Consider the following 115,343-nt stretch of genomic DNA (forward strand, 5'->3'; position numbering starts at 1 on the left):
CGTTTCATATAATAAAAAATACCAACGCTATAACGAAAACAGCTATTCCCCTCAAAATAAGCCTTTTTATTGCGCCGAACAGGAAAACTACGCGAATAGCATAATCCCTTCAGGACGTAAACCTGTCATTTCTACCGTTAGACAGCCAGGACACCGCCAATTACTTTCCAAACAGGCACCCGGTGCCGCCGTAAATCCAAAGAGATAATAAGCATTTGCGAATTTCGCATGGCATACAGTGACGGGGATTTTCTATGGCAGAAAGTAATGCGGCAATTCAATCGGCTGCGATTATCGGCGCGGGAACGATGGGCAGAGGCATCGCTTATCTTTTCGCGCAAAAAGGCATTCGTACGGTGCTTTATAATCGCAACGGCAATACCCTCAATCAGGCTCGCGAATATATCGCGCAAGACCTGAACAAGAAAGTCGAACAGGGCAAGATCGCGCTGCAGGATAAAAGCTCAGTGCTGGCCAATCTGGTGTTCTCGACGGCGCTTGTGGCTATCGCCGACAGCGAGTTGGTGATAGAAACCATCGCCGAGCATGAACAAACCAAACTTGAGGTGTTGGCGGCCATCGCCGCGGTGGTCAAGCCCGATACGCTGATCGCCACCAATACCTCCTCACTGTCGCTTAACAAGCTGGCAACCGCGGTGACGCACAGCGAGCGGTTTATCGGTTTGCACTTTTTCAACCCTGCGCCGCTGATGAAACTGATTGAAATCATCCCGGCCTACTTTACCGCACACGCCACCACGGAACGTTGCCGTCAACTGGTGGCCGCGTTGGGGAAACGCGATGTCGTCTGTCAGGCCACGCCGGGGTTTATCGTCAACCGCATGGCCCGCCCCTACTACCTGGAAGGGTTCCGCCTGTTGGAAGAGCACGTGGCGCGCGCGCCGCAGATCGACCGTGCCCTCAAGGCCGGCGGACACTTCCGCATGGGGCCGCTCGAGCTGACCGATTTTATCGGCCAGGACATCAACTATCAGGTCAGCCGGCAAATCTGGCAGGACATGCAATACGACCCGCGCTATACCCCCGGCCATCTGCAGCGTTCGCTGGTCGATGCCGGTCTGTTGGGGAAAAAGAACGGCCGCTCCTATTTTGCCGCCGAAGAAACCGCCCCGCCAGTGACGGCCGCCATCGATGCAGACGTCGAGACGCTGCGCGTTTACGGCGAACACCCTTTTTTTACCCTGTTGCAACAGCGAGCCGCACGTCAGTGGCCACAGCTGCGCGTGGAACAACGGCCGGCCTTACCGAGCCTGGGGCCGGCCGTCCAGATCAATGACGCATTCACCGTCAGCATCACCGATGGCCGCACGGCGAGCCAGTTAGCCGAGCAGACGACGGCTGACGCTTTTGTGGTCGACATCGCCCTGAACTACGCCGACACGGCGTATCTGGTTGCGGCGCACAATCGCTATGCCTCTGCGGCCAATAAGGCGCTGTTTTTACGCCTGCTGCACACTGCGATCCCGCAGGTTGAATTTATCAAAGACTCCCCGGCGCTGATCGTCGCTCGTGTCCTCAGCAGCCTGATCAATGAGTCGGTGATCATGGTGGAAAGCGGCGTTTGCAGCCGGGAAGACATTGATGTCGCCGCCGTCGCGGGCGTTAACTACGCCGGCGGCATTTTCGACTGGCTCGGCAAACTGGGGGAGAAAAACGTCAGGACGACGCTGAGCAATCTGGCGCAGCTGCTGCACGCAGCGCGCTATGCGCCGCATTACACCCTTCTGCACGCCGCGCAACCGGCGCTGACGACCACGCCTTGAGGAGCCATGATGAACATTAACGATGACGGCGTTTATCTGATCGACGGCACGCGCACGGCGATCGGCGCCTATGGCGGCAGCCTGGCGCATACCCGCCCCGACGACATGGCGGCGACGATCCTTCGCGGCCTGCTGCAGCGCCATCCGGCGGCGGAAGCGAATCTGGACGAAGTGGTTCTGGGCTGCGCCAACCAGGCCGGCGAAGACAACCGCAACGTCGCCCGCATGGCAACGCTGCTTTCCGGGTTGGACCCGTCGGTGCCGGCCATCACCCTCAACCGCCTTTGCGCATCCGGGTTGGATGCGGTGATCTACGCCGCGGCGAAAATCCGCAGCGGTCTTAGCGAACTGGTTTTGGCCGGCGGTGTGGAAAGCATGAGCCGCGCACCCTATGTGCTGAGCAAGGGCGAAACGCCGTTCGACAAAGGCGTGAAGCTGTATGACACCACGTTGGGATGGCGCTTCGTCAATCCGCGGCTGGCGGAGCGCTACGGCAGCGACCCGCTGGGCATCACGGCGGAAAACGTGGCCCAACGGCAACATATCTCACGCGAGGAACAGGACCTGTTCGCGCTGGCCTCGCAGCAAAAGGCCAGCCGGGCGATCGACAGCGGCCGGCTGGCGCGGGAAATCACGCCCGTGGACGTGCCGGCGGATCGTAAAACCACCCGCACATTCGCGCAGGATGAATTTCCCCGGCTCAGCACGTTGCAACAGCTGCAGGCGCTGAAACCGGCGTTCTCCGCCGGCGGTTCGGTCACGGCGGGCAATGCTTCCGGCATCAACGACGGCGCCGCCGCGCTGCTATTGGCTTCCGGTCGCTACGTGAAACGCCAGGGCTGGCAACCGCTGGCGGAGATCGGCGACAGCGCGGCCGCCGGCGTTGAACCGGCGCTGATGGGGCTGGGGCCGATCGCCTCCACCGAGCGCTTACTGCAGCGCGGCGGGTTCACCTTGAACGACTTCGACATCATCGAGATTAACGAAGCGTTCGCCTCACAGGTTCTGGCGGCGCTGAAACACTGGCGCATCGACGCCAACGACGCGCGGGTCAACCCGAACGGCGGCGCCATCGCGCTCGGTCATCCGCTGGGGATGTCCGGTGCGCGCCTGGTGCTGTCGGCGGCGCTGGAATTACGCGACCGACAGGCAAGCAACGCATTGGTGACAATGTGCGTCGGCGTCGGTCAGGGCCTGTCATTAAACCTTAAAGCCGTTTAACACAAGGAACATACGATGAGCGTACTGAACATTCTTGAAGAAAAGCTGGCGGAAACCAAAAAACAGGGGCGTTTTCGCGAGTTTCTCAACCTTGAACGCGGCGTGCAGGACAAACCCTGGGCCACCAGCCACGGGCACCACGGCGAGCGCCGTCTCAACGTCTGGTGCTCGAACGACTATCTGGCAATGAGCCACCACCCCAAAGTGCTGCTGGCCACCACCGACGCGGTTAACCGGGTCGGGCTGGGCACCTGCGGCGCCCGCAGCATTTCCGGCACCTCGGTCTACCACAGCGAGCTGGAAACGCTGCTGGCCAGCGCCTACGGCAAAGAGTCGGCGCTGCTGTTCACCACCGGTTTCGGCGCCAACGACGCCACCTTATCCACCCTGTGCGACGCCATTCCCGATCTGATCGTGTTCTCCGACGAACTGAATCACGCCTCGATGATTTACGGAATTCGCTACAGCAAAGCGGAGAAAAAAATCTTCCGCCACAATGATGTAGCACACCTCGCCGAGCTGCTGCAGGCCGCCGATCCGGCGCGGCCAAAGCTGATTGCCTTCGAGTCGCTGTATTCCATGGACGGTGACTTTGCTCCCCTGGCGCAGATCGTGGCGCTGGCGGAGCAGTATCAGGCGCTGACCTATCTCGACGAAATTCATTCGGCAGGCGTGTATGGCGAACGGGGATTGGGCTATGCCGAACAGCTGGGCCTGTTAGATAAAATCACCATTATTCAGGGCGGATTCGGCAAGTCTTACGGTGCGGCGGGTGGCTATATCGCCGCGCCCCGCTCGGTGGTGGAAGCGGTGCGCAGTTGGGCCCCGGCATTCGTCTTCAGCACCTCGTCACCGGCGCCGGTGGTAGCCGCCGCGTTGGCCAGTTTTAAATACAACCTCGAGCATGACACCCAGCGCAAGCACCTGCTGGCGATCGTCGATCACCTGAAAACCGGCCTGCGCGCCGCCGGCATCCCGCTGGTGTCGGCAGACAGCCATATCCTGCCGCTGCTGGTCGGCGATCCGCACCGCAACAAACACATCAGTAAAGTGCTGCTCGATGAGCATGATATTTACGTGCAACCGGTCAATGCCCCGACGGTGCCCGCAGGCAGCGAGCGACTACGGGTAACGCCGACCTCGGCACATTCCCATGCCGACGTGGAGACCTTCCTGGCGGCACTAGGCCGGGTCTGGGCAGCGAACGATCTGCGGAGGGCAGGATGAAGTTAGCGGATTATAACGGCCATCTGATCACGCTCTGCCTGATGGCGACCGGTACCTTCGCCATCGGCACCGACGCTTTTATCGTCGCCGGCGTACTCAGCGATATTTCCGACACCTTTGCCGTCAGCCCCGCGCAAGCGGGGCAGTTGATATCGGTATTCGCGCTGGCCTATATGCTGTTCGCCCCCCTCACCGCCTGGCTGCTGGGCAACGTCAACCGCAAGCATATCCTGCAGTTGGCGCTGGTGCTGTTCATCGCCGGCAACCTGGCCTGCGCCTGGGCCACCAGCTATCTGCAGATCGCGTTCGGCAGAGTGCTGGCGGCATTGGGGGCGGCCTGTTACACGCCGCAGGCCGCCGCCGCCGCGGTGGGGCTGGTGGCGGAAAAACGCCGCGGCCTGGCTATTTCCATCGTCTATGGCGGCATGACGTTGGCTATTGCGCTCGGCATTCCGTTCGGTACCTTTCTCGCCAAACTGATCGGCTGGCGTGAAATCTTTCTGTTCATCGCCCTGCTGGGGGCGATTGCGCTGCTGGGCCTGTCGTTGGCGCTGCGCGCCATTGCGCCATCGGGCAAGCATTCGCTGAAAGAGCGACTCGCCCCGCTGCGGCAAAAGGCGGTGCTGACTACGCTGCTGATCACCTTTTTTGCCGTTTGCTCGGAACACATCGTCTACAGCTACGTCAGCGTGTTGCTGAAAAACACCCAGTTCGGCCCTGAGGCGATCCTGCCCCTCGCGTTGCTGGTGTTCGGCATTGGCGCGGTGATCGGCAATTTTGCCTCCGGCGCGTTAACCGATGCCCTCGGCAGCAAGTTCGTGCTGCTGTTTTCCGTGGCGATCCAGACGCTGTCTCTGTTTTTGCTGGCCTTTTATGTCACCTCGCCCTGGTGGGTACTGGCCATCTTCCTCGTCTGGGGCATTACCGGCTGGATGTACCTAGTACCGATCCAGCATCACCTGTTGTCGCTATCGAAACGCTTTGGCGCGCTGACCGTGTCGCTCAACAGCTCGGTGTTGTACGCCGGCATCGCGGCGGGCGGGATGCTGGGCGGCCTGACGCTCTACGCGCTGCCGGCCTATTACCTGCCGCTGTTTTCGCTGCCGCTCGGCGCCATCGCCCTGCTGCTGACGCTGTTGTTTTTCCGGGGAGAAGCCAGCGATGAGTGAAGTTCTTCCGGTGCTTTATGAGCGCCATGGCGCGCAGGTTGCGGTCATCACCCTTAATCGGCAGGAAAAAAAGAACGCCATCAACCTGCAGATGGCCGAGTTGATCCGCACCTACCTGCGGCAGGCGGATAACGATGACTCGGTGCGAGCGATCGTGCTGGCCGGCCAACCGGCGGTATTTTCCGCCGGCATGGATATCAACGCCTTTCATCAGGGTGAACTGCCCATCGTCACGCCGGAGGGGTTTGGCGGGCTGATCCATGCACAGATTGCCAAGGTGATCATCGCCGCCGTTGACGGCATCGCGTACGGAGGCGGATTTGAGCTGGCGCTGGCGTGCGATCTGATCGTCGCCGGCCAGAACGCACGCTTCAGCTTCCCCGAAACCGGGCTCGGGTTAGTCGCCGCACAAGGTGGGTGCGCGCGCTTGCCGACGCGTATCTCCCCCTATGTCGCGCTCGACTGGCTGCTGACCGGCAGAACCGTCGGCGCACAGGAGGCGCTGTCACACGGCGCCATTTCCCGTATCAGCGAGGGGACGGCCCGGGAAGAAGCGCTGCGCATCGCCGAACAGATCGCCGGAAAAGATCTTGCTGCCAGCCAAGCGGTGAAGGCCATCGTGCGCCAGGGGCTGGCACGGCAAGAAGCCCCCTCATTCGATTTTCAACAAGGCCCGGTCGAGCGCCTGCGTCAGGCCGCCGCCCGCCGATAATGCCCCTGCCGGTTCGTCTGAACCGGCATTTCCCGTTTGTCCTCCACCGCTCATTTTACGCAGCCCGCTTCTCGGCGCTGGGTTACACTGCCGGTAGTCCTAATGCGCTGATAAGGAAAAATAATGCGCCTTTTGCCTCTGCAGACCCCCAGACTGATCCTGCGCCCGTTCACGGCCGACGATCTGCCCCACTTTACCGCCTACCGCAGTCACCCTGACGTGGCGCGCTATCAAAGCTGGAGCGACTACAGCGCCACCGATGCGCAGGCCTTTTTCGAACGGCAACGGCAGCTCGCGTTCAACCGTGACGACAGCTGGTTCCAGCTGGCGGTCGAGCGCCGTGAGGACGGCGCGTTGCTCGGCGATGTCGCGGTGCATTTCTTCGATGAGGGGCGCCAGGCTGAACTGGGCGTGACCTTCGCGCCCAGCCACCAGCGGCAAGGGCTGGCGCGCGAGGCGCTGAGCGCCGTCATCGCTCTGCTGTTCGGGGCGCTGGCGAAGCACCGTATTACTGCGGTGGTGGACACGCGTAATCTTGGCGCCGCCACACTGTTCGGCAAGTTGGGTTTTCGCCGCGAGGCCTATTGGCGGCAAAACGTGTTTTTCAAAGGCGCATGGGGCGACGAATTCGGCTTTGCCCTGCTGCAAAGCGAATGGCGGGAGAATGCAAGGCATGACGCTGCTGAATAAATACCTTGGGCAATACCAGTTCTCGGAACGGCATGCGATCGCCATCGCCGCGCCGCAGGCGCGGATCCTGGCGGCCGTGGCCGCCTACGATCCCAAGCACGATCGTTTCTTCCGCAGCATGATAGCGCTGCGCGAATTGCCCGCGCGGCTGATGCCACGCGATAAGCCCAGCCCGCCGCCGTTTGGCCTGCATAACTTTTGCCTGCTTGAGCAAGATGACAGCGCGTTGGTCTATGGCCTGATCGGCCGCTTTTGGCAGGCTGAATACGGTCTGGAGCAGGTCGCTGACGGGGCGGGCTTTCTCGCCTTCGCTCAGCCCGGCGTTGCCAAACTGGCGCTGGGGTATGCCGCGAGCCCGCTGGAGGGCGGGCGCTGCCGCCTGGTAACGGAAACGCGCATCTTCTGCCCCGACAGCGCCAGCCGGCGGCGGTTTACCCCCTACTGGTATGCGATTCGCCTGGTGAGTGGGTTGATAAGACGCCGCATGCTGCGCGCCATTAAAGCCGCCAGCGAAAAGCAGACGGCGAATCATTCACCTGATTGATTAATTTAAGAGCATTCTTAGAGAATGAAAATCATTATCAGCCTATTTTTTAATCACAACAAGATAGTGTTGAGAAGCCATTAACCCCGCCCCCTGCGGGGATTTTTTCGCCTATTTATCGCCTGTTTCAGGAAACACCTGCATAAACAAGAAGGTGCAAGGCTTGCGCTGATACTGATTGATCTGCGGCACCAGCCGGGTGAAATGCTCGGTCTGACAATGCACGTCCAGGGCGGCGCGGTCCGGCCAGCTTTCGATAAAAATAAAGTGCCCGGGATCCTGCTGGTCGATGCACAGTTCATAACTGATGCACAGCGGCTCTTGACGGGTTTTCGCCACCAGCTCGCGATACCATGGCATAACGGTGTCAATGTGTTCCGGATGGATAAAATCTTCAGCGATGACCTTCAGCATGTTGCGCTCCTGCATTCTGTTTTGCCGTGCTTCACCTTATCGTCCTCACTCCCGAGATGAAAGCGCCCTACTCCAGGTCTATCACCGGGTTGCCAATTCGGTGATAACGCACACAGATCTCGATCAAAACGCTTGAACGCGCCATAGCCCTGTGTGAACGTTTGATTAACAAAAAAGCAACACACCATTCACTATGGTGATGTCTGCATCAACCTGCCGACCCGATACGCGGCATTTTTTTCGCCCTTAAAGGCCTGACCATTAGTCCTTTAGACCTTTATATCTCACGAAGAAAATCCGCTGTGACCGTCGTGTTGAGGGCAACGGCGCCAGGACGGTCCTTATGACCGACGCTTGTCATTCTCAGAAGAGAGGTTATCGCCAGTGAATCACGCCACCTATGCCGCTCCAGCGCTCAACGCCGCCATCCGCAAAACCTGGCGCAGACTGGTGCCCTTGATGTTCGCCATGTACTTCATCGCGTTTATCGACAGGGTTAACGTCGGCTTTGCCAAGGACGCGATGGCTATCGACATCGCGCTGTCGCAATCCGCCTTCGCATTGGGCGCCGGGATATTTTTTGCCGCCTATGCGCTGTTCGGCATCCCGGCCAATCTGCTGATGAACCGCTGGGGCGCCAAACGCTGGCTTAGCGCCACCACCGCACTGTGGGGGGCGCTGTCGGCCTGTACCGGGCTGGTGACCAACGAACAGCAATTTATCATCCTGCGGTTTCTGCTGGGGATCGCCGAAGCCGGCTTTTACCCTGGCATCCTGTTGCTGGCGTCGATCTATTTTCCCAATAAGGTGCGCGCCTCGGTCATTGGCATTTTCGTGCTCGGTGTGCCGGCGGCCCTGACGCTCGGCTCACCGCTGTCGGGGGCATTGCTGGAGATGCACGGCGTGTTGGGTAAACCCGGCTGGTTCTGGATGTTCGTGCTGGAAGGGCTGCCGGCCGTCGCCCTCGGCGTCTTCGCCTTTTTCTATCTCGACGATAACCCTCGGCAGGCTCGCTTTTTGACCGAGGAAGAACGCACGGCATTGGTCACACAGTTGGCTGACGAACAGCAGCAGACCGAAACCAGCAGCGTCAAAGCGGCAATGAGAAGCGGCACCGTTTGGCATCTGGCGTTGATCTACGGCACCCTGCAAATCGGCGTGTACGGCCTGATGTTTTTCCTGCCGTCGCAGGTCGCCTCGCTGATGGGCACCCATCTCGGTTTCAAGGCCTCGCTGGTGGCCGCCATTCCCTGGGCGTTCTCCGCGCTGGGCGTCTATTTCCTGCCGCGCTATGCCGACAGAAAAACCGCCAGAAGATTACCGATCGCCGTGGGGTGCATGGTCGCGGCAGCGCTGGGGTTGGTCGTTTCTTCCTATGCCGGCCCTCTGCTCGCTATCGTCGCCCTGAGCTGCTGCGCAGTCAGTTTCCTGGCGGTACAGCCGATTTTCTGGACGTTTCCCGCGCAGGTGCTCACCGGCCCGGCGCTGGCGGCCGGCATCGGTTTTTGCACCACGCTCGGCGCCGCATTCAGCTTCTTAGCCCCGCTGATCCGCACGGAGGCGGAACAGCGTTTTCACAGCCCGCATGCCGGGCCGCTGGTGCTGGCCGCCTTTTCACTGCTGTGCGCCACGCTGTTGTGGGCGCTCAGAAACCGGCGCGCCGACGTGAGCAAGCAAGACGCAGAGATTGCCGGATAGCGGCGCGTTATTTAGCCATTATTGAACCTGCAGATGGGACACTGGCACTCAGCCCTCTCCCCCGCAGGTATTAAATGGATGAATTGACGCACATTATCGCTAAATACAGCCCGGAACCGGAGATGTTGCTGCTGCTGATTTTCCTGTTCGCGCTAGGAAAATCCGTGATCGTGGTGTCTTCCGCCTTGCCGCCCGCCTCGGTGACGCTGCTGGTAGGCATCCTTGCAGGCAAACACACGCTGCCCCTCGGTGCCGTTTGGGCGGCCATCGCCCTCGGCGCCACGTTGGGATCGATCTTGTCGTTCCACGGCGGCGCGCTGCTGTGCCGCCACGATCTTGGCCGCCGGCTGCCGGCACGCTTTCACACTCCGCTGCACAAAGCGCAACGTTCCTTGCAAAAGCGCGGGCTACCGCTGCTGTTCGCCTCGCGTTTCCTGGCGGTGATGCGCTACACCGTGCCGCTGATGGCCGGCATGCTGCAACTGCCGGCGAGGCACGTCTATGCCACCGCCGCGCTTTCAGCCGCCGTTTGGGCACTCCTCTTGATGTCGGCCGCGCATTTATTCCCCGCTTCTTGACCTGAAAGATTCTTGGGCAAATACCCCATCCCTGCGCCGACGTTGCGCCAGCGCACAGCCTCCCTTGCCGTATAAAGTACGGTGCAACATCGCAGTTTGCGCCAGATCACCTTTCTGAACATCAGTCGAAAAATGCGAATTTTTTTGCAGAATGCACGCTTAAAACGGCGCCATGAGGGAAAAAACAGAGAAAAGTCTGTGCGTAACACGCTGATTTGGTTGGTGGGTCGTACAGGGTTCGAACCTGTGACCAATTGATTAAGAGTCAACTGCTCTACCGACTGAGCTAACGACCCAACGCGATAAATTGTCCTCCTCGCCAGTGCCGCTGTCAAACGCTTCCACTCATTACTTTTTCTCATGCGATTTTTACAACTCTTTGTTTAATCAACGAGATAAGCCGCATAAGGTCTGTTAATCCCACCTTTTGAAGAGTAATCTTCCGCTCCCTGAACGTCCGATTTGCCTCCTCCGTGTAAAGATTGATCGACTTTTATCCCACGTATAAATGTTGTAAACATGTTGCACAAAGGTGGCGTTATTGCACTACCTTACTAAAGCCGGACCAACCGGATAAATGTATAAAAAAGAGCCACTTCAGAGCTCACGACTTCACTAATGACAGGTAAAACAGGACATCATCAGATGGTAGATCACTCTAAAATAGCGACTGACGCGACGCCCGCTTCAGAAGATCATCTACGGCGAAACCTTACTAACCGACATATTCAACTGATCGCCATCGGCGGCGCCATCGGCACCGGTCTGTTTATGGGCTCCGGTAAAACCATCAGCCTGGCCGGCCCTTCGATCATCTTCGTGTACATGATCATCGGCTTTATGCTGTTCTTCGTGATGCGCGCCATGGGTGAGCTGCTGCTGTCTAACCTGGAATACAAATCGTTCAGCGATTTCGCCGCGGATCTGCTCGGCCCGTGGGCGGGTTTCTTCACCGGCTGGACCTACTGGTTCTGCTGGGTGGTCACCGGCATCGCCGACGTTGTGGCGATCACAGCCTACGCCCAGTTCTGGTTCCCCGGACTGTCACAGTGGATTGCTTCACTGCTGTGCGTGCTGTTGCTGCTCGGCCTTAATCTGGCGACGGTGAAAATGTTCGGCGAAATGGAGTTTTGGTTTGCGATGATCAAAATCGTCGCCATCGTCGGGCTGATCGTCGCCGGGCTGGTGATGATCGCCATGCAGTTCCAATCGCCGACCGGCACCGTGGCCTCATTCACCCATCTGTGGAATGACGGCGGCATGTTCCCGAAAGGCATCAGCGGTTTCTTCGCCGGCTTCCAGATCGCAGTATTCGCCTTCGTCGGCATTGAGCTGGTGGGCACTACCGCCGCGGAAACCAAGGATCCGGAGAAGTCATTGCCGCGCGCCATCAACTCGATTCCGATCCGCATCATCATGTTCTACGTGTTCGCCCTGATCGTCATCATGTCGGTGACGCCGTGGAACTCCGTGGTGCCGGACAAGAGCCCGTTCGTTGAACTGTTCGTGCTGATTGGCCTGCCGGCCGCGGCCAGCGTGATCAACTTCGTGGTGCTAACCTCCGCCGCCTCCTCCGCCAACAGTGGGGTGTTCTCCACCAGCCGCATGCTGTTCGGGCTGGCGCAGGAAGGCGACGCGCCGAAATCGTTCGCCAACCTGTCCAAGCGCGCGGTGCCGGCCAACGGCCTCACCTTCTCCTGCATCTGCCTGCTGGGCGGCGTGGTGCTGATTTACCTGATCCCGAACGTGATGACGGTCTTCACCCTGGTGACCACCGTATCGGCGATTCTGTTCATGTTCGTCTGGACCATCATCCTGTGCTCGTATCTGGTTTACCGCAAACAGCGCCCGGCGCTGCACCAGAAATCGATCTACAAGATGCCTGCCGGCAAGCTGATGTGCTGGGTATGCATGGCGTTCTTCGTGTTCGTGCTGGTGCTGCTGTCGCTGCGCGAAGACACCCGCCAGGCGCTGATCGTCACCCCGCTGTGGTTCATCGTGCTCGGCCTGTCTTACGTGTTCCTGCGCAAGAAGAAAACCGCGTGATGCAAAAAGGGGCGGATCTCTCCGCCCCTTTCTTTCTACGCCTCTGCGCTAATCCGCTTCCGTCGCCACCGCTGCTTTCCCCTTGCGCCGTATGCGCAGCTCGCTGACTACCACCCCAATCACGATCAACGCGCCCCCCAACAACGCCACGCCCGGTAAACGTTCACCGGCGAGCCGCCCGACAATGCCCGCCCAGACCGGTTCGCCGGCGTAAATCACCGTGGCCCGCGTCGGCGAAACGCTGCGCTGCGCCCAGTTCATAGTCAGTTGAATCAAGGCGCTGGCCAGCCCCAGCCCAATGGCGCTGTACAACAGGTAATCCGAATACGGCGGCGGCGACTCGCCGGTCGGCACCATCATCAAAAACGAGGCCAGCGAGGCGGTCGCCAGCTGCACAATGGTCACCCGGCGGATATTGACCTTACCGGCGAAGGCACCGATCAGAATGATCTCTGCCGCCATGCCCAGCGTGCCGGCCAGCGTCAGCATTTCGCCAAGGCTCAGCGTCATGTCCGTGCTGCTCGGTGCCGCCAGCAGCATCAGGCCGGTAAAGGCCAGCAGAATACCGATCCACGACATGATGCCGGGGAACCGCCCCAGTACCAGCCATTGCAATAGCGGCACGATCGGCACGTACATGGCGGTGATGAACGCCGATTGGCTGCTGGTAATCGTCTGCAGACCGACGGTTTGCATGCTGTAGCCGAACATGATCGCCAGCCCGATCAGTACGCCCGCCTTCAGTTCATACAGGGTCAGGCCGCGCAGAACGCGCAGCGAAAACAGCGTCAACGCCAGCGTGGCGGTGGCGAAACGCAGACCGACGAAAAAGAACGGCCCGCTGACTTGCATCGCGTGATGCACCGCCAAAAAGGTGCCGCCCCAGATCATGGTGATGAAAATCAACACCGCTTCCGGCAACCTGATTTGCGGAACCACGGCGGAAATAAAGGATTTTTTTGCTGCTGACACCGGCTTGCCCTTCCTGCTGAGTGCAATATAATGCACAGATCCTGCCAGTATGAGATAAAGTCCGGCGATGAGCAATACGGCGCATAACGCGAAAACCGATCCCCCCAAGGTGCTGCAGTACCTGAGCAGCAATCTGCGCGGCTACCGCCAACAGGCGGGCCTGAGCCAGATGGCGCTGGCCGAACTTTCCGGCGTCAGCCGCCGCATGCTGGCGGGCATCGAGGCCGGCGATCGCAACGTCAGCCTGGCGGTGCTCGACAAGATCGCCGCTGCCCTGAAGATTTCGTTCACCGATCTGATCCAGGCGCCGGAAGCGCGCGGCAACCATCTGGTGGGGGAACTGGCCTGGCAAGGCGCGCAACCGGGCAGCCAGGCGCTGTTCGCCGCCAGCGTGCCGGCGCGCCAACGGGCCGAGCTGTGGGAATGGACGCTGATGCCGGGCGAGCGCTATGACTCTGCGCCGGACGCGGAAGGCTGGAATGAAATGATCTACGTGATTGCCGGTACCCTGACGCTGGAGTTGGAACAAGGCACGCTGACGCTCAGCGCGGGCACCGCACAAACCTTCAACAGCGATCAACGCTACGCCTACGCCAACCACGGCGATCTCCCGCTGCGCTTTATCCGCAACGTCGCCTTCTGACTGCTCGCCAGCCCGCGCCGGCGGCGGGTGTCGTGTCGCTGTCGTGCCGCTGTCGTGGCGCAGCTACCCCGCCCGCCCTACACTGAATGACAGTGACAGCGAACTCAGGAGTGCACCATGCAAAAGTATCGCATCAGGCCATTACGTCTGGAAAAAGGCTGGTCGCAGGAGCAGCTGGCGACCATCGCCGGCCTCAGCACCCGCACCGTACAGCGGATTGAAAACGGCGAACAGGCCAGCCTGGAAACCTTGACCGCGATCGCCGCCGCGCTGGGCGTGCAGGTCAGCAATCTCAACGCACAGCCGCAACAGACGACAATGGGGGAGGAGACGCCTGACGAACAACGTCTTCGTCGCCAGGTCGCGGCAGAAGGCAAACTGCTGAGCATGGCGGTGCGTTTCGCCGTCATCGGTGCGATATTGCTCGCTGTCAACGTCTTTACCCATCCGCACTATCTCTGGTCGCTGTGGGCGATCGGCGGCATGAGCCTCGCGCTGGTCATGCGGGCGGTGCGCACTCTGCTGCTTCGTAACGTCTTCAGCCGCTGGCAGGAACAGCGGCTGGCGCAAAAACTCAGGCGTCTGCCGTGAGCCTCAACCACTCGGCCAGCCGAGCCAGCGCGCTGCCGGGCACGATCGGCTGCGGCGACAGCAGGTAATAGCCGCTGCCGTCGGGCATAAAACCGAACGGCGCGCTCAACAAGCCGGCGGCCAGATCGTCTCGCACTTGCAGCCACGGGCCCATCGCAATGCCAAGACCGGCGACCGCCGCCTGCAGGCTGAAATAGAAATGATCAAAGCGCTGCTCTGGATGCCCCACCAAGGCCATCCCCTGTTGCTGCGCCCAATGCCACCAGGCATCCGGCCGGGTGGCGGCATGCAGCAGCTTCGCGCCGGGCCGCAAACTCAGCAGGCTGCCCTCAGCGATCGTCATCCTTGCCAATGCCCCGGGTTGGCACACCGGCCCAACCTTTTCACTGAACAGCGCCAGGCTATGCACCTCCTTTCCCCAATCGAAGTCATTGCGCCTGATCGCCGCCGTAATGCCGTCATGGAACGAAAACGGCCCGCCACCGGCCACCAGCTGTAAGTTGATGTCCGGATGCGCCTGCTGAAAAGCCGGCAGACGCGGGATCAGCCAACGCATCAATAAGGTCGGTTCACAGGACAAGACCAGCGGCGCGTCGAGCGCCTGCTGACGCAGTTCCAGCGCGGTATGATCCAGAATGCCGAAGGCCTGCTGCGTCGCCTGAAACAGCTTGCGCCCCGCCGCCGTGAGCAGTACCCGCCGATGGCGGCGCTCAAACAACGCCACGCCCAGTTCCTCTTCCAGCGCCCGCACCGCCCGGCTGACGGCGCCATGCGTCAAATTCAGCCCCTGCGCCGCCTGCGTAAAACTTTCCAGCCGCGCGGCGGCCTCGAAGCAGCGCAGTCCGCCCAACGGCAACGGCCTGCCGGTTTTGCGTGAGTTTTTCTCACCGATATTGTCACTATTCATCGTTTGTCACCGAGAAAAATTACTCTTATAAATCAGTCACTCTATTGTTAAACATCGCAAGGATAACTATGACTGAACTCATCGCTGTCGTCACCATTACTTTACTCGCCGTGATAAGCCCAGGGCCGGACTTCGCCATGGTCTCGCGCAACAGTCTGCTGCTCTCACGCCGCGCCGGCATATTGACCGCCTGTGGCATCGGCGCCGGCGTACTGGTTCATGTCAGCTATACGCTGATTGGCGTCGGCGTGTTGATTCAACAATCGCCCTGGTTGTTTAACCTGCTCAAAGGCATCGGCGCCGCTTATCTGATCTATCTCGGCTTTACGCTGCTGCGCAACGCGGCGCATCAGGATGCCACGCCCAGCACCGCGCCGGCCGCCATCAGCGATTTCGGCGCGCTGAAAACCGGCTTTTTCACCAACGCGTTAAACCCGAAAACCACCATTTTCATCGTCAGCCTATTCATGCAGGTCGTCTCTCCGCACACCCCGCTCGGTGTACAAATTGGCTATGGCCTCTTTATTGCCGCCGTCCATGTGTTCTGGTTCGCTGCCGTTGCGTTGCTGTTTTCCGCGCCTGGCGTCAATGCGCGCTTTTTGCGTTTACGCCGCGGCATCGACCGCACCTTTGGCGGGCTGCTGATTGTCTTTGGCGCCCTGTTGGCGATCGCCGGCATCAGGTAACGCCACGACGCCAAGTTCGTCATTCGCTTCTATGCTTATCAGGGGTTTTTGTTAATCATCTGAGCGGGAGTACGAAACATGACGAAACTGTTGGTGCTTTATTACTCAATGTACGGCCACATCGAACGCCTGGCGCAGGCGGTGGCTGAAGGGGCGAACCGTGTCAACGACGTGGACGTGACGATTAAACGCGTGCCGGAAACCATGACGCCGGAGGCCTTCGCCAAAGCCGGGGGCAAGCAACACCAGCAGGCGCCGGTCGCCAGCCCGCAAGAACTGGCGGACTATGACGGCATTATCTTCGGCACGCCAACCCGCTTCGGCAATATGGCCGGGCAAATGCGCACCTTCCTCGATCAAACCGGCGGGCTGTGGGCTTCCGGCGCGCTGTACGGCAAGGTAGGCAGCGTCTTCTCCTCCACCGGCACCGGCGGCGGCCAGGAACACACCATCAGTTCGACCTGGACCACGCTGGCGCACCACGGTTTCATCATCGTACCGATCGGCTATGCGACGCAGGAGCTGTTTGACGTTTCGCAGGTGCGAGGCGGCACTCCGTATGGCGCCACCACCATCGCCGGCGCCGACGGTTCGCGGCAGCCGAGTAACGAAGAGCTGACCATTGCCCGTTATCAGGGCGAACACGTGGCTAAAATCACCGCCAAGCTGAAAAGTTAAGCACCCTCCAGCCCCCGTGATCCAAAGGGCCGCGCATTCGCACGGCCCCATCTTGTTGCCAACCCGCCGCAAGGTTAGAATGCCCCTCCCCCGGCCATTCAGCGTCTGAAGGCCAGGCCCGAATTCGTTCTGCCCGTCGCTCATCCGCTTTCAGCCCGAGGACGGGCGTTCTGTTTTTTGCGCACAGCGAAGGGAATAAGTCAGTGTCTAAAGATTTTGATGAACTAATAAGAGACATGGATCTTATTATTGAAAATGTAGACAGCTTCAAGGCTCTGGCTCCGCGCGCGCCCGAGCCGGCTCCGGCCCCGCCGCCGCCGGTTCATCACTACGACTCGTTCTGCGAAAACATCGCGCTGAAAGTCGTCTTGAAGGTGCTGCTGTCTTCGGTGGACAAGATAGTCAAAGTACAGATCGCCAACAAGGTCGAGCAGGAAATCGCGCAGATCGAACAGCAGGTGGTGCGCGCCGGCGGCGGCCCGGTATCACCGGACGATCTGGCGCAGATGACGCATTACGTTCGCCGCACGGTCAACGACCTGCTGGAGTAATCCTCCCCCCTTTGAAACGGCGTCTGTTGGACGCCGTTTTCATTTCTGCCGCATTGCACGTGCGGCTTGGCTGTACCATGACTGACACATTCACAACATGAATATGTTGCATTGTTGTATTCGTTTCACTGCGATAAGTTTATTTTACTGTAAATATATACAGTACTTTTTAACTTATTGAGGATATGAATATGCGCTTTAACAACAAGATGTTGGCCCTGGCCGCCCTGCTGTTCGCCGCTGAGGCGTCGGCCGACACGCTCGAATCCATCGACAACTGCGCGGTCGGCTGCCCGACTGGTGGCAGCAGCAACGTGTCTATCGTGCGTCATGCTTATACGTTGAACAACAACAGTACCACCAAGTTCGCCAACTGGGTGGCTTATCACATCACCAAAGACACGCCGGCCAGCGGCAAGACGCGCAACTGGAAAACCGATCCGGCGCTCAACCCGGCGGACACGTTAGCGCCCGCCGATTACACCGGCGCCAATGCGGCGCTGAAGGTCGATCGCGGTCATCAGGCGCCGCTGGCTTCGCTGGCGGGCGTTTCCGACTGGGAATCGCTGAACTACCTGTCCAACATCACGCCGCAAAAGTCCGATCTTAACCAGGGCGCCTGGGCGCGGCTGGAAGATCAGGAACGCAAGCTGATCGATCGCGCCGATATCTCCTCGGTCTATACCGTGACCGGGCCGCTGTATGAACGCGATATGGGCAAACTGCCGGGCACCCAGAAAGCGCATACCATCCCCAGCGCCTACTGGAAGGTGATTTTCATCAACAACAGCCCGGCGGTGAACCACTATGCCGCCTTCCTGTTCGATCAGAACACGCCGAAGGGCGCCGATTTCTGCCAGTTCCGCGTGACGGTGGACGAGATCGAGAAGCGTACTGGCCTGATCATCTGGGCCGGTCTGCCGGACGACGTGCAGGCTTCGCTGAAGAGCAAGCCCGGCGTCCTGCCGGAGTTGATGGGCTGCAAAAACTGACGAAAAAACCCGCCGAGGCGGGTTTATTTTTCATACGGGCGCCGGCGGTTTATTCCGTCAGCGCCTTTTGCGCGGCGGCCAACTCACGCTGCCGGGGCGACGCCACCGCATGATCGCGCGCCAACAGCGTGTACACCGTCGGCAGCACGAACAGGGTAAACAGCGTGCCCACCAGCATGCCGGAGACGATCACCAGCCCCAGCCCGAAGCGGCTGGCGGCACCGGCGCCGCTGGCGAACAGCAGCGGGATCAAACCGAACACCATCGCCCCGGTGGTCATCAGCACCGGCCGCAGGCGAATTTGCGCCGCCTGCAAAATCGCGTCGCGCCGCGTCAGCCCCTGATGCATCTGCAGTTCGTTGGCGAACTCCACCATCAAAATACCGTGCTTACTAATCAGCCCGATCAGGGTCACCAGCCCGACCTGGGTATAGATATTCATCGTGGCGTAACCCAACGCCAGCGGCAGCAAGGCGCCGCAGATCGACAGCGGCACGGTGATGAGGATGATCAGCGGATCTTTCAGGCTCTCGTACTGCGCCGCCAGTACCAGGTAAATGATCACCAACGCCGCCAGGAACGCGAACGCCAGCGCGCTGCCTTCCTGGGTATATTGGCGCGAATCCCCCTGCCAGTCATGGCTAAAGTCGGCCGGCAACGCATTCGCCTGCCGTTCGAGGAAGGCCACCGCTTCGCCCATCGAAACGCCGGGGGCGGGAATGGCCTGCAGGGTGGCGGCGTTCTGCTGGTTAAACTGAGTCAGCTTGTTCGGTTCGACCTTAACGGCCACCGATACTACGGTGGAGAGCGGCACCAGCGTATTGTCCTGGGTGCGGACGTACTGCCGCGCCAGCGCCTGCGGCGTCAGCCGCTGTTCGCGCAGACTTTGCGGGATCACGTCATAGGCGCGCCCGTCCATGCCGAAGCGATTGAGGTAGTTCTCCCCCACCAGCACCGCCAGCGATTCGCCGATGTCGCTCATGCGGATCCCCAGACTGTTGGCCTTGGCGCGGTCGATATGCACCTCCGCCAGCGGGTTGTTGTAGTCCAGATCGCTGTCCACCACCATAAACAGGCCGCTGTTTCTGGCGTTCTGCTTCACCTCTTCCAGGGTGCGGTACAGCTGCGGGTAGTCCTGCGGCGTACGCAGCACCATCTGCACCGGCAGCCCTCCAGTGGAACCCGGCAAGGCGGGCAGTTGGAAGGCGAAAATGCTGGTGCCTTCGACATCGTTCACCGCCCGTTGCAGATCGGCCTGCACCACCGACGCCGAGCGCTGGCGCGCCTGCCACAGCGTCAGGTTGATACCGCCAATGCCGGACGCCGTGCCGTCGCTGCCGTTGATGATCCAGCGGCTTTCGGTTTCCGGCATGCGGTTGTAGACCTCATCCAGCTTGTAAGCAAAGCGTTCGACATAGTTCAGGTTGGCGTGCTGCGGCGCCTTGATGGCGGTCAGTACGATGGCCTGATCCTCGGTCGGCGCCAGCTCGCGCTGCGGCATCAGGTACAACAGCGGCAGGCTGATCATCACCAACAGCGCCAGCGTCCCAGTCAACCAACGGTGGTGCAGCGAGAAGTCCAGCGCGCGCGCATAACGCCGCGTCAGGCCGCCGAAGAACCACTCGGCGGCGTGCGCCACGCGCCCTTCGCTCTGTTTGGCCGGCAGCAGGAGCGAGCTCATCACCGGCGACAGCGTCAGCGCCACCACGCCGGACACCACCACCGCCCCGGCCAGCGTCAGCGCGAACTCGCGAAACAGCGCGCCGGTCAGCCCGCCCATCAGGCCGATCGGCGCATAGACCGCCGCCAGCGTCAGCGTCATGGCGATCACCGGCCCCGCCACCTCGCGTGCGCCGATCATCGCCGCCGCCAGCGGCGTTTTCCCCTCTTCGATATGGCGATGTACGTTCTCCACCACCACAATGGCGTCGTCCACCACCAAACCGATCGCCAGAACCATCGCCAGCAGCGTCAGCAAATTGACGCTGAAGCCGAAGGCCAGCATCAGCCCTGCAGCGCCAAGGATCGACAGCGGAATGGTCACCACCGGGATCAACACGGTGCGCAGCGACCCCAGACACAGATAGATCACCGCCACCACGATCGCCAGCGCTTCGAGCAGGGTATGCACCACTTCATCGATCGAGGCCTGAATAAAGCGCGCGGTCTCGAACGCCAGCGCCATCTTCACGCCCGGCGGCTGCATCTTGTCGATCGCCGGCATCAGGTGACGAATGCCGTCGACGATCACCAGCGGGTTGCCGGTCGGCGTAGGGAAGACGCCGAGGAACACCGCTGGTTCGCCATCCATCAGGGCACTGGTTTCGGTGGCCGCGGCACCTAGCTCCACGGTGCCAACGTCTTTCAAGCGCACCAGGCCGTTGCCGTCGTTGCGCACCACCAGATTGCGGAACTCTTCCACGCTGGTGAGATCGGTATTCACCCGCACGTTGGCAACCACGTACTGCCCTTTTACCTTGCCCGGCGCCGCCTGGTAGTTGTTGCGCCGCACCGCGTCGGCCACGTCGGCGGCAGTCAGGCCGCGGCCGGCCAGCCGATCGCTGTCCAGCCACAGGCGCATCGCCATTTTTTGCCCGCCAAACACTTCCACCTTGGCGACGCCGTCGATGGTGGTGAACATCGGCTCCACCACCCGCGTCAGGTATTCGCTCAGCGCCGGTGTGGACAGCGTTTTACTGGAGAAACCGACATAGGCCACGGCAGTAGCTTCACCAGCGGACCGCTCAATCACCGGATCGTAAGCCTGCTCCGGCAGCTTGTAGCGCACCTGGTTGACCTTGGCCATCACTTCAGTCAGCGCCTGGGTGGAGTCGCGGTTCAGCGCCATACGCACCGTCACCACGCTGCGCCCCTGCACCGACGAGGAAGAAAGGTAGTCAACGCCCTCGACGGACGACACCGCCTGGGCGATTGGCTGCGTGACAAAGCCCTGCATCAGCTCGGACGACGCGCCGGGATAGTCGGTGCTGATGGTAATGGTAGAGTTTTCCAGCAGCGGGTATTGGCGGATCGGCAGTTTGCTGAGCGCCAGCGCGCCGAACAGCAGGATCAGGGTGCTGACCACCAGCGCCAGCACCGGCCGGCGCACGAACAGATCGGTAAATGTCATCGGTCTCTCCTCAGGAACCGGCCGGGGCGGCGTTCAGGGTATCCTGCGCCACCGGCTCGGCCGCCATGCCGTCGCTCAGCTTGAGCTGGCCCGAAGTCACCACCCGATCGCCTTCCTGCAGGCCGCTGACTATCTCGACGCGCCCGTCGTTGCGCTCCCCCACGGTGACCGAGGCGCGCTTGACCGTCATGCCCTTTTCACCCTGCTGCGCCAGAAACACGGTATCGCCGTACGCCGTATAGGTCAGCGCCGTTTCCGGCACCGTCAGCACCGCCACGCGTTGCCGCTGCGTGACGCGAATGCCCGCGTACATGCCCGCCTTCAGCAATCCCTCACGGTTGCTCAACGTCGCCTGTACCTGCACGGTGCGGGATTTGCCGATCATCGGGTCGATAGCGGTAATGGCGGCGGGGAAAGCGCGATCGGGATACGCCCCAACCTGCACCGACACCGCCTGCCCCAACGCCAGCCCGGCGCTGCTTTGTTCGTCCAGCGAGAAATTGACGCGCAGCGTATCGGCGTCCACCAGGTTCGCCACCGCCTCGGCGGCGTTGAGGTATTGCCCTTCATGCACGCGGCGAATGCCGATGGTGCCGGAGAACGGCGCTCGGACCGCCTTTTGCGCAATTTTGGCCTGCGTTTCCTGCACCGCACCGAACGCCATATCCCGCTCGGCCAGCGCATCGTCCAGCTGTTGCCGCGCGGTAGCGTTGAGGTTCATCAGCTTGCGCATGCGCGCCAGCAGGAGATCGGCATTGCGCAATTGCGCCTGCAGGCGCACCAGCTCAGCCTGTTCAACCGCATCGTTAAGCTGCACCAGCAGTTGCCCCTGCCGCACCGTTTGGCCGGATTCGAACAGAATGCGTGTGATGCGGCCGCTGGTCTCTGCCGCCACTTCCACCTGGCTGGCCGCCTCCAGCTCGCCCACGCCGGCATAGCTGCGTGCCGCCTGCTCACGCAGGGCGGGCGCCAGCGCCACTTTAACCGGCGGATAGGCCGGCGCGCCTTCGCTTTGTCGCGCGGTGGAACGCATCGCAACGGCGGCGACGGCGAGTGCCGCCAGCAGCGCGGCAATAATGAGGTATCGTTTCATCATGTAACGGTTTCTTCCTGATTTTACAGCCAAAGCCATCCTTCCCCCGACGCAGCGCAGGGAGGTGACGAGAGATACCGGTTGCCAAGCCCGGCTGGCTGCACTATAAAACCTCAGGTTAACTTGAGGTCAAGTTGAGGAAGACAAAATGGCAAGAAATGAACCGATTGACGCCAATCGGCTATTGACCGTTGGGGAAGTGGCGAAACGCAGCGGCGTGGCGGTATCCGCGCTGCACTTTTACGAAAGCAAGGGGCTAATTCAGGCGATGCGCAACGCCGGTAACCAGCGCCGCTACACGCCGGTGGTGTTGCGCTACATCGCGGTGATCAAGATCGCGCAAAGCGCGGGCATTCCGCTGGAGGAGATCCGCGCAACGCTGGGGCGTTTTCCCACCGGCAGCAAGCTAACCGCCGAACAATGGGGAATTTTGTCCTCCTCCTGGCGCAAAACGCTGGATGAACGCATACAGCGGCTGACGGTGCTGCGCGATCATCTCGACAGCTGTATCGGCTGCGGCTGCCTGTCCCTCGCCGACTGCCCGCTGCGCAACCCAAACGATATTTGGGGCCAACAGGGTGCCGGTGCGCATATTTTCGAACGCCCGGCCGATCATGGGTGAGCAGATGCTCTCCCTGCGGGCCAACGCACCCGCCTGTGGAATAGCGATTACACTCGCTCATCCGCTGCCAAAATGAACTGATGAAAACGTTGAATCTCCAGCTTACGCATGGCGTTCATTTTATGCTGGCTGACGGTTTTCTCGGAAATACCCAACGCCTTAGCGACGCCGGTATTCGGTTTTCCCGCCAGCAGCATGGCCAACACCGAAAGCTCGCGCGGCGACAGGCTCTGCCCTTTGCAGCTCGCGGTGAACATTTTTATCGCCTCAACGAACGTCGTAAGACCGATGTTTTTTTTCAGACAGTTAAAATTCGCCAGGCGCGGCGTTTCCACGCCGGTTAAGACGATCGTATTGTCAGGCCTGTCGATAATATGCGATAAGAAATTCATAACCCGACAGATAGACGAGAAAGAGACGATGACCACTTCTGCATGACAAGACATGGCATGTAATCCACGGCGTGCAGATGAATGCAGACCAATAACTTCAACGCCCTCCAACGACTTCAAGATCTGCGATATGCCATAGAATAAATAGTAATCATCAGAAAATATAGCCACTCGCACAGGATCACCCCATTGCTATTTGTCATGGGCGCGTTTTTAACAACGCCCCCATGGCAGTCATGCCAATTAACTTTATTGGTTCGACTTACTTAAGTGAAGAACATAATGAGATCAGCAATGCAGACAGCGATGAGAGATATTTTTCATCCAAATTCATAATGCCATCTTCACTGTATTTTACGTTATTATCTAGAATTTCATGAATACTCTCGACGGCGCATACGGCATCCTTCCAAACTACACGCCGCCCGAAAGGTGAAGCGCCGAGATATTGCGCGCTTTGGCGAAAAGCAACGATAAAATCGCGCAGTATATCGAGCACAATCAATACTTCCTCCCTGCTGACACACCGCTTCATTTGCACTTTATCCAAGAAAACGCTGAGCGTGCTTTGTAAGGAAAACAGGCTCTTGAACAACCCGCCGGCGATATCCTTCGGTGTTTTCACGCTGGTTGATATGACAAAAGGGAGCTCTCCATGCTGTGAAATATATTGATAAAGCCCATTTATCGCCGTCGTCGGCTTAATATCCAAACCGCGAAGAATGACGTCAACCTCATCTTTTAGCGATTTTTCCACTTTGACACCGATCTGGATTTGTTCCGTCATACAATTCATCCTCAACATAGAGATCCGGATTAAACACCAATATTATTCAAGTAAATAATATTCGCCACCAATTACCATGTTAAGATTTTTCTTATATGTGGCAACCTGTTTTTTATTATTAAAAATAACAAAAGAATCATTTATATATAATGTTAAGCATGGCCGATGTATTAATTCCCCCACTGCTCATTGTGGTGGGGCTGTAAGGATAATAATAGGCCGCCATACCGATGGAAAATTGCGCATCCAAGGCATTGCCGGTTCCCACATGAAATAATGAAGTCGCCGCACCTGGTGCCACGCTGGAAAGCGACAGCGTGACGGGATTATTAGGCGAAGCCGTCTTGACCAGCCGGATGCCAATGCCTTTTGCCGCCTCAGGGCTTTTATCTATCAAAACCGTATTATCCGAAGCCAACAGATTATTGCTGGATAAAAACATATTGATATCCCGATCGGCCGTGCCGCCGCTTTGCCGATTCTGACAGCTGAAATTCAGTGTAAAGGGCGTCAGGCCATTTTGCGCCCCCTGAGTAATCTGCGATATCCCCAACGTCGGCAACTTCACTGCCAGGCCGGCATTGTCGAAAGTGCAGGTCGTCATCTTGGGCGCATACTTGATGGTCATCGGCTGTCCGTACATGTCGCGCTGATCGTAAGGCCAATTGAAGCCGTTGAGCAGCCAGGTCAAGATCTTCACCAACTGCTTGGCGGGCCACAAAATGATCTCCAGCAAAGACATCCCGCTCAGATCGGTCACGAACATCACGTCCTTAAGGCTAACCGTGTCGCCGGGTATCGATGTGCCCGTCTTGCTGACCAGACTGAAACGGATATTCATCGGCTGATTCAATTCCGAAGCGGAGTGCGATCCCCAACCGCTAAGCTTTTTGTTGGCGATGTCGTTGGTTATTTCCGCGCGTATCCAATATTTACCGCTGTTGAATCCCAGAATGGTCGCCTTCGTGCTGTCGGTTGACAGGATACGCGTATAGCCGAATTCGCTGCTCGAGGTTGAACAGCTAAATGAACCGCTGTATTGCGTATAAAAACTGCCTTCCCAGACCGGTGTCTTATCGCTGAGCTTATCCGACAAATCGACGTAGATCGGCGGCGCATATTGGATGCCATTGCCGTAGCATGAAGCGTAACTGTAACCGCTGAACAATAGGGACAGCGTCAGTGCGAGTATCCTGAGCATGGTGTAATTATCCTTTATCGACATGTGTTGGCTGCGCTGTCCATCGATATTTTCGGGCGTTCAATCTTGCAGACACCGTCATTCAGCCTGACTTCCAGCGACGTTGGCTGCTGTTCAACCCGTAGATACAGGACGCTGGCCTGCCCGACGAAGCCAATGGCATTCCCACTTTGATCCGCCACCTCCGCACCAAATGGCAGGGGTTTATTGCCGCGCTTAAAGGCGCGCAGCGTATAAGGCCGACGCTGATCGGTTTCAAATCTCAAATAGTTGACGGCGCCGGCATAGGGCACACTGTTGGCGATATTGCCGACGATCTCGGCGCCGGAGCTGTTGCCGGTATCCGACAATGTCACGGAGTTTTGCCGGTAAGGCGTGGCGTAAGGCACCAAAGCCAGCCCTTCGTCGTTAGTGACGATGCTCTCGTCGCCGTTCACCATCAGCCCTTTGGCCTTGGGCGCGTCCACCACCATCATGGTGTTGCCCATTTCGTTGGACGCTAGCAAATGCCAAGGGATCGCCACCAGGCTGCCGCGGGCGCTCATGCCCAACTGTCGATAGTCTGATGATTCACTGTAGGAGCCGCCGACAGTCGTCGCGTTGGCGCGATAGGCGGCATTCACGCTCGCCATGCTGTTGCCGCCGCTTTGGTTGCTGCCGGCAAGCGCATAACTCAGACGGTTTGATTCCAGCGCATTGCCGCTCAGGCTCAGCGAGCTTTGCTGATAGTGCGAATCGGTGGCGGATAAGCTGGTGCTGAGATAGGCATTGTTGTCGAACATCGACAGCGGCACGCTCAGAGAGAGATAAAACCGCGTCTCTTCTTTGCGATAGGAATTTCTCACGCGACTCGCGGAAATGTTGTAACTGACGCGCGAGAAGGCGTTTGAATACCCGAGCTGGTATTCCCGGCTTTTATTCGTATCCGACCAATAATCGCGTTGGGTGCCGGAGAAATAGAGCGTGCCCCACCCGTCTGCGAGCCTCTGGTTCAGGTTCAAATTGAAGGTATTGCGTGGACGAGCGGCGCGAACGGCGTCCCAGGTATTCAAATCCAACGGGGCAAGCTCATCGTCATCCCGATCGTTCCAATAATCGTGAAAACGCTTGTCACGCTCGCGGTAACCTTGATGGGTGTAGATGGCATCGTTAAAGCTGTAATAACCTTTGGTCGAATAACGGTATGCCGCCAGCGTGAAGTTTGTTGCGGTAGCGTCCAAAAACTTGCTGTAGGCGATCCGAAAACTTTGCCCATTTTCATTGCGATCCTGCAAATGCGTCGAGGCCTGAGTCACATCGACGGATACCGCGCCGAACGGCAGATTCCAGCCACTGCCCAGCAGCCAGGCGCGATAGTCCTCGCTGAGGATCGTACCGACGTAACCGGTGACCAGGTTATTGAAGCCATACTGCAGCGTGCCCTGCGCGAAAGCGGGCGCATAGTCGGTATCCGCCTGATTGACCTTACCGGCCACCAGGCCGTATTTGCTGACCCCCTGCTTCAACATGTTGGGAACGGCGGAAAACGGTACGGTAAAGGATTGTTCCCGCCCGTCGGCTTCCTTGACCACGACCAACAGATCCCCCGCAGAGCCGGTCGGCAATATGTTATCCAGCGTAAAGGAGCCCGGCGGCACATTCTCCTGATAGATGAGGTTGCCGTTTTGCAATACTTTCACCAGGGCATTGCTCTGCGCCACGCCCCGCACTATCGGCGAAAAACCCTGCTGCGAATTGGGCCGCATGTTGATATCCGAGGCTAAAGCGCCGCCCCGCACCCGAATCGAGTCGAACAAGTCCCCCGGCGAATAGAAATCGCCCATCGTCAGGTTCGATTTGATGGCGGCGAAGCCACGCTGCACATAGCGAGTATTATTTTGCCAATCGCTGCCCTGTCGCGAACTGCTGCGGAAATTGCTGCTGTCTCTGAATTGCCAACCCGCCAGATTGATCCCCGATTCCAAACCGGTGTAGAAATCGTCGTTTGACGCCTTGTCGCCCTGCAACGACTGCACGTGGTAATAGGTGGCGTTATAGGCCAGCAGCAGCGCAGGCACGCCGCGATCCCAAAATTTGGCGTCAACATAGCCGGCCTCTGCGCGAATCACTCGCGACTGAGGCACCGTCAGCTTAAGGCTCAACGTCCCCACGTCGAAGTCGGCCCTTCCTCCTTGCACCAACGTTTGGACGGGGATCGGTTCCTTGTCTCCCCCGATGGACAAACTACTCATATCGATGCCCAACAGGGCGGCGTCACGATGGGCGATGCGAATATCGCCTTTATGTTCGCCGAACTGCAACGAGAACCGCCCTTTCCAACTCTGGTTGACATACACGTCGACCGTTTGCGTGCCTGCCGGCATGTCATTATTGAGGTAAAAACGCGACAGGTCGGATTCGCTGGACGCGCCGGCCAATAGAGAAGTGTCGAATTTCATCGCCGAGACTTTATTTAACGGAATGAATACAGATGCGGTCAGTATCGAAAGCAATTTTAGTTTAAGCTTCATGGCCGTTCTTCACGTTAGCGGGCTGTAATGGCTTTAGATTTATAAGCCCCCAGGTCGTCGATATAGAGCAGGGTGTAGGGAATGTTCCGGCTCACACCAACTTTGGTCGGAACAAAGAGGCTGGAATATGGCCCGACCATCACTGAGTCAATCAACAGATTCTTTTTGCCTTTCTGATCAACATTGGCCAACGTAAAAAAGTAAGGACCTTTGTTGATAACCTTAAATCCCTTCCCTGCCGCCTGGAGTTCAATGAAGTCGGTGATGTTATTTGCGCTGCCGGTTAACCCTGCCGGGCGATAAAATAGCTTGATGCGCGATTTGATGGCTAATTGCAGCGTATTGACCCCTTGCAAATTTTCCGGCGTAGGCGGGATATCCAGCACATTCAAATAAAATACCGACTCACGACCGCCGGGGAGCTCCGCGCCCATTTTTTGTATGCGTAATTGCTGGCCATTATTTCCGGCAACTTTTACAACCGGCGGGGATAACAAGAACGGCACGTTTGCCGTTTCAGGCGTCGAGTTGATATCACCATCATCAATCCATGCCTGCACCAGTGCCGGATCGTCACCATTGTTGACTAACTGAACGATAACATCCTTGTTTTTTTCCGGATAAATAACGCGCGTTCCATTAATTACAATATTGGCATCGGCGCAAAAGCTGCTGAGAAACAATCCAGCAAAGATTAAGCACTGTTTCATAGTCACCCCAGATGCCAGGCCTTTGCCTTGGGCACAGGCCTGGCTTAATTGCAATTACAGGTAAGAAATGGTGTACGTCACGTTGGAACTCAATTCCCCCACTTTTGCTTCCAACGCATTGGTCTTGTAGTAATAGGCATCCAGCGTCAGCGTTTCGGCATCTGGCGCCGTTTTATCGCCTTTGATCTTGGTGACATAAGGCACGTTCAACGGAATCGGCGTGGATGAACCCGGCTCGGCCAGAGAAAAACCGACGTTTTTCGCTACGGCGGCGTCGCTTTCATTCACGGAGCTGTTCAGCAGATATTTTCCGTCGGTAGAGATATTATTCGCCGAAGAGAAGTAGATCTTCAGCGGCGTACCGGCCGTTCCCGCCGCCGGCGTGCAGCCGGAGAACGTCAGCGAGAAAGATTTCTTGTTTTTGGTGATGGGGCCGACAACGGTGCCCGCATCCGTCACGGAAATCGGGCTGAGCGCAACGGTAAAATCGGCGCTTTTCCCGCCATTGATGGTACAAGTGGTATCCGTAACGGCACCGCTAAACGAAATAACGCCACCGGCGGAATTATCTGCCGCCGTTGCGCCCACAGATGTTAACGCGGCAGCCAATACCGCCAAAGAGATGCCTTGCTTAATCATAATAAACCCCATTACTTTCTTCGCTGAGAGAGCATATATAAAATGACCTACACCATTAAACCGTTTAGAGGCTAACGAAGCTTAGGCAATAGCAGAGTATTGACAGCATCCTGCCATCTAAAAGTTTATATGTGGCGGTATATATTTATATATATCCAAGTGTATTCTAAAAGATATCCGGCAATGGGAAAAATCTCATTCACCGCCAGATGCAGAACATATTAATTCCAAAGACAAAAAAAATGCAACATCGAATCAAATAATTTTCATGACCATAAAAAAACGAATCGCGCAATGAGCGGAAAGATACGCGCCTTAAAAGAGTGAGTACGACAGGATACTTGCTGCGCAGGTTAAATAAATGTCGCCGTTTCCTCATAAAGCGCTTGTGGCATAAAAACAAAAAACCATTGAAATAAAAAGAAAAAAACACATAAAGAAAAATCTTAGATTCCTTCCCCCCTTATCCTCCCACGTAAAGTTTAGTTTTCCTCTACCTTAAAAATTTTCCGACCCACCGCTATAGGAGCAGCCCGAAAATGCGACACTCTTTGCATATCAATATCCAGACACACAAAAAACAGCGCCCACACTTTTCTTCGTTCAGTCGATAAGGCTGAATTCTTTCAGAGAAAAATATACCCTCCCATATAAATATAAATCCCACTTTTAAAGTAGATTTTAAAATATACCGAAAGGTAATTCATTTAAATAAATCGCCGTAAGGGTAAAACAAGATAGGGGAAAAGGGATGCATCTCAAGTAACGGCAGGAATAAAAAAACCCGAGCGCCACAGGCTCGGGTTTATAGCAAAACACACATTTGACGATCAGAGCGGCTTTTCAGTCCGTACAATGCCATGATTCTTCATCACTTCTTCCATCGTAAGGCTATCGTCATACGGCGTCTCATCCACCACGACGTCTTGCGGACGCACATAAGGTTTGGTCGCACGTTTGAACATCCACCACCACACGAATACTAGGAAAGCGCCGGACTTCAGAAAGATCATGGTCCATAAGGCGACTTGATACCAGTTCATCTCTGTCTCCATAGAGCATTAAGCGAAAATAGATAAGGCGGCGTTGATTATCGCGCCGGTCACGCCTGACACGAGCAGGCACCCGAGCAGCCGACCTTGATAAACGCATAATCTCACCGATGCGTAGCCCTTATCAATAGCCGATCGCGTTTCCTGGAAAGGCTTGCCGTTTTCTCCGCACGCAAAAGCAAAAAACCCCGTGCTCAGAGAGCACGGGGTCAGAATGTATGGCGGAGGAGCAGAGATTCGAACTCTGGAACGGTTTCCCGTCGACGGTTTTCAAGACCGTTGCCTTCAGCCACTCGGCCACCCCTCCGCAACGACGCGCACTATAAACAGACCTTATTCGCTTGTAAAGCCCGGGCGCGTTCAACCGCGCGAAAAATCAGCGAAGGCGCGGCAAACGGCGAACAAACACGCGTCCGCATCCCCGCTGTTGCCGTAATGATAACTAAGGGTAAAGATTGGTAAACAAACTTTAATCAACCGCTTGCGCTGCCTATTATCGGGATTATTTTGTGATGGCTTGATAAGAGAGAGCATTATGGACCGCATTGTCGTCTCATCTTCTTCGCGCGACTCGCTGCTCAGCACGCATAAAGTCCTGCGCAACACCTATTTCCTGTTATCCCTGACCCTGGCCTTCTCAGCCCTGACCGCCACCGCCAGCACGATGCTGGGGCTGCCGGCGCCGGGCTTGCTGCTGATGCTGGTTGGCTTCTACGGCCTGATGTTCCTGACCCATAAACTGGCCAACAGCCCAGCGGGCATCTTGGCGGCGTTCGCGCTGACCGGTTTCATGGGATATGCCCTCGGCCCAATCCTCAGCTCGTTCCTGAACGCCGGCGCGGGCGACCTGATCATGCTGGCACTGGGCGGCACCGCAGCGGTGTTCTTCTGCTGCTCGGCGTATGTGCTGACCACCCGTAAAGACATGTCGTTCCTGTCTGGCATGATGATGGCCGGTTTTGTGGTGCTGCTGGTGGCGGTGATCGCCAACCTGTTCCTGCAGATCCCTGCCCTGCACCTGGCTATCAGCGCGCTGTTCATCCTGTTCTCCGCCGGCGCGATCCTGTGGGAAACCAGCAACATCATTCATGGCGGCGAGACCAATTACATTCGCGCCACCGTTAGCCTGTACGTGTCGCTCTACAACATGTTCATCAGCCTGTTGAGCATTCTGGGCTTCGCCCGCAGCAACTGATCGCGTGTTACACCTGCCTTCCAGGCCCCGCTCCGGCGGGGCTTTGTTTTTTGCGGCTGAAAAAATTTGCTAAACTGGCGGCCGTTCCGAATTATCCGTTATCGAGGCAGTATGTTGGAGTTTGAAGGTCAGGTTATTGACACTGACGCGCAGGGCTATCTGAAAAACAGCGCCGACTGGCATGAAGGCCTGGCGCCGCTGCTGGCCGCGCAGGAAGAGATCGTGCTCACCGAAGCACACTGGGAAGTGGTGCGCTTCGTGCGCGACTTCTATCAGGAATTTAATACCTCACCGGCTATTCGCATGCTGGTCAAAGCGATGGCACAGAAATATGGCGAAGAAAAAGGCAACAGCCGCTATCTGTATCGCCTGTTCCCGAAAGGACCGGCCAAACAAGCCACCAAGATCGCCGGGTTGCCCAAACCGGTAAAATGCATCTGACCGCACCGCCCGCAGCGCCGCTGCAGGCGAGCGTTTAATAGCGAATGCCGAACCCATCGTAGTCAGCCACGCCCTGCGGCTCCACCAGCACGCGTTCGACGCGCGCGCTGCGCGGGCCGCCCTGTTTCAACCACTCCACCAGCCTATCCACCTGCGCCTGTGTGCCGCAGGCCACCACCTGGACACTGCCGTCATCAAGGTTGCGCGCATAGCCGGCCACCCCCAACGCCTCGGCCTGCCGCTGAGTGGAATAGCGAAACCCCACCCCCTGCACCACGCCATACACATACGCAGCAATGCAAACTTGTGTCATAATCGCCCCCTGTTATCTTCTCTAAAGAATAAAGGTGTATTGAGTATAGAAACTCAATACAAAGGATAAAGAGACAAGCGAGCGGAGAACAACAATCTGTCTAATAGAGGCCTGCATAAAAAGCAGACAGCCGAGTCCCCTCGGCCAGGATAGACCTTCTATTTTTCAGTCGGTGGCCAATTGGCCCTTTCCCCGTAAAAGAAAGAGTCGATAAATCTGCTTTTGCCACGTAAGCGGATAAATATGATGACAAGAGCGAAAATAATGGCCGTTACGCCGAGATAAAAACCTAACGAATCCTTAGCGACCATTGCTCCGACAAGCAAAATGGGCAACACATGCCAAAGATAAATAGGCAGAGATACCTGCCCCACTTTGACCACAAAGCCCTCATCTCTCAGCTTCAGACGCTTACACAAACTCACCATCAATAACAATAGTGCAGCATTAAATACAAACCATGAGGCGGCATCCAGCAGTGTCCCGTTCGGTTCATAGTACCCCAATATGCCTACAGATAACGCGATAGCGAACAACGCCAGCGGGTTACCGTAAAAATTCTTATCCCCGACCAGGAAACCTAATAAAAAGAAGGAGTAGTAATAATAGAAACGCTTATCACCAATGAATTTCAGCCAGGCATATTGGTTTTCCAGCGTGTCGGCGTAACAGTACCAGACAATAGACAATACGGCGGAAGTGAACAGAAAGAAACCGAGTAAGAAATTACTCTTGTAAATGACCATAGTATATAGCACAAATATGACCACTGCTGGGATATACCAAAGATGATAGTAGGGGTAGAGAAACAGACCGATGAGTTGCTTTAAACCTACTTCTTCTGAGGAGTAAAGAGAATAAACACTGTAAACAATGAACGCAAAAAAATAAGGGATAATCATGCGCCACTGATACTTTTTCAGCACGCTAATCACGCCGCCATCAATAAAATGACGCCGAACAAAGTAGCCCGTCACCCCGAGAAAAAGCGGCATGTGGAAATAATATATTGCCCCACGTAATCCAACATCAGCACTGCCAGGCAATACATGTCCCACGATGACGAGCAAGATAAGCAACCCTTTCAAAAAATCAAACGATAAGCTTCTTTCTTTAGTCATTTAAGAAAAATCCTAACATCTAAATAATAAACATCAGGTGCTCAATAACAGATTAAGTTAAGATTTTTGTCAATGCGAAAAAACCTAAAAATCACAAAAAACTTACAAAAAACTTACAAACCCATCGCCCGGAGGATAGGCTTTCCTCCGTGAGGCAAACGACAGTCTGAAGTCAATTACTACGATAATAAAAACTATAATAATCAATTAATTAACAAATTACCCCTCTTGAATGATAGGCTCTGCTTGCTCAAAACAAAGCGACCCGGTGTCGTTGTTCAAACATGACGTCGAGCTGCCAGACAACCGCGCTATCTCGATGTCGAGTAAAGCCGTCTGCTCTATCGTCAAGGATGGAAGAAACGTTAATGGCTTTTATTTTTCAATTTATCGAGCGACGTTGTAATGTTAGAAAAATCAACCGACTTGCGAACGACCTTCGTTTTATAACGATCATCATATTCAATCTGAGCACTCTTTACCTTTAAGAGCATCTCAATCACTCTGTCCGCTTGTTCACCATCGAAGCCAAAAGAACGGTTGCCGTAAAACCGCTCACCGTTGATCGACACTGCACCTGAATTTGGGTTCGCTGTGGGTGGGAATGAAATCTTATAATGCCCAGCCTGAATAGAAACCTTTAATATCCCATCACTTATAGCATTTTCATCCTCACTAAAAACCCACTCATTAGCTAATACTGTGTTAGCCGACATCAAAAAAATTAAAAATAAAAACAACCTCACTGGTGAACTCCCTTCAACTTATATTGTGCAAACAGTCAACAACACTATTAATTAAAATAAAAACATCACTCTCAGCCTTATTTACTATAAAGCTTAACGCCCCTGTCGAATACCGACGTCTACAGATAACGAGGCGCCTTCGCACGCTGTTCGACGTGCTTTCATCTCTTCCTCACTATAATACACCTATTTAAGTCGCCATTTCTTCCGTTTAAAGACTGCACTTTCTCTCTCTTCGGTGTGACGCCAGCAGAGATAACGCGATACAATCCGCACCAACTCGGTAGTGAACACCGTAGGATTCAGCTATGATGACGAACTTATTTTGGCAACTTTTTAAACCAGCCAATTAACCCATTGAATAAAAAGTAGTTTAACCATGCGCTTATATCTCGCCAAAGGACGTGAAAAGTCCTTACTCCGCCGTCACCCTTGGGTGTTCTCCGGTGCCGTTCAACGCGTTGAGGGCAAAGCCCACTCCGGTGAAACCATCGATATTCTCGACAGCCAGGGCAAATGGCTGGCTCGCGGCGCCTATTCGCCCGAGTCGCAGATCCGCGCACGCGTCTGGACTTTCCAGCAGGATGAAGAGATTAACATCGATTTCTTCATTCGCCGCCTGCAACAAGCGCAAAGCTGGCGCGATTGGGTCGCACAGCGCGACGGTCTGGACGGATACCGTCTGATCGCCGGCGAATCCGACGGCCTGCCGGGCATCACTATCGATCGCTTCCAGAATTTCCTGGTGCTGCAGCTGCTGTCCGCCGGTGCCGAATACCAGCGCCCGGCCCTGCTTTCCGCCCTGCAGCATTGCTACCCGGAATGTTCGATTTACGATCGCTCCGACGTTGCGGTGCGTAAAAAAGAAGGCCTGCCGCTGGCGCAGGGCCCGGTGCTGGGCGATCTGCCGCCGGAACTGCTGCCTATCACCGAGCACGGCATGAAGCTGCTGGTGGACATTCAGCAAGGGCACAAGACCGGTTTCTACCTCGACCAGCGCGACAGTCGCCTGGCGGCGCGGAACTACTCTGCCGGCCGCCGGGTGCTGAACTGCTTCTCCTACACCGGCGCCTTCGCCGTTTCCGCTCTGATGGGCGGCTGCGCACAGGTGATCAGCGTGGATACCTCGCAGGCAGCGCTGGACATCGCCAAACAGAACGTCGAGCTCAACAAGCTCGATCTGAACAAGGCGGAGTTCGTTCGTGATGACGTGTTCCAACTGCTGCGCAACTACCGCGCTCAAGGCGAAAAATTCGATCTGATCATCATGGATCCGCCTAAATTCGTCGAGAACAAGAATCAGCTGGCCAGCGCCTGCCGCGGTTACAAGGACATCAACATGCTGGCGCTGCAGTTGCTGAATCCAGGCGGCATTCTGCTCAGCTTCTCCTGCTCCGGCCTGATGCCGACCGACCTGTTCCAGAAAATTTTGGCCGATGCCGCTGTAGATGCCGGACGTGATGTACAATTTATAGAACAGTTCCGCCAGGCTGCCGATCACCCGGTGATCGCCACGTATCCTGAGGGGCTGTATCTGAAAGGCTTCGCTTGTCGGGTGATGTAACTTGAAATGCGCTGCCTTGCCCCCATATATGAGCAAGGCATTGTTTCTCAGGAGGTCATCATGATTGCCAGCAAATTCGGTATCGGACAACAGGTTAGGCATAAACTGCTGGGGTATTTGGGCGTCGTGATCGATATCGACCCGGAATACTCTTTAGAACAACCCAAAGCTGACGAGATAGCGGCGAACGACGAACTGCGTTCCGCCCCTTGGTACCACGTGGTGATGGAAGACGAGGAAGGCCAACCGGTGCATACCTATCTGGCGGAAGCGCAGCTGGATGGTGAGCCCCAGGAAGCGCACCCCGAGCAACCATCGCTGGATGAACTGGCGGAATCCATCCGTCACCAGTTACAGGCGCCACGTTTGCGCAATTGACCGCGCCAAGACCTGAGAAACCCGAGAGGGCCCGGCATTGCGCCAGGCCCTTTTTTTATTTAGCGCTCCAGCCCTAAACGCGGGATTTCGATTTTCGGGCAGCGATCCATCACCGCGCGCAGCCCAGCCTGTTGCGCCAGCGCTGCCGCCTGATCGTTAATCACCCCTATCTGCAGCCACAGCGCCTTGGCGCCGATCGCTATCGCCTCTTGCGCCACGCCGTAAGCCGCCTCCGAATTGCGAAACACATCAACCATATCCACCGGCTGTGGGATAGCGGCCAGCGTGGCATAAACTGGCTGCCCCAGCAGCGTCTGCCCCGCCAGTTTTGGGCTGACCGGGATCACTTGATACCCTTGCGCCAACAGATACGCCATCACCCCATAGCTGGGCCGCGACGGGTTATCGCTGGCGCCCACCAGCGCGATGGTTTTCACCTGCTGCAACAGCTCAACAATCTCTTGATCTTGCATCTTCAACTCCCGTTTATCACTGCGTCACTTTCCATTTCGAGTGTAACCGATCGGCATTCGCTCGGTTAAACGCTAATGCGAAGGAAACTTCACCGCAATCTTATGGTCAGAGGCTGTCGCGGTTCAGCTGCGCACGGTCGTGTCTAAACGCGATAAAATATGTAAAAATGTAAACAAAATACCCGATTGAAAAATTTTGACACAACCTATGCCGTGTTCAACACTTAGAGCTACGTCACTTTATAAGGAGATAATGATGAAATTTGGTCTGGTGGTTGCGGCGTTGCTCAGCATCAGTATGCCTGCCGCGGCTACGACCCTGAAACTCTCCCCGGACATCGACCTGCTGGTGGTCGACGGCAAGAAAATGACAGGTTCGTTGTTAAAAGGCGCCGACAGCCTTGAACTGGACGGCGGGCAGCACCAGCTGCTGTTTAAAGTGACCAAAACCGTACGTTCCGGCCAGCATACACAGGCCTATACGTCCCTGCCGCTGGTTGCCACCTTCAATACGCAAAAGATTAGCCAAGTGGCGATCGAACTGCCGCGCATCGAGAACGATCGTGATGCGCAACGCTTTGACAGAACGTTGAATTATCTGGTGGTCGATAAAGACGGCAACGCCCTGCCGTTCCGACATGATGCGCTGCATCCCGACAGCGTCACCTTCAATACCGATTTGGAAAAGGTGATGACCGATTACAACCGCCAGAACCGCCCGGCCTCCGTTCCGGCCTTTGTTCAGGCGAACGCAGGCAATCCCTCAGCCCTCGCGTTGGCCGGCGCGCCGCTGAACGCCCCGACGGTAACGTTGAAAGGTGAAAACGTGTCGGAACAGATGTTGCAATACTGGTTCCAACAGGCCGACAAGGAAACACAGAAACGTTTTCTACGCTGGGCCAATAAACAACCGATTCGCTGATCCCTTCCGGCGTCTTTCCCCGTAAAGGCGCCTTTTCTTCGCATTTTCAGGCGCAAACGCTAGGCAGTGAAAAACAGTTTCAGTAATCTGTCGCACATCCCCCGATGAGCGAAGGACACCGAGATGGAATTGACTACCCGCACTATCGCCGCGCGCAAACACATTGCGCTGGTGGCGCACGATCACCGCAAACAAGCCCTATTGGAGTGGGTAGAAAGCCACAAGACTATTCTGGCGCAGCACCAGCTGTACGCCACCGGCACCACCGGTAATCTGATCCAGCGCGCCAGCGGCATTCCCGTCACCAGCATGCTGAGTGGCCCGATGGGCGGCGATCAGCAGGTTGGCGCACTGATTGCGGAAGGCAAGATAGACATGCTGATCTTCTTCTGGGACCCGCTGAACGCGGTGCCGCACGATCCGGACGTGAAGGCGCTACTGCGGCTGGCGACAGTATGGAATATTCCGGTGGCCACCAACCGCTCGACCGCCGATTTTCTGATCGACTCTCCGCTGTTCAAAAACGAGGTGGAGATCGCCATCCCCGACTATCAGCGCTACCTGCAAGACCGCCTGAAATAATCCTCACGGCCTGGCTGGCGCCAGGCCTGATGCCTACGGTTTTTTCTGCACCGGTACGCCAAGATCCTGCAGGTGTTCGACGAACACCGAAGGGCGTTCACGATCCTGCAACAGCCATACCTGATGTTTGGCGCGCGTCAACGCGACATACAATAGACGGCGCTCTTCGGCATCCGGGAAATCCTCCGGCTGCGGCAGTAGCACCTCTTCCAACACCGACTCGCGCGCCACGGCGGGGAAGCCGTCACGCCCCTCATGTAAACCGGCAATGATGACGTATTCCGCCTGCTGCCCTTTGCTGGCGTGGATGGTCATAAACTCCAGATCCAGCTTGGGCCAGCGGGTGCCCGCCTTCGCCAGCGCTTCCGGTTTCAGATGATGGTAACGCGCCAGCACCAGGATGCGCTCATCCGGCTTGGCGTAGCCGCTCAGTTTATCCAGCAAGGGCTCCAGCTGCTCGTGCGGCAGGATCGCCACCGACTTTTTATTGCCCTTGCTCAAGCTGTTGAGCGGTTTTTTCAGCTGGTGCGGGTTTTGCTGCACGAACCGGTTGGCCACCTCGCCGATACGTTCATTGAAGCGATAGGTGGTATCCAGCGCGCACTGCGCGCCTTCGCCGAAGTTCGTGGCGAAGGCCGTGGTTAACGTCAATTCTGCGCCGCTGAAGCGATAAATCGCCTGCCAGTCATCCCCCACCGCAAACAGGCAGGTCTGCTTGTTCTGTCGGCGCAATGCCGCCAGCAACAGCGCACGCTGCGGTGAGATATCCTGAAACTCGTCGACCAGAATATGTTTCCACGGGCTGACGAAGCGCCCCTTGTCGAGAATGTTGACCGCCTGATGGATAAGGCCGGAGAAGTCCACCGCCCCTTCCTCTTTCAAGGCGCTTTTCCAGGCTTTCAGCAGCGGCGCCATCAGCCGGATACGTTTTGAGAACAGATCGCGGATGTCTTCATCCGCCTGCTCAATCATTTCCGACTGGCTGCCGCCGTGCATGCGCATCAGCCCCAACCAGCGTTCCAACCGGCTTGCCAGGCGATCCGCCAGGCGCTTATCCTGCCAGAAGTCGCCTTCCGGCACTTCCCATTCCAGCTCTTCGGTCAACCATTGACGCCACCCCTTGGCCTGCGCTTTCTTCTCCGCGCACTGTTGGCGCCAATGGGTAATCAGCAGCTCTTTGCGCGCTTTGGCATCGGTTTCCAACCGGCTGATGGCCGGGGCCTTGCGGCTGCCTTGTTGAATGATTTGCAGCGCCAAGGCATGGAAGGTCTTGGCCTGAATGCCGACATCACCCAAACGTTCTTTGATGCGGTCGTTCATCTCGCCAGCGGCCTGGCGGCCGAAAGCCAACAGCAAGATTTGGCCCGGCTGCGCTTCCTGACGGCGCAGCAGCCAGCCGGCGCGCGCCACCAGCACCGACGTTTTGCCGCTGCCGGCCCCCGCCAATACCAGAACGGAATCCTCGCCGTTGACCACCGCGCGGCTCTGGGAGTCATTGAGCGGTGAGCTTTCGACGGTCTGGAAGAAGTCGTGATGTTGCTCCAGCATGCGATCGGTCCACTGCCGGTTGCGTTGTTCGACGCTGCGTAACCCCTGCTGCAGCCATTGCAGACACAGTTGGTAATCGGCCCGGCAGTTATCGAATTCCTCCAGACGCGTCACCGGCATCGGCAGCGCGGAGAAAGCCTCACGGATTTGCTGTTGCAGCTTGCCCAGCTCAGACTTTTTGAACCATTTATCTTGCTGCTCTATGCGCTGAATCTGTGCCACCTGCTGCTGCAACACGCCGGCACTGACCTCACTCATTTCGGCGCTCCACTGCTGCCACGCCTGCTGCAGATAGTGATAAAAACGCTGCGTTTCCTGCCATTCGGTGCCGTGCAGCCGCACCACTTTTTCGTCCGGCAATTCAAATTCCAGCTCGCCCCAGACGATGCCGCGCTTGCACCTGACCTGAATCAGTTGATTGAAGGGGATCAGGTATTCATGTTTTTCCCCGCTCACCTCAACGCCGGCGTGCAGCAACCGCACGCGGTTATAAGGGTGCTGAGCCAGGTGTTTCCCCAGCGATGTCGCTTTAAGTTCCATATCGTCGCGCCATGACTATGTTGAGATTAAATAACGGATATCTGCCAGTTTACCTGCGATAAGCAGTGGCACTCTAGCGCTAAAAAAAGGGTAGAATAGATTTTGCGTTTTTATCGTGAATACGCCCGCATCGCGGTTTGGCTATCATTAGAGCAGAATGACGTCTATGCGTACTGTACTGAATATTCTTAATTTTGTGTTGGGCGGTTTCTTCACCACGCTAGGCTGGCTTATTGCTACGGTGTTCAGCGTGCTGCTTGTCATCACACTGCCGCTTACCCGCTCCTGTTGGGAAATCACCAAGCTGTCGCTGGTGCCGTTCGGCAACGAAGCGATACACGTCGATGAACTGTATCCGGAAAAAAGCAATGCGCTGCTCTCCGCTGGCGGCTCGCTGCTCAACATTATCTGGCTGGTGCTGTTCGGCTGGTGGCTGTGCCTGTCACACATCGCCGCCGGTATCGTGCAATGCGTTTCAATCATCGGCATTCCAGTCGGCATCGCCAATTTCAAAATAGCCGCCATCGCGCTGTGGCCGGTGGGACGCCGCGTCGTCTCGGTAGAAATGGCTCAGCAAGCCCGTATTGAGAATGCTCGCCGCCACTATCAACAGCGTTAATTTTTTCTCCGTTTGAGGAGTTTTTCGTGCGCTCTTTTGCACCCGCAGTTCGTCGTTATACTTACAACAGCAACCTGCTGTATCACTTGCGCATCCTCATTGCGCTGATCGGCACCACCGCCGTTCCCTGGTGGCTCGGCATTCCCAAGCTGACTATCCCGTTAACGCTGGGCGTGGTGGCAGCCGCCCTGACCGATTTGGATGACCGCCTGGCCGGCAGGTTACGCAACCTGCTTATCACGCTGGTGTGCTTCTTTGTTGCCTCCGCCTCGATCGAGCTGCTGTTCCCTTATCCCTGGTTGTTCGCCCTTGGCTTAACCACGTCGACCTGCGGTTTTATCCTGCTCGGCGCCTTGGGGCAGCGTTATGCCACCATCGCCTTCGGCGCGCTGCTGATCGCGGTTTACACCATGCTCGGCACCTCGATGTACGATGCCTGGTATCAGCAACCGCTGCTGCTGGTGATCGGCGCGCTGTGGTACAACCTGCTGACGTTGGCAGGCCACCTGCTGTTCCCGATCCGGCCGCTGCAAGAGAACCTGGCGCGCTGTTACGATCAACTGGCCAACTATCTGGATGCCAAAGCCAATCTGTTCGATCCCGACGCCGAACGCGACGCCGACCTGCCATGGATGGATGTCGCAATGGCCAACAGCGCCTTGGTCGCGTTGCTTAACCAAACCAAAGCCTCGCTGCTGACGCGCCTGAAAGGCGATCGTGGCCAGCGCGGCACCCGCCGCACCTTGCACTACTATTTTGTCGCGCAGGATATCCACGAGCGTGCCAGCTCTTCCCACGTTCAGTACCACGCGCTCAGCCGGCAATTTCGTCACAGCGACATTTTGTTCCGCTTCCAGCGTCTGCTGAGCATGCAGGCACGCGCCTGCCGCCAATTGGCACAATCGATCCTGCTGCGGCAAAAGTACCAGCACAACCCGCGCTTTGAACCGGCTTTCAGCCGCATTCAGGAGGCGTTGGCGCGCATCGCCGAAACCCAGGGCAATAACGAGCAGACCAAGGCGCTGGCGCATCTGTTGAAAAACCTGCATGCGATCGATGCGCAGCTGGCCAATATAGAATCAGAGCAGACGCTGGCCAGCGGGCAAGCGGAAGAGAACAGCCTGGCCGACGACCGCTTAACCGGCTGGAGCGATATTCGGCTGCGCATCAGCCGCCATTTGACGCCTCAGTCGGCCCTGTTCCGCCACGCGATCCGCATGTCGGTGGTACTGTGCGTGGGTTACGCCTTCATCCAGTTCACGGGTATGCAGCACGGTTACTGGATCCTGTTGACCAGCCTGTTCGTCTGTCAACCGAACTACAACGCTACCCGCCGACGCCTGGCGCTACGCATCATCGGTACCCTGGCCGGTATCCTGATCGGCCTGCCAATCCTCTATTTCGTGCCGTCATTGGAAGGGCAACTGGTGTTGATCGTCATCACCGGCGTTCTGTTCTTCGCTTTCCGCACCGTACAATATGCCCACGCGACGATGTTCATCACGCTGCTGGTGCTGTTGTGTTTTAACCTGTTGGGCGAAGGATTCGAAGTGGCAGCCCCGCGCGTTTACGATACCTTGCTGGGCTGTGCCATCGCCTGGGCGGCAGTCAGCTTTATCTGGCCGGACTGGAAGTTCCGCCAACTGCCGGCGGTGGTGGATAAAACGCTGAATGCCAACTGCCGTTATCTGGACGCCATTCTGGTGCAATACCACCAGGGTAAGGATAACGGCCTCGCTTACCGCATCGCGCGACGTGATGCCCACAACAGCGATGCCGAACTGGCTTCGGTCATCTCCAACATGTCCGCCGATCCCAAAGCCGACAAAGCGCTGCAGGAAGCCGCCTTCCGCTTGCTCTGTCTGAACCACACGCTCCTGAGCTATATCTCCGCATTGGGGGCGCACCGCGAGCGGCTGAATACCCCGGCCACGCTCGATCTGCTCAATGACGCCGTGTGTTACGTGGACGGCGCCTTGCATCAGGAAGAACGGAACAGCCAGCGCATTGCGCAGGCGTTGGAACAGCTGGCGGAGCGCATCAGCAAAGCCGTTCCGGAACCTGAAAGCAAAGAACAATTGGTCTTGCAGCAGGTGGGATTGGTGCTCGAGCTGCTGCCAGAGCTCACCGCGCTGCATGCCCAAATCAATAAGGCAGCCTAACTATTCAGGGCCCGTTCGATGGGCCCTGAATAACCGGCTCATGCCCATGGCGGCGCATCGCCATCGTATGATCGAACCAACGCACTAGCTCGCTGCGTAATTCGGCCGGCAACGCCGCCTGATGATAACCGGCTATCGCCCCGCCCAGCGACAGCAGCACTCGTAGCCCCAAATTAGTCTGCTGTTTCAATAAACGGAGATAGCTGCGTTTGGCGCCATGCAGCCGCAGGTCATAAGCGTTGCGAATGCCCGCTCGCCACAGCAGACGTTCCATATTAACGTCAATATTCGGCAATGCCTTCAGTCGGCCGTGATCGCCAGCCTTAAGCCGCTGCTCCCGGCGCGCCTCCCTGACAGCCTGCCAGGCCAGCCCCACCAGCTCGTTGCGTTCCCGCCACAGCGACTCGTCAACCCAGTAATAACGCAAAGTGATGGGCGCTCCACGCTTGGAGTAGACCATATTGACCATCCCTCTGGCACGAAAGGCCGGTTCCATGCTCGCCGTAGCCCGCAAGTACAGCTCGCCGTCCGCTATCACCGCAAACATTACCCCCTCGGCCAGCAGGCCGTAGCCACCAAACTGTGACCGTGTTGTGATGGCTCCCAGCACCGCAAAGCAATTTTTAGCCTGCGCGATTCTTCTCGTCGACATCCTTTTCATAGCGTTCCTCCTTTTTAGGTTCTGGCCGTATTATTTCTCTCATCAATGAAAAAAGTAACGTGAACAACTAATTAGAAAAATACGCACTATCCGCCCGCCTGCCAATCACAAAAATCATCGGTACAAAAAATGATCGCAATTATGCGAGCCGCTACGAAAATTTGGGTTGATCTTATCCTAAATCAGGGATACTGTATAAACATACAGTAACACGACGGGCGGGAACTTTATGCGTACTCAATCACTCTACCAACCTCATTTCGGCCATGGCTCTTATACAGCGCGCAATGTTGCGAAGAACACAGATGTCGGCAAAGAAAATGGCTTGATCAGTGAACTTGTTTACAACGAGCGCCAGCCCGCAGTGGCCCAATTGCTGTTGCCCCTGCTGCAACAACTGGGCAAACAGTCTCGCTGGCTTCTGTGGCTGACGCCGCAGCAAAAATTAAGCAAACAATGGCTGCAGCAATCCGGCCTGCCTGTAGATAAGATGATGCAATTGAGCCAGATCAGCCCGGTGAATACGGTCGAGGCAATGGAAAAAGCGCTGCAAACGGGAAATTACAGCGTGGTTCTCGGCTGGTTGCCTGAGCTAACGGAGGAGGATCGTCTAAAATTAAGACGTGCGGCAGAATTGGGTAATGCCTATGGGTTTATCATGCGGCCTCAACGTGACATTAACCCGACTCACGGACACTGTTCCACCCTAAAAATTCACTCTTCTTTGTATCATTAAGTAAATTTAGGATTTTTCCCATCATTTTCGCACCCCCTAAGCGGAACCTTTGCGTGGGAAGGCACAAAGCTAGTCCGGCTGCGGTTTGGCAAGCAAAAATGCTCGATGAATCGCCGTTTTTTTAGGCAAAGAATGTTAGCAAATATGTACGATTCCGCGTTTTTTTTTAGAGCCTTATCACATCACACTTGTAACTTTCGCGCCACGTTGTAGACTTTACATCGCCAAGGTTGCTCTATAACGTCAGAAAAACTGGCGAGTAACAAACGAGGGCTTAAACCTTGGCGAAGGAATTTAACCAAGGGCTTAAACAGCTTTAAAGCTCATTGCCTATTTGGATGATAACGAGGCGCAAAATGAAAAAGACAGCTATCGCATTAGCAGTGGCACTGGCAGGTTTCGCTACCGTAGCGCAAGCCGCTCCAAAAGATAACACCTGGTACACCGGTGCTAAACTGGGCTGGTCCCAGTACCACGACACTGGTTTCTACGGTAACGGTTACCAGAACGGTATCGGCAACGGCCCAACCCACAAAGATCAGCTGGGTGCCGGCGCGTTCCTGGGCTACCAGGCAAACCAATACCTGGGCTTCGAGCTGGGCTATGACTGGCTCGGCCGCATGCCTTACAAAGGCAGCGTGAACAACGGTGCTTTCAAAGCGCAGGGCGTTCAACTGGCCGCTAAACTGAGCTACCCAATTGCTGACGATCTGGACATCTACACTCGTCTGGGTGGTATGGTATGGCGTGCAGACTCCAAAGCTAACTACGGCCGTACTGGCCAGCGCCTGAGCGACCACGACACCGGCGTTTCTCCGCTGGCTGCTGTTGGTGTTGAATACGCACTGACCAAAAACTGGGCTACTCGCCTGGATTACCAGTTCGTAAGCAACATCGGTGACGCAGGTACCGTTGGCGCACGTCCAGACAACACCATGCTGAGCCTGGGCGTTTCTTACCGCTTCGGTCAGGATGACGTAGTTGCTCCAGCACCAGCTCCAGCTCCGGCTCCAGTTGTTGAAACCAAGCGTTTCACTCTGAAGTCTGACGTGCTGTTCAACTTCAACAAGTCTACTCTGAAAGCAGAAGGCCAGCAGGCTCTGGATCAGCTGTACACCCAGCTGAGCTCCATGGATCCTAAAGATGGTTCTGTAGTTGTTCTGGGTTACACCGACGCTGTTGGTTCTGACCAGTACAACCAGAAACTGTCCGAACAGCGCGCACAAAGCGTTGTTGACTACCTGGTCTCCAAAGGCATCCCGTCAGACAAAATCTCTGCACGTGGTATGGGTGAAGCAGATGCAGTTACTGGCAACACCTGTGGCTACAAATCTGGCCGCGCTACCAAAGCTCAGATCGCTTGCCTGGCACCAGATCGTCGCGTAGAGATCGAAGTTAAAGGTATCAAAGACGTTGTAACTCAGCCTCAGGGCTAAGTTTACTCGCCTAATAAAAAACCCCGCCTAGCGGGGTTTTTTTTCGTCCTATTGTTGCCACAACCTTTCAAGGTCAAACGCCACAAAGGCGCTCTCACGCACTTACTTGGGATCTTTGCCAAGAATCGCCTTCAAGTCTTCTTTCAACGATGACATCTGGTTTGCATACTTTTCTTTGCGTTCAGCGTCTTCGATAAGTTGCACGACGGTTTCCGAAAGCGTAACGCCACGGCGGCGCGCCAGAGCAGCTAATCGTTGCCAAACCAAAAACTCCAGATCGATAGATTTTTTACGCGTATGCTGATGTTCTGCGTTAAAATGACGTTTGCGGCGGGCGCGGATTGTTTGCTTCATCCGGTTATCCAGTTCCGGATTCATATGAGCGGCAATCCATGCAAGTACCTTTACCGGCTCATTTTCCAGCTTCAGCAGCTCGTTAACCGCTTCCTGAGCAGCGCTGTTTTCAATGTAGCGGGTAATAAGCTCCCCTTCCCGGTGCTTCTTCACCAGGTACTTCCATTTCCAACCGCTCTCTAGATTTTCCAGTTGCTGATATTTCATCTTGAGCTCTTCAGTGACCGCGTAACTTCAAATAAGCATAACAGCTTTGCGCCGAATTTCCCCGGCAATTAAGCCGTCTTTTAGACTGTTTTTTGCACAGTCACCGCGTGATGTCAAACTCCCTGATGCCAACTGGCACTCCGCATGTATCAAGCCGCCGTTATTCTTGTATAATCGCCCTTTCCCTTTTTAACGATTGCATCTAACACTTTGACCAATAACCGACTTGAATGGCAATCTTTATTGCCGGACGTAACGCCTTATCAGGCGATATTTGATACCGCCGCTCAGTTGGCACCCGTGCCCTTTTCCGCCATTCAGCCTCGGCTGGAAAATGCCCTGACGCTATTTTGCCACCCTCAATCGCCACCGCGATTCATGCTGTTGAAAGCGCAAGAAACGCGAGAATACCTGGAACTGATCGCTAACGCCGTCAAACCGCTGCTGCCGCAAAACACGGCATGCCGCGGCAGCCACTATGTCATTCAGGATGGCAAGGTCAGCGTAGAGCCTGCCAGCCATGGCGATGAACCTTTCGCTGCCGGCGGTGCTTGCGTGTTCCAAGAGTGGATTGAACCGGAGCAGCTGTTTGGTTGCGTGCGGATCCACAATGGCGACATCACTCTGCAGCCCGGCCTGGTGCACCAGGCCAACGGCGGTATTCTGATCCTGTCAGCCCGGGCGCTGCTGGCCCAGCCGTTGCTATGGCTGCGGTTGAAGCAAATGATCGGCCAGCGTCAGTTCCATTGGGTTTCGCCTGACGAAACCCGCCCGCTGCCGGTTGCTATTCCGCCGATGCCGCTGGATCTGCGGCTGATTGTGGTCGGCGACCGCCACGGCCTGGCCGATTTCCACGATATCGAGCCAGAACTGAGTGAACAAGCGGTCTATGGCGAATATGAAGACGATCTGCAACTGACTGAAGTTGATGATATGGCGCAGTGGTGCGGCTACGTCAACGGTGTGATCGCCGAGCGGCAGTTACCGATGTTGGCGGCCGATGCCTGGCTGCCGCTGATCGTTCAGGCGGTGCGTTATAGTGGCGATCAGGGCATCCTGCCACTCTCGCCGGTTTGGCTTGGGCAGCAGTTGTCCGAAGCTGCACTGTACGCCGAAGAAGACCGCATTACGGCCAAAGCGTTTGAAGCGGCATTGAATGCCCGCGAATGGCGTGAAAGCTATCTGGCCGAGCGTATGCAGGATGAGATCGAGCTGGGTCAGATCCTGATTGAGACCGAGGGCGAAGTGGTCGGGCAGATCAACGGTCTGTCAGTCCTGGATTATCCGGGCCATCCACGCAGCTTTGGTGAACCGTCGCGCATCAGTTGCGTTGTGCATCTCGGCGACGGCGAGTTCACCGACGTCGAGCGCAAAGCCGAACTGGGCGGCAACCTGCATGCTAAAGGCATGATGATCATGCAGGCGTTCCTGATCGCCGAACTGGATCTTGATCAGCAACTGCCCTTCTCCGCTTCCATCGTCTTTGAGCAATCTTATGGTGAAGTGGACGGTGACAGCGCCTCGCTGGCTGAGCTGTGCGCATTGATCAGCGCCCTGTCACAGCAACCGATCACCCAACAGATCGCCGTCACCGGCTCCGTCGACCAATTTGGCAACGTACAGCCGATAGGTGGCGTTAACGAAAAGATCGAAGGTTTCTTCGAGGTTTGTTTACGCCGCGGCCTGACGGGCAAACAGGGTGTCGTCTTGCCCGCAACCAACGTGCGCCACCTGTGCTTGCGCCAGGATATCGTCGACGCGGTACGCGAAGGGCAATTCCATCTGTGGGCGGTAGAGAGCGCGGCGGAAGCCTTGCCTTTACTCACAGGTTGCCTCTACTCTGACGAACAACAGCCGAATTTGTTGGCGGCCATTCAGGAACGGATTGCGCAGGTGAGCCTGCAGGAACGCCGCCGTCCGTGGCCGCTACGCTGGCTCAACTGGTTCAACCACGGCTGATCGGACTTGTTCAGCGTACACGTGTTAGCTAACCTGCGTCCTTCATTAAAATAAGGCTTACTGAGAACATGGTAGATAAACGCGATTCCTATACGAAAGAAGACCTCGAAGCATCCGGTCGTGGCGAGCTGTTCGGCGCCGGTGGCCCACCGTTGCCGGCGGGTAACATGTTGATGATGGACCGCGTGGTCAAAATGACCGAAGACGGCGGGACTCACAACAAAGGTTATGTGGAAGCGGAGCTGGATATTAATCCGGACCTATGGTTCTTCGGTTGCCACTTTATCGGCGATCCGGTCATGCCTGGCTGCCTGGGCCTGGATGCGATGTGGCAGCTGGTCGGTTTCTACCTCGGTTGGCTGGGTGGCGAAGGCAAAGGCCGCGCGCTGGGCGTCGGTGAAGTCAAGTTCACCGGCCAGGTGCTGCCAACCGCGAAGAAGGTAACCTATCGTATTAACTTCAAACGCGTCATTACCCGCAAGCTGATCATGGGCGTCGCCGATGGCGAAGTGCTGGTTGACGGTGAAGTGATCTATACCGCCACCGATCTGAAAGTGGGCCTGTTCAAAGATACCACCGCATTCTAATCACGCTGGCGGGAAGGCGGCCACTGCCTTCTCTTCTAACGCTCTTCGCATGCCATCACGTCGAAACGTGATGGCATTTCTTTCTCTTACTTCCCGACTTTCAAAGACCATCCGCATCTTCTTTTAGCCGCCGTCGGCGTTATGGAATATCTCATCACGTTGGCATTGATGCTGGGTGTACCTTATTTCATCGCCCTTCACCGAAATGTCTTCCCCCATAGGTCTTTACCCTATTCTTACCCGAAGCGGCCAAAGCAATAGGCAGCCTGAAAGGCGGCCTCCCTCACTACCCGCATCAGTGCAATAGCGCTTTTTTTGCATCCGGTTATTCTCTTGCCCCTCAAGATCCTCTAACATGACTAGCATAGTAACTACAATTATTGTACTTAGTGAGAAAGGTATGCAAAAAACCCGCTTTAGCGATGCACCTTGCCCCGTCGCGCGTTCATTAGATCGCGTCGGGGAATGGTGGAGCATTCTGATCCTGCGTGATGCCTTTCAGGGGTTGTCCAAATTCGACGAATTCCAACAAAGTCTGGGTATGTCACCCACGCTACTGGCGCGTCGCCTGAAGGATTTGGTGGCCCACGGCATTCTGTATAAAGAACGTTATCAAACGCGGCCGGTGCGCTATCACTACCTGCTTACTGAGCGCGGCAACGATTTTCTCCCGGTGTTGGCGGCGCTCTCACAATGGGGCAACAATCATCTGACCGACGGGGACGTCAGCGCCCTGTTGGTCGACGGACGCAACGATCGGCCGATCCAAGTCCAGTTGGTCAATCGTGATACCCAACAGCCGGTGCCGCCGCAGTTCATTACGCTGGCGCCAGGGCCGGCGGCAAGCGATGGCATATATCAACGCGCCGAACTGATGCGGCAGCGGCGCCTCGCCGATTTACCCGAATTTACCAAGGAGCCATCATGAGCAATTGTCGTATCGTCATTACCGGCATGGGCGCCGTTTCACCGCTAGGGTGCGGTATTGAAGCCATCTGGCAACGTTTGTTAAAAGGAGAATCCGGCATTCGAGCGTTGCCTGACGAGATCGTTGCAGATTTACCGGTCAAGGTCGGAGGACAAGTCCCGGCGCTGGCGCAAGATGCTGAAGCGGGCTTCAACCCCGACGCCTCCGTCGCCCCCAAGGACCAAAAGAAAATGGACCGCTTTATCCTGTTTGCTATGGCGGCGGCGGATGAAGCCATTCGTCAGGCCGGCTGGATAGCCGATACGGACGAAAAACAAGAGCGCACAGCCACCGTCATTGCCTCGGGTATTGGCGGTTTCCCGGCGATTGCCCAGGCGGTGCGCACAACCGACAGCCGCGGAGCCAAACGGCTGTCGCCGTTCACCATCCCCTCATTCCTGGTCAATCTGGCGGCCGGCCACGTTTCAATCAAACACCACTTCAAGGGGCCGATTGGCGCGCCGGTCACCGCCTGTGCCGCCGGCGTGCAAGCCATTGGCGACGCAGTGCGTATGATCCGCAATGATGAAGCCGATATCGCCGTGTGCGGCGGTACCGAAGCCGCTATAGATACCGTCAGCCTGGGCGGGTTCGCCGCCGCGCGCGCCATGTCCACCGCTCCGGCCGAATTGGCGCAACAGGCCTCTCGGCCCTTCGACAGCGCCCGGGACGGATTTGTCATGGGGGAAGGCGCCGGCATGCTGGTGATTGAAACGCTGGAACACGCGCTGGCGCGCGGCGCCACCCCGCTCGCGGAAATCGTCGGCTATGGCACCAGCGCCGACGCCTACCACATGACATCCGGCGCTGAAGACGGCAACGGCGCCTATCGGGCGATGAAAATCGCGTTGAAGCAGGCGAACGTCGTTCCCGAGGAGGTACAGCATTTAAATGCGCACGCGACATCGACACCCGTAGGGGATTTGGGCGAAATCAACGCCATCAAACACCTGTTTGGCACGGCCGGGACTGTCGCCGTAACCTCAACAAAATCAGCGACGGGGCACCTGCTGGGCGCCGCCGGCGGGCTGGAAACCATCTTTACCGCCTTGGCTCTGCGCGATCAGATAGCCCCTGCCACGCTAAATCTGGATAACCCCGATCCGGCGGCGGCAGGCTTGCATCTGGTCGCGAAACAGGCGGAATCGATGAATATGACCTACGCCTTATCAAACGGCTTCGGCTTTGGCGGCGTGAATGCGAGTATTTTGCTGAAGCGCTGGCAGGATAAATAAACGCCTGAAACAAAAACCTCCGCCAAAGGGCGGAGGTTATTCCTTTTATTTGACAGGGAGCCGCTTAAGCGGTCACAGCCCTGTCTTCCATGGCTTCTCGCCAACCTCCCAGCCATTGAGACCGGGCGTCCACCGATGATTGGTAGGGACAATGTTCCCTGGAACGCCCTAAAATACCTGCCTGATACCCTCTCGAATGCGCCCTTTCCAGACGATCGCGTTTCTGTCTCTTCATGCCTCGTTTCCCTCATTTTGGTCTGGTGGAAAGAAAACAATGGCTGCTTTTTGCGCAGCCACGAGTAATCAATAGCGCTAAAAGAAGAGAAGATCAATGCGCAAAATTCACGCCAATGTCATATTTGTGAGCTACGCCCGAGGAAAGTGCTAAGTGGCTGATCTGCCGGGGAAGGAGTTAACCAATTGAAATGAAATAGAAATCCCTGCCAGCGAGAAAAAACGAATTTCCACGGCGACAGGGATTAGACGATTTTAGACCAAATTATGACTAAATGCCGCCCATCTGTGCGGCGATAGCCTGGGCTTCCTGCTGCCACCCCTGCGCCAGAGTGCGCACCAGGGCATCATAGCCGTCTTCACCCTGTTTCAGCTCCAGGCTGAAAGGCCGTTTGATCAAGCGCCCCTGGCGGTTCAGCACCCACTCGCCGCGAATGATCGCCTTGCCGTCAAAACGGCCGTGGAAGCCGCTGATGGTCACGTTCAGCACATCCTGATCGCTGCTCATCGGCTGCGAAGAGACCACCCAACCCGGCAGCGCGCTGCTCAGGTTGGTGACCAGCGTTTGCTGCAGCTGCTGGTCGAGCGGGCTGGCCCACAGGTTGTTCTGGGCTATCACATACTGCACGTCGTTGGTCTGATACACCACGCCGCTCTGCGCCAGATAATCCGCCACGCTCACGTGCTCCAGCCACAGCTGGCGCGTGGAGGCGCCGCTGCTGCTGGCCGCGGCCGGCGCGCCCAGCGCCGGCAACTGATAGTAAGTCTTCTGTGGCGAACTGCTGCAGGCGCTAAGCAACAGCGCCAGGGCTACCGGGATCCATTTCATCATTTCGTGGCCTTCTTCGGCTGAGGGTCATTACTGCCGGCGGCTTCAAACACCAGCGCGTTACTCTTCTCATTCAGGGTGCGCAACACCGGTTGCAGCTCACGCAAGACCTGATCGAGGCGCTGCATGTCGCCCACCATCTTGTTGTAAGCCGGCGAACCTGGCTGGAACCCTTTCATGCTGCGGTTCAACTCCAGCAGCGTTTTCTGCATGTCCTGCGGCAGCGCCTGCATCTCTTTGCTGGCGATGATGTCGTTCAACGACTTCATGGTCTGCTGCGTCGACTTCATGGTTTTCTGACTTTCCGCCAGCGTCTTGGTCGCCTCGTTGATCATCGGATTGATCGGCATCGCGTTGATCTTGTCCAGCGTCTGCATCAGTTTCTGCTGGATCTGCGCCAGACCGCCGCTGGTGGTTGGCATCAGCGGATAACCAAACAGCTCGCGCGGCCCTTTCCACGGTTTCTCCTGCGGATAGAAGTCGAGATCGATATACAGCGAACCGGTCAGCAGGTTGGCGGACTTCATCGAGGCGCGCATGCCGCGGGACTCGGCGTCTTTCAAGTGCCCTTCGATATCGAAGTTGCCGCCCAGCTGTTTCTGGAAGCGATCCGGCTCGATGCGGATCAGCACCGGAATGCGGTAATCATTATCCAGACGCTGCGCCATGCCGTCTTTATAGAACGGCACCTGCGCCACCGTACCCAGACGGATGCCGCGGAACTCGACTGGCGCGCCCGGCTGCAGGCCGCGTACCGAGTCGGAGAAGAACAGCAGGTAATCCTTATGCACGGTATACAGCGAATCCTGCGTGCTGCGCTGGTTGTCGAACAGCTGGTACTCCGCCTTCTCTTTCGCCAGTTCGCCGCGATCCCAGCCGTCCGGCACGTCGAAGCTGACGCCGCCGCTGAACAGCGTGGTCAATGATCCCATCTCTACCCGCATGCCCTGCGCCGACATGTCAAACGCCACGCCGCTGTCTTTCCAGAAGCGCACGTTGGTGGTGACCAACTGATCGTAAGGCGCGGTGATGAACAGCTGATAGCGCATGGCGCGCGCTTTAGGATCGAAATAGCTGGTTTCCACCGACCCGACGCGATAACCGCGGAACAGCACCGGATCGCCGGCGTTAAGCTGGCCTGATTTCTCGCTGTCCAGCACGATACGCAGCCCTTTGGCATCCGGAGAGGCCAGCGGTGGCGCGTCGAGCAGCTGGTAGTTGTCTTTACCGTCTTTGCCCTTGTTGCCCGGCTGCAGTTCGATATAGGCGCCGGAGAGCAGCGTCCCCAACCCGGAAACGCCTTCACGGCCGATCTGCGGCTTCACCACCCAGAAGGCGGAATCCTGGCGCAGCAATTTCTCCATGCCGGAATTAAGACGCGCCTGCACCATCACCTTGCTCAGGTCATCGCTCAACGTGACGGTTTCCACCACGCCGACGTCAACGCTGCGACTTTTGATTTTGGTTTTACCCGCTTCCAGCCCTTCCGCCGTCGTAGTCACCAGCGTCACTACCGGCCCCTGATGGCTAAAGTGGTAAAACAGGATCCAGGCGCCGATCAGCGCGGTCACGATGGGAATGATCCACACCGGCGACCAGCGTTTGATCTTCTCGACGTCCGCGACGCTATGATTATTTTCCGTCACCTTGCGGCTCCTTGTTGATTGTTTCACTTGCGCGATCCCAGGTCAGCCGGGGATCAAATGTCATGGCGGCGAACATGGTGAGGATCACCACCAGCGCGAACAGCACGGCGCCCGTCGCGGGATAAATGCTCATCAACTGCCCCATTCGCACCAACGCCGACAACACGGCGATCACAAACACGTCGATCATTGACCAGCGGCCAACGAACTCGACCACTTCATAAATCAGGTGCATGCGCTCGCTGTCGGCGCGCGGTTTCTTCCTGCCGTTGGCGTCCCAACACAGCCAGCCGATCGCCAACATTTTCAGCGACGGCACCATGATACTGGCGATGAAAATCACCATCGCTACCGGATAAGAGCCGTCCCCCCACAGCAGGATCACCCCCGCCATGATGGTGGAGTTCATTTTGTTACCCAGCGCCTCGGTCACCATGATGGGCATCAGGTTGGCCGGAATATACAGCATGATGGAGGTCACCAGCAGCGCCAGCGTCCACTGCAGGCTGTGGCGGCGACGCACGTAGCCCTTGGTGTGGCAGCGCGGGCAGCTCACCTGATCGGCCGGCAGGATCGCCGTGCAGCACGCGCAGGAGCGCACGCCCTGGCGCATGCCGGTGCGTCCTACCGTCAGCGGGCGATCGAGACGCGGTGCCGGTTCGATGTCCTGCCACAGCCAGCGCCGATCCACGCATTGGAAAGCGCGCACCTGCAGCAGGCAGAACAGACAGTAAGGCACGAAGCTGCTGCCGATACCGATATCGCCATAGGCCATCAGCTTGACGAAGCTGACCAGCACCCCGGCGAGGAAAATCTCCACCATGCACCAGGTTTTGAACTGGAACAGCACCCGGGCCATCCACTCTTTGAGCCCCAGCGGCAAGCGCACTCTGGCGCACAGCAGGATAATCGCCACCATGCAAAACGCCGGGATCAGCTGCACGAACACCATAAACAAGGTGGCCATGCTGGCGTAGTCTTCCGCCACCATCACTTCCGGGATTTGGATCAGCCGGATTTCGTTGCCGAGGCCGGCGACGCGCATGTTGATAAACGGGAAAATGTTGGCCAGCACCAGCATGAACAAGGCGCTGAGCGCGTAACCGATCGGCCGCTTGCGCGGCTCGTCCCAGCGGGCGCTGAGCGTGGTTTTGCAGCGCGGGCATACCGCTTTGCTGCCATAGGCCAGCGGCGGTAGCGCCACCAACATGTCGCACTGCGGGCACAGCATCAGGTTATCCTGCTGCGCCGCCGAGGGTGCGGAATGACTATGCTGCTGATGATTGTTGTGGGAACACACCATATTCCTCCTAAATAACGTCGCTCACCGGCACGTCGATGCCGCCCGCAGCAGCGCGCGGGCGGCATCGCAACGGTCAGCCGTTTTTCATCGCTTCCAGCTCTTCCCAACGGGCGAAAGCCTGTTCCAGCGCTTGCTCGGCATCAGCCAGCGCCGTCAGCACTTCTTGCGTTTCGCTATGCGGCCGCGTGAAGAAGTCGGCGTCGCTCATCTGCGCCTGCAGCGCTTCGATTTCCGCTTCCAGCTGTTCGAGCCGCTGCGGCAGCTGTTCCAGCTCACGCAGCAGGTTGTAACTCAGCTTGGCCGCCGTTTTCTTCGGCTGTTCGGCCTTTTTCTCCGCCGCCGGTTTGCTCGCGCTCGGCGCCGCCTGACGAATCGGTTTCGCCGTCGCGCGCTGATGATGCGCATCGTAGTAACCGCCGACGAAGGCATTGATCACGCCGTTGCCTTCGAAGATCCAGCACTCGGTCACCGAGTTGTCAACGAACTGACGATCGTGGCTGACCAGCAGCACGGTGCCCTGATAGCCGTCGATCAGCTCTTCCAGCAGCTCCAGCGTTTCGACGTCGAGATCGTTGGTTGGTTCATCGAGGATCAGCAGATTGCTCGGTTTCAGAAACAGCTTAGCCAACAGCAGGCGGTTACGCTCACCGCCCGACAGCGCCTTCACCGGCGTCATCGCTCGCTTCGGGTGGAACAGGAAGTCCTGCAGGTAGCCCAAGACGTGGCGAGGGCGGCCGTTGACCATTACTTCCTGTTTACCTTCCGCCAGGTTGTCCATCACCGTGCGCTCAGGATCGAGATCGGCGCGGTGCTGGTCGAAATAAGCCACTTCCAGCTTGGTGCCGCAGTGCACGCGGCCGCTGTCGGCTTTCAGCTGACCGAGCATCAGTTTCAGCAGCGTGGTTTTGCCACAGCCGTTCGGCCCCACCAGCGCAATCTTGTCGCCGCGCTGCACCTGAGCGGAGAAACCGCGCACCAGCACTTTTTCGCCAACCTGATAATTGACGTCTTCCAGCTCAAATACGATTTTGCCGGAGCGAGTCGCCTCTTCCACCTGCATCTTGGCGGTGCCCATCACTTCACGGCGTTCTGAACGCTCGACGCGCAGCGCCTTCAGCGCACGCACGCGGCCCTCGTTACGGGTACGGCGCGCTTTGATGCCCTGACGGATCCAGACCTCTTCCTGCGCCAGCTTGCGATCGAACTCGGCGTTTTGCAGCTCTTCCACCCGCAGCGCTTCTTCTTTGCTCTGCAGGTACAGATCGTAGTTGCCCGGCCAGGAAACTAGCTTACCGCGATCCAGATCGACGATGCGCGTCGCCATGTTGCGGATAAACGAACGGTCGTGCGAGATGAAGACGATGCTGCCGTCGAACTCTTTCAGGAAACCTTCCAGCCAGTCGATGGTTTCGATATCCAGGTGGTTGGTCGGTTCGTCGAGCAACAATACGCGCGGCGAGCTCACCAGCGCACGGCCCAGCGCCGCTTTACGCAGCCAGCCGCCGGACAGCGAGGAAAGTTCTGCGTCGCCGTTCAACCCCAGCTGCAGCAGCACTTCGCTGATGCGGCTGTCGAGCTGCCAGAGTCCCTGGTGATCGAGGATCTCCATGATTTGCGCCATGCGCGCCAGGTTTTTCTCGCTCGGATCGCTCTCCACCAGGTGGGAAATCGCATGATACGCCTTCAGGTGTTCTGCCTGCTCCGCAACGCCTTCCGCCACGAAGTCGAACACGCTGCCGCCGATATTGCGCGGCGGATCCTGTTGCAGGCGCGCCACAATCAGATCCTGTTCGTAGATCACCCGGCCGTCATCCAGCGGGATCTCTTTGCCGAGGATCTTCAGCAGCGTAGATTTACCGGCGCCGTTGCGCCCGACCAGACACACGCGCTCGTTGTCTTCGATATGAATTTCGGTGTTGTCTAACAGTGGCGCATCGCTGAAAGAAAGCCAGGCGCCGGACATGCTGATTAACGACATAGTAATTATTTTCCTTCGCCGGCGTGAGTCACCAGCCAGCAGTTGTGGATCTGACGGTTACGGGCAAAGTCCTGCGACAGCGTCTTGGCGGTGATCTCTTTCGCCTCCAGGCCCAGCGCACTCAGCCCTGCCATATCCATTTGGAAACCGCGCTTGTTGTTCGAGAACATGATGGTCCCGTTGCGGCGCAGCAACCGTTTCAAATCTTTCATCAGCGCCAGGTGATCGCGCTGCACGTCAAAGGTGTTCTCCATCCGCTTGGAGTTGGAGAAGGTCGGCGGATCGATGAAGATCACGTCGAACTGTTCGTTGGCGTTGCTCAACCACGACAGGCAGTCGGCCTGGATCAATCGATGCTGACGGCCGGTCAGGCCGTTGGCGCGCAGGTTCTTCTCCGCCCATTCCAGATAGGTGCGCGACATGTCCACCGTGGTGGTGCTGCGCGCGCCGCCCAGCCCGGCATGCACGCTGGCGGTGCCGGTATAGGCGAACAGGTTGAGGAAGTCCTTGCCATTGCTCATCTCGCCCAGCATACGGCGCGCGATGCGGTGATCGAGGAACAAGCCGGTATCGAGATAGTCGGTCAGGTTGACCCACAGCTTGGCGTTATACTCTTCCACCAGCAGGAACTCGCCCTTCTGCGCCAGTTTCTCGTACTGGTTTTTGCCCTTCTGCCGCTCGCGCGTTTTCAGGATCAGCTGATTCGACGGCAGCTCCAGCACCGCCAGCGTCGCGTTGATCACATCGAACAGGCGCTGACGCGCTTTCTGTGCATCGACGGTTTTCGGCGGCGCATACTCCTGCACCACCACCTTGCTGCCGTAGCGGTCCACCGCGACGTTGTATTCTGGCAGATCGGCATCGTACAGGCGGTAGCATTCAATGCCTTGTTGCTTCGCCCACTTGTCGAGCTTCTTCAAATTCTTGCGCAGACGGTTGGCGAAATCTTCCGCCACCTGCACGCCGCCGGTAGCGGCACCGGCCGGGCTTGCCGCCAGCTGATAATTTTTCTGCACGCACTCCAGCGGGCCGTTCTTCGCCTTAAACTGGCGCTCGGCGCGCAGCTGCAGGCAGCTCAACAGCTCCGGCGAGGCGCTGAACAGCGACAGCTGCCAACCGCCGAAGGCGCTTTTCATCACGCGGCCCAGCATGTTGTGCAGCGCGATCAGCGCCGGTTCGCTTTCCAGACGCTCGCCATACGGCGGGTTGCTGATCACGGTACCGTGCGGGCCTTCCGGCAGCGGGTTGGTCAACCGCGCGACGTCGCCGACGTTGAAGGTGATCAGTTCGGCGACGCCGGCGCGGCGGGCGTTGCCGCGCGCCATCTCAATCACCCGGCGATCGATATCGGAACCGAAGAAGCGAGAGGCGGTTTCCTGCAGACCGCGGCGGGCACGAACCTGTGCTTCGGTGGTGACTTCACGCCACAGTTCGGCGTTGTGGCCATTCCAGGCGCTGAAGCCCCAGTGTTGACGGTGAAGACCCGGCGCGCGATCGGCGGCGATCATCGCCGCTTCGATCAACAGCGTGCCGGAGCCGCACATCGGATCGAGCATCGGCGTGCCCGGCTGCCAGCCGGAGCGCAGCACGATGGCGGCCGCCAGGTTTTCCTTCAGCGGCGCCTGGCCGGTGAGATCGCGGTAGCCGCGCTGGTGCAGGCCTTCGCCGCTCAGATCGAGCGCCACGCTGGCCATATCGCGTTGCAGGAAGACGTTAACGCGAATATCCGGCTGCTGCTTGGCAACCGTCGGGCGTTGGTCAAGTTTACGGGTGAAGCTGTCGACGATGGCGTCTTTCACCTTCAGCGCGCCATATTGGCTGTTGCGGATCTCTTCGTTCACGCCGCTGAAATGCACGGCAAAAGTTTTATCCACGCCAAAAATGCTCGGCCAGTCGATCGCCTGCACCCCAAGGTACAGATCCAGGTCGCTGTGCACGCGGAATTCGTTCAGCGGCAACAGAATGCGCGAAGCCAGGCGGCTCCACAGCAGGCTTTGGTACAGAAGACGATCGTCACCCTGAAAATGTACCCCGCCCTGCACCACTTTGCAGTCGTGAGCGCCAAGCGCTTCCAGCTCGCTTTTTAACAGTTCTTCCAATCCACGCGCCGTGCTGGCAAACAGAGAGTTCATATCGTACTTATCACCAAAAAGAAAATTGTTGCGCATTATAGCTAATCCGCACCGCTTGTCATAAAGTTGCTCCCTTCTATTTAATCATCGCACGGAGATAAGGGTGATCACGCTTTCCAAACTCTACGTCCATCCGGTTAAATCACTGCGCGGCCTGCAGCTTTCTTACGCCCAGGTCGGCAGCAGCGGTCTGGCCTTCGACCGCAACTTTATGATCACCGAGCCGGACGGCACCTTTATTACCGCGCGCCAATATCCGCAGATGGTGTTGTTCACGCCGGCGCTGTTGCCGGATGGGCTGTTTCTGACCGCGCCGGACGGTGAAAGCGCCGCCATTCGCTTCAGCGACTTCGCCGCCGCGCCGCAGCCGACCGAGGTATGGGGCAACCATTTCACCGCGCTGACTGCGCCAGATGAGATCAACCGCTGGCTGAGCGGCTATTTCCAGCGCGACGTGCAGCTGCGCTGGCTGGGGCCGGAGCTGACCCGCCGGGTCAAGAAACACCCTGAAATCCCGCTGACGTTTGCCGACGGCTACCCTTATCTGCTGATTAACCAGGCTTCGTTCAACGATCTGCAACAGCGCTGCCCCGGCAGCATCAAGCTAGAGCAGTTCCGCCCCAATCTGGTGGTGAGCGGCGCCACCGCCTGGGCCGAAGACGGCTGGCAGGTGATCCGCGTCGGTGACGTGATGTTCGATCTGGTGAAACCCTGCAGCCGCTGCGTGCTTACCACCGTCAGCACCGAGCGTGGCCGCAAGCACCCGAGCGGCGAACCGCTCAGCACGCTGCAAAAATTCCGCTCCGCCGACAACGGCGACATCGATTTTGGCCAGAATATGATCGCGCGCAACAGCGGCATCATTCGCGTGGGCGATACGGTGGAAGTGCTGTCGACCAAGCCGCCGCGCCCTTATGGCGCCGGGAAAGTGGTAGAGAGCGTGCAGGCGCCACAAGACAGCGCGCACAGCGTCACGATCGAATATGAAGGCAAGGTGTTTACCGGCAATAACCAGCAGATCCTGCTCGAGCAGTTGGAACAGCAAGGCATCCGCGTACCTTACTCCTGCCGCGCCGGGATTTGCGGCAGCTGCCGCATTACGTTGTTGAGCGGTGAAGTCGCGCCCCTGAAGAAAAGCGCGCTGGGCGACAACGGCACCATCCTGTGCTGCAGCTGCATCCCGAAAAGTGATTTGACGTTGGCGTAATCCGCCTTATACCGCCCTGTCGTAAGCCGGGGCGGCGCTTTCATCCTGCGCGCAGGGTTTCAGCCGATCGTGCATCACCTTGATGGCGTCACCCAATACCATGGTACGGCCAGCGACCGTCAGCTGATTTTGCGCCAGCAGGCACAGGCTGGCGTTATCCCCGGCCTCCACCACCAGCAGGCGCGCTTCCGCGCCGCTCTCCATCACTTTCACCGCCGCCAGCTCGCCATTTTTCGGCTGCAGCGGGTAATGCTGCTGCGAGAAATGCCAGCTCTTTGGCATCAGCGGTTTCAGGAAGCGATAGGCGACCAGCGCATTCAACACCAGCTCGGCGCGCTGTTCATGGCTCAGCTTGACCTGCTTGCACTGTTCTTCATAGGTGAAATAAAGGGCGGCGTCATCCACGCAAAAAGCGCATTCATCAAAGGCGTCCGGCGTTAACATTTTGGCCGGGAAACGTGAACGAAAGATCATACCATTAGCTAAATCCAGCATTAGCCGATCGTGTTCGGCATCAAAATACCAACGCCAATTATCGTCAGGTTTTATCTTCATTTCGTATCCTTCTCGCTGCCTATGCCAATGCCGCACTCACCCTAAAAGGCGATTTTATCACCGATAAAATAGCTTAAACATCGGATAATTCCGCGAACGATATTTATGCTAACGAACAAAATATAGACGAGCCGGGGGCAGAAATAAACCCCCGGAATAAAATGAGAGGAAAAATATTAGATATGGGTAACGATATCTTTAATCAAACGCGGGCCGTGATAGATAAATCCGGAATAAATTTGCAGCAGGCTCGCGCCGGCCTCCATTTTTTCGCGCGCCGCCGTCAGCGAATCAATGCCGCCTACGCCGATAATCGGCAAGCGCCCCTGCAGTTCGGTGGAGAGGCGACGGATCACTTCGGTGCTGCGTGATTGCAACGGACGCCCGCTTAACCCACCCGCTTGTTCGCAGTAATTCAGCCCTTGGATCAATTTTCGATCCAACGTGGTATTGGTGGCGATCACGCCATCGATATTATGCCGCACCAGGCTATCGGCAATTTGGATCAATTCTTCTTCAGAAAGATCCGGCGCGATCTTTACCGCTACCGGCACATATTTGTGATGGCGCGCATGTAATTCCTGCTGCTTATTTTTAATCGCAGCCAAAAGATCGTCCAACGCTTCGCCATACTGTAAGGATCGTAACCCCGGCGTATTCGGTGAAGAGATGTTAATCGCGATATATCCGGCATACGGATAAACTTTATCCATGCAGATCAAATAATCGTCTTTTCCCTGCTCGACCGGCGTGTCTTTATTCTTGCCGATATTGATCCCAAGAATGCCGCCGAAATGGGATTTCTTAACGTTTTCAACCAGATTGTCCACGCCATGGTTATTGAACCCCATGCGGTTAATCAGGCCTTCCGCCTCAACCACGCGGAACAAGCGCGGCTTGTCGTTGCCCGGTTGCGGACGCGGCGTCACGGTGCCGACTTCCACATGGCCGAAGCCCATCGCGCCGAACGCATCGATGCATTCGCCGTTTTTATCCAGACCGGCGGCCAATCCCAGCGGGTTTTTAAACGACAGCCCCATGCAGCTGACCGGTTTGGTCGGCACGGACTGACGGACAAGAAACGCTAATGGGGTGCCGGTAATACGGCTGAGCTGACGAAAGGTCACTTCGTGCGCGCGCTCCGGATCGAGCTGGAACAACGCTTTCCTGATGAGGGGGTAGTACATGGACTCTCCTGATTTCCCGGTTGCAAACCGGGGGCGTATTATCCGGTATCCCCCGCCTAATTGGAATTGATTAAAGGCAAAAAAAGCCGTTTTTACGCAATCGTTTTCCCACTTCACCGCCAAATCGGCGCCAATCCGCTTTTGCGCATATCCAAATCAAAAAATGAGATTTAAACAACGCGCCCGGTTGCTGGTAGGTTTAAAACACTTCCCATTGATTTTCTAATTAAACCTAACTTTTAGTTATAAGGAGTGGCAATGCGCGTTATATCACTGGCCGGTAGCCCACGTATCCCATCACGTTCCGCCGCGCTGCTCTCGCTGAGTCAGAACTGGCTGCGGCAGCAAGGGGTGGAAGTGACGGCCTATACCCTGCACGACTTTGACGCCGAAGACCTGCTGTACGCCAACTTCAACAGTCCGGCGATCAAGGCGTTTGCCGAGCAGCTGGCGCAGGCCGACGGCCTGCTGATTTCCACGCCGGTTTATAAAGCGTCGTTCTCCGGCGCGCTGAAAACCCTGCTGGACCTGCTGCCGGAACGCGCGCTGGATCATAAGGTGGTGCTGCCGCTGGCGACCGGCGGTTCCGTCGGTCACATGCTGGCGGTGGACTATGCGCTGAAACCGGTGCTGGCGGCGCTGAAAGCGCAAGAGGTGCTGCACGGCGTGTTCGCCGACGACAGCCAGATCCAACTGACCGGCGAAAGCGCCACGCTCACCGACGCCGTGGCCGCCCGGTTGGAAGAGGCGCTCGCCAGTTTCTATTTGGCGCTTGGCCGCCGCAAACCGCCCGCGCTGCGCGTCGCCTCGCCGCTGACGGCGCGTCAAACCGCCTGACATGCCTGGAAAAGGAGGGCCTGAATGAAACAACGCAACGCTTTGCGACGTTGGCTGAGCGCCGCGGCCTTCACCGGCCTGCTGTCGCTGGTCTGGGCCAACGCCGCCGTCGCGCAGGATCCGGCGCAATTTCGCATCGGTTACCAGAAAGGATCGGTGAGTCTGGTGCTGGCGAAAAGCCACCGGCTGCTGGAGGAACGCTTCCCCGCCACCCGCATCAGTTGGATTGAATTTCCCGCCGGCCCGCAGATGCTGGAGGCCTTGAACGTCGGCAGCATCGATCTGGGCAGCACCGGTGATATTCCGCCGATCTTTGCGCAGGCCGCCGGCGCGGATCTGCTGTATGTCGGCGTTGAGCCGCCCAAACCGAAGGCCGAAGTAATCCTGGTGCCGGAAAATAGCCCGATCAAAACCGTCGCCGATCTGAAAGGCCATAAGGTCGCGTTCCAGAAAGGATCCAGCTCACATAACCTGCTGCTGCGATCGCTGCAAAAGGCCGGACTGAAATTTACGGATATCCAGCCCGCCTATTTGACGCCCGCCGATGCGCGCGCCGCATTCCAGCAGGGCAACGTCGATGCCTGGGCTATCTGGGATCCTTATTATTCCGCCGCGCTGCTGCAGGGCGGCGTGCGGGTGCTCGGCGACGGCACCGATCTGAACCAGACCGGTTCCTTCTATCTGGCGGCGCGCCCCTATGTCGAAGCCAATGGCGCCTTTATCAGCCAGGTCCTGACGGTGCTAACCCAGGCCGATGCACTCACCCGCAGCGACCGGGCGCAAAGCGTGACCCTGCTGGCCAACGCCATGGGGCTGCCGGAACCGGTGATCGCCAGCTATCTGGATCACCGCCCCCCGACCGCCATCACACCGCTAGATGCGCATACGATCGCCGCGCAGCAGCAAACCGCCGACCTGTTTTACGCCAACCGGTTGGTGCCGGTGAAGGTCGACATCTCGCAACGCATCTGGCGCCCAAGCGCGCAATAAATACGGGGGAACATTGACGATGAGCCTGAACGTTTTCTGGTTTTTACCCACCCATGGCGACGGCCACTATCTTGGCAGCGCGCAGGGCGCTCGCAGCGTCGATCACGGTTACTTGCAGCAGATCGCCCAGGCGGCGGATCGGCTGGGATTCGGCGGTGTGCTGATCCCCACCGGTCGCTCTTGCGAAGACTCTTGGCTGGTGGCCGCCTCGCTGATCCCGGTCACCCAGCGGCTGAAATTTTTGGTTGCGTTGCGGCCGGGCATCATCTCCCCTACGCTGGCGGCGCGTCAGGCGGCGACGCTGGATCGCCTGTCCAACGGGCGCGCGCTGTTCAATCTGGTCACCGGCGGCGATCCGGAAGAGCTGGCGGCGGAGGGGTTGCATCTCAGTCATGAAGAGCGTTACGAGGCCTCGACCGAGTTCACTCATATCTGGCGCCGGGTACTGGAAGGCGAAACCGTCGATTTCGACGGCAAGCATATTCAGGTGAAAGGGGCCAAGCTGCTGTTCCCACCGGTGCAGCAACCGCGTCCGCCGCTCTATTTCGGCGGATCCTCCGCCGCCGCGCAGGATCTGGCCGCCGAACAGGTAGAAATGTACCTCACTTGGGGAGAGCCGCCGGCGCAGGTCAAAGAGAAGATCGAGGAAGTACGCGCCAAAGCGGCGGCGAAGGGCCGACAGGTGCGTTTCGGCATCCGTCTGCATGTCATCGTGCGGGAAACCACCGAAGAGGCCTGGCGCGCCGCCGATCGGCTGATCGCCCACCTCGATGAGGAAACCATCGCCAACGCGCAGCAGGCCTTTGCGCGCTTCGACTCCGTCGGCCAACGGCGCATGGCGGCGCTGCACGGCGGCAAGAAGGACAACCTGGAGATCAGCCCGAACCTGTGGGCCGGCATCGGCCTGGTGCGCGGCGGCGCCGGCACCGCGCTGGTGGGCGATGGCCCGACGGTCGCCGCACGCATGCAGGAATACGCCGATCTGGGCATCGACACCTTTATTCTCTCCGGCTATCCGCATCTGGAAGAGGCCTACCGCGTCGGAGAACTGCTGTTCCCTCACCTCGATCTGGCGCAGGAAGAAACGCCTGCGCGCCTTCAGCCGGTGCGCCCGCAGGGCGAAGTGGTGGCCAACATTTATGTTCCGCAAAAAGTGTCGCAGAGCTGAGGAGCACCCCGATGGCAAATAACGTACAACGCATCCTGTATCGGCTGGCTCCCTGGGCGCTGCCGTTGGCGCTGGTGATCCTCTGGCAAATCGCCGTCGAAACTGGCTGGCTGTCCAACCGCATTTTGCCGGCGCCGAGCGCGGTGCTCGCCGCCTTCTGGCGCCTGAGCCAAAGCGGCGAGCTGTGGCAGCACCTGAGCATCAGTAGCCAGCGCGCGTTGATCGGCTTTGCCATCGGCGGCAGCATCGGACTGATCCTCGGTTTTATTACCGGGTTGTCGCACTGGGGCGAACGTCTGTTGGACAGCTCGGTGCAAATGATCCGCAACGTGCCGCACCTGGCGCTGATCCCGCTGGTGATCCTGTGGTTCGGCATCGATGAGTCCGCCAAGATCTTTTTGGTGGCGCTCGGTACGCTGTTCCCGATTTATCTCAATACCTATCACGGCATCAAAAACATCGATCGCGGCCTGCTGGAGATGGCCCGCAGCTACGGTCTGAGCGGTTTCCGCCTGTTTACACAGGTGGTGCTGCCAGGCGCGCTGCCGTCGATTATGGTCGGCGTGCGTTTCGCTCTCGGCTTCATGTGGCTGACGCTGATCGTCGCCGAAACCATCTCGGCCAATTCGGGCATCGGCTACCTGGCGATGAACGCGCGTGAATTTCTGCAAACCGACGTGGTGGTAGTGGCGATCGTGCTGTACGCCCTGCTCGGCAAGCTGGCGGACGTGGGCGCGCAGCTGCTAGAGCGCGTCTGGTTACGCTGGCATCCGGCCTATCAACTGAAACAGGGAGAAGCGCTATGACCCTTCCCGCTCGCCTTGCACAAGGCACGCCGGTGACGCTGGAGTCCATCGGCAAACGTTACGGCAACCGCACGGTGCTGGACAATATTCAGCTGCGCATTTCCGCCGGGCAGTTCGTGGCGGTGGTCGGCCGCAGCGGCTGCGGCAAGAGCACCCTGCTGCGCCTGTTAGCCGGCCTGGAACAGGCCAGCAGCGGCGCGCTGCTCAGCGGCAACGCGCCGCTTGCCGCCGCCAAAGAGGATACCCGGTTGATGTTTCAGGATGCGCGCCTGCTGCCGTGGAAAACGGTGATCGACAACGTGGGCCTGGGGCTGCGCGGCCACTGGCACGACGCGGCGCTGCAGGCACTGGACGCGGTCGGTTTGGCGGATCGCGCCCGCGACTGGCCGGCGGCGCTGTCCGGTGGACAAAAGCAGCGGGTCGCCCTGGCGCGCGCGCTGATCCACCGCCCCCGCCTGCTGCTGCTGGACGAACCGCTCGGGGCGCTGGATGCCCTGACGCGCATCGAGATGCAAGGGCTGATAGAGACACTGTGGCAGCAGCACGGTTTTACCGTACTGCTGGTGACGCACGACGTCAGCGAAGCCATCACGCTGGCGGATCGGGTGATCCTGATTGAAGAGGGCCACATCGGACTGGATCTGAGCATCGATCTGCCGCGGCCACGCCGCAAAGGTTCGGCCAGGCTGGCGGAACTGGAAGCTGAAGTGCTGGAGCGGGTATTATCGCCGCCGGTCACCGCGGCCAGCTCACGCCAGGCGGCGAATTGAACGAAAAAAGGGACGGCGCAGGCCGTCCCTTATCTATATCAGCGTGAAAAGATCAGGCGTCGAGCGCCTTACTGATCTTCTCGTACAGATCGCCGGACAGGTTTTCCAACCCTTTCAACTGTTCCAGCGCCTTGCGCATCAGCGCCTGACGGCCCGCGTCGTAACGCTTCAGGCGAATCAGCGGTTCAATCAGGCGCGCGGCGATCTGCGGGTTGCGCTGGTTGAGATCGCTGAGGATCTCCGCCAGGAACTGATAGCCGCTGCCGTCCGCGGCATGGAACGCCGCCGGGTTGCCGGAAGCGAAGCCGCCAATCAACGAGCGGGTGCGGTTCGGGTTGCTCAGGCTGAACGAGCGGTGTTGCAGCAGCGCGCGCACCTTGCTCAACACGTCTGCCGATGGGCTGCTGCCCTGCAGCACGAACCATTTGTCCATCACCAGGCCATCCTGATGCCAGCGCTCGTCGAACGCCGCCAGCAGCGCATCGCGGCACGGCAGCTGGGCCGCGACCGCAGCAGACAGCGCCGCCAGCGAGTCGGTCATGTTGTCCGCCTGGCGATACTGTTCGCTCACCAGCTGGTCCGCCAGCACCACATCTTCGCCGAACGCCAGATAGCCCAGGCACACATTACGCAAGGCGCGCTTGGCGATCTCGCCATGCTCCACGCGGTAGCCGTCGGTCTTGTTGGCGTGATACACCGCCAGCCACTCATCGGCCAACTCCCGCGCCAGGCAGCGTACGATCGCTTCGTGCACCGCGGCGATCGCTTCTGGATCGATAGTGGCGAACAGCTCGGCGATTTCGTTCTCCGACGGCAAGGTCAGGATCTGCGCCGCCAGCGCCGGATCCAGTTTTTCGTCCAGCAGCACCGCGCGGAACGCATCGGCCACGTGCAGCGGCAGCGACAACGGCTGCTTCTGCTGGTGCCGCGCCACGTTCAGTTTGATGTAGGTCGCCAGCAGGCTCTGCGCCGCATCCCAACGCGCAAACTCATTGCGCGCGTGCTGCATCAGGAAGGTCAGTTGCTGATCGCTGTACGGATAATCCAGTTTCACCGGCGCAGAGAATTCACGCAGCAGCGACGGCACCGGCTTGTGCGCCACGCCGTCGAACACGAAGGTCTGCTCCGCTTCGGTGACGTTCAGCACGTTGTTGACCGGCAGGCCGCCCTTCTGCAGCGCGATGACGTTGCCTTCGCTGTCGTACAGCTCGATATCCAGCGGGATATGCAGCGGCAACTTCTCAGGCTGTTCGGCGGTCGGCGCGGTTTTCTGGCTGACATGCAGGCGATATTGCTGAGTTTCCGCATCGTACTCGTCGCGCACCGTCAACAGCGGCGTGCCGGACTGACTATACCAACGGCGGAAGCGCGACAGATCCACGTTGGACGCGTCCTCCATCGCCTGTACGAAGTCATCGCAGGTGGCGGCGCTGCCGTCGTGGCGTTCGAAATAGAGCTGCATTCCTTTCTGGAAGTTCGCTTCCCCCAGCAGGGTGTGCATCATGCGGATCACTTCAGAACCTTTTTCATACACCGTCAGGGTGTAGAAGTTGTTCATCTCGATCACTTTGTCCGGGCGGATGGCGTGCGCCATCGGGCTGGCGTCTTCGGCGAACTGCGCGCCGCGCATTACGCGCACGTTATCGATGCGGTTGACCGAGCGCGATCCCAGATCGGAACTGAACTCCTGATCGCGGAACACCGTCAGCCCCTCTTTCAGGCTGAGCTGGAACCAGTCTCGGCAGGTCACACGGTTACCGGTCCAGTTGTGGAAGTATTCGTGGCCAATCACCGCTTCGATGTTCAGGTAATCCTTGTCGGTGGCGGTTTCCGCCTTCGCCAGCACATATTTGGAGTTAAAGATATTTAACCCTTTGTTCTCCATCGCGCCCATATTGAAGAAATCGACCGCCACGATCATATAAATGTCGAGATCGTATTCCAGACCGAAGCGGGTCTCGTCCCACTTCATCGAGTTCTTCAGCGACGTCATCGCCCAGTCGGCGCGATCCAGATTGCCGCGATCGACGAACAGCTCCAGTGCGACCTTACGGCCTGAACGGGTGGTGAAGCTGTCGCGCAGCACGTCGAAGTCCCCCGCCACCAGCGCGAACAGGTAGCAAGGTTTCGGGAACGGATCCTGCCATTGCACCCAGTGGCGGCCATCGGCCAATTCACCCTGGCCAATGCGGTTGCCGTTTGACAGCAGGAACGGATAGCGCGCCTTGTCGGCCACGATGCGAGTGGTAAAGCGCGCCAGCACGTCCGGGCGATCCTGGTAATAGGTAATGTGGTGGAAGCCTTCGGCTTCGCATTGCGTGCACAGCGCATCGCCGGACAGGTACAGCCCTTCCAGCGCGGTGTTTTTCGCCGGGTGAATGTCGTTGACGATGGTAAGAGTGAATTGTGCCGGCAACTCATCGATGATCAGCTGGTTATCCTGCTGACGGTAGGCACTCCACGGTTGGCCGTCGACCTGAATGCTCACCAGCGTCAGATCTTCACCATCCAGCACCAGCGGTGCACCGGCCGTGCCCTGACGTTTGATTTTACTGACGGCGGTCACGCGCGTGGTTTCCGCGTCCAGACTGAAGTCCAAATCGATATCGGTCGTGGTGTAATCGGGCGCGCGATAGTCGTGGCGGTATTTTGCCTGTGGCTGTTGTGTCATAAAAACCCTTAAACATCTCAGTGAGTTATAGGTGCCAGGCCGCTCTTCCCCTTCGTACTGCAGCCGGTGTGTTTCCCGGCAGCGCGCGGCGGGCCTGAATTGTGAATAAACTGTATCACAGCTGGCCGAAAAGCCCAGAGCCGCCGGGCGACCACGATAGAGAAATCAGAGGCAAATCATAAATCGTCCGTCTGGCGGCAGCGCGGGTGACCAATGGCTAAATAAAAATCAGCATTTAATGCTAAAAAACCACCATCGGGGGGCGCCGGCATAGTTGAGGCGGCTCAGGCGGCATGGTGGTATAATTGCGGCATCAGGCCCAGGGATGACTCGCACTATGAAAATCAAATACGCAATCTATTTTTTTACCCTGTGCCTGATGACCTCCTTCTCTCTGTTCATCGTCGATGAGCTGCTTGAAGCCCATACCGATTACCGCGACAACCAACTCAACCTGTACAAAATTGATCGCGCCAAAGAAATCTCCGAAGCCTTCCAGGCGGCGCTGCAGGCTCACCGTCTCAAACGATTGAGCCTGATCGATCCTCAGATCACCCGCGCGCAATGTTTGGCCGCCGATCGGGTGGCGCGCGAGAGAATCACCCGGATCCGCGAACATCTGGACGATGAGGTCGCCAGACAGCTCGGGGTTCGGCAAAAAATTGCCGCGCTGTCGATGATCGGCCTGATGGAACAGTTGCTGGATAATGACAACCTGCAGCTTTCGCAGATCAATAACACCAACGCTAATCTGTTCAACATCAACAGCGCCTATTACATCTCGCAAACCAGCAAGAGCTATTACCGTTATACCTACGATACCCGGATGGTGGATACCGACTCCTTTATGTTTCTCGAGGCCATCCGTCTCAATAACCGGCTGAATATGTCACTGACGGAATTGAGCGATCAGATTATCGACGTCAATGTAAGCCCGCTGGTTCGCAAAGACGCCTATCTGAAGTCCATTCAACTGACCGGCGTGCTGAACGCCCTGAGCACCCGATTGATCTTCATGAAGATCAACTACGACGATGGACAAATCACCGACATCGTCAATGCGTTACTCGCCCAGGTGTCCGCTGAACGCCTTCAACAGATTACCGATGGGCTGTACACCGCTATCGATACCCACAAGCCCTATCCCACAGCGCTTATCTCGCGCTATGTCGACGATGTGAGCGGGCTTTCGCAGGCGCTGTATCAGCGCAGCTTCGAATTGGAAACCCTCGCCTCGCGCCACAAGATTTACGACAGCCAGACGACCATTTACGGCATGATCGCACTTGCCGGCCTGGTGGTATTGCTGTTCATTTTGCCGGCGCTGGTGTTCTGCACCAGCATCAACCGTTGGCTGACCAAGACCCACAACAATATCGTACGGCTGTCGCGCGGTGAGATGAATATCGATCGCAACGACGCCTTCTACAGCCAGGAACTGATCGCCATCAGCGACGCCATTCAGCAGCTCAGGCAATACCAGTTGGACAAGGTCTCGCTGGAGAGCGAGAAACAACTGCTGATTAAAGAGCTCGAGGCCTCTTCCTTCCTCGATCCGCTCACCAATATCTACAACCGTCGTAAATTCTTCCTTGAATCTCAGCTGCTGGGCGACGGCAGCTACCCGCAGGCCTTTTGCCTGATCGATATCGACAACTTCAAACAGCTCAACGACAGCTACGGCCACGACGTGGGCGACCGGGCGCTGGTGGCATTCGGACACCTGCTGCAACGCGCGTTCCGTGCCAGCGACATTTTCTGCCGCTACGGCGGCGAAGAGTTTGCGGTGCTGCTGGGTAACTGTTCGTTGGACAACGCGCGGGACATCATGGAGCAATTGCGCGCCCGCACTCATCGCCTGACGCTACACCTGGCCGACGGACGGCAAGTGCATTTCACCACCAGCTGCGGCATCGCGCCGGTCAACGCGTTCACCGCACTGCAGGCGGCGATCAAACAGGCGGACGAAGCGCTCTATTTTTGCAAAAAGAGCGGCAAGGATCGGGTCAGCGTGCATACCGAAGCCGGCTTTATCTGATTCGCTGTTTAAAATAATTAACATTATAATTTTTATGACTAATTAGGGTAAGTCATTCACCTTACAGGCATATCTGGCTTTTTTTTCTCCCCATCGCCGCCAGGCCGTCATAAAGGCACGTTTAATCCTCGACCCGCTTTGGTGATTTATGGTGTGATGCAGCTTCAATAACAGGATAATCCGGGTATACTCCACCCCCACTTTTATGATTATCCGGATTTGGACACGCGCCTGACGAGGATGCTGTAACGCGCTATGACTCAATACGCTTCCCCGATTTTGACATCACTGCTTGATACCGATGCTTATAAGCTTCATATGCAGCAAGCAGTGTTCCATCGCTATCCCGCGATCAGCGTGGCGGCGGAATTCCGCTGCCGCGGCGACGAACTGTTGGGCGAATATGCCGACGAGATCCGCGCGCAGGTGGCGCTGATGAGCCGACTGGCGCTGACCGACGCCGAATTCGCTTATCTTTCGGGTCTGCCCTTCTTCCGTCAGGATTACCTGAACTGGCTGCGCACGTTCCGCTACGATCCGCAGCAGGTCACCATCGACAACCGCGACGGAAAACTGCACATCCGCATCGCCGGCCCCTGGCGTGAAGTGATCATGTGGGAAGTGCCGTTGCTGGCGGTGATCAGTGAAGTGGTGCACCGCCGGCGCTCGCCGCTGGCGACGCCGGAACAGGCGGTGGCGCATCTGCAAACCAAGCTGGCGCAGTTCAAGGCGCTGGCGGGCGATCTCGACCTTTCGCGCTTCAAGCTGATGGACTTCGGTACCCGTCGCCGTTTCTCTCAGGGCGTGCAGCAGGCCATCGTCAGCACCTTGCAGGCCGAATTCCCGTACCTGTCGGGCACCAGCAATTACGATCTGGCTCATCAGCTCGGCCTGGCGCCGGTCGGCACGCAGGCGCATGAATGGTTCCAGGCGCATCAGCAGATAAGCCCGGTGCTGGCCAACAGCCAGCGCGCCGCATTGCAGGCCTGGCTGGATGAATACCCGGATCAGCTCGGCATCGCGCTCACCGACTGCATTACCATGGATGCCTTCCTGCGCGACTTCGGCCCGCAGTTCGCCGAGCGTTATCAGGGTCTGCGCCACGATTCGGGCGATCCCGTCGAGTGGGGTGAAAAAGCCATTGCCCACTACGAAAAACTGGGCATCGATCCGATGAGCAAAACGCTGGTGTTCTCGGACAACCTGGATCTGGAAAAAGCGCTGGCGCTCTATCGCCACTTCTATCAGCGCATCAATCTCAGCTTCGGTATCGGCACGCGCCTGACCTGCGATATTCCGGGCGTTAAGCCATTGAATATCGTGATCAAGCTGGTCGAATGCAAAGGCAAGCCGGTGGCTAAACTCTCCGACAGCCCCGGCAAGACCATCTGCCAGGACCAGGCTTTCGTCAGGGCCCTGCGCAAAGCCTTCGATCTGCCGCTGGTGAAGAAAGCCAGCTGAACCGCCTCTATATAGAAAGAAAGCCGGCCTGGTTCACGCGCCGGCTTTTTTGTTTTTATCCCGACCGCCCTCTTTTCAGTCAGCCGCAATAAATGTTGCGCCAATCCGATGATTTCTGCTTGTGCTCTGCACCGCGGCAAGTAACATAGCCATTACCCCCATATTCTTGGGTTGTAAGCTATTTCTAAACCAAATTATTAAAGAGAGAAATCTATGAGCGTAGTGCCTGTAGTCGACGTACTGCAAGGTCGTGCTGCGGTTGACAGTGAAGTCACCGTACGCGGCTGGGTACGTACCCGGAGAGATTCAAAAGCTGGTATCTCCTTCCTGGCCGTCTATGACGGTTCCTGCTTTGATCCGTTACAGGCCGTCGTTAATAATTCTCTGCCGAATTATCAGGATGAAGTGCTGCATCTGACTACCGGTTGTTCGGTTGAAGTCACCGGCAAAGTCGTCGCTTCACCGGGCGAAGGCCAGAGCTTCGAACTGCAGGCTACCGCGATCAAAGTGGTCGGCTGGGTCGACGATCCGGACACTTACCCGATGGCGGCCAAACGTCACAGCATCGAATACCTGCGCGAAGTGGCTCACCTGCGCCCGCGTACCAACCTGATCGGCGCCGTGGCGCGCGTGCGTCATACGCTGGCGCAGGCGATTCACCGCTTCTTCCATGAAAAAGGCTATTTCTGGGTGTCCACCCCGCTGATCACCGCCTCCGATACCGAAGGCGCCGGCGAGATGTTCCGCGTGTCCACGCTGGACCTGGAAAACCTGCCGCGCACCGACAAGGGCGCCGTCGACTTCAGCGAAGACTTCTTCGGTAAGGAAGCCTTCCTTACCGTTTCCGGCCAGCTGAACGGCGAAACCTACGCTTGCGCGCTGTCGAAGGTTTACACCTTCGGCCCAACCTTCCGCGCCGAAAACTCCAACACCAGCCGCCACCTGGCGGAATTCTGGATGATCGAGCCGGAAGTGGCCTTCGCGACGCTGGACGACGTTGCCGGCCTGGCCGAAAGCATGCTGAAGTATGTGTTCCAGGCGGTGCTGGATGAACGCGCCGACGATCTGAAATTCTTCGCCGAGCGCGTGGATAAAGACGCTATCGCTCGTCTGGAGCGTTTCGTTTCTTCCGATTTCGCCCAGGTGGACTACACCGACGCCATTGAGATCCTGCTGGCCTCGGGCCAAACCTTCGAAAACCCGGTTTCCTGGGGTATCGATCTCTCTTCCGAACATGAACGTTACCTGGCTGAGAAACACTTCCAAGCGCCGGTGGTGGTGAAAAACTACCCGAAAGACATCAAAGCGTTCTATATGCGCATGAACGAAGACGGCAAAACCGTTGCGGCCATGGACGTGCTGGCACCGGGCATCGGCGAAATCATCGGCGGCTCGCAGCGTGAAGAACGCCTCGACGTGCTCGATCAGCGTCTGGAAGAGATGGGTCTGAATAAAGAAGACTACTGGTGGTATCGCGATCTGCGCCGCTACGGCACCGTGCCGCATTCCGGTTTCGGCCTGGGCTTTGAACGTTTAATCGCCTATGTCACCGGCGTGCAAAACGTGCGCGATGTGATTCCATTCCCACGCACGCCACGTAACGCAAGCTTCTAATTTATACGATCACTCGTTTTTTAAACGATTTCGTTACAAAACAAAGGCCAGCCTCGCTGGCCTTTCGCATTTTTTAATATTGACGCACGTCACAAAGTTCCCGAAAAATTACATTTGGTTACACATACTTTCCTTTTGCAACCTGATTGGGACATTGGTATCATTTTCGTCCTAGATTAACCCGCCTGTGAATGGAACACTGCGTTCAGACACAGGACGACACCAATCTATCAACAATAGTTCCCAAAGAATTATTGGCGGCAGTGGCAAAGGTGTCCGAATAACACCAATGAGGGTAATAATGATGAAGCGCAACATTCTTGCAGTGGTTATCCCGGCTCTGTTGGCTGCTGGTGCAGCAAACGCAGCTGAAATCTACAACAAAGACGGCAACAAGCTGGATCTGTACGGCAAAGTTGACGGTCTGCACTACTTCTCCGACGACAAAGGTAACGACGGCGATCAGACCTATGTTCGTTTCGGCTTCAAAGGTGAAACTCAGATTACTGACCAACTGACCGGTTACGGCCAGTGGGAATACAACGTCCAGGCTAACCACTCCGAATCTCAGGGCACCGAAGGCACCAAAACCCGTCTGGGCTTCGCCGGTCTGAAATTCGCTGACTACGGCTCCTTCGACTACGGCCGTAACTACGGCGTACTGTACGACGTGGAAGGCTGGACCGATATGCTGCCAGAGTTCGGTGGCGACACCTACACCTACACCGACAACTTCATGACCGGCCGTACCAACGGCGTTGCGACCTATCGTAACAACAACTTCTTCGGTCTGGTTGACGGTCTGAACTTCGCTCTGCAATACCAGGGCAAAAACCAGAACGACGGTCGTAACGTCAAGAAACAAAACGGCGACGGCTGGGGTATCTCCTCTACTTATGACATCGGCGAAGGCGTAAGCTTCGGCGCTGCATACGCGTCCTCCAACCGTACCGACGATCAGAAACTGCGTTCCAACGAGCGTGGCGACAAGGCTGATGCATGGACCGTGGGTGCGAAATACGACGCCAACAACGTTTACCTGGCGGCGATGTACGCAGAAACCCGTAACATGACCCCGTTCGGCGGCGGTAACTTCGGTCCAGGCTGTGCAGCTACCGATGACAAGTGCGGTGGCTTCGCGAGCAAAACTCAGAACTTCGAAGTGACTGCTCAGTACCAGTTCGACTTCGGTCTGCGTCCAGAAGTGTCTTACCTGCAGTCTAAAGGTAAAAACCTGAACGTCCCAGGCGTAGGTTCTGACCAAGATCTGGTTAAATATGTTTCTGTTGGTACCACTTACTACTTCAACAAAAACATGTCCACCTACGTTGATTACAAAATCAACCTGCTGGATGACAACGAGTTCACCAAAGCAACCGGCACCGCTACCGACGATATCGTAGCTGTTGGTCTGGTGTACCAGTTCTAAGTTGTCTCGCTTAACGGCGGTTTACCGTCGGCTAAGTTAAAAAACAGGGCTTCGGCCCTGTTTTTATTTGTGTCTTCCGGTAACGTTTTATCCTGCAGATTTCCCCTTCCCCATCATTTTTTCTGTCGAATCCTTCCCGTTCACAAGATCGCGGTGTTTTTATCGCAAACGGTTGGCAAAGCCGATAACTGGCGCTACCCTGATGCTTCTGTCTGCTTAACTCCGAGATTTGGAAGCACCTGACATGTTTGAAAAAATCACCGCCGCACCCGCCGACCCGATCCTGGGCCTGACCGACATTTTCCGCGCCGACGCCCGCCCGAATAAAATCAATTTAGGGATTGGCGTTTATAAAGACGAAACCGGTAAAACCCCGGTGTTAACCAGCGTAAAGAAAGCTGAACAGTATCTGCTGGAAAATGAGACCACCAAAAACTATCTCGGCATTGAAGGCATCCCGGCGTTTGCCAGCTGCACGCAAGTGCTGCTGTTCGGTAAAGAGAGCCCGAGCGTCGCCGATCGTCGCGCGCGCACCGCACAGACGCCAGGTGGCACCGGTGGCCTGCGCGTGGCGGCAGACTTTATCGCCAACCAGACCAGCGCCAAGCGCATCTGGATCAGCAACCCAAGCTGGCCGAACCACAAGAACGTCTTTAGCGCCGTGGGCCTGGAAGTCCTGGAGTACGCCTACTACGACGCCGCCAACCACGCATTGGATTTCGACGGCCTGCTGAACAGCCTGAAACAGGCCCAGGCCGGTGATGTGGTGCTGTTTCACGGCTGCTGCCATAACCCGACCGGTATCGATCCAACGGCGGAACAGTGGGCACAGCTGGCTGAGCTTTCCGTGGCCAATGGCTGGCTGCCTCTGTTCGACTTCGCCTACCAGGGCTTCGCCAAGGGTCTGGAAGAGGATGCGCAGGGCCTGCGTATTTTCGCCGCCAAACATCAAGAGCTGATTGTCGCCAGCTCCTACTCAAAAAACTTCGGTCTGTACAATGAGCGCGTCGGCGCTTGCACCATTGTAGCTGCCGATGCCGAAACCGCCGATCGCGCCTTCAGCCAGGTAAAAGCGGCTATTCGCGCCAACTACTCCAACCCGCCGTCACACGGCGCCGCCGTTGTCGCCACCATTTTGGGTAACGATGCGCTGCGCGCGATGTGGGAGCAGGAGCTGACCGACATGCGCCAGCGCATTCACCGCATGCGTCAGCTGTTCGTGAACACCCTGCAGGAAAAAGGCGCCCAACAGGACTTCAGCTTCATCATCCAGCAGAATGGCATGTTCTCCTTCAGCGGTCTGACCAAAGAACAGGTGCTGCGTCTGCGCGAAGAGTTTGGCGTCTACGCCGTGAACTCAGGCCGGGTGAACGTGGCCGGCATGACGCCGGACAACATGGCACCGCTGTGTGAAGCCATCGTCGCCGTGCTCTAAATGCATCGACACAGGTCATAAATCATAAAAAAAGGGCGCTCTATGCGCCCTTGATTATTTCTGCCGGGAAATAATCGCTACCACACTGCCGGCTCTTCGCGCAGGAACGGGTTGGTCTGGCGCTCGTGGCCAAAGGTCGACATCGGGCCGTGGCCAGGAATAAAGCGCATATCGTCGCCCAATGGCAGCAGCTTGGTGCGAATAGAGGCGATCAGCGCCTGATGGTCACCGCGCGGGAAGTCGCTGCGCCCTACGCCACCGTTAAACAGCACGTCGCCCACCAGCGCCAAACGCGCTTGCTCATTGATAAAGACGATGTGGCCCGGCGTATGCCCGGGGCAGTGCAGCACCTTGAGCGTCATTTCGCCCACCTGCATCTCATCACCTTCTGACAGCCAGCGAGTCGGCGTCAGCGGCGCACACTCTTCCAGCCCGAACATCCGGCTCTGCGCCGGCAAACCATCCAGCCAAAAAGCGTCTTCTTTATCCGGGCCGTAAATCGGCACCTGATAATGGTCCGCCAGCTCCGCCGCCGCACCAACATGATCCAAATGGCCGTGAGTCAGCAAGATCTGAGTGATCATCACCCCCTGCTGCGCGACTTCCGCTTTGATTTTTTCCGCTTCACCGCCGGGATCGACCAACGCCGCTTGCTGCGTGTTTTCACACCAAATCAGGCTGCAGTTCTGGCTAAAAGCGGTAACGGGAATAAGATGGTATTTCATAAGGCTCCAACGACAATAACGCCGCTTCCGCAAAGGGCGGCGTTATTCACTGACGGCACAGCGGTTACCAGGTCCGAACCGGGCCGGTATCGATGTGTACGAAGTTGCTACGTGGGTAATATCCTACACCACCGGCGCGCATTTTTAACGCCGCTTTACGGATATTACTCAATTGGATACCTTCGATGTGGAAATCCATCGCCTGGCCCTTGGTGTGGTAGCTGTGCTTGGCCACGCCGCGGCTGTGTGCGCGCAATTCGTTGTTGGTATCTACGGAACGGTATCCGGAGATCAGCTGCACCGGCTTGCTGGTGCCCAGCAGCCCCTGCAGACGATAAAGGTGATCAAACAAGCGGGGATCGATCGATTTAACCTTGTTGGCGCGATAATCGCGGAACAGATGATTTAACCGCACCAACTCTTCTTTATTGTAACCTTTGCCGTCAAAGAACTCGGCTTTAATAGATTCACCGGTATTCAGGTTATTCAGCACTAAAATACGCGGTCGAGCGGTGGAAAGACTGGCAAACGCCTGCCCTGGAAGCAGCGCTATGCCCATAGCAGCGCCACCTAGCGCCAGCCATTTACGGCGGTGATGATCAATTTTGTCCATGACTCTGTTAAACCCGGCAAGAATGTCAAAATAAATGCACAAAGCAGCGCACTGTCCGAACCATAACCGCCTGCGTATGCTGAGTCAACCCGCGATACGCCTAGGTTTACAGGCCCCCGGCTACGGGGGCCTGCGGTATAGCCAAACATTCTGACCGTTATTTATTTATAATTACTGCATTTACTGCATTAATTTTTTGGCCTGAGCCAAAATTTGTGCGCCCGATCGCACCGTATTATCATAATTGTAAATATCTGTACGGAATTGCGGTTGGCCGTCATCCGAAACCCAGGCGGTAAGATAATACAGTTTTACGGGAATACGCTGGCGAATATTCACATAAGTGGTATTCCCCTCTTTCAGTGTGGAAGACACGCGGCTGTTGTTCCAGCCGGCGTCCTGCAGCAGCATATTCGCCAAATCGGACGCCTTATTCACCCTCACGCAGCCGGAGCTGAGCGCGCGGATATCTTTCTGGAACAGGCTGTGGTTCGGGGTATCGTGCAAATAGATAGCGTCCGAGCTCGGCATATTGAACTTGAAACGCCCCAGCGAGTTGGTCGCCCCCGGCGCCTGACGAACGCGATACGGGAAGTTACGCGCAGAGACCATGCTCCAGTCGATCATCGCCGGGTTGATCACTTCCGCATCGTTGCTCCAGCCTGACAGCACGGTATAGCCGTGTTTCTGGAAATAGTTACCGTCGCGCATCGCCTTCGGCACAATATCCTCACGCACCAGCGTAGTCGGCACGTTCCAAGGCGGGTTGACCACCACGTTGTTCAACGCGCTGCTCATCAGCGGCGTCTTGCGGCTCGGCCGCCCGACGATAACGCGGGAGGACAACACTTCGTTGCCGTTCTGATAGTAGGTCAGCGAGTAATTGGGAATGTTCACCATAATGCCAGTGCCGACATGCCCCGGTAAAATTCGCAGACGTTGGATATTCAACGCCAACAGCGCGGCACGGGTTTTCGGTGACACGTTGAGCCACTCGCGAGTGCGTACGCCGATCACGCCGTCCGCCGTCAGCCCCTGCCATTTCTGGAAGCGCTTGACGCCCTCCGCCAGCTCGTCGGTATAGAGATTGTCGCTCACCACGCTGCCGATCTGCGGCGGCGTCTGTTCCGCGGTCAGCTCCGTCACCGGCGCCGCCGATGGGCTGACCGTCACGCGGCTTTTCTCTTCGTCTACCGTCAGCCCGCCGTCGTCGGGCTCATTGCTCTTCGCCGAGACCACCGCCGGTTCCGCTTCCGCTTCCGGCGCCGAGGTGGCCAGCATACCGGTGCGCGTCAGGATCTCACGCAGCGCCGGGATATCATTGCTCATTTGGCCTGGGCGCAGGCTCGGGCCACTGCCCACCTGGGGCCAAGGGCGATTGTCCGCCAGCAAGTCGCGCAGCGCCTGATGCATCTTGGCGTATTGCGGATGTTGCGGCGCGAGCGAATTCACGTAGCTCAGGGTACGCGCCTGGCGCACCGCCAGCTGCCACTGATTAATCACTGCGGTGGGCGGCAAGCCAAGCTTGTAGGGAATATTGCTGTACAGCCAGTTGTTGCCGTTGGCGCCGATCGCGGACACGAACTGCAAATAGCCCAGCATCGCATCGGACAACACCACATCGCGGCCCACTTCATTGAGCGCCGGATCGGTCAACATCTTCACCCACTGGGTGAACTGCGGCTGCACGCCGGACATCGCCAGCTCGGCCAGCTGCTGCTGAAACTGCTGAACGGCTTCGCGATCCTGCCACATCGGCTGCATATGGTTCGCCGCATACAGCGGCGCCAGCGTGGACAGGTAGTGCAAATCCATGCCGCGCGGCAACGCGGCCAGCAGTTCAGAACGGCTCTGCGCAACGGACATGCCTGCTGATGCCACTGGTAACGCCGCTACGGTGGCCGATGCGGAAAACGACGACACAAGACTACAGGCGATAGCGCCACTCAGCGCCAAACGTCGTAGAGAGTTTCCCTTTTTAAGCAACATCCCTTGCCCCCTGTATGCTCACAAAAAAAACGTCAAAAACTGCATATAGTTTCAGTATACAAACAGAAAGGCCGTTTCGCCCTGCGGGCGTCGAATTACTGTTTATCTGATTAAACTAACCGCTTTTCAACGGATAAAAAAGCAGGACTATCATCCACGCGTACAAAAAAATAGCCACCCTACGGCGGCTATTTTCGGATTTTTAGGGCGTTTTTCTACCTTACTGCGTTTCAACCGACGCAGTACCCAGCGCCGGCGGCTCGCCGGCAAAACCGCGCAGCCCCACCACGTGCACATGCTCGTGGTTCTGGAACACCTTACGCACCAGTTTATAGGTGGTGCCCTTCTCTGGACTGATGTTTTCCGGCGCCGCGATGATGAGCTGCATCTCCAGACGGTCGCACAGTTCGAACAGCGTGGCGATCGACTTGGCATCCAGACGCGCCGCTTCATCGAGGAACAGCAGGCGACACGGCGAGATGTCTTTGCCGCGCAGACGGCGGGACTCTTCTTCCCAGCTCTGTACCACCATCACCAGAATTGACATCCCGGTACCGATGGCTTCACCGGTCGACAACGCGCCGCTTTCCGCACGCAGCCAGCCGTCGGAGCCACGGTACACTTCCACTTCCATCTCCAGATAGTTGCGGTAGTCCAGCAACTCTTCGCCGATGGTCTGTGGCGTGCGCTGCCCCATGTCGATCTGCGGATTCAGGCGCTGGTAAAGCTTGGCCAACGCTTCGGAGAAGGTCAGGCGGTTACTGTTAAACAGATCCTGATGTTGTTCCTGTTGCTCAGAGAGCACGTCCAACAGGGTGGCGTGCGCTTCTCGCACATTGACGTTCAGGCGCACGCTCTTCACCTGGCCGAAGGAAACGGCCTGCAGCCCCTGGTTCAGCATGCGAATACGGTTCTGTTCGCGCTGAATGGTTTTGCGAATGATGTTGGCCACGCTTTTCGAACTGATCGCCAGCTTCTGCTCGCGCGCGGTCAGCTCTTCGGTTAGACGGCCCAGCTCGATCTCCATCTGCTCGATGGCCTCGACCGGATCGTCGGTGCGAATGATGTCCTGACGGATACGCTCGCGCAGGTGTTGGTACACCGCGATATAGAACTGAATCTTGCGCTCCGGCCGCTTCGGATCTTCCGACAGGCGCAGCACGTCTCGCAGGTGTTCGTTGTCCGCCACGGCCAGACGCAGCGCACCGAGCGCCTTATCCGACATCGAACGCAGCTCGTCGCCATCCATATACGCCAGCTCGCGGCGATGCAGGCGGCGTTCCACGCCATTGTCTTTCACCAGACGCATCACCGCGCACCAGCCCGCCTTGGCGGTCACCACCTGCTCGCGCAGCTGATGATAGTCGCGTTCCAGCTTGCGCAGTTTCTTCTGCAGGCCATCCATTTCGGCTTCGCAGAAGGTCAGCTGTTTCTCCAACTGATTGCGACGAGCACGGTTGTTGCTCAACGCCGTATGCAGCTCGTCGCGGCGCTGGCGCGCACGCGCTTCGGCGTTGGCGTCGGCCTGCACGCCGATATCTACCAGCTCCTGGCTCAGCTCTTTCAGCATGTCGCGCTTGGCGTCATACGAACTTTTCAGCGAGGCCAGCACCTGGCTGTACTGGGTGAACTGGGTTTGATACTGACGCAGCTGTTCACGGGCACGGGCGCGTTCGGCTTCCGCCTGCTCCAGGCGCTGACGCAGCTTGTCGTTGAGATCGTTGTTGGCATTCTGCATGCCGGCGGAGTCGGTATAGCTGAAATGCGCGCGGCGCTGCACCACTTCCGTCAGCGCGAACGCCTGCTGTTTGGCCTGGCGCTGCACGCTTTGCGCCTGCGCGTAGTCCTGCTGCAGCTGTTCATGCTGCTGCGGATCGCTCTGCAGCACCGACAGCAGCGGCTCCAGCTTGGTCAGCGACACGCCGTGCTGCTGAATATGACGCGCGGCGTCCTGCGCCTCTTCCAGCTCTTCGCGGATCTCGTCGACGCGATCCTGCAGCGTTTCATCGTTCAGCAACGATACCAGCGGCATCAGGCGGTTGAGCGCGGAAATGCCCTCTTTGGCCTGATCGTACTGCTGACGCTGCTGCTGGTTCTGCGCTTCGTGATTGTTCAGCGCGCGTTCGATTTCGCCACGGCGGGCGCTCAAACCGCGGATCTCCGCTTCCGGATCAGCGTCGAACGCCACCGCCAGATGGGTGCCGATAAAGCGGCTGAAGGCCTGGTGTGAACGCTGGGTTTTCTGCACGTCGAACGACAGCGTGGCGTAACGCTCCGCCAGCGTTTCACGCTCGGCATGCAGCACTTCCAGACGGTTTTCGCGCGCCGCGCGGCCGAACAACGGCACTTCCGGATAACGAGAATAACGCCACTGGCGATCGGCGATCTTCACCACCACCGCTTTGTCCTGCTCTTCGACGGCGAACACGCTGTCATCGAACGACTGCGGATCCCCTTCGATCAGGTAAAGATCTTCCGGGCAATCTTCCAGCCCTTCCAGCATCTCGCGCACCAGCGACAGATCCGGCACCACGATGGCGTGGCGCGAAGGGCCGTACAGCGCCGAGAAGTAAGGCGCGTCGTCGATGGTGACATCATCGTAAATTTCCGACAGCAGCACGCCGCCGAAACGTTCGGCCAGCGTGACCAGGCGTTGATCTTCCGCGCCGCCCGGCTGGCTGAGACGTTCGATCTGCGCTTCCACTTCACGTTTGCGGGCCGCCACTTCGTCGCGCTCGACGGTGGTTTCCCGCTCGCGCTCCAGCAGCTGCTGCATGTATTCGGTCACCTGCTGGCTGTTTTCCAGCGGCTCTCCGCTCTGATCGCTGAGCTGGCCCAGGGCGTCCTGCGCCGCCAGCCACACCGGGGCACGCGCCGTCAGCTCACGGATGCGCTGCTGGATCTGCTCCAGTTCCTGGCGCATCTCCATACGGCGTTCACCGGCTTCGCTGACGTTCTGCGACAGCGCTTCCAGGCGCTCTTCAAGCTCCTGTTGCAGCATGTCGAGATCGTCCGGCTGGTACTCTTGGCCATGGCGTTTGCAAAATTCGTTCAGAAGGCGTTCGGCGTCCTGCTGCGAGCGCAGGCGCTGTTCCAGTTCGCTCAGGCGCAAACGCAGCGGCTGAACGCGCTCGGCGAGGTGTTGCTGCGAAGGCCAGTCGCGCAGCAATTCGCGCGCGCACTGCCAGGCTTCGCTGCGGCTGACCTGGCCGGCAATTTTACCCACCAGCTGATAGGCCTGTTCGAACTGGCCGTGTGCGGCGTCGGCCACGCTCAGCTTCTGTTCCAGCATCAGCAACGCTTCGGTCGCTTCCTGCTCGCGGGCCTGGAAGGTGTCCAGCCACTGTTCTGCGTTGTCGGCGGTCAGGTCCGGCAGTTGGCACAGCGCGCGCGCGCGCTCCAATGCCTGCAGCGCCTGTTGGTACTGAATGGCGCGGGTCTGCTGCACGTCGAGCGCCTGCTGGTAGTCGGCCAACTGGCTCTTCAGTTCGTCCACTTCCAGCTCGGCCGCTTCGGCGCGCGCCTCGTTTTCGGCCTGCTGCTCGCTCGCCTCGGCCACCACTTCGTTCTGCTCTTCCAGACGGTAGGTCAGCTCTTCCAGATCGGCTTCATAGCGTTCGATCTTCTCCTGCTGACGCATCGCCGTCTGCACCAGATTCAGGTGGTCGCTGGCGGCCTGGTAATCGGTTTCCAGATCGGATTCGGCGCCGCTCTGTTCGCTCAGCTCGCGCGCCATTTCCACATGGCGATACTGTTCGGCGGCCAGCTGCTTGCGGCTGCCCAACAGATCGCTGCGCAGCGCCAGCGCGCCGTCCAGATGGATGCGGCGTTCGTTGGCGTGGCGCATATAGTCCGCCGCCACATAGGAGGTGGCCTCGGAGATCAAATGCTTGAACAGGTCGCGATCCGACTGGGTGACGCGGATTGCTTCCAGCGTCATGCGGTTTTCGCGCAGCGCCGCTTCCATGTCCTGGAACGCCTTGCGCACGCCGCTGTTTTCCGGCAGCAGGTAATCGCGCAGCGAGCGGGTGATGGCGCTGGAGATACCACCGTACAGCGACGCTTCAATCAGACGGTAGAATTTGCTGCGATCGGCGGACGAACGCAGACGTTTCGGGATCACGCCCAGATCGAACATCAGCGAGTGGTAATCGGTGATGGAGTTAAACTGCTTGAACTGCACGCCCTCCATCTCTTCCACGCGCTCTTTCAGCTCTTGCAGCGACAGCACGCGCGCCTGGCGATCGCCCACGGTCTGGGTCAGCAGTTCGGTCGGCTGTACCGCGGTCGGCAGGCCCTGGATGGTGAAAGGTTTGATGTCGACCTTACGATCGCGCCCTGCCACCTGCTGCAGGCGCACACCGACCACCACGCGCTGGTGGCGCGAGTTGACGACGTCGAGGGTGGAGTAACACACGCCGGCACGCAGCTTGCCGTGCAAGCCTTTGTCGCGCGAACCGCTGGTGGCGCCCGCTTCGGTGGTGTTACGGAAGTGCAGCAGCGTCAGGTCGGGGATCAGTGCGGTGACGAAGGCCGCCATGGTGGTGGACTTCCCCGCCCCGTTACCGCCGGACAGCGTGGTCACCAGCTCATCCAGATCAAAGGTACGGGCGAAGAAACCGTTCCAGTTAACCAGCGTCAGCGAGCGAAATTTACCGCGTTCAATCATTCCTGTTCATCCTCTGCACCGTCAGGAGCGTTATCAACCTGCTGATCCTCAGCGTCATTCTCATCGTTAAGCGACAGGCTGGTTTCAACCGGCATCGCCTCGCCGTCGCGAATCATGCGCAGCTGCGCTTCACGCGGATCGTCGCCGCTGCGCACGTCGGCGCCGAAGCGGAACACCGCCTCGGTAATGCGGAACTTGCTGCTGTCATTGCCCATGAAATAGACCATGCCGAGGCGGCGCAGGCGGTTCAGCGAGGTGCGCACCTTCTCGTGCAGCTTCTGCCGATCGAGATCCGAACCGGTGGAGCGCTGGTTGACGAACTTCAGCAGCTTGTTCTCATCCGCCAGGCTCAGCAGCTCGTCGTACAGCTCCTGATGGCTGAAAATGCCTTCGTGCGCCAGGCGCTCGGGGCTGAGATACAGGTAGCACAAGATCTTGCCGACCATCATATCCAGCTCGGACAGCACCGAACGCGGGATCAGCGTGGTGGAGCGCGGACGCAAATAGAAGAAACCTTCCGGCGCCCGAATCAGCTCGACGCTGTAACGGTTGTAAAATTCTTCCAGCTCATCCTGGAAATCCATTAAAAAGGCGTGGTTGTCCAGCTCATCGATACCGATGTGACGACCCGCGCGCAGTTGGCTATCCAGCGCCGGGAACAGCGAGTTGGACAGCGCCTTGGCCAGCTTGACTGGCATTACTTGTTCAATATTTGTCGATGACATGGGCCTGGACCTTGGCTCCGTAATCATTGATTGCCTGCCATTCCGCCGGCAACCCTGAGAAATCTGCTTCAGCCACACCGAGGCGCACTGCCTGGTCGACCACTAAACGTGCCACGTCGAAATGACGCGCACGCGGATATTGCGCCAGGTAATCGCGCATCACCGCTGCAAGATTGAGCGGCATCTGCTGTTCCTGGTACACCTTCAGCGCCTCTTCGATCATCGCCGCCAGCTGTTCGCGAATTTCGCTGAACTCTTCGAACTCCAGATCCGGCGGCAGTTCCCCGGTCACTTCCTCGCTGCGCAGCGCCAGTTCTTCGTCGCGCATGTCCAGCAGACGATCGGCATTGGCATGGGTCAGCGCCCAAGGGTGGTCGAAATAGGTTTGCACCGACTGGCGCAAGCGTTGGGCGAACACGCGGTTTTTATCCATATCGATAGCGGTACGGATAAATTTATGTACGTGGCGATCGTAGCCGATCCACAGGTCGATCGCCTGCTGACCCCAACTGATGATGCGATCCAGCTTGCTCTGCAGATCGAACACCAGCTTGTCGACGAAGCCGAGCTCCACGTTGCCGAGGGTTGCGTCCTGGATGCGCAGCAGATTGGCCTGCAGCTTGTCGCCCGCCGCATCCAGCGTATCCTGCAGTTCGCGCAGGGTGCCCGAGGTTTCCGACAGCAGCATTTCGCAGCTGGAGATCGCCGCCCGCCAGTCTTTGCTCAGCAGCGCCGCGATGTCGTTTTTCACGCTCTGCTGCTGCTCGTCCATCACACGTTGCGTCATGTCGATGCTGTCGAAGATTTCCGCCACCGAATATTTCAACGGCGCGAACACGTTGCGATGCCAATGGAAATCGTCGCCGCCCTCGTCGGCGGCATCGGCGGCGCGTTTGAGTTCCTGCGCCACGATCGACAGCTGCATCGACAGACGCAGCGTGGAGAATTCGCGTTGGCGAATATAGTAATCGGTAATGCCGATACCCAGCGGCGTCAGGCGGTAAATCGCGTTGCCGTCCGCCAATTCGCTGGTAAAGCGGTTCAACAGGCGCTGGCGCACCATGTCGTTGATCGCATTGTTGGCGCGCATCGCCACCGTTTCATGCGTCTGTTCAAAACCCTTGCTGACATGGCGAAATGCATCAACCAGCTCACCTTCGCTCATCTCGCCGTCCAGCCGTTCGCCATTCAGGGTGGCGATAGCGAGCAGAAATGCGAGACGCTCCGTAGGGAGCGAAATAGAGAAATCATTTTTCCGTGCCCAGGCGACCAGTTCGGGTACTGTCTGGGAAAATTCACTCATAGTTCGTCCTTCAGGTTTGGTTTATGCGCCATGACGTGAATATAGCGCCCCAAACTCACGTACGGCTCCTGCCGGCAATAGTGCTGTTCAAGCGCCAGTAACTCTTCAAATTTTTGTGTTTGCAGCTGTCTGCTCTGCAGGTAGTCGTGAAACACCCGCACGCCGGTTTTGCCGCTGATGCGCATGCCCAGCTGTTCCAGCCAGCCGTAGACCAATAGCGGATCGTGCGGATATTGTGGCGACAGCGAACGCTTGCGGCGCCGTCTGACTTCGGGATCCACCAGTTGGAAGTTACCCAACACCACGTTACGCATCAAGAGACCGTTAGCGTTGAAGAACATCAGCGACAGCGCGCCACCCGGCGTCAGACAGTCGCACAATGCCTGCAGTGCCGCTTCGGGTTCTGCGATCCATTCAAGCACTGCATGAAACAATATCAGATCAACCGGCTGTTCCAAATGTTGAGCGATATCCTGCGCAGAACTTTGTACGAATTGCATGTTCTGGCTCACACCTTTCTGCTCCGCCAGCTGCGCGGCGCGCTGGATCATCTCACCAGAAAGATCGCACAACAACACCTGATGTCCTAATTCTGCCAGTTGGCAGGCCATATGGCCTTCCCCGCCCCCGGCGTCAAGGATGCGCAGCGGCCGCTGCGGCAACTGCGCCAGCAGCCCGGTCAGATCCTGCCAAACCACCGCCTGGCGGATTTTTCCTTTCGTGGTGCCGTAAATATTACGCGCAAATTTTTCAGCAATATCGTCAAAATTGCGATCCTGCATGGACAACGGCTCCGCTGATCTCATTCTTGCGGCGGCAAAGCGCACGCCCATTCAAACCTGCTATTTTGGCACAGACTGGCTTAGAATGTATCTTCTCGCGGCCTGTTTATGCCTGGATGCCGCTTTTTCACCCAAAAGGATCTGATTTTCGATGCTGTTCAACCTGAAAAAGTTCTTTGGCGCCCTGCTGATGCCGCTACCGCTGTTGATGCTGCTGATGGGGCTGGCGCTGTTACTGCTGTGGTTCACCCGTTGGCAAAAAAGCGGTAAGACGATTTTCACGCTGAGCTGGCTGTTTTTACTGCTTTTCAGCCTGCAACCGGTGGCCGACCGACTGCTGCGGCCGATCGAAGCCGAATACCAGACTTATCGCGGCAACGATCCGGTCAGCTACATCGTGGTGTTGGGCGGGGGCTATACCTACAATCCCGACTGGGCACCTAGCTCGAACCTGCTCGGCAACAGTCTGCCGCGCGTGACGGAAGGCGTGCGGCTCTACCTTGCGCATCCCGGCGCCAGGATGGTGTTTACCGGCGCGTCCGCCGGACGCATGCAAAGCAACGCCGCCACGGCGGCGCTGGTAGCCGAAAGCCTGGGCGTGCCGCGCAGCGATATGGTGATTTTGAGGGAACCGCGCGATACCGAGGAAGAAGCCGCTCAGGTCGCCAAGTTGGTCGGCGAGCAACCGTTCATTCTGGTGACCTCCTCCAACCATCTGCCGCGTGCCATGCGTTTCTTCAAGGCTAAAGGCCTGCACCCGATCCCAGCACCGGCCAACCAGTTGGCGATCGACTCGCCGCTGAATATCTGGGATCGCGCCACACCGTCGTCGATGTTCCTCGGCCATACCGAACGTGCCTGGTATGAAACGCTGGGCAGCCTGTGGCAGTGGCTGAAAGGCGCGGATAGCGCCGGCGCCGAGTAAAACCCGTTCAACCGGCCAGCCAGGGCAGCAGCTGTTGCGACGCATAGTCGAACGGCCGCCGCTCCAGCTTGCCGGTATGGATCAAACGCCCTACCGCTTCCCACACCACGTATAGCCAGCGCCGCGCAAGGAAAGCGTCGGCGACCGGCGCCCGCTGCAGATAGCTGAACAGCAGTTGGCTGGGCATGCCCGGCTCGCAAAGGCGGAAAAGATCGTATTCGCGCGGCGCCCACAGCACCACACCGGGATTGAGCATCGCCAGCAGTTGATCGCTTTTGGGATCTTTCAGCATACTGCGCAGCGACAGGTTGCCGTGCACCAGGACGCAGGGATCGTCGAAGCCGACGAAGAAATGAGTCAGCGCTTCGCGCGTGCGATACAGCAAACGCCGATCCGCCATGGTCAGCTGCGGGGTAGTGAGATTGACCACCGTCGCCCACAGCACTTCAACCCGCTGTTGATACCAACAAAACCAGTCGTTCTCCTGCGTGCTGTCAACGCTGCCGACGCTGCCGTGACTGTCGATGCGGTGCCAGGCCAATACCCCGTCGACGATCTGCTCCATCAACATGTTCCAGCGATCCGGCGAACGCGTTGGCGCTTCGGCCGACACGCCGCGCAGGCGTTCGATCAGCAGGATTTCCGTATACGGCGCCTGGTGGGTGCACACTACGCCGTACACCGTCGGCAGGCGAATATCCCCGTCGCGCGCCAACATCGACAACTTATACGCCTCCTGTTGGGCAATACCCTGACAGATAAAACTTTTCGCCATCAGCGGGATGGCGTTGCCCTGCCGATCGTACAGCGAATACATATGCGCATAAGGCTGCTCGCTCACCCGCTCCAGCCGGCTGATGGACTCACCCAGCACAATGCTCAGTTCTGCGCGTAACTGCTCCATAAGGCATTCACCTCAGGCTAATATGGGGGGATGCGTAACATCATCGAACGGTGAGCGGAAAAATTCTTCAACGCAGATCAACAAAACGGGGATCAATATGGGAGGTATTACATCGTCGGCGCGTTGCGCGCCGCGCCGACGAAATCAGGCTCAGGGTTGAATGCTGTCGCGCACGCGCTGGAGATCTTCCGGCGTATCGACCCCCACGCTCGGGATCGCTTTCGCGACCGCCACGTGGATTTTTTCACCGTACCACAGCACGCGCAGCTGTTCCAACAGCTCGATCTGTTCCAGTTGGCTCGGCGCCCAGCTGACGTAGCGGCGCACGAAACCGGCACGGTACGCATAGATGCCGATGTGACGCAGCAGGCTGTCGCCGATGCTCTCTTTCGACGCAGCGAAACGTTCGCGATCCCACGGAATGGTGGCGCGTGAGAAATAGAGTGCGTAGCCCTGTGCGTCCATTACGACCTTCACCGCGTTGGGGTTGAAAGCCTCTTCCGCGCTCTCGATCGGCACTGCCAACGTCGCCATGCCGGCCTGGCTGCCCGCCAGATTCTCTGCGACCTGACGCACGATCACCGGTGGGATCAGCGGTTCGTCGCCCTGCACGTTAACGATGATCTGGTCGTCGGCAAAGCCGTAGTGCGCGATCACTTCCGCCAGACGCTCGGTGCCGGAATGGTGATCCGGGCTGGTCATGCACACTTCGCCGCCGGCGGCTTCCACCGCTTTGGCGACCTCAAGGTGATCGGTCGCCACGATGACGCGGCTGGCGCCGGACTCACGGGCACGCTCCATCACGTGCACCACCATCGGCTTACCGTGAATATCGGCCAGCGGTTTGCCCGGCAAACGGGTTGAGGCGTAGCGGGCGGGAATAATAGCGATAAAACTCATGCGTGCTTCTCGTCCAGCGACAGCGCACGCGCTTCATTTTCCAACAGCACCGGGATGCCGTCGCGCAGCGGGTAAGCCAACCCGTCCGCTTTGCACACCAGCTCCTGGTTTTCTTTATTGAAATAGAGTTTGCCGTTGCATACCGGGCAGGCAACGATTTCGAGTAAACGGTGGTCCATGCATCCTCCGCAAGGGGATTGGTCATCTGGGAAAGGCAGTGAGGATAGCATAACGCCCGGCCTCAGGTTAATCATCGGCGGCACCAACCCGCCGATATTTCCTCACCGCGCCGGCGCAACAGCTTGAACTGCGGCGCATCCCGGCGTAGAATTTTGTGATACAAATCACAAAAAGGTAGTAATACGTGATCAAACGTCTGCATAAAATCATCGCTCTGTTCGCTAACTTCAGCCACTGAGCCCCTTTGTAACGAGCGACGCTTAACTTCGTTTTACCCCACCGACGGCGTCGCTCGTTATCCCACTTCCCAGCCGGCACCCCATTCAGCGGCCAACACCGCCGGAATGTCGCCCAGCGCGACGCGTTGTGCACCGTGCCATTTGGCCGTGCGCGCGATGGCCTGTCGGATATCTTGCGTTCGCTGTTTGCCGAAGCGCACCTGCGGCTCCGCATGGAAACTGATGATCTCGAAGATGCCCTGGCGACGGTGCGCCTTGGCGTCAATCCGCCCCACCAGCTCGCCACGATGCAGCACCGGCAAGGTGAAGTAGCCATAGCGACGTTTTTCTTTCGGCGTGTAACACTCTAGCCGATAGTCAAAGTTGAACAGCTCGAGCGCCCGACGGCGATCCCACACCACCGGATCAAAAGGCGAAAGCAGGCTGGTGACCGTCGATTTGAGTTTGCCCTGCTCCGCCAGCGGCAGCAATTCCGCCAGTGATTCATGCACATAGAATTGTCCTTCCAGCCCCTCTACCTGCACCGGCGTAATCTCGCCCTGTTCCTGCAGCGCTGCCAGCAAGGCTTTTGGCGCCACGCGCTTCAGCCGATAGTAATCCGCCAACCACTCGGCGCGGAAAATGCCCAGATAGCGGCAGGTGCGGCACAGCATCTGCCGGCGCGCCTGCTCCACAGGCAGCGTATGGCGCGCATCGTCCCAGGCCGGCAGCAGCCTTTCGGTCAGATCGTAAACCCGGTGGAAGTTGCGACGTTCGGCCACCATCAGCTTGCCGGCGGTAAACAGGATTTCCAGATGACGTTTCTCCGGTTTCCAGTCCCACCACCCGCTGTTGCCCTTCTTCTCGGCGCTGAAATCGGCGGAGCGCACCGGCCCCTGTTGTTCGATGTGCCGCAGCAGGTTGTCCATCGCGGCCTGGTGCTGCTGCACCCAGGCGGCGGAGTATTTCCAGCCCATATCATGCGGCGCCAGCATGCGGTGGCGCAGCAGGCCAAAATCTTCGATCGGCAGGAAACAGGCCTCATGCGCCCAATACTCGAACAGCTTGCGGCCGGCAAGCGCCTGCTCAAGCCACTCCGGCTGATAGGCTCCCAAACGGCTGAACAGCACCAGATACGGGCTGCGAGCAACGACGCTAATGGTATCGATTTGTAATAGCCCCATGCGCTGGATCGCACTCAAGACGTCATCGGGCCGAGCCTGGCGTTTAAGCGGAGAAAGCAGCCCCTGGGCGGCAAGGTGCAGCGCGCGAGCGGCGGTAAGGGAAAGGGTCGGGATGGTCATCCTGATATCCGTGGCGAGTAGGCAATGGCCTGATAATAGTGGATATCGCGGGATTTATCTTCGCCAGTGCTTGCGGGTGGCGACACCGGCACTGGCGAGGAAGGTGGGTGCGATCAGAACGCGATAACGTCTGCCGCGGACAGCCCATGCGAGCTGCGATAGATCGAGAACTCAACGTTCTGACCTTCGTTCAACGACTTATTTTTGGTGTTGGCGATAGCGTTGCGATTGACATAGATTTCGTCGCTGCCATCTACCGGTGAAATAAAACCATAGCCTTCGGCCTGATTAAACCATTTCACACGGCCCATTTTTAACACAGTATTTTTAAACATAACTTATATCCTTTTACTTGAGCATCCTTGACAACGTCATTTTTTATATTGTCTGGACGCTACCAGCCCATCCTAAAGTTTTTCGTAACAAACCTCTCGTGAGCAAAAAATTAAAAAACCCGCACGAAGGCGGGCTTGTTGAACTTAATATCTTCCGCATGATTCAGCGCTGAGGCATCACCATGGTTGTATTAAGATCTCTTATACGCGTTCCCTGTCTTCTTACAGAGCAACTACGTTAGCGGCAGCCGGCCCGCGCGGGCTGTCCTGGATGGTGTACTCGACGCGCTGGCCTTGAGCCAGGGTCTTGAAACCGTCGGTCATAATAGCGGAGAAGTGTACGAATACATCTTTGCCGCCGTCGTGCTGCTCAATGAAACCAAAACCTTTGCTTTCGTTGAACCACTTAACTTGACCCGTCTTCTTAGACATTACTTTTACCTTTAAATATATTTACAAAACCTGCCATAAGAGGCAATTGTGGCCATGTCAGAAACATTACTTATGGGAGGTACTTAGAAGGTTCGTCTTTGAAGCGGAATCGGATGATAACGTTTTTGGAGGAACTGCTTAACTCTAAACTCGAACATAAATAGGTCTGGATTACAGGCCGGCTTGCATTTACTCATAAAAATGATGAATACACAAGAGGTTTATTGCCTTTAATTCATAAATACGCCGAATTTATTTTTATCCCCATGAATATACATGACTTAATTTAACGCTCGCCGCGGCCGATCCACCGCGTTCTTCTCCTCACCGGGGCATCGTTTGCCCGTCCGTGCGCTACAAATGAGAGCTAACGCATAAAACTCTAATATGCTTGCCACGTCTATAACAAATCCCAAATCAGATGGCTAAACTTGAGGGGAAAACAAGGCAGACGGCTTTTTCGCCAGCACTTTTGCCGCTAAAAACACGATTTTTCAGATTATGCTGAATCAAGGAGCTATGCGCATGACCGCCCAGCAGTTCGTTTCACCTAATGAAATCCGCGCCAGATTCTCTCACGCGATGTCGGACATGTACCAAAAGGAGGTACCGCTGTACGGCGATCTGCTGGAGCTGGTGGCGGAAACCAACCGACAGGTTCTGCGCGAAGATGCCGCACTGGCTCATCAACTGCAAATCACCGGCGAGATCGAACGCCTCGCGATGGAGCGCCACGGCGCGATCCGGGTCGGCACTGCTGGCGAACTGGCCACCCTGCGCCGTCTGTTCCGGGTGATGGGCATGGCGCCGGTCGGTTACTATGATCTGTCTGTGGCGGGCGTTCCCGTGCACTCGACCGCCTTTCGCGCCGTACACGAAGACGCGCTGCAGGTCAGTCCGTTCCGCGTATTTACCTCCTTGCTTCGCCTGGAGCTGATAGAAGATCCCGCGCTGCGTGAGCTGGCCGAACGCTTGCTGGCGCGCCGCCGTATCTTTACCGATCGCGCGTTGGAACTGATCGCGTTGCAGGAAGCGCAAGGCGGGCTAAATGAAGTACAGGCGCAAGAATTTGTCGAACAAGCGCTGGAAACCTTCCGCTGGCACAACCAGGCGACGGTCAGCGCAGAAGAATACCGGCAGCTACACGATCAGCATCGCCTGATCGCCGACGTGGTGGCGTTTAAAGGGCCGCATATCAATCATCTGACACCGCGCACGCTGGATATCGATCGCGTTCAACAGGCGATGCCCGCCCGCGGTATTACGCCCAAAGCGGTCATCGAGGGCCCGCCGCGCCGCCGTCGCGCGATCCTGCTGCGCCAGACCAGCTTCAAGGCGTTAGAAGAACGCGTCGATTTCGTTGAGCGCGACGGCCACGCCATCGCCGGTCACCACACCGCGCGGTTCGGCGAGATCGAACAGCGCGGCGTGGCGCTGACGACGAAAGGAAGAGAACTCTACGACCGTCTGCTGAAGGCCACCAACGATGCGCTGCAGGCGCCGCCGAGCGAGAAAAATGCCGAACGCTATTATCAGCTGCTGGAAGAAAACTTCCGGGCATTTCCGGATGATTACGCCACGCTGCGCGAGCAACAGCTGGCCTGGTTCCGCTATTTCCCGACCGAATGCGGCCTGGCGGCCAAAGAATCGCTGGATAAGCACAGCACCCTGGAGCAACTGATCGAGAAAGAACACGTTCGCTTCCAGCCACTGGTGTATGAAGATTTTCTGCCGGTCAGCGCGGCGGGGATTTTCCAGTCGAATCTGGGGGACAGCCGCCACGCGCAGTACAACGCCGCTTCCAGCCGGGCAGCGTTTGAACACGCGTTGGGCAGTGAGGTGATCGACGAGCTGGCGCTGTATCAACAAACCCAGCAGCGTTCGCTGGAAGCCTGCGCGCAAGCCCTGGGGCTTGTCACGCTGGCGTCCTGAGGTTACTTAGCCAGTAGAGACTCGATATCCTGCAGCAGTTGCTCAGCCTGAGCGGAAGGTAGCACCGCATCAACCGGTAAATACCACCAATTAGGCTGGGCAAAGGCGCGGCATTTCACCGCGTCCTTCTCCGTCATCAGCAGCGTTTGCTCTGCATTAACCAACGCCGCCAGCTGCGCCTGCTGATATTCCTGATGATCGGCAAACGCCACTTCCTGCACCACCTCGACGTTCAGCTTTTCCAACGTCGCGAAGAAACGCGGCGGATGGCCGATACCCGCCATCGCCACCACGCGCGGCAGCTCGGCCGCCGGACGACGTTCACCGCTCAGCAGGTTCACTGCGTCACGCGCCTGCAGACGCATAGCAATTTCTCCGGCCTGCGCCATGCCGCCATTGGCGACACGCGCATCGACGCTGCCAAGCCGCGCAGCGCGCTCGCGCATCGGCCCGGCCGGCAACCACCAGCCGTTACCGAACCGACGCACACCGTCGATGACCACCAGCTCGAAGTCACGCTGTAAAGCATAGTGCTGCAAGCCGTCGTCGGTGATGATCACATCCAGCGGCTGTTGTTGCAGCAGAGCCTGCACCGCCTCGGCGCGCTTGGGCGCGATCGCCACGGGCGCCCCGGTACGCTGATAAATCAGCACCGGCTCATCCCCCGCCTCGCGGGTCGATGTATTCTGACCCAGCACCAGAGGATAGACCGCCGACTTGCCGCCGTAGCCGCGCGACACCACCCCAACGCGGTAGCCCCGCTGCTGCAGGTGTTCCACCAGCCAGATCACCATCGGCGTTTTGCCGTTGCCGCCGGCGGTGAGATTACCCACCACCACCACCGGCACCGGCGAACGCCAACTTTTACGCAGGCCGCAGCGGTAACTGAGGCGGATCAGCCAACTGAGCAGGCCATACAGCCACGAGAGTGGCAATAGCGCCAGATAAAGCAACGAACCGCCGGACCAGATGCGCTCAATCATTATTGACCAAACTGCATACGGTGCAGCTGCGCATAGGCGCCCTGCCGCTCAAGCAACTCGGTGTGTTCGCCGCGTTCGACGATGCGACCATCTTCCACCACCAGGATCTCATCCGCCTTCTCAATCGTCGACAGGCGGTGCGCGATCACTAATGAAGTACGGTCTTTCTGCAACTCGTCCAGCGCAGCCTGAATGGCCCGCTCGGACTCGGTATCCAGCGCAGAGGTCGCCTCATCCAGGATCAGGATCGGGCAGTCACGCAGCAGCGCGCGCGCGATGGCGATACGCTGGCGTTGGCCACCGGACAGCATCACGCCGTTCTCACCGATCACCGTATCCAGGCCGTTCTCCATCTTGTTGATGAAGTCCATTGCGTACGCCATTTCGGCCGCTTTCTCAATCTGCCCGCGGCTGTATTCACTCTCGCGTGCATAGGCAATGTTGTTGGCGATGGTGTCGTTGAACAGGTGCACGTTTTGCGAGACCAGCGCTACCTGATTGCGCAGCGAGGCCAGGGTATATTCGCGCAAATCGTGGCCATCCATCAGGATTTCGCCTTCTTGGATATCGTAGAAACGCGTCAACAGGTTGGCGATGGTGGATTTACCCGAACCGGAACGGCCCACCAAGGCGACGGTCTTGCCTTCGGCGATTTTCAGGTTGATATCACGCAGCGCCGGCGTTTCCTTGGATGGGTAGTAGAAAGTGACGTTGCGGAATTCGATATCGCCTTTCGCACGCTTCACTTCGCGGGTGCCGGTGTCTTTTTCCTGTTCCATATCCAAAATGGAGAACAGCGTCTGGCATGCCGCCATCCCGCGTTGGAACTGGGCATTGACGTTGGTCAGCGACTTCAGCGGGCGCATCAGCGCGATCATCGATGAGAACACCACGGTAATGGTACCGGCGGTCAGGGTTGCCATCACGCTTGGGAAGCTGGCGGCAAACAGCACGAACGCCAGCGCCAGCGAAGCGATCAGCTGAATGATCGGATCGGAAATCGAAGACGCGGAAACCAGTTTCATGCCCTGTTGACGCATGCGGTTGCTGACCGAGTTAAAGCGCTCGGTTTCCACCTGCTGGCCACCGAAGATCAGCACTTCTTTATGGCCTTTCAGCATCTGTTCGGCGCTGGTGGTCACCTGCCCCATCGTGTTCTGCATGTTCTTGCTGATGTTGCGGAAACGCTTGGAGACCAGGCGAATAGCGATGGAGACGATCGGCGCCAGCACGATCAGGATCACCGACAGCTGCCAGCTGTAGTAGAACATCATGATGAACAGGCCAATGATCGAAGCCCCTTCACGCACCACGGTCACCAGCGCGCTGGACGAGGAGGAAGCTACCTGCTCGGAATCATAGGTAATGCGCGACAGCAAAGTCCCGGTGGACTGTTGATCGAAGAAGGCCACCGGCATCCTCATCATGTGACCAAACAGGCGGCGACGCATCTGCATCACCACCATGCCGGAAACCCAGGAAATGCAGTAGCTTGAAACAAAGCTGGTTACGCCGCGCATCAACATCAGCGCGATGACGGCCAACGGCATCCACACCAGCACGCTGCTGTCGGTTTTTCCAAACCCATCGTCCAATAGCGGTTTAAGCAGAGACAGCATCAGCGTGTCCCCCGCTGCGTTCATAATCAACGCAATGGCGGCCACAATCAGCCCGGTCTTAAAAGGAGTGATCATCGGCCAGAGTCGACGGAATGTCTGCCAGGTCGAGAGATCTTTATCATTCATCATGCAAATACCAGCATCGGAAGAAATAGCGGCCTATTTTACTCATTATCACCCTCTACGCCAAACCGCTGATGGTACCAACGGGGCATTAATTGTTCGCGAAAGCCTTTAATTTGCCAATCATTGTCGAAAAAAAGTACCGATAACTGGCCGGAGCGCGTCGTATCGCGCCATATAATGCCATTTGCCCGGTATCTGGCGACCACTTTGCGCGCCGGCAAACGCCATTTGTTGTAACGAGATGCTGACGCCAATGCCGCCTGAGGATTGATCGCGCGCAGAAACGGCGGCGTGGAGGAGGTTCTGCTGCCATGGTGCCCCACCTGCAACACCGTAGCCGCCAAGCGATCGCGCCGTAACCGGAGCAGCTGCGCCTCCGCTTTTTTTTCCGCATCGCCGGTGAGCAACAGACTGTATTTCCCGTCGTCAATACGGATCACGCAAGAGTCGTCATTGCCCGGCTTTTTACGCGTTTTCGGCGGCCACAGCACCTCGAATTGCAACGCCTGCCAGCGCCAGCGCTCACCGGCGACGCAGGGCAAGTGCCCCTCCCCGCGCATCGGGCTGCGCACCGTAGCCTGTGGAAACATCCGCCGCACAGCAGGTGCCCCACCGGTATGATCGAGGTGGTCATGGCTGATAATGATCTGTTCCAGTTCAATACCCCGCCAGTTCAGCATTGGCAAAATATGCCGCTCGGCGGCACTGCCACCCGGCCAACGATCGCCGGTATCATACAGTACTCCCTTACCGTTTTGTTCAATGACCACCGCCAAACCGTGCCCGACATCAAGCATATCGACTCGCCAGCGGTAAGTCGGTTCTTTTTCCCGCCACAGCACGCAGCATATCGCTATCGTCGCCAGTCCCGACGCATAACGCCACCACCAATGAAAGCGCCAACAGACGACGATGAGCCATCCCGCCGCGCTGGCCAACAGCGAAGCCGCCCCCAAATCCACCCAACCACGTTGCAGGTAATTCAGAGGTACAAATACCCACTGCAGCGTGAAGTCCGCCAGCCACCATAGTCCGTAGCTTAACGAAGGGAAGAAACCGAACATCACCGCCAGCAAAATCAGCGGCACCGTTACCAATGAGACAATCGGTACCGCCCACAAATTGGCCGGCAGCGAGGTCAGCGTCAGGCCCAGAAACAGCGCGGCCTGCATCGGCACCAGCAGCAACGTCATACCGAGCTGAATATGCAGCCAACGCACCGGTGCCCAATACCAGGCCGATCGGAATCGCTCGCCGAGCGGTGCCCATTCGAACCAAAAAATCAGGCACCCCACCGCCAGTACCGACAGCCAGAAACTGTCTGACAAGACCGCCAGCGGATCGCACAGTAAAATAAGCCCGACACACCACAGCCACACTTGCCAAGAAGAACAATGGACGCCGCGCAAGCGCAGCAGCATCCACAGCGTCATCGCCAACGCGGTGCGCACCGCCGGCGGCTGGGCGCCTACCAACCAGACATAGATCAGCGTCGCCACCCAGCCCGCGACCAGCGGAAAGCGATAGCCAATTAGATGAGAAGGAAGAAAAAGCTGCAGCGCACGCAATGTAACCCAGAACAAGATGGCGACCATCGCCACATGCAACCCTGAGATTGCCATCAAGTGCGCGATGCCGGTTTTCAACATCAGCATGCGTAAAGCCTGCTCCAGTGCGGTTCGCTCCCCAAATGCTAACGCCAGCAATACTGCCTTGTAACGCAGCTCGCCGATATTGGTTTCCGCATGGCTGATTATGCGCTGGCGTAGGCCGCAATCGCCATCCAGCAAACGAGCCTGCCTGACCTGGCCAGTTAACGGCTGGCGCTGCGCGATCGCCCAACGTTGGCTGTCGAAGCCGCCTTCATTGAGTTTGCCATGCACCGGCCGCAAACGCAGTTTCAATTGCCAACGCTGCCCGGCGCACAGGCGCTGCTGCTCAGGGGCCCATAGCGTGGTAAACGTCAATGCAGGTACCAACCAATGACCATCTATCCGCTCGATGCGCATCAGCGCCTGTTTACTGGCGGCGGGCTTCAGCGCGATGCTGCTAACCTGCACCACCGCCGTCACATCCGGCCCGCGACTTAAGCGCTCCACTTGCCCAATCAGGCTTCCGGCGTTGAAAACCGCCCACGCGAACCCCAATCCCAGGCAGGCCAAATAACGGCAAAACGGCCAACGGATGCGCAGCAGTAAACCGGCAACAAGCAGCATCGGCCACAGCTGCCATTGCTCAGGCAACTGCGGTAAAACCAGCAGCGGCAGGATGCCGCAGATAACGGCGAATATCGCCAGATCCAGCGAAATTTTGATCGCTCTTCTCCCATCGGCTCCGCCATGAGCAAAAGCGCGTCATGGCAAGCAAGCAGGATCATTCAGCCGACATGTCACCGCCAGCGGGCTTTAATGAAGATGCGGTGAACATGGCAGGATAAGAGAGATCTATGCAGGAGCCACATCGTAAATGCGGCGCGGTGCGCAATTCCTAAGCGGAGCAGGGAGAACCGCAGGCGAAAAAAAACGGCGCCTTAAAGGCACCGTTTTATATTCTTTTCAAGCAACAACGCTATGAGCAGTCAGCGACTAGCCATAGATATTGGCGCGGTCACGCAACTCTTTACCTGGTTTGAAGTGAGGAACGTACTTGCCGTCCAGCTCAACTTTGTCACCGGTTTTCGGGTTGCGACCTACACGCGGGGCACGGTAGTGAAGAGAAAAACTGCCGAATCCGCGGATCTCAATGCGTTCGCCCTCGGCCAGCGTAGCGGCCATGTGCTCAAGCATCTCTTTCACTGCATCCTCAACGGCCTTCGCCGGAATATGAGATTGCTGGCCAGCAAGTCTTTCAATAAGTTCAGACTTGGTCATAGTACCTCCAAGCTTTGCAGCTAAACTACCGTATCGGGGCGGTCAGAAACCGCCCCCCGTCATTACTCGCCTTTAGCCGCTTTGAAAGCTTCAGCCATTGCGTTAGAGAAGTTGCCTTCTTCCTGTTTGTTGTTAACAGTTGCGATGGCGTCTTTCTCGTCAGCTTCGTCCTTAGCACGTACGGACAGGCTTACAACGCGGTTCTTACGGTCAACGCCGGTGAATTTAGCTTCAACTTCGTCACCTACGTTCAGAACCAGAGTTGCATCTTCAATGCGGTCGCGAGAGGCTTCAGATGCACGCAGGTAACCTTCTACGCCGCCTGCCAATTCAACTGTAGCACCTTTGGCGTCAACTGCAGTGACTTTACCAGTAACAATAGCACCTTTCTTGTTCATAGACAGGTAGTTATTGAACGGGTCTTCAGCCAGCTGCTTCACGCCCAGGGAGATACGCTCGCGCTCTGCGTCAACTTGCAGAACAACCGCAGCGATTTCGTCGCCTTTCTTGTATTCACGTACTGCTTCTTCGCCTGCAACGTTCCAGGAGATGTCAGACAGGTGAACCAGGCCGTCGATGCCGCCGTCCAGGCCGATGAAGATACCGAAGTCAGTGATAGACTTGATTTTACCTTCAACGCGGTCGCCCTTGTTGTGGGTCTCTGCGAACTGCTGCCATGGGTTGGATTTGCACTGCTTCAGGCCCAGGGAGATACGACGACGTTCTTCATCGATGTCCAGAACCATCACTTCCACTACGTCGCCCACGTTAACAACTTTGGACGGATGGATGTTTTTGTTGGTCCAATCCATTTCAGAAACGTGTACCAGACCTTCAACGCCTTCTTCGATTTCTACGAAGCAGCCGTAATCAGTCAGGTTGGTTACACGACCAGTCAGCTTGGTGCCTTCTGGGTAACGTTTCGCGATAGCAACCCATGGATCTTCGCCCAGTTGTTTCAGGCCCAGGGATACACGAGTACGCTCGCGGTCGAACTTCAGCACTTTAACAGTGATTTCATCGCCAACGTTGACGATTTCGCTTGGGTGCTTAACGCGTTTCCAAGCCATGTCAGTGATGTGCAGCAGGCCGTCTACGCCGCCCAGATCAACGAATGCACCGTAGTCAGTGAGGTTCTTAACGATACCTTTGACTTCCATGCCTTCCTGCAGGTTTTCCAGCAGTTGATCGCGCTCAGCGCTGTTCTCGGATTCGATAACCGCACGGCGAGAAACGACAACGTTGTTGCGCTTCTGATCCAGCTTGATGACTTTGAACTCAAGCTCTTTGCCTTCCAGGTGCAGAGTGTCACGTACCGGACGCACGTCAACCAGGGAACCTGGCAGGAACGCGCGGATGCCGTTCAGCTCGACGGTGAAGCCACCCTTCACTTTGCCGTTGATAACACCGGTTACAGTCTCAGCTTCTTCGTAGGCTTTTTCCAGCGTGATCCAAGCTTCGTGACGCTTAGCTTTCTCACGGGACAGCAGGGTTTCACCGAAGCCGTCTTCAACAGCATCCAGAGCAACGTCAACTTCGTCACCAACCTGGATTTCCAGCTCGCCCTGGGCGTTTTTGAATTGCTCAGCCGGGATGGCAGACTCAGATTTCAGACCGGCGTCAACCAGTACGATATCTTTGTCGATAGCAACAACGACGCCACGAACGATGGAACCCGGGCGGGTTTCGATTTCTTTTAAGGATTCTTCAAAGAGTTGAGCGAAAGATTCAGTCATGTTGTTAATCTTCAGGGTTCTTTAGTTTAACGTCCATTTAGCGTCCCGCCGAATGGGGTTGTTTCACATACCCCGCCATTGGCTCCATGCCGACAGGGTTTAAGGTTACAGGGGTAAAATTTTACCCGATATATTGCGATACCGCTATGACAAATATGACAAAAAGCCAATAGCGCCGCCGCGCTTATTGCTGCGGCAACGCCAACACTTTCTGTGCATACGTCAACGCCTGCTGGATCACTTCTTCGATCGACATGCTGGTAGAATCCAGCACGAGGGCGTCAGAAGCAGGCACCAGAGGCGCGATAGGCCGATTACGGTCACGGTCGTCCCGTTCCTTTATCTCGGCTAAAAGACGTTCAAAGTTAACATTAAAGCCCTTTTCCTGCAACTGCAGCATGCGGCGGTGTGCGCGCTCCTCCGAGCTGGCGTCGAGGAAAATCTTGACCGGCGCGTCCGGGAACACCACCGTGCCCATATCGCGACCGTCGGCAATCAGGCCGGGCGCTTCGCGGAATGCGCGCTGGCGGCGCAGCAACGCCTCGCGCACGCGAGGAAACGCCGCCGCTTGCGACGCGGTGTTGCCGACGGTTTCGGTGCGGATCTCATTGCTGACGTCCTCACCTTCCAAAATCACCTGCAGCTTGCCGTCCTGGGCAACGAAGCGAACGTCGAGATGTGCGGCCAGCGGAACCAGCGCTTCCTCAGAAGTGATATCCACCTGATGATGCAACGCCGCCAGCGCCAGCACGCGATAGATCGCGCCGGAATCCAGCAAACGCCAACCAAGGGACTCGGCCAACGCTTTACACAGCGTGCCTTTGCCTGCGCCACTTGGTCCATCAACGGTTATCACCGGGGCTGTAGCCGTCATTTCTCTCTCCTTCAGGTAGAAAACCTCACAGAGACACGGCGCGCTTCGACTCGAAGCCCGTGCGCTCTGCCACCTGCCCAATCAGGGGCAAATACGGTGGCGTATTATACGCTGCCCTACGGCAATCTGTTACCCTGGAACTGTCCGGTTGTTGAAAATAAGCGCACAACCGCGAAAAAGTATAGAAGAAACGCCGGTCGCCGAAGGTTAAAAACGATAAAGGCCCACAAAGGGGCCTTAAAATAAACGATTTGACGGGTTACTACGCCGGCTGGCTGATGCGCGCCAACTGCTCGAAATAATCCGGGAAGGTTTTCGCGGTGCATTTCGGATCGAGAATGGTGACCGGGGTATCCGACAGCGCCACCAGCGAGAAGCACATCGCCATGCGGTGATCGTTGTAGGTACCGATCTCGGCAAACTGCAGTTTGGCCGGCGGCACGACGTGAATGTAGTCTTCGCCCTCGTCCACTTCCGCCCCCACTTTACGCAGCTCGGTGGCCATCGCCGCCAGACGGTCGGTCTCCTTCACCCGCCAGTTGTAGATATTGCGGATGGTGGTCGGCCCCTCGGCGAACAACGCCGCGGTGGCGATAGTCATCGCCGCGTCCGGAATGTGGTTCATGTCCATGTCGATGCCGTGCAGTTCACCGCGGCTGCACTCGATGAAATCGTCGCCCCAGGTGATGCGCGCGCCCATTTTCTCCAGCACATCGGCGAACTTGGTGTCGCCCTGCACGCTTTTGCGGCCGATGCCGGTCACGCGCACGGTGCCGCCTTTGATCGCCGCCGCCGCCAGGAAGTAGGAGGCGGAAGAAGCGTCGCCCTCAACCAGATAATCGCCCGGCGCGATATACGTCTGGCGCCCCTGGATATGGAACACCCGGTAGTTGTCGTGGCTCACCGATACACCGAAGGTACGCATCAGATGCAGCGTGATGTCGATGTACGGCTTGGAAACCAACTCGCCCTTGATGTGGATCTGCGTATCCTGCGGCGCCAGCGGCGCGGTCATCAGCAACGCGGTCAGGAACTGGCTGGAGACGCTGCCGTCAACGGTGACGTCGCCGCCCAGGAAGCCGCCGCGCAGGCGAATCGGCGGGTAATCGGTCTGCTCGAGATAATCAATCTGCGCCCCGCCCTGGCGCAACGCGTCCACCAGATGGCCGATCGGGCGCTCTTTCATGCGCGGTTCACCGGTCAACACCACGTCGCCTTCGCCGAGGCACAGCGCCGCCGCCAATGGGCGCATCGCCGTACCGGCGTTGCCGAGGAACAGTTCCAGCGGCTGGCCGGCCACCAGCGGCCCGGCCACGCCGGTCACTTCGCACACGGTACGATCGGCGGAAAGTTGATAGTTCACACCCAACGCCTGCAACGCGTTCAGCATATGACGCACGTCGTCGCTGTCCAGCAGGTTAGTCAGCCGGGTCGTGCCTTTCGCCAGCGCCGCCAGCAGCAGAGCGCGGTTAGAAACGCTCTTCGAGCCGGGTAAGTTGACGGTGCCATTGACCAGGGCGACCGGTTGTAACGTCAGGGAATCCACCATGTGAACAAAACTCTCCAATTCTGATAAACGAAACGGCTCCGGAATAATGCCGGAGCCGCTTTAATGCAAAAGGACAACAGCCTGAGGCAGCCCGCGCCTGGCGGGCTGACGGAATCAACCGTGACGACGTTCGAAGTCGGCCATGAAGTCGGTCAGCGCCTGCACGCCGGCCAGCGGCATCGCATTGTAAATAGAAGCGCGCATGCCGCCAACTACCCGGTGGCCTTTCAGCGCCTGCAGGCCGATGGCCTCGGCTTCGCTGAGGAACACTTTGTCCAGCGCCGCATCGGCCAGTTGGAACGGCACGTTCATCCACGAGCGGTTGGCGATGGCCACCTGGCTGCGGTAGAAGTCGGATTTATCGATGGTCGCGTACAGCAGCTCGGCCTTGGCCTGATTGCGTTTTTGCATCTCCACCAGGCCGCCCTGCTCTTTCAGCCATTTGAACACCAGCCCGGACAGGTACCAGGCGAAGGTCGGCGGGGTGTTGAACATCGAATCGTTCTCGGCCAGCACGGTGTAGTCGAGGATCGACGGCACTTCTTTGCGCGCCTTGCCCAGCAGATCGTCACGCACTATCACCAGCGTCAGGCCGGCCGGGCCGATATTTTTCTGCGCGCCGGCGTAAATCACGCCGAAGCGGCTGACGTCGAGCGGGCGGGACAGGATGGTCGAGGAGTAATCGCCGATCACCACTTTGTCGCCGAAGTCCGGCGTTTCATCGATGGCCACGCCGTCGATGGTCTCATTCGGGCAATAGTGCACATAGGCCGCGTCGGCGCTGAGTTGCCACTCTTTCATCGGCTTGATGCCGCTCAGGCCGTCGATGCGGGTTTTCACGTCGATGACGTTCGGGGTGCAATACTTTTCTGCTTCCTTGATGGCGCTGTGCGCCCAATAGCCGCCGTCGATATAGTCAGCGGTGACCTTGTCGCCCAGCAGGTTCAGCGGCAGCGCGGCAAATTGTGCGCGGGCGCCGCCGTGGCAAAACAGCACCTTATAGTTGGAGGGGACTTTCAGCAGATCGCGCAGATCCTGTTCCGCCTGCTCGGCAACGGCGATGAATTCTTTGCTGCGGTGACTGATTTCCATCACTGACGTGCCCAGGCCGTGCCAGTTGCACAGTTCCTGTTCCGCACGACGCAACACTTCCACCGGCAGCATCGCCGGGCCAGAGCTAAAATTATAAACCTGAGTCATTTCCCCTCACCACATTCACTGTTCGCCGCAGAAAAGCGACCTGTCGAAAAGATGCCCGAAGTTAACGCTCGCGTTAACCAACCCATCGGTTTTATCACTCACGCCCCATGGCTGCAACGCTTATTCGCCCGCCGGCGGCAAACGGTCGCGCCGGGTGATGACAGGCTCTGCGGCCATCGCGATTGTTTGGACGATAAAACCCTGCGACATGGGGAAATTCAGCGGGTTAACGCGGTGCTTTATGCTGTATTCAGCCGAGATGGCTGCGGGAACCCGGTCGGCCCCCGCAGGAGAGAAAACGATCAGTACTGATTGAACATCTGCTGGATTTGCTTCGCGCCTTTGGCTTGCGTCAGCGCGAGCTGCAGCAAAATGCGCGCTTTTTGCGGATTCAGCGTGCCGGCGGCCACGAAGCCGTACTTGGCGTCGTCCACTTCCGCATCTTCGGTAGTGGCGCCGGTCGGTACGCGCGAAGAACGCACCACCGCCACGCCGTTGTGTGCCGCCGTCGCCAGTGTGTCGAACACCGTTTTATACAGGTTGCCGTTGCCGACCCCGGCGCTGACGATGCCCTGGTACCCTTCGGCGATCAGCGCCTTGACCGGCGCATCGGAGGCGTTGGCGTAGTTGTAGACGATGCCGACCTTCGGCAGTTCGTTCAGCTTGCTGACGTCGAACGGCGTATCACGGGTATGCTTGCGCTGCGGTGAGCGCTGGTAATCGACCTTGCCGTTGTGGATATACCCGAGCGGGCCGAAGTTCGGCGACTGGAAGGTCTGCACGGCGGTGGTATTGGTCTTGGTGACGTCGCGCGCGTCCAGCACGGTGTCGTTCATCGCCACCAGCACCCCGCGGTTGGCCGATTGCGGATCTGCCGCCGTCACCACCGCATTATACAGGTTGAACGGGCCATCGGCGCTCATCGCCGTCGCCGGCCGCATCGCCCCGACAAGCACCACCGGCTTGTCGCACTTCACCGTCAGATCGAGGAAATAGGCCGTCTCTTCCAGCGTATCGGTGCCGTGGGTGATGACGAAGCCGTCGGTTTTGCCGCAGTCGGCGTCAATTTTCTTCACCAGCGTCAGCCAGACCTGATCGTTCATGTCCTGCGAGCCGATGTTCACCACCTGCTCCCCCTGCACGTTGGCGATATCTTTCAGCGCCGGCACCGCATCGACCAGCGCCTCGACACCCAGCTTGCCCGCGGTATAGTTAGATTTCGTCGCCGAATCGCCGCCACCGGCGATGGTGCCGCCGGTCGCCAGCAGGGTGATGTTGGGCAGCGCCAGCGCCGAGGCGCTGACGCCGGTCAACAAGAGGATTAACACGCTGAGTTTCACTGATTTCATTAGATTTCTCCGTGACAGATAACTCGCTGAATTATGGCCTTTATCCTTAAAAAAACTGTGACTTTGCCACCGCTTTAGGAATACGTGGAGCTCCAGCGTAAAACCCCGTATCATTGCGCGTTTTTAGTACGCGCAAAAAGTGAAGACAATGACGCAAACTTTTATCCCCGGTAAAGACGCCGCTCTGGAAGACTCCATCGCCCGTTTCCAGCAGAAACTGAGCGACCTCGGTTTCAACATCGAAGAAGCCTCCTGGCTGAATCCAGTGCCGCACGTGTGGTCGGTGCACATTCGCGATCGCGATTGCCCGCTGTGCTTCACCAACGGCAAAGGCGCCAGCAAAAAAGCCGCGCTGGCCTCCGCGCTGGGTGAATATTTCGAGCGCCTGTCCACCAACTACTTCTTCGCCGATTTCTATCTGGGCAAGCAGATCGCCGAAGGCGACTTCGTGCACTACCCGAATGAGAAATGGTTCCCGATCCCGGCGGACGATACGCTACCGGCCGGCATCCTCGACGAGCGTCTGCACGCCTTCTACGATCCGCAACAAGAGCTGAGCGCCAGCGATCTTGTCGATCTGCAATCCGGTAACGCCGATCGCGGCGTGTGTGCGCTGCCGTTTACCCGTCAGTCCGACCAGCAAACCGTGTACATCCCGATGAATATCATCGGCAACCTGTATGTTTCCAACGGCATGTCCGCCGGCAACACCGCCAACGAAGCGCGGGTGCAGGGCCTGTCGGAAGTGTTCGAGCGCTATGTGAAAAACCGCATCATCGCCGAATCCATCAGCCTGCCGGCGATCCCGGACGAAGTGCTGAATCGCTATCCGGGCGTGGTGGAAGCCATCGCCAAACTGGAAGAGGAAGGTTTCCCGATCCTCTCCTATGATGCCTCGCTGGGCGGCAACTACCCGGTAATCTGCGTGGTGCTGTTCAACCCGACCAACGGCACCTGCTTCGCCTCGTTCGGCGCGCACCCGGACTTCGGCGTGGCGCTGGAGCGCACGGTAACCGAGCTGCTGCAGGGCCGCAGCCTGAAAGATCTCGACGTGTTCACCGCACCGACCTTCGATGACGAAGAAGTGGCGGAACACACCAACCTGGAAACGCACTTCATCGACTCCAGCGGCCTGATCTCCTGGGATCTGTTCAAGCAGGATGCGGACTATCCGTTCGTTGACTGGAGCTTCAGCGGCAGCACGCAGGAAGAGTTCGCCACCCTGATGAGCATCTTCGACAAAGAAGACGCGGAAGTGTACATCGCCGACTACGAGCACCTGGGCGTCTACGCTTGCCGCATCATCGTGCCGGGCATGTCCGATATCTACCCGGCAGAAGACCTGCTGCTGGCCAACAACAGCATGGGCGCGCACCTGCGCGATACGCTGCTGGCGCTGCCGGGCAGCGAGTGGGAGCCGGAAGAATACCTGGCGCTGATCGAGCAGTTGGACGATGAAGGGCTGGACGATTTCACTCGCGTACGCGAACTGCTGGGTATTGCCAGCGGCAAAGACAACGCCTGGCATACCCTGCGCGTGGGCGAGCTGAAGTCGATGCTGGCGCTGGCGGGCGGCGATCTGGATCAGGCGCTGATTTGGACCGAATGGACGCAGGACTTCAACGCCTCGGTGCTGAGCCCGGCGCGCAGCAACTACTACCGTTGCCTGCAAACGCTGCTGCTGCTGGCGCAGGAGCCTGAGCGCGAAGCGGCGCAATACTACACCGCGTTCGTGAAAATGTACGGCCAGGAAGCGGTGGACGCGGCCTCGGCCGCCATCAGCGGTGAAGAGCGCTTCAACGGGCTGTTCGCCGTCGATGCCGATCTAAAGGCGCTGCCGGCCCATCAGGCGCTGCTGGCGGCCTACGAGAAGCTGCAGGCGGCCAAACGCCGCCACTGGGCCAAGGCCTAAGCATCATCAGGGGATACTGCCACTTTGAGAGTACCCCAGTTACCAAACGCCGCACTCCGTTGCGGCGTTTTCATTTTTGCGGTTTATTTCAACGCATTCGGTTTTATTTTTTCGCCGGGAAGTAGGCGGTTAAACGACCATAAAAATAAATAAACCGCCAATTGTTATCGGACGGTGAAATAATAATTAACCGACAATTAAACTTTCAGCGCTGCACGGCGACAAAACGCCTAAAAATTTAACTTTACTCCACGCCGTCCACCCGGTGAATTCAAAAAAAATTGCAAACATTAAAAAAATGTTTTCATTTAAAAATCAATAAATTAACCATAAAAACCACACAAAAAACACGTCATTTTGGCGCTCTACTTCCCCGCCTTATGATCCAAATCAAATTTTCCCCTATACTGCTTTGCTAGTATCTCATTGCGTTGTTTTAACCCTTAAGAGCGAGAGTTAGTTTGAAAACTGACAGCCCATTCGATCTGATTTTACCTGCGGCAACGGCGAAAATCGCTGAAGATGCCGGCGTGTATAAAGCCACCAAACATCCGCTGAAAACGTTTTATTTGGCGATCACCGCCGGTGTCTTCATTTCCATCGCCTTCGTTTTCTACATCACGGCGACCACCGGCACCGCCGGCGTGCCTTTCGGGCTGGCGAAACTGGTCGGCGGCATCTGCTTCTCTCTCGGGTTAATGCTGGTGGTGGTATCGGGCGCCGACCTGTTCACCTCTACCGTACTTATCGTCATCGCCAAGGCCAGCGGCCGCATCAGCTGGGGCCAACTGGGTGCCAACTGGCTGAACGTTTATCTTGGCAACCTGGTCGGCGCGCTGTTCTTCGTGGCGCTGATCTGGTTCTCCGGCGAGTATATGGTCGCCAACGGCCAGTGGGGCCTGAATGTTCTGCAAACCGCAGACCACAAGCTGCATCACACCTTTATCGAAGCCGTCTGCCTCGGCATTCTGGCTAACCTTATGGTCTGCCTGGCGGTCTGGATGAGCTACTCCGGCCGCACCCTGACCGACAAGATGCTCGCCATGGTGCTGCCGGTCGGTATGTTTGTCGCCAGCGGCTTCGAACACAGCATCGCCAACATGTTTATGATCCCTATGGGCATCGTGGTCAAACACTTCGCCACGCCGGAGTTCTGGCAAGCCGTAGGGGCGGTACCTGAGCAATTCGCTCATCTGACAGTAAGCAACTTCATCATCGACAACCTGATTCCGGTCACCATCGGCAACATCATCGGCGGCGGCCTGTTGGTTGGGTTGACTTACTGGGTAATTTATCTGCGCGGGGGTCGCGAACAGCACTAAGCTGTGAGTTACCGCGTGCAGAGTTAGAAATCCACAATCAAAGGTAGGTGTACAATGACCGAACTTAACGAGAAATTAGCCAACGCTTGGGAAGGTTTCAGCAAGGGTGACTGGCAGAATGAAGTCAACGTTCGTGACTTCATCCAGAAAAACTACACGCCTTATGAAGGTGACGAATCCTTCCTGGCTGGCGCAACTCAAGCCACCACCACCTTGTGGGACAAGGTTATGGAAGGGATCAAACTGGAAAACCGCACTCACGCGCCGGTTGATTTCGACACCAACGTTGCTGCAACCATCACTTCTCACGACGCGGGTTACATCGCCAAAGAGCTGGAAACCATCGTAGGTCTGCAGACCGACGCGCCTCTGAAACGCGCGCTGATCCCGTTCGGCGGCATCAAAATGGTCGAAGGTTCGTGCAAAGTGTACGGCCGCGAACTGGATCCGCAGCTGAAAAAAGTGTTCACCGAATACCGTAAAACCCACAACCAGGGCGTATTCGACGTTTACACCAAAGACATCCTGAATTGCCGTAAATCCGGCGTGCTGACCGGTCTGCCAGATGCCTACGGCCGCGGCCGCATCATCGGCGACTACCGCCGCGTGGCGCTGTACGGTATCGACTTCCTGATGGCCGACAAACTGAACCAGTTCAAATCGCTGCAGGAAAAACTGGAAAACGGCGAAGATCTGGAAATGACCATCCAGCTGCGCGAAGAGATCGCTGAACAGCACCGCGCTCTGGCTCAGATCAAAGAGATGGCCGCCAAATACGGTTACGACATTTCCGGCCCGGCCACTAACGCGCAACAAGCGGTACAGTGGACCTACTTCGGCTACCTGGCCGCGGTGAAATCCCAGAACGGCGCCGCCATGTCCTTCGGCCGCGTGTCCACCTTCCTCGACGTGTTCATCGAGCGCGACATCAAGGCGGGCAAACTGACCGAAGAGCAAGCGCAGGAACTGATCGACCACCTGGTGATGAAACTGCGTATGGTGCGCTTCCTGCGTACTCCTGAGTACGATGAGCTGTTCTCCGGCGACCCAATCTGGGCGACTGAATCCCTGGCCGGCATGGGCGTCGACGGCCGTACCCTGGTCACCAAAAACAGCTTCCGCTTCCTGAACACCCTGTACACCATGGGGCCGTCTCCGGAGCCGAACATGACCATCCTGTGGTCTGAGAAGCTGCCGCTGAACTTCAAGAAATTCGCGGCGAAAGTGTCCATCGACACCTCTTCCGTACAGTACGAAAACGACGACCTGATGCGTCCTGACTTCAACAACGATGACTACGCCATCGCCTGTTGCGTCAGCCCGATGATCGTCGGTAAGCAAATGCAGTTCTTCGGCGCCCGCGCCAACCTGGCGAAAACCATGCTTTACGCCATCAACGGCGGCGTTGACGAGAAACTGAAAATGCAGGTCGGCCCGAAAGAAGCGCCGATGATGGACGAAGTGCTGGACTATGACAAAGTCATGGCCCGCATGGACCACTTTATGGATTGGCTGGCCAAGCAGTACGTGACCGCGCTGAACATCATTCACTACATGCACGACAAGTACAGCTACGAAGCTGCGCTGATGGCGCTGCATGACCGTGACGTTTATCGCACCATGGCTTGCGGCATCGCCGGTCTGTCCGTTGCGGCCGACTCCCTGTCCGCCATCAAGTACGCGAAAGTCACCACCATTCGCGACGAAGACGGCCTGGCTATCGACTTTAAAGTGGAAGGCGAGTATCCACAGTTCGGTAACAACGACGCCCGCGTCGATGACATCGCCTGTGACCTGGTGGAACGTTTCATGAAGAAAATTCAGAAACTGCGCACCTACCGCAACGCGGTACCGACTCAGTCCGTACTGACCATCACCTCCAACGTGGTATACGGTAAGAAAACCGGTAACACCCCGGATGGCCGCCGCGCCGGTGCACCGTTCGGCCCAGGCGCCAACCCGATGCACGGCCGTGACCAGAAAGGCGCAGTAGCCTCCCTGACCTCGGTAGCCAAACTGCCGTTTGCCTACGCGAAAGACGGGATCTCCTACACCTTCTCTATCGTGCCTAACGCGCTGGGTAAAGACGACGACGTGCGGAAAGCCAACCTGGCGGGCCTGATGGATGGTTACTTCCATCATGAAGCCTCCATCGAAGGCGGTCAGCACCTGAACGTCAACGTAATGAACCGTGAAATGCTGCTGGACGCGATGGAAAACCCTGAGAAATACCCTCAGCTGACCATCCGCGTCTCCGGTTACGCCGTGCGCTTCAACTCGCTGACCAAAGAGCAACAGCAGGACGTCATTACTCGTACCTTCACTCAAACGATGTAATACGCCAACCGGGCGGGAAACCGCCCGGTGCCAACGACAGGGCCGGTTCTGCCGGCCCTTTTCTTCCACCGCTCTCCCCTGACTCTGTGCGAGTCTGTTTTGCCGGACATCTATACTGAATGGATAGCCGGCAAAACAGTTATCCGGCAACTGACCGGCCGACAGGCATCATTACCCCCGGTGGCGGCTCCACCCGCTGCTGCATCGCAGATACCTGGCCGGCGGCCACGCGCCTATTTTTAGACTGCGTTTGACAGTCAATATTGGAGAAAACCCCGCAATGTCAGTAACTGGTCGCATCCACTCCTTCGAATCCTGCGGCACCGTCGATGGGCCCGGGATCCGCTTTATCGTCTTCTTCCAGGGCTGCCTGATGCGCTGCCTCTATTGCCATAACCGCGACACCTGGGACACCCACGGCGGCAAAGAAGTGACCGTCGAAGAGCTGATGAAAGACGCGGTGGCCTACCGCCACTTCATGAACGCTTCCGGTGGCGGCGTGACCGCGTCCGGCGGCGAGGCGATCCTGCAGGCTGAATTCGTGCGCGACTGGTTCCGCGCCTGCCATGCCGAAGGCATCAATACCTGCCTGGACACCAATGGCTTCGTGCGCCGCTACGATCCGGTGATCGACGAGTTGCTGGACACCACCGATCTGGTGATGCTGGATCTGAAACAGATGAACGACGATATCCACCAGAATCTGGTCGGCGTATCCAACCACCGCACGTTGGAATTCGCCCGCTACCTGGCGAAACGTAACCAACGCACCTGGATCCGTTACGTGGTGGTGCCGGGCTGGTCAGATGATGACAAATCGGCACACCTGCTGGGCGAGTTCACCAAGGACATGACCAACATCGAGAAAATCGAGCTGCTGCCCTACCACGAACTGGGCAAGCATAAATGGATAGCGATGGGGGAAGAGTACAAACTGGACGGCGTACATCCGCCGAAGGCCGAGACCATGGATCGCGTCAAAGGCATCCTGGAAAGCTACGGTCACAAAGTGATTTACTGATTGGCGCACGCCAAAAGAAAAAACCGGCTCATGGCCGGTTTTTTTATGCTCAGGCGGCGGCGAACGGCGTGTGGTGGTGATCCGGCTTCTGCTTTTTCAGCAGCATCAGCAGGTAAACCAGCGCTACGGCGGCGATCATCACGAACAGCACACGGTCGGAGTAGTTTTGCATCAGCAGCGCCGTCATCGACGGGCCCAGCAGGCTGCCGATGGTGTAACTCATCAACAGCGCCTGGTTCATCGCCACCAGTTCGTGCGGCAGCGCCTTCTCGCAGGCCCAGGACATCGCCACCGGATACAGGGTAAAGCCGGCGCAGCCGAGGATGAACAGCGAAGGCGCCATGGCGTAGTTGCCGAGCATCGCCACGCTGGCGAGGATCACCACGAACACCTGAATGCGCAGCACCAGCAGGCGCCCATAACGATCGGCCAAGCGCCCGACCGGCCATTGCCCAACGATGCCGGAGCTGACCAGCAGCGCCATCCAGTAACCGACGTTGGCGTCGCTCATGCCCTGATGGGAGAGATACAGCGGCATCAGACCATACAGAGAACCGAGCACGATGCCGGAAATGATGCAGCCGTTGATGCCGAGGCGCGCGCTGCGACGTCTTAACATTGTCCACACCGCCGCCTGCTGCGGCTCGTCTTCATGGCGGTTGACCCGCGCAAACAGCATTGGCAGCATGGCGCTGATCACGATCGCGGTCACCCACGGCACCACGTGCAGCAATTCGGTCGAGGTCATGCTCAACAGCAATTGCCCGGTCACCGTACCGAGGTAATAGACAATCATATAGGCCGCCAGCAGCTGGCCGCGGTTGCTCAGGTTACCGCTGCGCAACAGCGCGCTCTCCACGATCACCCAGATCCAGGCGCAGCCGACGCCGGCGAAGAAACGCCAGCCCAGCCAGCTCCAAAAATCGATCGACAGCACCATGCCGGCGGTCGCGGCGGCGAACACCAGGCAAGAAAGATGATAGCTGCGGGTAAAACCGACGCGCTGGATCAGTTTGCCCGCCACCAACGTGCCCAACAGGTTACCGCTGAAATAAGAGGAGCTGACCATTCCCACCTGCCAGGTTGACAGCTGAGCATGGGTTAACCAAAGCGGCACTAACGTATTCAAAACGGCAATGGATACCGTGAGCAGCAAAAGGCCGCAGAGCAATAGGAGCACTGGGCGGGAGTATGCGGACATAGTGAAATTGTGACCGAACGCGCAATGAGAGTG

General features: G+C 57.7%; 99 protein-coding genes and 2 tRNA genes. 48 read left to right on the forward strand and 53 right to left on the reverse strand.

What is annotated here, in order from left to right; all coding sequences use genetic code 11:
• The first annotated feature begins 254 nt into the window (after positions 1-254).
• The 7 genes from ACJ8HA_RS08750 (at position 255) to ACJ8HA_RS08780 (ending at position 7,347) form a co-directional block, all read left to right on the forward strand.
• Positions 255-1,784 carry a 3-hydroxyacyl-CoA dehydrogenase NAD-binding domain-containing protein gene (locus ACJ8HA_RS08750; protein WP_099817374.1) on the forward strand — a complete coding sequence of 510 codons (1,530 nt, stop codon included), beginning with the start codon at positions 255-257 and terminating at the stop codon, positions 1,782-1,784.
• 9 nt (positions 1,785-1,793) lie between these two features.
• Positions 1,794-3,005, forward strand: a complete 1,212-nt coding sequence (locus ACJ8HA_RS08755) for an acetyl-CoA C-acyltransferase (RefSeq protein ID WP_442515299.1) — start codon at positions 1,794-1,796, stop codon at positions 3,003-3,005.
• 15 nt (positions 3,006-3,020) lie between these two features.
• A complete protein-coding gene (hemA, locus tag ACJ8HA_RS08760; protein ID WP_015377390.1) occupies positions 3,021-4,232 on the forward strand; it encodes a 5-aminolevulinate synthase in 1,212 nt (403 codons plus the stop codon).
• Positions 4,229-5,401 (forward strand): MFS transporter, encoded by a 1,173-nt coding sequence (locus tag ACJ8HA_RS08765; protein WP_043141814.1) that lies wholly within the window; start codon positions 4,229-4,231, stop codon positions 5,399-5,401. Before hemA ends, ACJ8HA_RS08765 begins: the two co-directional genes overlap by 4 nt.
• A complete protein-coding gene (locus ACJ8HA_RS08770; RefSeq protein WP_025302341.1) occupies positions 5,394-6,113 on the forward strand; it encodes an enoyl-CoA hydratase-related protein in 720 nt (239 codons plus the stop codon). Before ACJ8HA_RS08765 ends, ACJ8HA_RS08770 begins: the two co-directional genes overlap by 8 nt.
• A 123-nt stretch (positions 6,114-6,236) precedes the next feature.
• Positions 6,237-6,803: a GNAT family N-acetyltransferase gene (locus ACJ8HA_RS08775; RefSeq protein ID WP_049204278.1), complete on the forward strand. Its 567-nt coding sequence runs from the start codon at positions 6,237-6,239 to the stop codon at positions 6,801-6,803.
• A complete protein-coding gene (locus ACJ8HA_RS08780; RefSeq protein ID WP_049204288.1) occupies positions 6,787-7,347 on the forward strand; it encodes a hypothetical protein in 561 nt (186 codons plus the stop codon). The genes ACJ8HA_RS08775 and ACJ8HA_RS08780 overlap by 17 nt, the downstream gene beginning before the upstream one ends.
• Positions 7,348-7,458: 111 nt before the next feature.
• Here ACJ8HA_RS08780 and ACJ8HA_RS08785 read toward each other — a convergent pair whose 3' ends face one another.
• The gene (locus tag ACJ8HA_RS08785; RefSeq protein ID WP_049204287.1) at positions 7,459-7,761 is read right to left on the reverse strand and encodes a putative quinol monooxygenase; all 303 of its coding nucleotides are present in this window, start codon (positions 7,759-7,761) and stop codon (positions 7,459-7,461) included.
• Between the two features lie 384 nt (positions 7,762-8,145).
• Here ACJ8HA_RS08785 and ACJ8HA_RS08790 point away from each other — a divergent pair, with 384 nt between their 5' ends.
• Positions 8,146-9,459: an MFS transporter gene (locus ACJ8HA_RS08790; protein WP_049204277.1), complete on the forward strand. Its 1,314-nt coding sequence runs from the start codon at positions 8,146-8,148 to the stop codon at positions 9,457-9,459.
• A 74-nt stretch (positions 9,460-9,533) separates the two neighbouring features.
• Entirely contained in the window at positions 9,534-10,037 is a 504-nt protein-coding gene (locus tag ACJ8HA_RS08795) for a DedA family protein (RefSeq protein WP_025302336.1), read from the forward strand.
• 220 nt (positions 10,038-10,257) lie between these two features.
• Here the strand turns inward: ACJ8HA_RS08795 and ACJ8HA_RS08800 are convergent.
• Positions 10,258-10,333 (reverse strand) — tRNA-Lys (locus tag ACJ8HA_RS08800).
• A 349-nt stretch (positions 10,334-10,682) separates the two neighbouring features.
• On the opposite strand from ACJ8HA_RS08800, the gene cycA reads away from it, so the two are divergent.
• Positions 10,683-12,083: a D-serine/D-alanine/glycine transporter gene (gene cycA, locus ACJ8HA_RS08805; protein ID WP_043141829.1), complete on the forward strand. Its 1,401-nt coding sequence runs from the start codon at positions 10,683-10,685 to the stop codon at positions 12,081-12,083.
• Positions 12,084-12,131: 48 nt separating this feature from the next.
• On the opposite strand, the gene ACJ8HA_RS08810 is transcribed toward cycA, so the two are convergent.
• A complete protein-coding gene (locus tag ACJ8HA_RS08810; protein ID WP_049204275.1) occupies positions 12,132-13,055 on the reverse strand; it encodes a DMT family transporter in 924 nt (307 codons plus the stop codon).
• Positions 13,056-13,122: 67 nt separating this feature from the next.
• Between ACJ8HA_RS08810 and ACJ8HA_RS08815 the strand changes: the two genes are divergently transcribed.
• Both ACJ8HA_RS08815 and ACJ8HA_RS08820 read left to right on the forward strand, forming a co-directional pair.
• Positions 13,123-13,698, forward strand: coding sequence for a helix-turn-helix domain-containing protein (locus ACJ8HA_RS08815; RefSeq protein WP_043141833.1), 576 nt, complete (start codon positions 13,123-13,125; stop codon positions 13,696-13,698).
• A gap of 117 nt (positions 13,699-13,815) precedes the next feature.
• Positions 13,816-14,289 (forward strand): helix-turn-helix domain-containing protein, encoded by a 474-nt coding sequence (locus ACJ8HA_RS08820; RefSeq protein WP_025302332.1) that lies wholly within the window; start codon positions 13,816-13,818, stop codon positions 14,287-14,289.
• Here the strand turns inward: ACJ8HA_RS08820 and ACJ8HA_RS08825 are convergent.
• Positions 14,273-15,196, reverse strand: a complete 924-nt coding sequence (locus ACJ8HA_RS08825) for a LysR family transcriptional regulator (RefSeq protein ID WP_043141837.1) — start codon at positions 15,194-15,196, stop codon at positions 14,273-14,275. The genes ACJ8HA_RS08820 and ACJ8HA_RS08825 overlap by 17 nt on opposite strands.
• Before the next feature lie 68 nt (positions 15,197-15,264).
• Here ACJ8HA_RS08825 and ACJ8HA_RS08830 point away from each other — a divergent pair, with 68 nt between their 5' ends.
• From ACJ8HA_RS08830 to ACJ8HA_RS08845, 4 genes are all read left to right on the forward strand, one after another.
• Positions 15,265-15,882: a LysE family translocator gene (locus ACJ8HA_RS08830; protein WP_043141841.1), complete on the forward strand. Its 618-nt coding sequence runs from the start codon at positions 15,265-15,267 to the stop codon at positions 15,880-15,882.
• Positions 15,883-15,960: 78 nt separating this feature from the next.
• Entirely contained in the window at positions 15,961-16,560 is a 600-nt protein-coding gene (gene wrbA / locus ACJ8HA_RS08835; RefSeq protein WP_025302329.1) for an NAD(P)H:quinone oxidoreductase, read from the forward strand.
• A 236-nt stretch (positions 16,561-16,796) separates the two neighbouring features.
• Entirely contained in the window at positions 16,797-17,111 is a 315-nt protein-coding gene (locus ACJ8HA_RS08840) for a hypothetical protein (RefSeq protein ID WP_016928271.1), read from the forward strand.
• A gap of 191 nt (positions 17,112-17,302) precedes the next feature.
• The gene (locus tag ACJ8HA_RS08845; protein WP_442515300.1) at positions 17,303-18,103 is read left to right on the forward strand and encodes a DNA/RNA non-specific endonuclease; all 801 of its coding nucleotides are present in this window, start codon (positions 17,303-17,305) and stop codon (positions 18,101-18,103) included.
• Between the two features lie 49 nt (positions 18,104-18,152).
• Here ACJ8HA_RS08845 and ACJ8HA_RS08850 read toward each other — a convergent pair whose 3' ends face one another.
• Positions 18,153-21,233: a MexW/MexI family multidrug efflux RND transporter permease subunit gene (locus ACJ8HA_RS08850; protein WP_049295354.1), complete on the reverse strand. Its 3,081-nt coding sequence runs from the start codon at positions 21,231-21,233 to the stop codon at positions 18,153-18,155.
• A gap of 10 nt (positions 21,234-21,243) precedes the next feature.
• Positions 21,244-22,329, reverse strand: coding sequence for an efflux RND transporter periplasmic adaptor subunit (locus ACJ8HA_RS08855; protein WP_025302327.1), 1,086 nt, complete (start codon positions 22,327-22,329; stop codon positions 21,244-21,246).
• Between the two features lie 145 nt (positions 22,330-22,474).
• Between ACJ8HA_RS08855 and soxR the strand changes: the two genes are divergently transcribed.
• The gene (gene soxR / locus ACJ8HA_RS08860) at positions 22,475-22,948 is read left to right on the forward strand and encodes a redox-sensitive transcriptional activator SoxR (RefSeq protein WP_025302326.1); all 474 of its coding nucleotides are present in this window, start codon (positions 22,475-22,477) and stop codon (positions 22,946-22,948) included.
• Positions 22,949-22,995: 47 nt separating this feature from the next.
• Here the strand turns inward: soxR and ACJ8HA_RS08865 are convergent, their stop codons facing one another.
• The 8 genes from ACJ8HA_RS08865 to ACJ8HA_RS08900 all read right to left on the reverse strand — a co-directional run bounded on the left by ACJ8HA_RS08865 (position 22,996) and on the right by ACJ8HA_RS08900 (position 30,546).
• Entirely contained in the window at positions 22,996-23,511 is a 516-nt protein-coding gene (locus ACJ8HA_RS08865) for a response regulator transcription factor (RefSeq protein WP_197538605.1), read from the reverse strand.
• A gap of 91 nt (positions 23,512-23,602) precedes the next feature.
• A complete protein-coding gene (locus ACJ8HA_RS08870; RefSeq protein ID WP_049204270.1) occupies positions 23,603-24,127 on the reverse strand; it encodes a hypothetical protein in 525 nt (174 codons plus the stop codon).
• 136 nt (positions 24,128-24,263) lie between these two features.
• On the reverse strand, positions 24,264-25,328 hold the full coding sequence (locus ACJ8HA_RS08875; protein ID WP_025302323.1) for a fimbrial protein: 1,065 nt from the start codon (positions 25,326-25,328) through the stop codon (positions 24,264-24,266).
• 14 nt (positions 25,329-25,342) lie between these two features.
• A complete protein-coding gene (locus ACJ8HA_RS08880) occupies positions 25,343-27,838 on the reverse strand; it encodes a fimbria/pilus outer membrane usher protein (protein WP_442515301.1) in 2,496 nt (831 codons plus the stop codon).
• Between the two features lie 14 nt (positions 27,839-27,852).
• Positions 27,853-28,548: a fimbrial biogenesis chaperone gene (locus ACJ8HA_RS08885; RefSeq protein WP_089180750.1), complete on the reverse strand. Its 696-nt coding sequence runs from the start codon at positions 28,546-28,548 to the stop codon at positions 27,853-27,855.
• 54 nt (positions 28,549-28,602) lie between these two features.
• A complete protein-coding gene (locus ACJ8HA_RS08890) occupies positions 28,603-29,199 on the reverse strand; it encodes a fimbrial protein (RefSeq protein WP_369825806.1) in 597 nt (198 codons plus the stop codon).
• Positions 29,200-30,017: 818 nt separating this feature from the next.
• Positions 30,018-30,230: a hypothetical protein gene (locus tag ACJ8HA_RS08895; RefSeq protein ID WP_025302319.1), complete on the reverse strand. Its 213-nt coding sequence runs from the start codon at positions 30,228-30,230 to the stop codon at positions 30,018-30,020.
• A 228-nt stretch (positions 30,231-30,458) separates the two neighbouring features.
• Positions 30,459-30,546: transfer RNA gene (locus tag ACJ8HA_RS08900), tRNA-Ser, on the reverse strand.
• Positions 30,547-30,774: 228 nt separating this feature from the next.
• Between ACJ8HA_RS08900 and yccA the strand changes: the two genes are divergently transcribed.
• Complete coding sequence (yccA, locus tag ACJ8HA_RS08905; RefSeq protein ID WP_004928091.1) at positions 30,775-31,434, forward strand: FtsH protease modulator YccA; 660 nt, start codon at positions 30,775-30,777, stop codon at positions 31,432-31,434.
• Positions 31,435-31,545: 111 nt separating this feature from the next.
• A complete protein-coding gene (gene tusE, locus ACJ8HA_RS08910) occupies positions 31,546-31,875 on the forward strand; it encodes a sulfurtransferase TusE (protein ID WP_004928095.1) in 330 nt (109 codons plus the stop codon).
• Positions 31,876-31,909: 34 nt separating this feature from the next.
• Here tusE and yccX read toward each other — a convergent pair whose 3' ends face one another.
• From yccX to ACJ8HA_RS08925, 3 genes are all read right to left on the reverse strand, one after another.
• On the reverse strand, positions 31,910-32,188 hold the full coding sequence (gene yccX, locus ACJ8HA_RS08915; protein ID WP_060432835.1) for an acylphosphatase: 279 nt from the start codon (positions 32,186-32,188) through the stop codon (positions 31,910-31,912).
• 158 nt (positions 32,189-32,346) lie between these two features.
• Entirely contained in the window at positions 32,347-33,309 is a 963-nt protein-coding gene (locus ACJ8HA_RS08920) for an acyltransferase family protein (RefSeq protein WP_260515224.1), read from the reverse strand.
• A 365-nt stretch (positions 33,310-33,674) separates the two neighbouring features.
• Positions 33,675-34,055: a hypothetical protein gene (locus tag ACJ8HA_RS08925; protein ID WP_197770820.1), complete on the reverse strand. Its 381-nt coding sequence runs from the start codon at positions 34,053-34,055 to the stop codon at positions 33,675-33,677.
• A 379-nt stretch (positions 34,056-34,434) separates the two neighbouring features.
• On the opposite strand from ACJ8HA_RS08925, the gene rlmI reads away from it, so the two are divergent.
• Together rlmI and hspQ are read left to right on the forward strand one after the other, a co-directional pair.
• Entirely contained in the window at positions 34,435-35,619 is a 1,185-nt protein-coding gene (rlmI, locus tag ACJ8HA_RS08930) for a 23S rRNA (cytosine(1962)-C(5))-methyltransferase RlmI (protein ID WP_197770821.1), read from the forward strand.
• 60 nt (positions 35,620-35,679) lie between these two features.
• Positions 35,680-35,997 carry a heat shock protein HspQ gene (gene hspQ, locus ACJ8HA_RS08935; protein WP_004928104.1) on the forward strand — a complete coding sequence of 106 codons (318 nt, stop codon included), beginning with the start codon at positions 35,680-35,682 and terminating at the stop codon, positions 35,995-35,997.
• 59 nt (positions 35,998-36,056) lie between these two features.
• Here hspQ and ACJ8HA_RS08940 read toward each other — a convergent pair whose 3' ends face one another.
• Complete coding sequence (locus ACJ8HA_RS08940) at positions 36,057-36,470, reverse strand: CoA-binding protein (RefSeq protein ID WP_325975722.1); 414 nt, start codon at positions 36,468-36,470, stop codon at positions 36,057-36,059.
• Positions 36,471-36,726: 256 nt separating this feature from the next.
• Between ACJ8HA_RS08940 and ACJ8HA_RS08945 the strand changes: the two genes are divergently transcribed.
• Complete coding sequence (locus ACJ8HA_RS08945; RefSeq protein WP_025302315.1) at positions 36,727-37,392, forward strand: DUF2057 family protein; 666 nt, start codon at positions 36,727-36,729, stop codon at positions 37,390-37,392.
• 123 nt (positions 37,393-37,515) lie between these two features.
• On the forward strand, positions 37,516-37,974 hold the full coding sequence (locus ACJ8HA_RS08950) for a methylglyoxal synthase (protein ID WP_016928284.1): 459 nt from the start codon (positions 37,516-37,518) through the stop codon (positions 37,972-37,974).
• 33 nt (positions 37,975-38,007) lie between these two features.
• On the opposite strand, the gene helD is transcribed toward ACJ8HA_RS08950, so the two are convergent.
• Positions 38,008-40,062, reverse strand: coding sequence for a DNA helicase IV (helD, locus tag ACJ8HA_RS08955; RefSeq protein ID WP_049208049.1), 2,055 nt, complete (start codon positions 40,060-40,062; stop codon positions 38,008-38,010).
• A gap of 166 nt (positions 40,063-40,228) precedes the next feature.
• On the opposite strand from helD, the gene ACJ8HA_RS08960 reads away from it, so the two are divergent.
• Together ACJ8HA_RS08960 and yccS are read left to right on the forward strand one after the other, a co-directional pair.
• The gene (locus ACJ8HA_RS08960) at positions 40,229-40,681 is read left to right on the forward strand and encodes a YccF domain-containing protein (protein ID WP_025302313.1); all 453 of its coding nucleotides are present in this window, start codon (positions 40,229-40,231) and stop codon (positions 40,679-40,681) included.
• A 26-nt stretch (positions 40,682-40,707) separates the two neighbouring features.
• A complete protein-coding gene (gene yccS, locus ACJ8HA_RS08965; RefSeq protein ID WP_049204262.1) occupies positions 40,708-42,843 on the forward strand; it encodes a YccS family putative transporter in 2,136 nt (711 codons plus the stop codon).
• A 4-nt stretch (positions 42,844-42,847) separates the two neighbouring features.
• On the opposite strand, the gene ACJ8HA_RS08970 is transcribed toward yccS, so the two are convergent.
• Positions 42,848-43,504: a TfoX/Sxy family DNA transformation protein gene (locus ACJ8HA_RS08970; protein ID WP_369435683.1), complete on the reverse strand. Its 657-nt coding sequence runs from the start codon at positions 43,502-43,504 to the stop codon at positions 42,848-42,850.
• Between the two features lie 229 nt (positions 43,505-43,733).
• Between ACJ8HA_RS08970 and sulA the strand changes: the two genes are divergently transcribed.
• The gene (gene sulA / locus ACJ8HA_RS08975) at positions 43,734-44,240 is read left to right on the forward strand and encodes an SOS-induced cell division inhibitor SulA (protein WP_025302310.1); all 507 of its coding nucleotides are present in this window, start codon (positions 43,734-43,736) and stop codon (positions 44,238-44,240) included.
• A gap of 356 nt (positions 44,241-44,596) precedes the next feature.
• The gene (ompA, locus tag ACJ8HA_RS08980) at positions 44,597-45,676 is read left to right on the forward strand and encodes a porin OmpA (protein WP_015377358.1); all 1,080 of its coding nucleotides are present in this window, start codon (positions 44,597-44,599) and stop codon (positions 45,674-45,676) included.
• A gap of 102 nt (positions 45,677-45,778) precedes the next feature.
• Here the strand turns inward: ompA and matP are convergent, their stop codons facing one another.
• Positions 45,779-46,237 (reverse strand): macrodomain Ter protein MatP, encoded by a 459-nt coding sequence (matP, locus tag ACJ8HA_RS08985; RefSeq protein WP_004928138.1) that lies wholly within the window; start codon positions 46,235-46,237, stop codon positions 45,779-45,781.
• A gap of 210 nt (positions 46,238-46,447) precedes the next feature.
• On the opposite strand from matP, the gene ACJ8HA_RS08990 reads away from it, so the two are divergent.
• The 4 genes from ACJ8HA_RS08990 to fabF all read left to right on the forward strand — a co-directional run bounded on the left by ACJ8HA_RS08990 (position 46,448) and on the right by fabF (position 50,985).
• The gene (locus ACJ8HA_RS08990; RefSeq protein ID WP_162495999.1) at positions 46,448-48,196 is read left to right on the forward strand and encodes an AAA family ATPase; all 1,749 of its coding nucleotides are present in this window, start codon (positions 46,448-46,450) and stop codon (positions 48,194-48,196) included.
• A gap of 68 nt (positions 48,197-48,264) precedes the next feature.
• The gene (gene fabA, locus ACJ8HA_RS08995) at positions 48,265-48,783 is read left to right on the forward strand and encodes a bifunctional 3-hydroxydecanoyl-ACP dehydratase/trans-2-decenoyl-ACP isomerase (RefSeq protein WP_004928144.1); all 519 of its coding nucleotides are present in this window, start codon (positions 48,265-48,267) and stop codon (positions 48,781-48,783) included.
• 400 nt (positions 48,784-49,183) lie between these two features.
• The gene (locus tag ACJ8HA_RS09000) at positions 49,184-49,711 is read left to right on the forward strand and encodes a winged helix-turn-helix transcriptional regulator (protein ID WP_025302308.1); all 528 of its coding nucleotides are present in this window, start codon (positions 49,184-49,186) and stop codon (positions 49,709-49,711) included.
• Entirely contained in the window at positions 49,708-50,985 is a 1,278-nt protein-coding gene (gene fabF, locus ACJ8HA_RS09005; RefSeq protein ID WP_025302307.1) for a beta-ketoacyl-ACP synthase II, read from the forward strand. The genes ACJ8HA_RS09000 and fabF overlap by 4 nt, the downstream gene beginning before the upstream one ends.
• A gap of 64 nt (positions 50,986-51,049) precedes the next feature.
• On the opposite strand, the gene rmf is transcribed toward fabF, so the two are convergent.
• The 6 genes from rmf to rlmKL all read right to left on the reverse strand — a co-directional run bounded on the left by rmf (position 51,050) and on the right by rlmKL (position 59,107).
• A complete protein-coding gene (gene rmf / locus ACJ8HA_RS09010; protein ID WP_004928150.1) occupies positions 51,050-51,220 on the reverse strand; it encodes a ribosome modulation factor in 171 nt (56 codons plus the stop codon).
• 270 nt (positions 51,221-51,490) lie between these two features.
• Positions 51,491-52,051 carry a membrane integrity-associated transporter subunit PqiC gene (pqiC, locus tag ACJ8HA_RS09015; RefSeq protein WP_043137613.1) on the reverse strand — a complete coding sequence of 187 codons (561 nt, stop codon included), beginning with the start codon at positions 52,049-52,051 and terminating at the stop codon, positions 51,491-51,493.
• Positions 52,048-53,694, reverse strand: coding sequence for an intermembrane transport protein PqiB (pqiB, locus tag ACJ8HA_RS09020; RefSeq protein WP_025302305.1), 1,647 nt, complete (start codon positions 53,692-53,694; stop codon positions 52,048-52,050). Before pqiB ends, pqiC begins: the two co-directional genes overlap by 4 nt.
• Complete coding sequence (pqiA, locus tag ACJ8HA_RS09025; protein ID WP_442515367.1) at positions 53,681-54,994, reverse strand: membrane integrity-associated transporter subunit PqiA; 1,314 nt, start codon at positions 54,992-54,994, stop codon at positions 53,681-53,683. Before pqiA ends, pqiB begins: the two co-directional genes overlap by 14 nt.
• A 76-nt stretch (positions 54,995-55,070) precedes the next feature.
• Positions 55,071-56,975 (reverse strand): ABC transporter ATP-binding protein, encoded by a 1,905-nt coding sequence (locus ACJ8HA_RS09030; protein WP_049295345.1) that lies wholly within the window; start codon positions 56,973-56,975, stop codon positions 55,071-55,073.
• Between the two features lie 5 nt (positions 56,976-56,980).
• Complete coding sequence (gene rlmKL, locus ACJ8HA_RS09035) at positions 56,981-59,107, reverse strand: bifunctional 23S rRNA (guanine(2069)-N(7))-methyltransferase RlmK/23S rRNA (guanine(2445)-N(2))-methyltransferase RlmL (RefSeq protein WP_025302302.1); 2,127 nt, start codon at positions 59,105-59,107, stop codon at positions 56,981-56,983.
• Positions 59,108-59,210: 103 nt separating this feature from the next.
• Between rlmKL and ACJ8HA_RS09040 the strand changes: the two genes are divergently transcribed.
• Complete coding sequence (locus tag ACJ8HA_RS09040; RefSeq protein WP_016928298.1) at positions 59,211-60,314, forward strand: YcbX family protein; 1,104 nt, start codon at positions 59,211-59,213, stop codon at positions 60,312-60,314.
• 6 nt (positions 60,315-60,320) lie between these two features.
• On the opposite strand, the gene ACJ8HA_RS09045 is transcribed toward ACJ8HA_RS09040, so the two are convergent.
• Entirely contained in the window at positions 60,321-60,869 is a 549-nt protein-coding gene (locus tag ACJ8HA_RS09045) for a cell division protein ZapC (protein ID WP_004928171.1), read from the reverse strand.
• A gap of 176 nt (positions 60,870-61,045) precedes the next feature.
• A complete protein-coding gene (gene pyrD, locus ACJ8HA_RS09050; RefSeq protein WP_019454516.1) occupies positions 61,046-62,056 on the reverse strand; it encodes a quinone-dependent dihydroorotate dehydrogenase in 1,011 nt (336 codons plus the stop codon).
• A 258-nt stretch (positions 62,057-62,314) separates the two neighbouring features.
• On the opposite strand from pyrD, the gene ssuE reads away from it, so the two are divergent.
• From ssuE to ssuB, 5 genes are read left to right on the forward strand one after another with little or no spacing between them, the layout of a single operon-like run.
• The gene (ssuE, locus tag ACJ8HA_RS09055; RefSeq protein WP_043137622.1) at positions 62,315-62,893 is read left to right on the forward strand and encodes an NADPH-dependent FMN reductase; all 579 of its coding nucleotides are present in this window, start codon (positions 62,315-62,317) and stop codon (positions 62,891-62,893) included.
• Between the two features lie 24 nt (positions 62,894-62,917).
• A complete protein-coding gene (locus tag ACJ8HA_RS09060; protein ID WP_049295343.1) occupies positions 62,918-63,883 on the forward strand; it encodes a sulfonate ABC transporter substrate-binding protein in 966 nt (321 codons plus the stop codon).
• Between the two features lie 19 nt (positions 63,884-63,902).
• Entirely contained in the window at positions 63,903-65,051 is a 1,149-nt protein-coding gene (ssuD, locus tag ACJ8HA_RS09065; protein ID WP_025302298.1) for an FMNH2-dependent alkanesulfonate monooxygenase, read from the forward strand.
• Positions 65,052-65,062: 11 nt separating this feature from the next.
• Entirely contained in the window at positions 65,063-65,857 is a 795-nt protein-coding gene (gene ssuC, locus ACJ8HA_RS09070; RefSeq protein ID WP_049204257.1) for an aliphatic sulfonate ABC transporter permease SsuC, read from the forward strand.
• Positions 65,854-66,627, forward strand: coding sequence for an aliphatic sulfonates ABC transporter ATP-binding protein (ssuB, locus tag ACJ8HA_RS09075; RefSeq protein ID WP_025302296.1), 774 nt, complete (start codon positions 65,854-65,856; stop codon positions 66,625-66,627). Before ssuC ends, ssuB begins: the two co-directional genes overlap by 4 nt.
• Before the next feature lie 52 nt (positions 66,628-66,679).
• Here ssuB and pepN read toward each other — a convergent pair whose 3' ends face one another.
• Positions 66,680-69,298: an aminopeptidase N gene (gene pepN, locus ACJ8HA_RS09080; protein ID WP_049204256.1), complete on the reverse strand. Its 2,619-nt coding sequence runs from the start codon at positions 69,296-69,298 to the stop codon at positions 66,680-66,682.
• A gap of 337 nt (positions 69,299-69,635) precedes the next feature.
• Here pepN and ACJ8HA_RS09085 point away from each other — a divergent pair, with 337 nt between their 5' ends.
• The 5 genes from ACJ8HA_RS09085 (at position 69,636) to ACJ8HA_RS09105 (ending at position 77,275) form a co-directional block, all read left to right on the forward strand.
• Positions 69,636-71,336: a GGDEF domain-containing protein gene (locus tag ACJ8HA_RS09085; protein ID WP_025302294.1), complete on the forward strand. Its 1,701-nt coding sequence runs from the start codon at positions 69,636-69,638 to the stop codon at positions 71,334-71,336.
• Positions 71,337-71,591: 255 nt separating this feature from the next.
• Positions 71,592-72,797, forward strand: a complete 1,206-nt coding sequence (gene pncB, locus ACJ8HA_RS09090; RefSeq protein WP_025302293.1) for a nicotinate phosphoribosyltransferase — start codon at positions 71,592-71,594, stop codon at positions 72,795-72,797.
• Between the two features lie 213 nt (positions 72,798-73,010).
• Positions 73,011-74,411 carry an asparagine--tRNA ligase gene (asnS, locus tag ACJ8HA_RS09095; protein ID WP_142590574.1) on the forward strand — a complete coding sequence of 467 codons (1,401 nt, stop codon included), beginning with the start codon at positions 73,011-73,013 and terminating at the stop codon, positions 74,409-74,411.
• Positions 74,412-74,712: 301 nt separating this feature from the next.
• Positions 74,713-75,840 carry a porin OmpC gene (gene ompC / locus ACJ8HA_RS09100; protein WP_025302292.1) on the forward strand — a complete coding sequence of 376 codons (1,128 nt, stop codon included), beginning with the start codon at positions 74,713-74,715 and terminating at the stop codon, positions 75,838-75,840.
• Positions 75,841-76,084: 244 nt separating this feature from the next.
• Positions 76,085-77,275 carry an amino acid aminotransferase gene (locus tag ACJ8HA_RS09105; protein ID WP_442515302.1) on the forward strand — a complete coding sequence of 397 codons (1,191 nt, stop codon included), beginning with the start codon at positions 76,085-76,087 and terminating at the stop codon, positions 77,273-77,275.
• A 77-nt stretch (positions 77,276-77,352) separates the two neighbouring features.
• Here ACJ8HA_RS09105 and ACJ8HA_RS09110 read toward each other — a convergent pair whose 3' ends face one another.
• The 7 genes from ACJ8HA_RS09110 to cmoM all read right to left on the reverse strand — a co-directional run bounded on the left by ACJ8HA_RS09110 (position 77,353) and on the right by cmoM (position 88,081).
• Positions 77,353-78,000, reverse strand: coding sequence for an MBL fold metallo-hydrolase (locus tag ACJ8HA_RS09110; protein WP_025302290.1), 648 nt, complete (start codon positions 77,998-78,000; stop codon positions 77,353-77,355).
• 64 nt (positions 78,001-78,064) lie between these two features.
• Complete coding sequence (locus ACJ8HA_RS09115) at positions 78,065-78,613, reverse strand: YcbK family protein (protein ID WP_025302289.1); 549 nt, start codon at positions 78,611-78,613, stop codon at positions 78,065-78,067.
• A 180-nt stretch (positions 78,614-78,793) separates the two neighbouring features.
• Positions 78,794-80,602, reverse strand: coding sequence for a L,D-transpeptidase (gene ldtD / locus ACJ8HA_RS09120; protein WP_164067932.1), 1,809 nt, complete (start codon positions 80,600-80,602; stop codon positions 78,794-78,796).
• Between the two features lie 220 nt (positions 80,603-80,822).
• Positions 80,823-85,271, reverse strand: coding sequence for a chromosome partition protein MukB (gene mukB, locus ACJ8HA_RS09125; RefSeq protein ID WP_043137650.1), 4,449 nt, complete (start codon positions 85,269-85,271; stop codon positions 80,823-80,825).
• Entirely contained in the window at positions 85,268-85,996 is a 729-nt protein-coding gene (mukE, locus tag ACJ8HA_RS09130; protein WP_004928226.1) for a chromosome partition protein MukE, read from the reverse strand. The genes mukB and mukE overlap by 4 nt, the downstream gene beginning before the upstream one ends.
• Positions 85,977-87,299 (reverse strand): chromosome partition protein MukF, encoded by a 1,323-nt coding sequence (gene mukF / locus ACJ8HA_RS09135; RefSeq protein WP_004928228.1) that lies wholly within the window; start codon positions 87,297-87,299, stop codon positions 85,977-85,979. Before mukF ends, mukE begins: the two co-directional genes overlap by 20 nt.
• Entirely contained in the window at positions 87,296-88,081 is a 786-nt protein-coding gene (gene cmoM / locus ACJ8HA_RS09140; protein ID WP_025302286.1) for a tRNA uridine 5-oxyacetic acid(34) methyltransferase CmoM, read from the reverse strand. The genes mukF and cmoM overlap by 4 nt, the downstream gene beginning before the upstream one ends.
• A gap of 151 nt (positions 88,082-88,232) precedes the next feature.
• Here cmoM and elyC point away from each other — a divergent pair, with 151 nt between their 5' ends.
• Complete coding sequence (elyC, locus tag ACJ8HA_RS09145) at positions 88,233-89,006, forward strand: envelope biogenesis factor ElyC (protein ID WP_049295339.1); 774 nt, start codon at positions 88,233-88,235, stop codon at positions 89,004-89,006.
• 7 nt (positions 89,007-89,013) lie between these two features.
• On the opposite strand, the gene ACJ8HA_RS09150 is transcribed toward elyC, so the two are convergent.
• From ACJ8HA_RS09150 to cspE, 6 genes are all read right to left on the reverse strand, one after another.
• Entirely contained in the window at positions 89,014-89,910 is an 897-nt protein-coding gene (locus tag ACJ8HA_RS09150; RefSeq protein ID WP_025302284.1) for a YcbJ family phosphotransferase, read from the reverse strand.
• Positions 89,911-90,060: 150 nt separating this feature from the next.
• A complete protein-coding gene (kdsB, locus tag ACJ8HA_RS09155) occupies positions 90,061-90,810 on the reverse strand; it encodes a 3-deoxy-manno-octulosonate cytidylyltransferase (RefSeq protein ID WP_025302283.1) in 750 nt (249 codons plus the stop codon).
• Positions 90,807-90,989 (reverse strand): Trm112 family protein, encoded by a 183-nt coding sequence (locus ACJ8HA_RS09160; protein WP_004928237.1) that lies wholly within the window; start codon positions 90,987-90,989, stop codon positions 90,807-90,809. Before ACJ8HA_RS09160 ends, kdsB begins: the two co-directional genes overlap by 4 nt.
• A 296-nt stretch (positions 90,990-91,285) precedes the next feature.
• Positions 91,286-92,512 carry a winged helix-turn-helix domain-containing protein gene (locus ACJ8HA_RS09165; RefSeq protein WP_049204253.1) on the reverse strand — a complete coding sequence of 409 codons (1,227 nt, stop codon included), beginning with the start codon at positions 92,510-92,512 and terminating at the stop codon, positions 91,286-91,288.
• Positions 92,513-92,625: 113 nt separating this feature from the next.
• The gene (locus ACJ8HA_RS09170) at positions 92,626-92,847 is read right to left on the reverse strand and encodes a cold-shock protein (RefSeq protein WP_004928241.1); all 222 of its coding nucleotides are present in this window, start codon (positions 92,845-92,847) and stop codon (positions 92,626-92,628) included.
• Between the two features lie 222 nt (positions 92,848-93,069).
• The gene (gene cspE, locus ACJ8HA_RS09175) at positions 93,070-93,279 is read right to left on the reverse strand and encodes a transcription antiterminator/RNA stability regulator CspE (RefSeq protein WP_442515303.1); all 210 of its coding nucleotides are present in this window, start codon (positions 93,277-93,279) and stop codon (positions 93,070-93,072) included.
• Positions 93,280-93,804: 525 nt separating this feature from the next.
• Here cspE and hglS point away from each other — a divergent pair.
• Complete coding sequence (gene hglS, locus ACJ8HA_RS09180) at positions 93,805-95,211, forward strand: 2-oxoadipate dioxygenase/decarboxylase HglS (RefSeq protein WP_197812765.1); 1,407 nt, start codon at positions 93,805-93,807, stop codon at positions 95,209-95,211.
• 2 nt (positions 95,212-95,213) lie between these two features.
• Here hglS and lpxK read toward each other — a convergent pair whose 3' ends face one another.
• The 9 genes from lpxK to ansB all read right to left on the reverse strand — a co-directional run bounded on the left by lpxK (position 95,214) and on the right by ansB (position 107,517).
• Positions 95,214-96,194 carry a tetraacyldisaccharide 4'-kinase gene (gene lpxK, locus ACJ8HA_RS09185; protein ID WP_197812766.1) on the reverse strand — a complete coding sequence of 327 codons (981 nt, stop codon included), beginning with the start codon at positions 96,192-96,194 and terminating at the stop codon, positions 95,214-95,216.
• Positions 96,194-97,942, reverse strand: coding sequence for a lipid A ABC transporter ATP-binding protein/permease MsbA (msbA, locus tag ACJ8HA_RS09190; protein WP_197812767.1), 1,749 nt, complete (start codon positions 97,940-97,942; stop codon positions 96,194-96,196). The genes lpxK and msbA overlap by 1 nt, the downstream gene beginning before the upstream one ends.
• Before the next feature lie 35 nt (positions 97,943-97,977).
• Positions 97,978-100,242: a ComEC family protein gene (locus ACJ8HA_RS09195; protein WP_185958037.1), complete on the reverse strand. Its 2,265-nt coding sequence runs from the start codon at positions 100,240-100,242 to the stop codon at positions 97,978-97,980.
• A 282-nt stretch (positions 100,243-100,524) separates the two neighbouring features.
• Positions 100,525-100,809: an integration host factor subunit beta gene (gene ihfB / locus ACJ8HA_RS09200; RefSeq protein WP_004928264.1), complete on the reverse strand. Its 285-nt coding sequence runs from the start codon at positions 100,807-100,809 to the stop codon at positions 100,525-100,527.
• 62 nt (positions 100,810-100,871) lie between these two features.
• The gene (rpsA, locus tag ACJ8HA_RS09205; protein WP_004928267.1) at positions 100,872-102,545 is read right to left on the reverse strand and encodes a 30S ribosomal protein S1; all 1,674 of its coding nucleotides are present in this window, start codon (positions 102,543-102,545) and stop codon (positions 100,872-100,874) included.
• Positions 102,546-102,729: 184 nt separating this feature from the next.
• Positions 102,730-103,419, reverse strand: a complete 690-nt coding sequence (gene cmk, locus ACJ8HA_RS09210) for a (d)CMP kinase (protein WP_028127992.1) — start codon at positions 103,417-103,419, stop codon at positions 102,730-102,732.
• Between the two features lie 262 nt (positions 103,420-103,681).
• Complete coding sequence (gene aroA / locus ACJ8HA_RS09215; RefSeq protein ID WP_043137680.1) at positions 103,682-104,968, reverse strand: 3-phosphoshikimate 1-carboxyvinyltransferase; 1,287 nt, start codon at positions 104,966-104,968, stop codon at positions 103,682-103,684.
• 114 nt (positions 104,969-105,082) lie between these two features.
• The gene (serC, locus tag ACJ8HA_RS09220) at positions 105,083-106,168 is read right to left on the reverse strand and encodes a 3-phosphoserine/phosphohydroxythreonine transaminase (RefSeq protein WP_025302275.1); all 1,086 of its coding nucleotides are present in this window, start codon (positions 106,166-106,168) and stop codon (positions 105,083-105,085) included.
• Positions 106,169-106,470: 302 nt separating this feature from the next.
• Complete coding sequence (gene ansB, locus ACJ8HA_RS09225) at positions 106,471-107,517, reverse strand: L-asparaginase 2 (RefSeq protein WP_089195719.1); 1,047 nt, start codon at positions 107,515-107,517, stop codon at positions 106,471-106,473.
• A 148-nt stretch (positions 107,518-107,665) separates the two neighbouring features.
• On the opposite strand from ansB, the gene ycaO reads away from it, so the two are divergent.
• From ycaO to pflA, 4 genes are all read left to right on the forward strand, one after another.
• A complete protein-coding gene (gene ycaO / locus ACJ8HA_RS09230; protein ID WP_043137692.1) occupies positions 107,666-109,429 on the forward strand; it encodes a 30S ribosomal protein S12 methylthiotransferase accessory factor YcaO in 1,764 nt (587 codons plus the stop codon).
• Positions 109,430-109,890: 461 nt separating this feature from the next.
• Positions 109,891-110,751, forward strand: coding sequence for a formate transporter FocA (gene focA / locus ACJ8HA_RS09235; protein WP_019454548.1), 861 nt, complete (start codon positions 109,891-109,893; stop codon positions 110,749-110,751).
• A 54-nt stretch (positions 110,752-110,805) separates the two neighbouring features.
• The gene (pflB, locus tag ACJ8HA_RS09240; protein ID WP_025302272.1) at positions 110,806-113,088 is read left to right on the forward strand and encodes a formate C-acetyltransferase; all 2,283 of its coding nucleotides are present in this window, start codon (positions 110,806-110,808) and stop codon (positions 113,086-113,088) included.
• Between the two features lie 280 nt (positions 113,089-113,368).
• Positions 113,369-114,109 carry a pyruvate formate lyase 1-activating protein gene (gene pflA, locus ACJ8HA_RS09245; protein WP_016928325.1) on the forward strand — a complete coding sequence of 247 codons (741 nt, stop codon included), beginning with the start codon at positions 113,369-113,371 and terminating at the stop codon, positions 114,107-114,109.
• A gap of 49 nt (positions 114,110-114,158) precedes the next feature.
• On the opposite strand, the gene ACJ8HA_RS09250 is transcribed toward pflA, so the two are convergent.
• Positions 114,159-115,310: an MFS transporter gene (locus ACJ8HA_RS09250; protein WP_033637849.1), complete on the reverse strand. Its 1,152-nt coding sequence runs from the start codon at positions 115,308-115,310 to the stop codon at positions 114,159-114,161.
• Between the last annotated feature and the right edge of the window lie 33 nt (positions 115,311-115,343).

Origin of the sequence: Serratia sp. CY33802, assembly GCF_052169095.1 — a bacterium.
Lineage (GTDB): Bacteria > Pseudomonadota > Gammaproteobacteria > Enterobacterales > Enterobacteriaceae > Serratia > Serratia bockelmannii.

Excerpts from the sequence above, each read along its gene's own strand:
- ACJ8HA_RS08750 (WP_099817374.1), top strand. The coding sequence starts at position 255 with ATGGCAGAAAGTAATGCGGCAATTCAATCGGCTGCGATTATCGGCGCG.
- ACJ8HA_RS08755 (WP_442515299.1), top strand. The coding sequence starts at position 1,794 with ATGAACATTAACGATGACGGCGTTTATCTGATCGACGGCACGCGCACG.
- hemA (WP_015377390.1), top strand. The coding sequence starts at position 3,021 with ATGAGCGTACTGAACATTCTTGAAGAAAAGCTGGCGGAAACCAAAAAA.
- ACJ8HA_RS08765 (WP_043141814.1), top strand. The coding sequence starts at position 4,229 with ATGAAGTTAGCGGATTATAACGGCCATCTGATCACGCTCTGCCTGATG.
- ACJ8HA_RS08770 (WP_025302341.1), top strand. The coding sequence starts at position 5,394 with ATGAGTGAAGTTCTTCCGGTGCTTTATGAGCGCCATGGCGCGCAGGTT.
- ACJ8HA_RS08775 (WP_049204278.1), top strand. The coding sequence starts at position 6,237 with ATGCGCCTTTTGCCTCTGCAGACCCCCAGACTGATCCTGCGCCCGTTC.
- ACJ8HA_RS08780 (WP_049204288.1), top strand. The coding sequence starts at position 6,787 with ATGACGCTGCTGAATAAATACCTTGGGCAATACCAGTTCTCGGAACGG.
- ACJ8HA_RS08785 (WP_049204287.1), bottom strand. The coding sequence starts at position 7,761 with ATGCTGAAGGTCATCGCTGAAGATTTTATCCATCCGGAACACATTGAC.
- ACJ8HA_RS08795 (WP_025302336.1), top strand. The coding sequence starts at position 9,534 with ATGGATGAATTGACGCACATTATCGCTAAATACAGCCCGGAACCGGAG.
- cycA (WP_043141829.1), top strand. The coding sequence starts at position 10,683 with ATGGTAGATCACTCTAAAATAGCGACTGACGCGACGCCCGCTTCAGAA.
- ACJ8HA_RS08815 (WP_043141833.1), top strand. The coding sequence starts at position 13,123 with ATGAGCAATACGGCGCATAACGCGAAAACCGATCCCCCCAAGGTGCTG.
- ACJ8HA_RS08820 (WP_025302332.1), top strand. The coding sequence starts at position 13,816 with ATGCAAAAGTATCGCATCAGGCCATTACGTCTGGAAAAAGGCTGGTCG.
- ACJ8HA_RS08825 (WP_043141837.1), bottom strand. The coding sequence starts at position 15,196 with ATGAATAGTGACAATATCGGTGAGAAAAACTCACGCAAAACCGGCAGG.
- ACJ8HA_RS08830 (WP_043141841.1), top strand. The coding sequence starts at position 15,265 with ATGACTGAACTCATCGCTGTCGTCACCATTACTTTACTCGCCGTGATA.
- wrbA (WP_025302329.1), top strand. The coding sequence starts at position 15,961 with ATGACGAAACTGTTGGTGCTTTATTACTCAATGTACGGCCACATCGAA.
- ACJ8HA_RS08840 (WP_016928271.1), top strand. The coding sequence starts at position 16,797 with ATGGATCTTATTATTGAAAATGTAGACAGCTTCAAGGCTCTGGCTCCG.
- ACJ8HA_RS08845 (WP_442515300.1), top strand. The coding sequence starts at position 17,303 with ATGCGCTTTAACAACAAGATGTTGGCCCTGGCCGCCCTGCTGTTCGCC.
- ACJ8HA_RS08850 (WP_049295354.1), bottom strand. The coding sequence starts at position 21,233 with ATGACATTTACCGATCTGTTCGTGCGCCGGCCGGTGCTGGCGCTGGTG.
- ACJ8HA_RS08855 (WP_025302327.1), bottom strand. The coding sequence starts at position 22,329 with ATGATGAAACGATACCTCATTATTGCCGCGCTGCTGGCGGCACTCGCC.
- soxR (WP_025302326.1), top strand. The coding sequence starts at position 22,475 with ATGGCAAGAAATGAACCGATTGACGCCAATCGGCTATTGACCGTTGGG.
- ACJ8HA_RS08870 (WP_049204270.1), bottom strand. The coding sequence starts at position 24,127 with ATGACGGAACAAATCCAGATCGGTGTCAAAGTGGAAAAATCGCTAAAA.
- ACJ8HA_RS08875 (WP_025302323.1), bottom strand. The coding sequence starts at position 25,328 with ATGCTCAGGATACTCGCACTGACGCTGTCCCTATTGTTCAGCGGTTAC.
- ACJ8HA_RS08880 (WP_442515301.1), bottom strand. The coding sequence starts at position 27,838 with ATGAAGCTTAAACTAAAATTGCTTTCGATACTGACCGCATCTGTATTC.
- ACJ8HA_RS08885 (WP_089180750.1), bottom strand. The coding sequence starts at position 28,548 with ATGAAACAGTGCTTAATCTTTGCTGGATTGTTTCTCAGCAGCTTTTGC.
- ACJ8HA_RS08890 (WP_369825806.1), bottom strand. The coding sequence starts at position 29,199 with ATGGGGTTTATTATGATTAAGCAAGGCATCTCTTTGGCGGTATTGGCT.
- ACJ8HA_RS08895 (WP_025302319.1), bottom strand. The coding sequence starts at position 30,230 with ATGAACTGGTATCAAGTCGCCTTATGGACCATGATCTTTCTGAAGTCC.
- yccA (WP_004928091.1), top strand. The coding sequence starts at position 30,775 with ATGGACCGCATTGTCGTCTCATCTTCTTCGCGCGACTCGCTGCTCAGC.
- tusE (WP_004928095.1), top strand. The coding sequence starts at position 31,546 with ATGTTGGAGTTTGAAGGTCAGGTTATTGACACTGACGCGCAGGGCTAT.
- yccX (WP_060432835.1), bottom strand. The coding sequence starts at position 32,188 with ATGACACAAGTTTGCATTGCTGCGTATGTGTATGGCGTGGTGCAGGGG.
- ACJ8HA_RS08920 (WP_260515224.1), bottom strand. The coding sequence starts at position 33,309 with ATGACTAAAGAAAGAAGCTTATCGTTTGATTTTTTGAAAGGGTTGCTT.
- rlmI (WP_197770821.1), top strand. The coding sequence starts at position 34,435 with ATGCGCTTATATCTCGCCAAAGGACGTGAAAAGTCCTTACTCCGCCGT.
- hspQ (WP_004928104.1), top strand. The coding sequence starts at position 35,680 with ATGATTGCCAGCAAATTCGGTATCGGACAACAGGTTAGGCATAAACTG.
- ACJ8HA_RS08940 (WP_325975722.1), bottom strand. The coding sequence starts at position 36,470 with ATGCAAGATCAAGAGATTGTTGAGCTGTTGCAGCAGGTGAAAACCATC.
- ACJ8HA_RS08945 (WP_025302315.1), top strand. The coding sequence starts at position 36,727 with ATGAAATTTGGTCTGGTGGTTGCGGCGTTGCTCAGCATCAGTATGCCT.
- ACJ8HA_RS08950 (WP_016928284.1), top strand. The coding sequence starts at position 37,516 with ATGGAATTGACTACCCGCACTATCGCCGCGCGCAAACACATTGCGCTG.
- helD (WP_049208049.1), bottom strand. The coding sequence starts at position 40,062 with ATGGAACTTAAAGCGACATCGCTGGGGAAACACCTGGCTCAGCACCCT.
- ACJ8HA_RS08960 (WP_025302313.1), top strand. The coding sequence starts at position 40,229 with ATGCGTACTGTACTGAATATTCTTAATTTTGTGTTGGGCGGTTTCTTC.
- ACJ8HA_RS08970 (WP_369435683.1), bottom strand. The coding sequence starts at position 43,504 with ATGAAAAGGATGTCGACGAGAAGAATCGCGCAGGCTAAAAATTGCTTT.
- sulA (WP_025302310.1), top strand. The coding sequence starts at position 43,734 with ATGCGTACTCAATCACTCTACCAACCTCATTTCGGCCATGGCTCTTAT.
- ompA (WP_015377358.1), top strand. The coding sequence starts at position 44,597 with ATGAAAAAGACAGCTATCGCATTAGCAGTGGCACTGGCAGGTTTCGCT.
- matP (WP_004928138.1), bottom strand. The coding sequence starts at position 46,237 with ATGAAATATCAGCAACTGGAAAATCTAGAGAGCGGTTGGAAATGGAAG.
- fabA (WP_004928144.1), top strand. The coding sequence starts at position 48,265 with ATGGTAGATAAACGCGATTCCTATACGAAAGAAGACCTCGAAGCATCC.
- ACJ8HA_RS09000 (WP_025302308.1), top strand. The coding sequence starts at position 49,184 with ATGCAAAAAACCCGCTTTAGCGATGCACCTTGCCCCGTCGCGCGTTCA.
- fabF (WP_025302307.1), top strand. The coding sequence starts at position 49,708 with ATGAGCAATTGTCGTATCGTCATTACCGGCATGGGCGCCGTTTCACCG.
- rmf (WP_004928150.1), bottom strand. The coding sequence starts at position 51,220 with ATGAAGAGACAGAAACGCGATCGTCTGGAAAGGGCGCATTCGAGAGGG.
- pqiC (WP_043137613.1), bottom strand. The coding sequence starts at position 52,051 with ATGATGAAATGGATCCCGGTAGCCCTGGCGCTGTTGCTTAGCGCCTGC.
- ACJ8HA_RS09030 (WP_049295345.1), bottom strand. The coding sequence starts at position 56,975 with ATGTCGTTAATCAGCATGTCCGGCGCCTGGCTTTCTTTCAGCGATGCG.
- rlmKL (WP_025302302.1), bottom strand. The coding sequence starts at position 59,107 with ATGAACTCTCTGTTTGCCAGCACGGCGCGTGGATTGGAAGAACTGTTA.
- ACJ8HA_RS09045 (WP_004928171.1), bottom strand. The coding sequence starts at position 60,869 with ATGAAGATAAAACCTGACGATAATTGGCGTTGGTATTTTGATGCCGAA.
- pyrD (WP_019454516.1), bottom strand. The coding sequence starts at position 62,056 with ATGTACTACCCCCTCATCAGGAAAGCGTTGTTCCAGCTCGATCCGGAG.
- ssuE (WP_043137622.1), top strand. The coding sequence starts at position 62,315 with ATGCGCGTTATATCACTGGCCGGTAGCCCACGTATCCCATCACGTTCC.
- ACJ8HA_RS09060 (WP_049295343.1), top strand. The coding sequence starts at position 62,918 with ATGAAACAACGCAACGCTTTGCGACGTTGGCTGAGCGCCGCGGCCTTC.
- ssuD (WP_025302298.1), top strand. The coding sequence starts at position 63,903 with ATGAGCCTGAACGTTTTCTGGTTTTTACCCACCCATGGCGACGGCCAC.
- ssuC (WP_049204257.1), top strand. The coding sequence starts at position 65,063 with ATGGCAAATAACGTACAACGCATCCTGTATCGGCTGGCTCCCTGGGCG.
- ssuB (WP_025302296.1), top strand. The coding sequence starts at position 65,854 with ATGACCCTTCCCGCTCGCCTTGCACAAGGCACGCCGGTGACGCTGGAG.
- pepN (WP_049204256.1), bottom strand. The coding sequence starts at position 69,298 with ATGACACAACAGCCACAGGCAAAATACCGCCACGACTATCGCGCGCCC.
- ACJ8HA_RS09085 (WP_025302294.1), top strand. The coding sequence starts at position 69,636 with ATGAAAATCAAATACGCAATCTATTTTTTTACCCTGTGCCTGATGACC.
- pncB (WP_025302293.1), top strand. The coding sequence starts at position 71,592 with ATGACTCAATACGCTTCCCCGATTTTGACATCACTGCTTGATACCGAT.
- asnS (WP_142590574.1), top strand. The coding sequence starts at position 73,011 with ATGAGCGTAGTGCCTGTAGTCGACGTACTGCAAGGTCGTGCTGCGGTT.
- ompC (WP_025302292.1), top strand. The coding sequence starts at position 74,713 with ATGATGAAGCGCAACATTCTTGCAGTGGTTATCCCGGCTCTGTTGGCT.
- ACJ8HA_RS09105 (WP_442515302.1), top strand. The coding sequence starts at position 76,085 with ATGTTTGAAAAAATCACCGCCGCACCCGCCGACCCGATCCTGGGCCTG.
- ACJ8HA_RS09110 (WP_025302290.1), bottom strand. The coding sequence starts at position 78,000 with ATGAAATACCATCTTATTCCCGTTACCGCTTTTAGCCAGAACTGCAGC.
- ACJ8HA_RS09115 (WP_025302289.1), bottom strand. The coding sequence starts at position 78,613 with ATGGACAAAATTGATCATCACCGCCGTAAATGGCTGGCGCTAGGTGGC.
- ldtD (WP_164067932.1), bottom strand. The coding sequence starts at position 80,602 with ATGTTGCTTAAAAAGGGAAACTCTCTACGACGTTTGGCGCTGAGTGGC.
- mukB (WP_043137650.1), bottom strand. The coding sequence starts at position 85,271 with ATGATTGAACGCGGTAAATTTCGCTCGCTGACGCTGGTTAACTGGAAC.
- mukE (WP_004928226.1), bottom strand. The coding sequence starts at position 85,996 with ATGTCATCGACAAATATTGAACAAGTAATGCCAGTCAAGCTGGCCAAG.
- mukF (WP_004928228.1), bottom strand. The coding sequence starts at position 87,299 with ATGAGTGAATTTTCCCAGACAGTACCCGAACTGGTCGCCTGGGCACGG.
- cmoM (WP_025302286.1), bottom strand. The coding sequence starts at position 88,081 with ATGCAGGATCGCAATTTTGACGATATTGCTGAAAAATTTGCGCGTAAT.
- elyC (WP_049295339.1), top strand. The coding sequence starts at position 88,233 with ATGCTGTTCAACCTGAAAAAGTTCTTTGGCGCCCTGCTGATGCCGCTA.
- ACJ8HA_RS09150 (WP_025302284.1), bottom strand. The coding sequence starts at position 89,910 with ATGGAGCAGTTACGCGCAGAACTGAGCATTGTGCTGGGTGAGTCCATC.
- kdsB (WP_025302283.1), bottom strand. The coding sequence starts at position 90,810 with ATGAGTTTTATCGCTATTATTCCCGCCCGCTACGCCTCAACCCGTTTG.
- ACJ8HA_RS09160 (WP_004928237.1), bottom strand. The coding sequence starts at position 90,989 with ATGGACCACCGTTTACTCGAAATCGTTGCCTGCCCGGTATGCAACGGC.
- ACJ8HA_RS09165 (WP_049204253.1), bottom strand. The coding sequence starts at position 92,512 with ATGACCATCCCGACCCTTTCCCTTACCGCCGCTCGCGCGCTGCACCTT.
- ACJ8HA_RS09170 (WP_004928241.1), bottom strand. The coding sequence starts at position 92,847 with ATGTTTAAAAATACTGTGTTAAAAATGGGCCGTGTGAAATGGTTTAAT.
- cspE (WP_442515303.1), bottom strand. The coding sequence starts at position 93,279 with ATGTCTAAGAAGACGGGTCAAGTTAAGTGGTTCAACGAAAGCAAAGGT.
- hglS (WP_197812765.1), top strand. The coding sequence starts at position 93,805 with ATGACCGCCCAGCAGTTCGTTTCACCTAATGAAATCCGCGCCAGATTC.
- lpxK (WP_197812766.1), bottom strand. The coding sequence starts at position 96,194 with ATGATTGAGCGCATCTGGTCCGGCGGTTCGTTGCTTTATCTGGCGCTA.
- msbA (WP_197812767.1), bottom strand. The coding sequence starts at position 97,942 with ATGATGAATGATAAAGATCTCTCGACCTGGCAGACATTCCGTCGACTC.
- ihfB (WP_004928264.1), bottom strand. The coding sequence starts at position 100,809 with ATGACCAAGTCTGAACTTATTGAAAGACTTGCTGGCCAGCAATCTCAT.
- rpsA (WP_004928267.1), bottom strand. The coding sequence starts at position 102,545 with ATGACTGAATCTTTCGCTCAACTCTTTGAAGAATCCTTAAAAGAAATC.
- cmk (WP_028127992.1), bottom strand. The coding sequence starts at position 103,419 with ATGACGGCTACAGCCCCGGTGATAACCGTTGATGGACCAAGTGGCGCA.
- aroA (WP_043137680.1), bottom strand. The coding sequence starts at position 104,968 with ATGGTGGATTCCCTGACGTTACAACCGGTCGCCCTGGTCAATGGCACC.
- serC (WP_025302275.1), bottom strand. The coding sequence starts at position 106,168 with ATGACTCAGGTTTATAATTTTAGCTCTGGCCCGGCGATGCTGCCGGTG.
- ansB (WP_089195719.1), bottom strand. The coding sequence starts at position 107,517 with ATGAAATCAGTGAAACTCAGCGTGTTAATCCTCTTGTTGACCGGCGTC.
- ycaO (WP_043137692.1), top strand. The coding sequence starts at position 107,666 with ATGACGCAAACTTTTATCCCCGGTAAAGACGCCGCTCTGGAAGACTCC.
- pflB (WP_025302272.1), top strand. The coding sequence starts at position 110,806 with ATGACCGAACTTAACGAGAAATTAGCCAACGCTTGGGAAGGTTTCAGC.
- pflA (WP_016928325.1), top strand. The coding sequence starts at position 113,369 with ATGTCAGTAACTGGTCGCATCCACTCCTTCGAATCCTGCGGCACCGTC.
- ACJ8HA_RS09250 (WP_033637849.1), bottom strand. The coding sequence starts at position 115,310 with ATGTCCGCATACTCCCGCCCAGTGCTCCTATTGCTCTGCGGCCTTTTG.